Here is a 115,343-nt window from a genome sequence, read left to right as displayed (position 1 = left end):
GACAAATTTGGCTTGCGCATTCTTGAAGGCTACGGCGTAACTGAGTGCGCACCAGTGGTTTCCATCAACGTTCCAATGGCGGCGAAAGTCGGGACTGTGGGGCGAATTCTCCCGGCGATGGATGCCCGTCTGATGGCGGTTCCTGGTATCGAAGATGGTGGTCGGCTGCAACTGAAAGGGCCGAACATCATGAAAGGTTATCTGCGTGTGGAAAATCCTGGCGTGCTGGAAGCACCGAGTGCTGAAAACGCACTGGGTGAAGTTGAACCTGGTTGGTACGACACGGGTGATATCGTCAAATTTGATGAAAACGGTTTTTGTGTGATTCAGGGACGAGCAAAACGCTTTGCAAAAATTGCCGGTGAAATGGTTTCGCTGGAAATGGTGGAGCAACTGGCACTCGGCGTTTCCCCAGAAAAAATGCATGCAACCGTTATCAAAATGGATGCAGCAAAGGGTGAGGCACTGGTGATGTTCACCACTGATAACGAACTTAACCGCGAAAAACTGCTGCAATATGCTCGCGCTAATGGTGTGCCAGAGCTGGCTATTCCGCGCGATATTCGCTTCCTAAAACACTTACCTGTGTTAGGTAGCGGTAAACCCGATTACGTAAGCCTGAAAGCGCTGGTAGACCAGCCGGAGACACAGAATGCATGATAATGCCGTGAACGATACCTCAATCTGGTCCAGAGGTATGATGGCAGTTACCGGCGCGCAGTTTCTATCGGCGTTTGGTGATAACGCACTGCTGTTTGCCACGCTTGCGGTGCTGAAACAACAGTTTTACCCCGACTGGAGCCAGCCTGTTTTGCAGATGGTGTTTGTCGGTGCCTACATTCTGTTTGCTCCGTTTGTCGGCCAGATAGCTGATAGCTTTGCCAAAGGGCGGGTGATGATGTTTGCCAACAGTCTCAAACTGATGGGTGCGGCGATTATCTGCTTTGGCTTCAACCCGTTTGTCGGCTATACGCTGGTGGGCGTGGGGGCGGCTGCTTATTCACCCGCTAAATATGGCATTCTCGGTGAGCTAACCACCGGCGATCGTCTGGTGAAGGCTAATGGCCTGATGGAATCTTCGACCATTGCCGCAATCTTGCTAGGTTCAATGGCTGGCGGTGTGCTGGCCGACTGGCATATCGTGGCGGCACTTAGCGTGTGCGTGCTGGTGTACGCGGGCGCGGTTGTTGCCAACCTATTCATCCCCAAACTTGCTCCTGCGCGTCCTGGGCAGTCATGGCGCTTTACACCGATGACGCGCAGTTTCTTCACGGCGTGTCGCTCACTTTGGCACAATGGTGAAACTCGTTTCTCACTAGTTGGCACCAGTTTGTTCTGGGGTGCAGGTGTAACACTGCGCTTCTTACTGGTGTTGTGGGTACCAGTGGCGCTGGGTGTTACCGATAACGCGACGCCAACGTATCTGAATGCGATGGTGGCGGTGGGGATTGTCGTGGGGGCCGGTGCGGCGGCGAAACTGGTGACGCTTAAAACTGTAGCGCGTTGTATGCCTGCCGGTATTTTGATTGGCGTTGGCGTACTGTTCTTCGCCATGCAAACCGCATTGCTGCCGTCTTATCTGCTGCTGGTGCTGATTGGTATTATGGGTGGTTTCTTTGTTGTGCCGCTGAACGCATTGCTTCAGGAACGAGGGAAACATTCGGTTGGCGCGGGGAATGCTATTGCAGTGCAGAACCTCGGTGAAAATACCGCGATGTTACTGATGCTCGGGTTGTATTCGCTGGCGGTTAAAACTGGCGCATCGATAGTCGGCATAGGCATTGGTTTTGGCGCTGTGTTTGCGCTGGCTATTGCTGGATTATGGGTTTGGCAGATGCGTCATAAATAGAGAGTTTCCCCTCTCCAATCGGAGAGGGGTTTTGCAGTTTAAGGTGCCGGGTAAGTATAAACGCGGTTCACCGCTTCCAGCTCTTCAATCACGTCTTCGCTTAAGTCCAGATGTAGGCTCTCAAGGTTAGTTTTCAACTGCTCAAGTGTGGTCGCACCTAACAGCGTGCTAGCGACAAACGGCTGACGGCGAACAAAAGCCAGAGCCATCTGGGCCGGGTCAAGATTGTGTCGCTTAGCAACATCAACATAGGCGGCAACCGCATGCTGAGTCTGTTCACCGCTATAACGAGTGAAGCGGCTAAACAGCGTGTTGCGAGCGCCAGCAGGTTTAGCTCCGTTGAGATATTTACCGGTCAGCGTTCCGAACGCCAGACAGGAATAAGCCAGCAACTCCACACCTTCGCGCTGAGTAATTTCTGCCAGCCCCACTTCAAAGCTGCGGTTCACCAGACTGTATGGGTTCTGAATGGTGACAATGCGCGGTAAATCATGCTTTTCAGCAAGTTGTAGATAACGCATCACGCCCCATGGCGTTTCATTGGAGACGCCGATATAGCGGATTTTCCCGGCACGCTGGAACTCAGTTAGTGCTTCCAGGGTTTCAAGCAGGGTGACCGGTACGGCGTTATCGGTCCACGTATACCCCAATTTGCCAAAGCAGTTGGTGGCACGTTGTGGCCAGTGGACCTGATAAAGGTCGATATAGTCGGTTTGCAAACGCTTCAGGCTGGCATCTAACGCATCACGAATATTTCTGCGATCCAGTATTTGATTTGGGCGGATGCCGGCATCGTTGTTACGGCTTGGGCCACTGACTTTTGTGGCGATAATCAGTTTTTCGCGATTCGCGCGCTGCTTTAACCAGTTACCGACGTAGGTTTCTGTTAAGCCTTGGGTTTCCGGGCGAGGTGGCACAGGGTACATTTCTGCGACATCAATCAGGTTAACACCCTGGCTGATTGCGTAATCGAGTTGTTCATGAGCATCGGCTTCGCTGTTTTGCTCACCAAACGTCATGGTTCCCAGCCCTAGCGTACTTATTTCAAGAGAGCTATGGGGGATACGGTGATAGTGCATAGCCGCTTTCCTTATTCTTCTGTCTTATCCGTCAGGCAAGCACCCGACAAAAAATAGACTAATACCCAAAATAATTCGAGCTGCATCGCGGCGGCAAGTGAATTAATCCCAATGAGCTTACATAAGTAAGTGATTCGGGTGAATAAACGTAGCCAACAATGATGCAGCTTGAAGTATGACGGGTATAAACATGGCAGAGGGAAGGGAAAAGCGGAAGGGGGGAAGTGAAGAAAAAGTGTTACAGGCCAGCGAGGCGCTGATCATCTGATGATCCCCAAAATATTTCAAGCTGCAGGAAGGCGGCAAACGAGAAAATCCCGATGAGCTTACTCTAGTAAGTGATTCGGGTGAGCGAGAGCAGCCAACGCATCTGCAACTTGAAAGATGAAGGGGAATTAGCGTTCAATAATCTGTGAAACATCATCGCGATTAATCTGCATCTCATTGCCTTGCTGATCGCGATAGCTAACCAGACCGGTGTCGTCATCGACTTGCGGTTTACCATCAGTCAGGATCATACGGCCATCTTTGGTTGCCATCACGTAATCGCTGCTACAACCTGAAACCGCAAATGCCAGACCGACAGCGGAAATTATAACTGCCCATTTTTTCATTGTTATTCGCCTCGTGTGGTGTGGAATGACATATACAGTCTAGTAATAACTCGGGCAACCGTTAAAAGTAAGCAGTAAATTCTTAAAAGAAACAGCGGGGAAGCGAAAATGCTTCCCCTGAGACGACTAAAGCGGGTTCTTTTTGTTGCGAATAAGATTCAGCGTTTCTACAGCTATTGAGAAGAACATCGCAAAGTAGATGTAACCTTTCGGCACATGAATATCGAAGCCTTCCAGAATCAGAGTAAAACCGACCAGCAACAAGAAAGACAGCGCCAGCATTTTCACTGAAGGGTGGCGTTCCACAAAATCACCAATCGATTTTGCAGCAAACATCATCACCATTACGGCAATCACCACGGCTGCCATCATAATAAACAGATGATCGGACAGGCCAACGGCTGTAATGACTGAATCCAGACTGAAGATAATATCCAGCAGCATTATCTGCACGATTGCGCCAAAGAAGGAGTGAACGTTGGTTTTAATTCCTTCCTCTTCGCCTTCAATGGACTCGTGAATCTCTTTACTCGCTTTCCAGATTAAGAACACGCCACCTAATGTCAAAATAAGGTCTCGTGCCGAGAACGCATGGCCCATCAAGGAAAATAGGGGGTGAATTAAGTGCGTCATCCAGGCGATAGACGCCAGTAACACCAGACGCATAATCATCGCAGCACCCAGTCCCAGGCGGCGGGCTTTGGCTTGTTGTGCTTTGGGCAGCTTCGCCACGACAAGTGAAAGGAAGATGATATTGTCGATACCCAGTACGATTTCCAGAATCGTCAGGGTGCCCAGCGCCATCCACGCGTTAGGGTCGGTAATCCATGCAAACAACATTAAACAAATCCTGCCTGAAAATATAAAACGCCAATTATAAACGCCAGCCAGGAACAGGGTGCAAGTTAAATGAATCTACAACGAGAAATGATTAGCCAGTAAAGCGGCGGTAAAGTTCTTTTTCAGATAAAAACCACGCGGGAGTGTAAGAATTGGCGCGCCATCTGCACCGAATGCATTGGTTAGCGCTTTGCTGTTGGCGGCTTTGGGGCGTAACTGCAACACTTCTCCGTGGCGTGCGGTGATGCGCTCAACCTGGCCGAGTACAATCAAATCCATTAACTCTTCCCAATCCTGACGCAACTGCTGCTCTTCCTCTTCGGAAGGAGCCCACAGCAAAGGGGTGCCAATATGCCGCTCAGCAAGGGGGATTTGCCGCTCTCCTTCAACCGGAACCCACAGCACCCGTTTTAATTTGTGGCGCACATGGCTGGTTTCCCACGTCACCCCGGTGTTGCCGGTGAGCGGGGCCACGCAAACAAAAGTAGTTTCCAACGGGCGGCCAAATCTATCCACAGGGATGGTTTTCAGCTCAATTCCTAATGCTGCGAAATCTTGTTCAGGTTTGCTACCGGCACTGGCACCCAACCATAGTTCGAGCAAAACACCGATCCAACCTTTGTCACGCTTTAGATCCTTTGGGATCGGCAATCTGGCTAGAGCTGCCAGTTCACCTAGCGTATAACCTGCCAGCCTCTGAGCTTGTGTCAGTAAAATCTGTTCGTTTTCTGGAGGGTTAACTAAGGGATTGAGTGTTTGCATGATGTCTTGTTACTGGTTGGTCAAAAAGTGAACGCAGTTTACCCACAACGTGGAAATAGTTTAGCGTCTCGGGGGTAAGAATGACAATGTACTGATTTTGCATCATTTTTATCGCCTAAAATTTTCACTTATCAATTCTTCAAAAACCTTTTCCCATTCTGGTCACCGGGAGTGAACAGGATCTTACACCGGGTTATCCACAGAAAAATGGGATAAGTGATAAAAAAGCTCACTACTGGTTCGATTTACAGCCTTGACTGGGGGTAAAACCCAATTTTTCGACAGAATGTGACTAACTTGTTGGCACAATCTGTGGATAAAAACGTCATTGGTCGATCTTTCATCAGCGTGAGATCTTAGTGTGTGATGATCGTCACATTACTGAGCTGAGAGTTATTCATTCTATCTTTATTGCACTGAATATATTGAATATTTTATTTCATCTTTTTAACGAGCTTCAGGAGTTATCCTAAGTTGTCCCGAGTGTATAAGGTAGTTCTTCACAGTTATATCCACAGAAAAAGTGAATAAACTGCGAGGCCCATCCACGTTAATGTTTATAACTCGGTCATATTTTGTGAGTTATTCAAATGTTATTCCTTCTGAGAAGCGATACACAGTGGTTTACCGTCTAGCGCTTGTATGAAACAATCGCCCTAATCTAAGTTTGTTTTGAGGTAGTCCGGTGATCGATGATGATGGCTACCGCCCGAATGTTGGTATCGTAATCTGTAATCGGCAGGGTCAAGTAATGTGGGCCAGGCGTTTTGGTCAACATTCCTGGCAGTTTCCGCAAGGTGGCATCAATCCTGGCGAATCCCCGGAACAGGCAATGTACCGGGAACTTTTCGAGGAAGTGGGTTTACAGCGAAAAGATGTCCGAATACTCGCCTCGACCCGAAACTGGTTACGTTACAAGTTACCTAAACGTTTGGTGCGTTGGGACACAAAGCCGGTTTGTATCGGCCAGAAACAAAAATGGTTTCTCTTGCAGTTGATCAGCAGCGATAACGATATCAATATGCAAACCAGTAGTACCCCAGAGTTTGATGGTTGGCGTTGGGTTAGTTATTGGTATCCGGTTCGTCAGGTTGTCTCCTTTAAACGCGATGTTTATCGTCGGGTGATGAAAGAGTTTGCCAGCGTCGTAATGCCGCTACAGGAAGTTGCGCCACCACGTAATAACGCGCCTGCATGGCGACGTAAAAGAGGTTAAGTCACGCGAAAAATGCTCACCCGTCTGCGAGAAATAGTCGAGAAGGTTGCCAGTGCCCCGCGCCTCAATGAGGCGCTGGATATTTTGGTTACAGATATCTGCCTTGCGATGGATACCGAGGTATGCTCGGTTTATCTCGCAGATCATGACAGGCGCTGCTTTTATCTGATGGCAACACGTGGCCTTAAAAAGCCACGTGGTCGCACCATTACACTCGCATTTGATGAAGGCATTGTCGGACTGGTTGGGCGTCTTGCAGAGCCGATAAACCTTGCGGATGCGCAGAAGCACCCAAGTTTTAAATATGTTCCTGCAGTAAAAGAAGAACGTTTTCGCGCCTTCCTGGGTGTTCCTATCATCCAGCGTCGCCAGTTGCTGGGTGTGTTGGTAGTACAACAACGGGAGCACCGGCAATATGATGAAAGCGAGGAGTCTTTCCTCGTCACGCTCGCCACACAAATGGCGGCAATCCTCTCTCAATCACAGCTAGCTGCCTTATTTGGTCAATATCGCCAAACGCGTATTCGTGCGTTGCCTGCATCTCCAGGTGTGGCGATTGCCGAAGGTTGGATGGATTCAACACTTCCGTTAATGGAGCAAGTGTCTGAGGCATCTACACTCGATACGACACTTGAGCGTGAACGTCTAACTGCTGCTCTTGAAGAGGCTTCTAACGAATTTCGTCGCTATAGCAAACGCTTCGCAGCGGGGGCTCAGAAAGAAACTGCGGCCATCTTTGACCTCTATTCTCACCTTCTTACCGATGCCCGACTTCGTCGTGAACTATTCGAAGAGGTGGATAAAGGGTCGGTGGCAGAATGGGCAGTTAAAACCGTCATCGAAAAATTTGCGGAGCAATTCGCAAGCCTCAGCGACAGCTACCTAAAAGAACGAGCGGGCGATCTCCGCACGCTCGGTCAACGTCTGCTATTCCATCTTGATGACAACATTCAGAGCCCAAATACATGGCCTGAACGCTTTGTGCTGGTGGCTGATGAGCTATCTGCAACCACGCTCGCTGAGTTGCCGCAAAACCGCCTGGTTGGTGTTGTTGTGCGCGATGGTGCTGCGAACTCGCATGCTGCAATCATGGTGCGGGCGTTGGGTATTCCAACCGTCATGGGGGCTGATATTCAGCCTTCAGTGCTGCATCGCCGCACGTTAGTTGTCGATGGCTACCGCGGTGAACTGCTGGTTGATCCTGAAACCGTGCTGTTGCAGGAATACCAGCGGCTCATCACTGAAGAAAACGAACTCACCCGCCTGGTTGAAGACGACGTTGATCAGCCAGCGGCATTGAAAAGCGGCGAACGCGTTCAGGTAATGTTGAATGCGGGTCTTAGCCCGGAACATGAACAACTGCTTGGCAGCCGGATTGATGGTATCGGGCTTTATCGCACCGAAATCCCCTTCATGCTGCAAAGCGGCTTCCCATCGGAAGAAGAGCAGGTCGCCCAGTATCAGGGCATGTTGCAGATGTTTAACGAAAAGCCGGTCACGCTGCGTACGCTTGATGTCGGTGCCGATAAACAACTGCCGTATATGCCAATCAGTGAAGAAAACCCGTGTCTGGGCTGGCGAGGTATTCGTATCACGCTTGACCAACCCGAGATTTTCCTCGTGCAGGTGCGGGCCATGCTGCGTGCTAACGCTGCCACTGGCAACCTGAGCATTCTGCTACCGATGATCACTAGCATCGACGAGATTGATGAGGCACGCCGCCTGATTGATCGAGCCGGGCGTGAAGTAGAAGAAGTACTGGGGTATGAGCTACCTAAGCCGCGTATTGGCGTGATGGTTGAAGTCCCTTCGATGGTATTTATGATGGGGCACCTTGCCAGTCGGGTTGATTTTATCTCTGTGGGCACCAACGACCTGACGCAATACTTGCTGGCCGTCGATCGTAATAACACTCGCGTTGCAAGCCTGTATGACAGCCTTCACCCGGCAATGATCCGTGCGTTGAGCCACATTGCGAAAGAGGCGGAACGTAACGGTATTGACCTATGTTTATGTGGTGAAATGGCGGGTGACCCGATGTGCGTGGCTCTGCTGGTTGGTATGGGTTATCGCCATTTGTCGATGAACGGCCGCTCGGTGGCTCGCGTCAAATATCTGTTGCGTCACATTAGCCTGGAAGAGACACAGCAGCTTGCGCAGCGTAGCCTGGAGGCTCAATTATCGACAGAAGTGCGCCACCAGGTAGCTTCCTTCATGGAACGCCGGGGTATGGGCGGGTTGATTCGCGGCGGGCGCTAATTTCTGGCCCATCAGGCTATTTTATTTGTATTTTGAACCCGGGCAGTGTTCACAATCCTCACGTACTACATGTACGCTCCGGTTGTGGCGCGCTGTCCGTGTCCAAAATGCCTGCAACAATAACGCCTGCTGGAATAGGTACTAAGCCGGCGGACTGTTCACCCTCCCCATCTGGCATTACATATCTTTTACAACTTCACCAGCTTAACGGACTTAACCCTTGAGCCCTTTGTGCTATGATCCGCTGCTTTCGGAGCGCATCCGCACAGATGCGTACTTGCAACCCATCGTCGACTTTCGGTGGGGTAACAATGGTTTGTGGTGACAGATGAATAGTGGCTATCTGCATTTCCCTGAATTTGACCCGGTGATTTTTTCCGTCGGGCCAGTCTCTTTGCACTGGTACGGAGTGATGTACCTGGTTGGTTTCGTGTTTGCTATGTGGCTTGCAGGTCGTCGCGCCAATAAGCCAGGTAGCGGTTGGACGAAAGACGAAGTCGAAAACCTGCTTTATGCTGGCTTCCTTGGGGTATTCCTCGGCGGACGCCTTGGTTATGTTTTCTTCTACAACCTGCCATCCTTCCTTGCTGACCCACTGTATCTGTTTAAAGTCTGGGATGGCGGTATGTCCTTCCATGGCGGACTGGTTGGTGTTATCTGCGTGATGATTTGGTTTGCGCGCCGTACTCGCCGCTCATTCTTCCAGGTTGCTGATTTTATTGCACCATTGATCCCATTTGGTTTGGGCGCAGGCCGCTTGGGCAACTTCATCAATGGTGAACTGTGGGGCCGTGTTGATCCTAACTTCCAGTGGGCGATGCTGTTCCCGGGCTCCCGCAGTGAAGATATTGGCCTGCTGGCGACTCACCCTGAATGGCAGTCGCTGTTTAATACCTACGGTGTCTTACCACGTCATCCTTCTCAGCTTTACGAGATGGTTTTGGAAGGTATCGTGCTGTTCATCATTCTTAACATCTTCATCCGTAAACCGCGCCCAATGGGGGCTGTATCCGGCCTATTCCTGATTGGCTATGGTGCTTTCCGCATTATCGTTGAATTCTTCCGCCAGCCGGATGCGCAGTTTACCGGTGCGTGGGTGCAGTACATCAGCATGGGGCAAATCCTCTCGATTCCGATGATTGTCGCCGGTGTGGTAATGATGGTTTGGGCGTATCGTCGTCGTCCGCAGCAACAGCTTTCGTGAGGAAACATGCAACAGTATCTTGATTTGATGAAACATGTGCTGGAAAACGGCACTCCAAAAGATGACCGCACTGGCACCGGTACGCTGTCGATTTTCGGTCATCAGATGCGCTTCAATTTACAAGATGGTTTCCCGCTGGTTACCACTAAACGCTGCCATCTACGCTCCATTATTCATGAACTGTTATGGTTCCTGAAAGGTGACACTAACGTTGCTTATCTGCATGAAAATAACGTCTCTATCTGGGATGAATGGGCAGATGAAAATGGCGACCTTGGCCCAGTGTATGGCAAGCAGTGGCGCTCTTGGGCAACGCCTGATGGCCGCCATATTGACCAGTTAACAACCGTGATTAACCAGCTTAAAAATGACCCGGACTCGCGCCGTATTATCGTTTCGGCGTGGAATGTGGGTGAGCTGGATAAAATGGCCCTGGCTCCATGCCATGCGTTCTTCCAGTTCTATGTGGCTGACGGAAAACTTTCCTGCCAACTCTACCAGCGCTCATGCGACATCTTCCTTGGTCTGCCATTTAATATCGCCAGCTATGCGTTACTGGTGCATATGATGGCGCAGCAGTGCGACCTGGAAGTGGGGGACTTTGTCTGGACCGGTGGTGATACCCACTTGTACAGCAACCACCTCGAACAAACTCGTTTGCAGCTAACGCGTGAGCCACGTGCCCTGCCAAAACTGGTGATCAAGCGTAAACCTGAATCACTGTTCGATTACCATTTCGAAGATTTCGACATTGAAGGCTACGATCCGCACCCTGCGATCAAAGCGCCAGTCGCTATCTGACGACCGACAGCCTGCCATAACCGGTGCCATTTGTGCGCCGGTTTTTTTTTGCCTGAATTTCGTCTTTGCGAGCCTCTTTCCAGCACTTTTGCAACCTGATGAAACAGTAAAACTATCCTTCGAGTCACCCCGAAAAATAGTTCTTTGGCTGTGGCGAAGAATTTTTCGGCTGGCACACTGCCGCCATGAAAACAAAACAACAAGGCTTTAGCCTGATAGAAATGATGGTGGTAATGATCATTGTTGCGGTACTTGGCGCAGGTGGTGTGTTTGGCTGGCAACAGTGGCAGCAACAGCAACGGCTGTGGATAACCACCCAACATGTCCGCAATTTGCTTGAACAACTACGAAGTGATGCTAACTGGCATAACAGAGACCATCTGTTAGTCGTGAAGCGAACAGAAAAAATGTGGTGTCTTACTAGTAAGTTGGTGGAGGACAGTGAATGTCATTCTGACAAACGCTGGCGATTGAACCAGCCTTTTACTGATGTTGATATCACTGAGATAACGCCAGGTATGGGGTTTTATGGATTGAGAAATACCGCCTGGCCTGGACATATCATGTTGCAAAGCTTGGCTGGCAAATGGCGGGTTGTTCTATCGGCTCAGGGAAGAGTTCGTGTCTGCGAGGTTATAGGGAGCAATAAATGCAGCTAAATCAGCAGGGATTCACCTTACTGGAAACGCTCATTGCAATGGCATTAAGTAGTATTGTTTTGCTAGGTGCAGGACGGTTATTTCCAGCTCTGCAACAAGCAGTATTGCAGCAATATCAAAAAGAAAGCCTACAAGAGTCACTCTGGCAGTTGGCGTTCAGTTTGGGTAAACAGTTGCAAAGAGCAGGCTATTGTCACGGAAGCTGCCAGGGAGATGGGTTGATACTGCGCAAAGAGGGCGGATGCGTTTTGTTGCAATGGGATAGCAATAGTAATGGGCGCTGGGAGCCCTCCAGCCATGCCGAGACTGAATTGGCAGGCTATCGACTAAACGGTAGCAATCTGGAATTTATGCGCGGAGCTACCAGTTGTGAAGGGAGTGGCTGGGAGAAAGTATCCGATCCAGCAATAATGGCTATACAGAAATTCTCGGTGACCCGCCAGGCTCGTCACTCAATGCCTCCGCTGTTAATAATTGAACTGGAAGCGGCTTTCAAAAAAGGCCAAAACCTGGTGTCTTTGCGCCATACCGTAGTGGGATATAACTTGTGAGTGGGCATCCTGAGCGGGGAAATATTACCCTCGGGTTCGTGCTGCTGTTGTTTGCGCTGGGGTTATTAATGCTAGGTGGATTACAACGACAGTTAAGTCACCAGCGTCACTTAGTCGCCAGCGAAGTGGGTTTTCTTAAGCAATATGCTGCTGCCATTTCTGCTCAAGCCTGGGGAAGTCAGTTAACCTGGCAACCTCAGCAAACCTGGCAGTGCCAGCAAGAAATAGAAAAAGGCTGGAAAGCCTGCGTCTTATTGGTCGAGAGAAATGAGGTGCTGATGGCGGTGCGTGGGACTTATTCAGGGGCGCAATTGCCACTGACACTGTGGCGATGGGGTGTTGTAGATAATTCACATTGGTTATCGACCCCTCATGGCTGGCTGGATTTTTGCCCTTTAGCTGAGGTGCCCAGATGTCAGTTACCACAGTAAAATCGTTAGAGCGCGGATTTAGCCTGATAGAAGTGTTGTGTGCTATGGCACTATTTTCAGTGGTGATGCTGGCTCTGCTGGGGTATTACCGGGTATTACAACAAGGTTTTCAGTCGCAATGGCATTCTCGCCAGCTATGGCGTTTAGCCGTAGAAATGAGCGAGCCTGATGTGCCATTGCCAACAGATGGATGGAAAGTCAGTCGACAGCAGACATCAGCGGCGGGATGTGTCAGCATCGCCGTTACTATTATTAGCCCTGGCGGGCGAACCGGGCAGCTATCGCGGCTACATTGCCCGCAAAAAGAGAAAAGTCAGGAGTAGCGATTCTATGTTGCGTGTTTACCATTCCAACCGGCTGGATGTGCTGGAAGCAATTATGGAATTTATTGTGGAAAGGCAACCGTTGCCGGACCCTTTCCAGCCTGAAGTGGTATTGGTGCAAAGCACCGGTATGGCTCAGTGGCTACAAATGACGTTGGCACAAAAATTTGGTATCGCAGCGAACATTAGCTTCCCGCTTCCAGCCAGTTTCATCTGGGATATGTTTGTCCGTGTGTTACCAGACATTCCTGAGCAAAGTGCTTTCAACAAGCAAAGCATGAGCTGGAAATTGATGACGCTCATCCCCACGATGCTGGAGCAGCCTGAATTTTCACTGCTGAGTCAGTATCTTGAAGAAGATGATAATGGGCGAAAACTCTCCCAGTTAGCCTCAAGAATTGCTGACCTCTATGACCAATATTTAGTTTATCGGCCTTCATGGTTAAGCCTGTGGGAAAAAGGTGAACTCGCAGACAATGTGGGTGAAGCCCAATTGTGGCAGGCCCCGCTGTGGGCTGCGTTGGTACGGCATACGCAAGAACTTGAACAGCCGGAATGGCACCGTGCAAATCTCTATCAACGTTTCATTGATACTCTGGAAAAAAGCAGTGAATGCCCGCCGGGCTTGCCAGCGCGTGTATTTATTTGTGGTATTTCGGCATTGCCACCGGTTTACCTTCAGGCGCTACAGGCACTTGGTAAGCACATTGACGTGCATCTGCTGTTTACCAACCCTTGCCGCTACTACTGGGGCGATATTAAAGACCCCGCTTATCTTGCACGTTTGATCAGCCGTCGACGTCGTAGCCACGCGCAGCGAGACATCACGCTGCCACTGTTTAAAGATTGCGACACCGCCTCAGCATTGTTCAACGATGATGGTGAGCAAGATATTGGCAACCCACTACTGGCCTCATGGGGGAAGTTGGGGCGTGATTACACGTACTTGTTAGCTGAATTACAGCGTTTTGAAGAGATTGATGTATTTGTCGATATTGAGCCTGACAACGTGCTGCGCAATGTGCAGTACGATTTGCTGGAGCTGCAAAACAATGCTGTCACCGGATTAACCGAAGAAGAGTTTGAACATAGCCATAAGAAACGCCTTCTTGCCCTTAATGATCAATCAGTGACATTCCATGAATGTCACAGTCCTCAGCGTGAAGTCGAAGTGCTGCACGATCAACTGCTTGCGATGCTGGATGCTGATCCGTCGCTAACACCACGAGACATTATCGTGATGGTGGCCGATATCGATAGCTACAGCCCATTTATCCAGGCCGTATTTGGTAATGCTGTTGGTGAGCGCCGCTTACCCTTTGCTATTTCTGACCGTCGCGCCAGGCAGGCTCACCCGGCTCTGCAGGCGTTTATTTCTCTACTTTCCCTTCCTGATAGCCGTTTCGCAGCACAGGATGTTCTTGCGCTGCTTGAGGTTCCCGCACTGGCTGCTCGCTTCTCAATTAACGAAGAAGGGCTGCGCTATTTGCGCCAATGGGTCAATGAATCTGGGATCCGTTGGGGAATTGACGACGACAATGTGCGTGAATTGGATCTTCCCGCAACCGGGCAGCACACTTGGCGCTTTGGTCTCACGCGTATGCTGTTGGGTTATGCAATGGATAGCCAGGCGGGTGAATGGCAGTCAATTCTCCCTTACGATGAGTCGAGTGGTTTAATTGCTGAACTTGTCGGGCAACTGGCTGAATTATTAATGCAGTTGAACATCTGGCGTAGAGAGCTCTCTGTAGCTCGGCCATTAGCCGAATGGACAACAGTCTGCCGCGACATGTTATCGAGCTTCTTCTTGCCTGATACTGAAACAGAAGGTGCGTTGGCGTTGATTGAACAGCAGTGGCAAGAGATCATTAAATATGGTCTTGAGTCGCGTTACCAGGAGCATATCTCGCTGACGTTATTACGTGACGAGCTGGCCCAGCGCCTCGATCAGGAACGTATCAGTCAACGTTTCCTGGCCGGGCCAATAAACTTCTGTACCCTGATGCCGATGCGTTCCATTCCTTTCAAAGTTGTGTGCTTGCTTGGTATGAATGATGGCGTTTATCCGCGCACGCTGGCGCCACTTGGGTTTGATCTAATGAGCCAGAAGCCGCAACGTGGTGACCGTAGCCGCAGGGATGATGACCGTTACTTGTTCCTTGAGGCCCTCAATTCGGCGCAATTACGTTTTTATATCAGCTATATCGGGCGGTCTATTCAGGACAACAGCCAACGCTACCCTTCAGTGCTGGTTGACGAATTATTGGACTACATCGCGCAAAGTCATTGCTTGCCACAGGATACGGAACTCACCTGTGATGAAAGTAGTGAGCTTGTGAAAAAACATCTGGTCCAGCTGCATTTTCGCACTCCTTTTGAGGCTGGTAATTTTTTGCCAGGAGCGTTAGTACAAAGCTATGCCAACGAATGGCTGCCAGCTGCAAGTGAGCAGGGCCATACCCAGGTGGCATTTATTCAACCATTACAAGAAGAGAGCCAGGAAGTCATTACGCTCGACCAATTACAGCGTTTCTGGCGTCATCCTGTACGAGCGTTTTTCCAGATGCGTCTGGGTATCCATTTTCGACTTGAAGAGAGCGATTTACCCGATGCCGAGCCGTTCACATTAGATAGTCTGGAGCGTTTCCAGATGAATCAGGAACTGCTCAATACTTTGGTTCAGGAAGGTGACACACAGCAACTATTCCGCCGCTACCGTGCGGCAGGCTCGTTGCCGTATGGAGCTTTCGGTGAGATTTTATGGGAAACCCAGTTAACAGAAATGGCTGAACTGGCGCAAAAAGTGAGAGCCGAACGGCAAAACGGTAACAGCCTGGAGGTCTCGCTAGATTTAGACGGAACAAGGCTTGAAGGTTGGTTGTCGGATGTGCAGGCTGATGGCTTATTACGCTGGCGTCCTTCCATCCTCAATCCGGCACACGGTCTGCAGCTATGGATTGAACATGTTGTCTGGTGTGCATTGGGAGGCGATGGCGAAAGCCGACTGTACGGACGGGATTCAACAGAGTGGAAATTCCCTGCACTTGATGTGACCCAGGCAAAAAGCTATCTCCAGCAACTTATTGATGGTTATCGGAAAGGATTGGTACAACCGCTCTTATTGCTTCCCATGAGTGGTGGAGCATGGATAAAAGCCTGTTATGAACCCGCAAATGATGCCATTTTATGGGATGAGCAAACGCAACAGAAAGCCAAAAGTAAACTGTTGGCGGCCTGGGAAGGGAATCAGAGAGTTGAAGGTGAGGGGGCCGATATGTGGTTACAACGCCTATATCGTACGCTTGAGCCTGATTACTACGAGGCGATTATAAGAGAGGCAGAGCGCTACTTACTGCCGCTGTTTCGTTTCAATAAAGCTTAAATGGCTGTATAAAAATTGCACAACCCGGCGGGTTCATCTATGATGCGCTACTTGCTCAGGGTTGGCGAAAAAAGAAACAACTAAAATTGCAGATTGTTTTTAAAAGTTGTTAATGATGAGTGAGTTAGGAAGTTTCGTGATTATGAGGTTCGTGAATGCCTAAATGCAGCACCTGGTTAAAACCGCTTTTCTTGTTGTTAGTTGCCATTTGGGCACCATTAAGTCAGGCAGACACGGGTTGGCAACCTATCCAGGAAACTATCCGCAAAAGTGAGAAAGACAACCGTCAATATCAGGCTATACGTCTTGATAATGGTATGACAGTCCTGCTGGTTTCTGATCCGCAAGCTGTTAAGTCATTGTCTGCGTTGGTTGTTCCTGTTGGATCTTTAGAAGATCCTAACGACCATCTTGGCTTGGCTCACTATCTTGAACATATGACGCTGATGGGCTCTAAAAAATATCCGGAGCCGGATAGCCTGTCAGAGTTTCTCAAAAAGCATGGTGGCAGCCATAACGCCAGTACTGCAACTTACCGCACTGCGTTTTATCTCGAAGTGGAAAACGATGCGCTGGAAGGGGCAGTTGACCGTTTGTCTGATGCTATTGCTGAGCCAAATCTCGCCCCAGAATATGCCGAACGTGAACGTAATGCGGTTAATGCTGAGCTGACCTTAGCTCGCGCCCGTGACGGTATGCGTATGGCGCAAGTTAGTGCTGAAACTATCAACCCTGCACATCCGGGTTCGCGTTTTTCCGGCGGTAACCTTGAAACTCTGCGCGACAAACCAGGCAGTAAGCTGCTGGACGCCCTGGTAGCTTTCCGTGATAAATATTATTCTGCGAACCTAATGAAGGCTGTTATTTACAGTAATAAACCATTGCCGGAACTGGCAAAAATTGCTGTGGAAACCTATGGCCGGGTGCCGAATAAAAACATTGAACGGCCAGTTATTAATGTGCCGGTTGTCACGGATGCGCAAAAAGGAGTCGTAATTCATTACGTCCCCGCATTGCCTCGCAAAGTGGTGCGTGTTGAATTCCGTATCGACAATAATAGCGATAAATTCCGCAGCAAAACTGATGAGTTAATTGGCTATTTGATTGGCAACCGTAGCAACAATACACTTTCTGACTGGCTGCAAAAGCAGGGGCTGGCAGATAGCATCCGTGCCGATTCCGACCCGTTAGTTAACGGCAATAGTGGCGTGTTCGCTATCTCTGTATCGTTGACTGATAAAGGTCTCGCGCAGCGTGATGATGTGGTTGCGGCTATTTTCAGTTACTTAAATAAAATGCGTGAGAATGGCGTCGATAAAAGTTATTTCGACGAGCTTGCCCATGTTCTCGATCTCGACTTCCGTTATCCATCAATAACCCGTGATATGGATTACGTAGAATGGTTAGCAGACACCATGTTACGCGTGCCTGTCGAGCACACACTTGATGCTGTCAACATCGCCGATCAATACGATCCAGCGGCTATTAAAGCACGCCTGGATATGATGACGCCGCAAAATGCACGTGTCTGGTATATCAGCCCGAAAGAGCCACATAACAAAACGGCTTATTTTGTAGAAGCGCCTTATCAGGTCGATAAAATCACCCCGCAAGTCTTCAATACCTGGCAGGAAAAAGCGGCAGCAATCAAACTGGCATTGCCACAATTGAACCCGTATATCCCGGATGACTTTACGTTAGTTAAACCTGACAAAACCTATGCTCACCCAGAATTACTGGTGAAAGAACCCGGTCTGCGTGTGTTGTATATGCCAAGCCACTATTTTGCCAGCGAACCGAAAGCTGACGTGACGATGGTGCTGCGTAACCCGCAGGCAATGGATAGTGCGAAAAACCAGGTATTGTTTGCCCTGAATGACTACCTGGCAGGCATCGCGTTGGACGAGTTAAGCAACCAGGCTTCGATTGGCGGTATTGGTTTCTCGACTAATGCCAACAGCGGTTTGATGGTTAATGCCAATGGTTACACCCAACGTTTGCCGCAGCTTTTTGAAGCGCTGCTAAAAGGCTATTTCTCCTATACACCGACTCAAGAGCAGTTGGATCAGGCAAAATCATGGTATGCCCAAATGATGGATTCGGCAGACAAAGGCAAAGCTTACGATCAGGCGATTATGCCGGTGCAGATGGTGTCGCAGGTGCCGTATTTCCAGCGTGAAACGCGCCGCGCGTTGTTGCCTGCTCTGACGATAAAAGACGTGCTTGATTACCGGGAAGTTTTAAAAACAGGTGCTAAACCTGAGTTTTTAGTTCTGGGCAATATGTCTCCTGATCAGGCAAAAGAGCTTGCGCATAACGTACAAAGCCAGCTGACTACCAAAGGTAATGAGTGGTGCCGCAATAAAGACGTGCTTGTTGATAGCAAACATTTAGCGATGTTTGAAAAAACAGGAGGCAGCACAGATTCCGCGCTGGCAGCAGTTTATGTACCGAAAGGTTTCGATGAAACGGTCAGTACTGCTTACAGCTCAATGTTGGGGCAAATCATTCAGCCGTGGTTCTACAACCAGTTGCGTACCCAGGAGCAACTGGGCTATGCGGTGTTTGCTTTCCCGATGTCAGTTGGCCGCCAGTGGGGGATTGGTTTCTTACTGCAAAGTAACGATAAGCAACCAGCCTACTTGTACCAGCGTTTTAAAGCGTTTTACCCAACGGCTGAAAAGAAGTTGCGTGAGATGAGCGCTGAAGATTTTGCTCAAATGCAGCAGGGGATGATCAGTGAAATTATGCAGGCACCGCAGACCTTGTCACAGGAGGCCTCACAACTGAGCAAAGATTTCGATCGCGGAAACCTGGATTTTGATTCGCGTGATAAAGTAGTCGCCGAAATTAAAAAACTGACGCCGCGAAAACTGGCTGATTTCTTCCATCAGGCAGTGATTGAACCACAGGGAATAGCTGTACTGTCGCAAGTTTCTGGTAGCCACAATGGCAAGTCAGATTATGCCACTCCGAAAGGCTGGAAAACCTGGAAGGAGGTCAGCACTCTGCAGCAATCATTGCCGCGTGTAGACGCTAAGTAATGGCGGCCACGGCACCTGCAACTTGAAAGACAATAGGTATAATAATGACCGGAATCACTCAGCCGCTTGACCCCCTAAGTTTACCTCTGACGGGAGAGCGGTTGATTGAAGCCTCTGCCGGTACCGGAAAGACATTTACCATTGCGGCACTCTATCTGCGTTTGCTGCTTGGCCTGGGTGGGGAAAATGCCCATCCCCGGCCACTCTCAGTTGAAGAATTATTGGTCGTAACCTTTACTCAGGCGGCGACTGAAGAGCTCCGCGGCCGTATTCGCGCCAATATTCATGAACTGCGTATCGCCTGCGTATGTAAGCGCACTGACAATCCCTTGTTCCAAAAACTGCTCACAGAAATCCCTGACCTTCACCAGGCTGCCCAAGTTTTGCGCCTTGCAGAACAGCAAATGGATGAAGCGGCCATTTTCACTATCCATGGTTTTTGCCAGCGAATGCTCAGCCTTAATGCCTTCGAATCAGGCATGCTGTTTGAGCAACAACTCATTGAAGATGAATCACGGCTGCGTCGTAATGCCTGTGCTGATTTTTGGCGTCGCCATTGTTACCCACTTCCTAAACCGGTCGCGCAGGTTATGGCAGAGGAGTGGGCTGGCCCGGAAGAACTTCTCAGAGACATAAACAGCTGGTTGCAAGGTGAACAACCGGTACTTAAACAGCCGCCAGCTGATGATGAAACGCTACTTGCACGGCATCAGAAAATAATTAACGCCATTGAAGATGTGAAAGCGCAATGGTGTGCTTGCGCGGATGAAATTGCGCAACTCCTAAGTGTGGCGAAGATAGACCGCCGTAGTTACAGCAGTAAAAACCTACCTAATTGGCTGAATATTGTTGGCACATGGGCTCAGACAGAAACCACAACTTATAAATTGCCTGACCAACTGGAGCGTTTCTCTCAGTCGATGCTCGACGAGAAAACCAAAGAAGGCCAACCGCCGCAGCATCCTGTTTTCAGAGCGATTAACGATTTATTGGGGGAGCCGCTAACACTGCGTGATTTAGTTATCGCGCGTGCTATGGCTGAAATCCGCTATACCGTGCAGCAAGAAAAACGCCGTCGCGGTGAGCTGGGTTTCGACGATATGTTGACCCGGCTGGATGAAGCTCTGCATAAGCCGGGTGGCGACGCCCTGGCAGCCGCCATTCGTGGGCGTTTCCCGGCGGCAATGATTGATGAATTTCAGGATACCGATCCTCAGCAATATCGCATCTTCAGGCGGCTGTACATCAACCAGCCGGGTACTGCGTTATTGCTTATTGGTGACCCGAAACAGGCGATTTATGCGTTCCGCGGGGCGGATATTTTTACCTACATGAAAGCTCGTCATGAGGTAAGTGCCCACTACACGCTGGACACTAACTGGCGTTCATCCCCTGCAATGATAAACAGCGTGAATACTCTGTTTCAGCAACTGAGTAACCCTTTCTTATTCCAGCAAATCCCATTTTTAGCGGTCAAAGCGGCCGAGAAAAACAGTGGACTGCGTTTTACTTTCAAAGGGAAGAACCAGGCGGCTATGTCGCTCTGGGCACAGTCGGGTGACGGTTGCGGTGTGAGTGATTACCAACAAATCATGGCCATGCAGTGTGCGCAGCAGATTCGAGACTGGCTGACTGCCGGGCAGCGCGGTGAGGCTCTATTGTGGAAAGGTGAGGTATCTCGCCCGGTACAGTCATCAGACATCACTATTTTGGTTCGTAGTCGCGGTGAAGCTTCAATTGTTCGGGAGGCTTTGAGCGCGCTCAATATTCCCTCTGTTTACCTTTCAAATCGTGACTCGGTTTTTGCAACGCCTGAAGCGCGAGAGATTTTGTGGATCCTGCAGGCTGTACTTGCCCCTGAAATTGAAACAGCACTGAGAAGTGCGGTTGCGACCAGTATGCTTGGCCTTGATGCGCAAATGATTGAGGCGCTGAATAACGATGAAAATGCCTGGGATCAGTTGGTTGAAGAGTTTTCTGAATATCGCCAAACCTGGCTGCGCCGGGGCGTCATGCCGATGCTGCGGGCGCTGATTGCTCGTCGGCAGGTTGCTGAAAACTTGTTGGCAACGCCGGGAGGTGAAAGGCGTCTTACCGACATTTTACACATCAGCGAATTGCTACAAGAAGAAGCAGCGCAAACTGACAGTGAACATGCTCTGGTTCGATGGTTGGCACAGCAGGTCGCTGAACCTGATAGCAACGCCTACAGCCAACAATTACGTCTCGAAAGCGACAAGCATTTGGTTCAGGTTGTCACTATCCATAAATCAAAAGGGCTTGAGTACCCATTGGTCTGGTTGCCATTCATCGCCAACTATCGGGCGCAAAACAGTGGTCTGTACCATGACCGTTCAACATTCTCGCCGTTGCTGGATTTAAGCGACGATGAAGAAAGCCTGAGCCTTGCGGAAGAAGAGCGCCTGGCAGAGGATTTACGTTTGCTGTACGTGGCTCTGACTCGTTCAATCTGGCATTGCAGCCTGGGTGTCGCCCCGTTATTTAAAGGGAACCGAGCCAAAAAAGGGGGCAGCGATCTGCATCTGGGCGCGTTGGGGTATCTGCTGCAAAAAGGTGAGGCGAAAGATGCTGCCGGTTTACAGGCATGTTTGCAGGAACTGGTCAGTGAGTCGATTAGCGTCGAAGAACCTCACTCGGAAGACTATAGCCCGTGGCAGCCTGTCAGTACCGCAATCCCGGAACTGAGTGCCAGAGTGATGAAAAGGCAGGTTGCTGATAATTGGCGCGTGACCAGTTATTCCGGATTGCAGCAGCATGGCAGCAGCCAGGTACTGGATCTATTACCTCGATTAGATGTGGACGCTGCAGGTGTAGCGCCAGTGCAAAGTGAGCCATCACTAACTCCGCATAGCTTCCCACGCGGTGCGGGGCCGGGCACATTTTTGCATAGCTTATTCGAAGGCATTGATTTTACTCAGCCGATTGACGATATATGGGTTGCAAAGCAACTCACAGAGCAAGGTTTTGCTGAAGAGTGGCTACCCGTGTTAACGCAGTGGTTAAAGGCCATTTTGCAGGTTCCGCTCAATGATTCGGGCGTGTCGCTTAACCAGTTAACGCCACAGGAAAAACAGGTCGAGCTGGAATTTTATCTGCCAATTGAAAGTGATTTGCAGGCTGCGCATCTGGATAAGCTGGTGCGGGAATACGATCCGCTCTCTGCGGGCTGCCCTGCGCTGAATTTCAAACAAGTGCGTGGCATGTTGAAAGGGTTTATTGACCTGGTTTTCCGCTGGCAAGGGCGTTACTACCTGCTGGATTATAAATCCAACTGGCTGGGTGAAGACAGCAGTGCTTATACCCAGGAAGCGATGGCGGGTGCGATGCAATCCCATCGTTACGACCTGCAATATCAGTTATATACGTTGGCTCTGCACCGCTATTTGCGCCACCGTATGCCTGACTACGATTACCAAAGACATTTTGGCGGCGTTATCTATCTTTTCTTGCGCGGAGTCGAAAGCAACGGTTCTTCACAGGGGATTTTCTCGACGCAGCCAGATGTTCAATTGATTACGAAAATGGATGCACTTTTTGCCGGGCAAACGGACGAGGTTACGCCATGAAAATGTCTGAGTTGCTACAGCAGGCAGTCGAGCAAAAATTGTTGCGCGCATTGGATGCACAATTCGCCATGATGATTTCCAGTGACGAGCAGCCCGCAGTCATGCTGGCAGCGGCACTTGTCAGCCACGATGCGGGTGAAGGGCATGTGTGTATCCCACTTTCGCGTTTAAAGCCGGAGTTCTGTTTTGCCGGGCGGCAACCTGATTTTGCGGAGCAACTTTTCGCTGTGATTGGTATCAACGCCAACTGGCACGAACTGCTATTGGCATCTGATGCGGTAAGTGAGTATGAAGGGGCAACACCGCTGAAATTAATTGGCGAGCGCTTGTACCTCAACCGGATGTGGCAAAACGAACAGTCTGTCGCGCGGTTTTTTGGTGAAGAGAACTGCGTAATCCCACTTGATGAAACGCAGATTATCCGTGTATTAAATCAACTCTTTGAGCCAACAGCCGATATCGACTGGCAAAAGGTTGCTGCGGCCGTGGCACTGACACGACGCATTTCAGTGATTTCTGGCGGGCCAGGAACCGGGAAAACCACTACGGTGGCCAAATTGCTCGCAGCACTGGTTCAGCTATCGGACGCAAAACCTTTGCGTATCCAACTGGCGGCTCCAACAGGTAAAGCTGCTGCACGTTTAACCGAATCCTTAGGTTCCGCTCTACGGCGTTTGCCGTTGGATGATGCGCAAAAAGCCTCGTTGCCTAGCGATGCTTGTACCTTGCACCGCTTATTGGGCGCACAACCTAACAGCCAACGTCTGCGATATCACGCAGGGAACCCATTGCATCTTGATGTGCTGGTGGTAGATGAAGCCTCAATGGTGGATTTGCCAATGATGGCAAAGCTGATTCATGCGTTGCCAGCACACGCGCGGATCATTTTCTTAGGCGACCGCGATCAACTGGCATCGGTGGAAGCGGGGGCGGTGCTCGGGGATATTTGCCATTATGTAACACACGGATATTCTCCTGTTCGTGCGGCCGAATTAAGTCGACTGACGGGTTACTCACTGGTAACAGGTGAAGGAACAGAAGCCAGTGTGCTGCGCGACGGGCTTTGTCTGCTGCAAAAAAGCTACCGTTTTGATAGCAAATCAGGGATTGGGCAGTTGGCCTATGCTGTTAATGCAAGTGATGTGAAACAGGCTAAAGCTGTGTTTGCTAAAGGTTTTGGCGATATCACAAAGCAGCCATTGCGCGAAACTGAAGACTACGCGTTGATGATTGCTGATGCAGTGGATGGGTATCGGCCGTATCTGGAGTTAATACGCAATCACGCAGAACCTGCAGCTATTATTGAAGCTTTCGGGCGTTATCAGTTGTTGTGTGCATTACGTGATGGCCCGTTTGGCGTCAGTGGCCTGAACAATAGAATCGAACTCGCGCTGATTCAAAAAAGGCTCATTGAGCGGCCAAATCAGGCCGCTTCAAGATGGTACAACGGCAGGCCAATTATGATTTCGCGTAACGACAGCTCGTTAGGCCTATTCAACGGTGATATCGGTATCGCGTTAGACAGAGGCGAGGGGCTACGCGTCTGGTTCCCGATGCCGGATGGCACAATAAAATCAGTGCAGCCGAGCCGTTTACCAGGGCATGACACCGCCTATGCTATGACGGTGCACAAATCCCAGGGTTCGGAATTTGATCACGCCGCCCTTGTTCTGCCAAATCAGTATACCGCTGTGGTTACGCGTGAACTGGTCTATACCGCGATCACTCGTGCTCGAAGCAGGCTATCTTTGTATGCAGATGACCGGGTTCTGGAAAAGGCAATTGTGACGAAGACAGAAAGACGCAGCGGATTGATGGAGAGTTTTAGCTAGCCCTGAATAGGGCTAGCTTATTGGTTACGCTAAATCCGCCATCAGCACTTTCGAACGGCGTTGATAGTTGTACATCTCTTTTTTACTTTCAGGCAGCAGCTCAACATCGACCGGCATAAATCCGCGTTCCTGGAACCAGTGAATGCTACGGGTGGTCAGCACGAACAGCTTGCTCAGTCCCATTTGGCGGGCTTGCGTGGCAATACGTTGCAGCAGCACTTCACCGCGCGATGAACTGCGATAGTCAGGGTGAACTGCTACGCAGGCCATTTCGCCAATCCCTTCTTCAAGGAATGGATAGAGTGCTGCACAGGCGATAGTCAGATTGTCGCGCTGAATAATGGTGAACTTGTCAATCTCCATTTCCAGTTGCTCACGCGAGCGGCGTACCAGAATCCCTTGTTGTTCAAGAGGGCGAATCAACTCCAGAATACCGCCGATATCGTTAATGGTAGCGCGACGAATTTGCTCCGCACTCTCCATAACAATTTGTGTACCGATCCCGTCGCGGGAGAAAAGCTCCTGCAACAGTGCGCCATCTTCCTGGTAACTAATTAAATGGCTGCGACGCACACCGCTACGACAGGCTTTCAAAGCACCCCGTAAGAAACGCACGGTGCCGGAGTGGTAATCACCGGCTTCTTCGAGTTCTTCAATACGTTTTTGCGCATCGTTAGGGAACAGTTCGGAGACAATATTGCCGTTGTCGTCGATAACACCCTGAGAAGAGCAGAAGCCAATCATTTTTTCGGCTTTCAGTTTGACTGCCAGTTGGGTGGCAATCTCTTCTGAAGTGAGGTTGAAACTTTCACCCGTGACCGATACCGCAACCGGGCCCATCAGCACGATTGCACCGTTATCAAGCTGGCGGTGAATAGCTTCTTCGTCGATACGACGCACGCGTCCGCTGTGGCAGTAATCCACGCCATCATCCACGCCCAATGGCTGCGCGATAATAAAGTTACCGCTGACCACGTTGATATGTGCGCCCTGCAAAGGCGTGTTGCCAAGGCTCATGGACAAACGCGCGGTAATATCCAGCTGCAATAAACCGGCCGCTTGCTTTACCAGCTCCAGCGTTTTTGCATCCGTAACACGCGTATGTTTATGATAGATAGGCTCATGATTATGCGAAGCCAGATTGGCATCAATCTGTGGGCGTGCGCCGTACACCACCACCAGACGAATCCCCAAGCTGTGCAGCAGCCCAATATCATTAACGATACTGGAAAAGTTCTCGTGTTCGATGGCTTCGCCGCCAAGCATAATGACAAACGTTTTTCCCCGATGGGCATTTATATAGGGAACAGAATGGCGGAATCCCTGTACCAGTTCGGTTCTACGTTCCTTCACCACGGCCAGACCTCATTGCATGATTATTCGTAATTTCTGTATTTTTATTCTTTTATTGCCTCCGGTGCAAGCGGCAATTTCCACAAAGCGAATATTTCTGAATTCAGCCTGCCAGGTGCTTGATTGCGAATGTTTACCCTTTAATGAGTGACAGCCCGGGCCTGTTTGGTTAAAGTTTTCGGCTCAAAAAATAAAATTGATTATTCGATTCCCGGAAATACACCGCTCAGGAGAGCTATGTCAGATTCCAGTCCATTAATAACTCGGCGCCGGTTGCTCCAGGGAGCAGGTGCTATGTGGCTTTTGAGTGTCAGCCAGGTCGGTCTTGCAGCTTCAAGCCTGGTCGTTGCGGTGCGTGTCTGGCCCGCTTCTTCTTACACTCGTGTCACGCTGGAATCGAACAAAGAGCTTAAATATAAGCAGTTCGCATTGAGCAACCCGGATCGCGTCGTTGTCGACATCGAAGGTGTGAATTTAAATTCAGTATTGAAAGGCATTGGTGGCCAGATTCGTGCTGACGATCCCTTCATCAAATCTGCGCGTGTCGGGCAGTTTGACCCGCAAACCGTGCGCATGGTTTTTGAACTCAAACAGAACGTCACACCACATCTGTTTGGACTGGCCCCGGTAGCTGAATTTAAAGAGCGTCTGGTGATGGATTTGTATCCGGCGAATATGAATAGCGAGCAAGATCCGCTGTTGGCATTGCTGGAAGATTACAACAACGGCAAGCTGGATAAAGACAAGCCGCCGTCGCCAGAACAAGGGCCGCAACCGGGTAAAGCCGGGCGTGACCGGCCAATTGTTATCATGCTTGATCCCGGCCACGGTGGGGAAGATCCCGGTGCGATTGGGCCGAACAAAACGCGCGAAAAAGATATCGTTCTGCAGATTGCTCGCCGCCTGAAAGCGCTGATTGATAAAGAAGCGAATATGAAAGCCTACATGACCCGCAATGAGGATGTGTTTATCCCATTAAAAGTCAGGGTAGCGAAGGCACAGAAGCAGCGTGCCGATCTGTTTGTTTCTATTCATGCTGATGCGTTTACCACGGGGGCTGCTCGCGGATCCTCCGTTTTTGCGCTCTCAACCAAAGGCGCGACCAGTACCGCCGCTAAATTCCTCGCCCAAACGCAAAACGCCGCCGACTTAATCGGTGGCGTCAGTAAGAGTGGCGATCGTTACCTCGACCATACGATGTTTGATATGGTGCAGTCATTGACCATCAACGATAGCCTTAAGTTCGGCAAAGAAGTGCTGGCCCGGTTAGGGAAGGTGAACAAACTGCATAAAAACAGCGTCGATCAGGCGGGGTTTGCGGTTCTGAAAGCTCCGGATATTCCATCCATTCTGGTAGAAACTGCCTTTTTGAGTAATGTTGAGGAAGAGCGCAAGCTGCGAACCGCGACATTCCAGCAGGAAGTGGCCGAGTCTATTCTGGCAGGTATAAAGGCTTATTTTGCGGATAGTGCGCGATTAGCGCGGCTCGGTTAATCCCCGTCATACTTCGAGCCGCGGCTGAGTTGGCTGCGCTCGAATTATTTAGAGGATAGTAGAACTGTGTGAGCGAATTGCAGATACAAAAAAAGCACTCCTGAGAGTGCTTTTAATATTGGTTGCGGGGGCCAGATTTGAACTGACGACCTTCGGGTTATGAGCCCGACGAGCTACCAGGCTGCTCCACCCCGCGTCCGTAAACTTCTTTAGTACCCAAATGACTTTCATCATTGCGCGAAACTCAGCGACTTAGTTGGTTGCGGGGGCCAGATTTGAACTGACGACCTTCGGGTTATGAGCCCGACGAGCTACCAGGCTGCTCCACCCCGCGTCCGTATAACTATTTACTGCTAATGGTTTTCACCACTGCGCTAAACTCAGCGACTTTGTAGTTGGTTGCGGGGGCCAGATTTGAACTGACGACCTTCGGGTTATGAGCCCGACGAGCTACCAGGCTGCTCCACCCCGCGTCCGTATAACTACTTACTGCAAATGGTTTTCACCACCGCGCTAAACTCAGCGACTTTTTAATTGGTTGCGGGGGCCAGATTTGAACTGACGACCTTCGGGTTATGAGCCCGACGAGCTACCAGGCTGCTCCACCCCGCGTCCGTGGAAGCGCACTATACTCTGCCCGGCTTTTGATGCAACCTTTTTTTTAATAAATGCCCGATTTGTCACATGTAGCTGATAATAATTTACTTTAAGTACAGATAGTGAACACATCTGGTCTGTGTGGGGTCCAACACGTTTAATTCTTGCCTGGTGTTTGCTATCTTCCCGTGGCTGCATACTTGAAGTATCCCGGGCCAGGCGCGAAATATAATCAGGGCGAGGAAGTAATGATAGGACGTTGGACGAAGTACATTGTAACTGGGGTAATGGTTGCCATTCTGGCGGGCTGTTCCTCAAAACCGACAGATAAAGGCCAGCAATATAAGGACGGGAAGTTTTCTCAGCCTTTTTCACTCGTCAACCGCCCCGATGCTGTGGGTGCACCGATTAACGGTGGCGACTTTGCTGAACAAGTTAACCAGATTCGTTCTGCGTCTCCGCGCCTCTACAATAGCAAGAGCGATGTTTACGGTGCCGTGCAGCAGTGGCTACGTGCCGGTGGCGACACCAGCAAGCTGAGCCAGTACGGTATTGATGCCTGGCAGATGGAAGGTGCAGACAACTACGGTAACGTGCAATTCACCGGCTACTACACACCTGTGGTACAGGCGCGTTACACCCGCCAGGGCGAGTTCCAGTATCCTATCTACCGTATGCCGCCAAAGCGTGGGCGCTTACCGTCTCGTGCTGAGATCTACAGTGGTGCTTTGAGCGATAGCTATATCATTGCTTACAGCAACTCCTTAATGGATAACTTCATTATGGATGTGCAGGGCAGCGGCTATATCGATTTCGGCGACGGCCAGCCATTAACCTTCTTTGGTTACTCGGGTAAGAACGGCCACGCCTACCGCAGTATCGGCAAGGTGCTCATCGACCGCGGTGAAGTAAAGAAAGAAGATATGTCGATGCAGGCGATTCGCCACTGGGGAGAAACCCACAGCCCGGCGCAAGTGCAGGAGCTGCTTGAGCAGAACCCCTCTTTCGTCTTCTTTAAACCAGCAAGCTTCGCGCCAGTGAAAGGGGCGAGTGCTGTGCCGTTGATTGGCCGTGCCTCTGTTGCATCTGACCGTTCTATTATTCCTGCGGGCACCACTATTCTGGCAGAAGTCCCGTTACTGGATAACAACGGCAAATTCAGCGGGCAATATGAATTGCGCGTCATGGTTGCGCTGGATGTTGGCGGTGCGATTAAAGGGCAGCACTTTGATATCTACCAGGGGATTGGGGCTGATGCCGGTCACCGTGCGGGTTGGTACAACCATTACGGTCGCGTTTGGGTGCTGAAAAATGCCCCGGGCACCACTAACAGTGTATTCACGGGTTAATCTTCCCGCAGACGGGCTGTATAATCAGCCCGTCATCTATATCTGCAATAACACCCGCAAAGATTTTCCGAGGATAACGTAATGTCTGTAGTTTTGACCGACGCCTGGCTGCAACGCTTTGGTGGTACTGCTCGTTTGTACGGCCGCGATGCTCTGCAACTGTTCGCTGATGCGCATGTTTGCGTGATTGGCATTGGTGGCGTGGGGTCGTGGGCGGCAGAAGCGCTGGCTCGTACCGGTATCGGTGCAATTACGCTTATCGACATGGACGATGTTTGTGTGACGAACACTAACCGTCAGATCCACGCTTTGAGGGCTACGGTAGGGCAGTCCAAGGCAGAAGTGATGGCGGCGCGTATCCGCGAAATTAACCCGGAGTGCCGTGTCATGGTAGTGGATGATTTTATTACCGCTGACAACACCGCGCAGCTGCTCAACCAGGGCTTTAGCTACGTGATTGATGCGATTGATAGTGTGCGCCCAAAAGCCGCCTTGATAGCTTATTGCCGGCGTTACAAGATCCCGTTGGTGACCACGGGTGGAGCGGGCGGCCAAATTGATCCGACACAGATCCAGGTGACCGATCTGGCGAAAACGATTCAGGATCCATTAGCGGCGAAACTGCGTGAAAGATTAAAAAGCGATTTTGGCGTGGTGAAGAACAGCAAAGGAAAGCTCGGAATTGATTGCGTGTTTTCCACCGAAGCGTTGGTTTATCCGCAGGCTGATGGCTCGGTATGTGGGATGAAAAGTACCGCCGAAGGCCCGAAACGCATGGATTGTGCATCCGGTTTTGGTGCGGCAACCATGGTCACCGCCAGCTTTGGTTTCGTGGCGGTGTCCCATGTATTAAAGAAAATGATGGCAAAAGCGGCGCGTAATCAGGCGTGAGCCGCAACGCGCACGGCTTGCGCTAATGACGCAAGCCCGCTGCTGCGTGAAGCGCTTAACTGGTTCTTGAGCCCGAGATCATCAAACAGAGCAAGCGGATCTTCATTCCGCAATTGTGCCGCCGTTTTCCCTTCAATGGCAGTGAGTAACACCGCCAGCAAACCCCGAACGATTCGCCCTTCGCTATCACCATAGAAATGCAGCGTGCCATTTGCCTGAAGGTTATGACCCAACCAGACGCGGTTTTCACAGCCTGCGATTTCGATTTCATCATTTTTTAAGTCTGCGGGCAGTGCCGGAAGCTGTTTCCCTAACAGGATTAGCTGGCGGTATTTATCTTCCCACTGCTGTAACGGCGCAAATGTAGCTCGCAGGCTGTCAGCGGTGATTGAGGTGCCAAAAGGGTGACCGGCCAGGAATCCACTTGTCATTTAATCCACCAAAATTTCCAGCGCATTGTCGATGGCTTTAACCAACGCATCTACATCGCTTTGTGTATTGTACGGCGCAAAAGAGGCGCGCAGTGTCCCGCTCACCCCTAATGCTGCGAGCAACGGCTGAGCACAATGTTGCCCGGCGCGTAGTGAAATACCGGCTTCTGCCATCAATGTGACCATGTCATTGTGGTGAACGCCCTCGAAATCGAACGCCAGTAGGCTTGAGTCCTGGCAGCGGAAACTGCGAAAACCAGAGCGCTTAGCCAGCTGCGCTTCCGCCAGTGTTGCAAGCCCCCGGCTATAAGTTTCTGCTTCTGTTAACTCAACCGTTTCAAGCCACTCGAGTGCTGCACTCAGGCCAATCACTCCCGCCACATTTGGCGTACCGGCTTCAAAGCGATACGGCACCGGCTGCGTTTTAAACCCTTCAAACGAGACATGGGTGATCATCTTGCCGCCGCCAAGCCATGGCGACATTTCTTCTAACAGCTCGCTTTTACCGTATAGCGCACCGATGCCGGTTGGGCCATAAAGTTTGTGGGCGGAGAAGGCATAAAAATCGATATCCAGCGCTTGTACGTCAGGCGGGCAATGCACCACGCCTTGTGCGCCATCGACCATGACTACGGCACCCGCAGCATGAGCCAGCGTGATGGCCTTAACCAGGTCCGGGCAGCCGCCTGTGACGTTGGACATCTGCCCTAATGCCAGAATTTTGGTCCGCTCATTGAGTAACTCTGGCAGTTTGCTTAAATCAGCGAGGTAATCTTTGCCAAGCGGCAACTTAATGACCTTCGCACCCGTTTGCTCGGCAACCATTAACCATGGCACAAAGTTAGCGTGGTGTTCGGCTTCGCTAACAATAATTTCATCACCAGGTTGCAGGCGAGGGCGTGCATAACACTGTGCTACCAGGTTTATCGCTTCGGTTGTGCCACGCGTCCAGACAATATCTTTGCCTGAAGGAGCGTTGAGTAGAGCCGCGACGCTGTCACGGGCGGCTTCATAGCGTTCTGTAAGGCGCTGTGCCGCCGCAAACTGGCTGCGATGAACATTACCGGCGCTAAGGCTATAAAACTGCTCAGTCGCTTCAATAACGGCAAGGGGCTTGAGTGTGGTAGCGGCGCTATCGAGATAAACACCCGCATCTGCGAGTGCCGGAAACTGGCTGCGAAACTGGGCAGGATTAAAAGTTTTCATGATTTTCCTCGTATCCAATCCGTAGATCGTGGCGCATTTGCTTTAATCACACAAGGGATCAATGACCTTCGGAATAATCTGCATAAATCTGCATAAACTGGCAAGCTCGTGAAAGAGAGTTATGCTAATTAATGTTAGGTGAGTATTTCACCCACTAAATTTTTTACAGTTAATCAGCATTAAACGCTACTAAGGAGAAGAATATGAACAAGGCAGCCGCAGCAGTATTTGTAGGTGTTATGGCTTTTGGTCTTTCAGGATGTTCTAGCCCGAATTACGTAATGCACACCAACGATGGCCGTACCATTGTGTCCGATGGCAAACCGAAAACTGATGATGAAACCGGGATGATTTCGTATAAAGATGCCAACGGCAACAAGCAGCAGATTAATCGTACTGATGTGAAAGAGATGGTTGAACTGGATCAGTAATCTTTTTGCTCGAATTGCAGTTGTTCAAACTACAGGCAAAAAAAAGCACCGCAATTTGCGGTGCTACATTAATCACTATGGACAGACAGGGTAAATGTACAGGAAGTGAAAAAGGGGTAGCTTAGCTACCGGGGTCTGGAATGCCAGACCAATTGCAAACACAACAACACAACATCACAACCGTAAGCCAAAAGCCCTCCGAAACACGCATTTCAGATAACTTTTCGTTCCGGCTCAGGAAGTGACGCCACTATAGGTATTTGCTGGTGCATCCTCAACGGACAATTTATAATGGCTCAGATAAAAAAAACTAATAGGTTAACTAAGTTCGCCTGTTTGTTAATAGACTTTAACATTTAAGCCAATCAACTATGTCCAAGCGTTTGCCACCTTTAAATGCCTTACGTGTATTTGACGCCGCTGCTCGTCACCTGAGTTTTACTAAAGCGGCTGATGAATTATTCGTGACACAGGCCGCCGTGAGCCACCAGATTAAGTCTCTGGAGGATTTTCTGGGTCTTAAGCTGTTCCGCCGTCGCAACCGTTCTTTGTTGCTGACAGAAGAGGGGCAGAGTTATTATCTGGACATCAAAGAGATATTTACGCAACTGACAGAAGCAACGCGTAAGCTTCAGGCGCGTAGTGCTAAAGGTGCGTTAACGGTCAGTTTACTGCCAAGTTTTGCCATTCACTGGCTTGTGCCACGCCTAACTAGCTTTAATACAGCTTATCCGGGAATCGACGTACGAATTCAGGCTGTTGACCGTCAGGAAGATAAACTTTCTGATGATGTCGACGTCGCGATTTTTTACGGGCGTGGAAACTGGCCGGGTTTGCGAGTGGAAAAGCTTTATGCAGAATATTTGCTGCCGGTCTGCTCGCCTTTGCTGTTAACGGGCGATAAACCAATCAAAACTCCTGAAGATTTAGCCCATCATACTTTGCTGCATGATGCTTCTCGTCGTGACTGGCAGACCTATACTCGTCAATTAGGCGTAAGCCATATTAATGTGCAGCAAGGCCCTATCTTCAGCCACAGTGCGATGGTGTTACAGGCTGCTATTCACGGGCAAGGCATTGCGCTGGCGAATAATGTTATGGCGCAATCAGAGCTTGAAGCGGGCCGCTTAGTTTGCCCATTCAACGATGTTCTGGTGAGTAAAAACGCGTTTTATCTTGTTTGTCATGACAGCCAGGCAGAACTGGGTAAAATAGCGGCCTTCAGGCAGTGGATTCTGGCGAAAACAGCGAGCGAACAAGAAAAATTCCGTTTTCGCTACGATCAATAAGCAAACCATCGCGTAGCCATGCCGCTACGCCTTACTTTAGGGTTACACCATGACCAGCCGTTTCATGCTGATTTTTACCGCAATTAGCGGTTTTATCTTTGTTGCTCTCGGGGCCTTCGGGGCTCACATTTTGAGCAAAACGCTTGGTGTTGTGGAGATGGGCTGGATTCAAACCGGCCTTGAATATCAGGCTTTTCACACATTAGCGATTTTTGGTCTGGCGGTTGCTATGCAGCGTCGGATCAGCATCTGGTTTTACTGGAGCAGCGTATTTATGGCGCTCGGTACAGTTCTATTTAGCGGCAGCCTTTATTGTCTGGCGCTGTCTCATTTACGCCTTTGGGCGTTTGTTACCCCCGTCGGTGGAATCAGTTTTCTGGCCGGTTGGATATTGATGTTGATTGGTGCAATGCGCCTGAAACGTAGGGGCGTAAGCCATGAATAAAGTTATTTTGTATTGCCGACAAGGCTTTGAGAAAGAGTGCGCGGCGGAGATTACCGATAAAGCCAGTCAACGCGACATTTTTGGTTTTGCTCGTGTTAAAGAAAACAGCGGTTATGTTATTTACGAATGTTATCAGCAAGATGACGCCGATAAGCTGGCGCGTGAGCTGCCATTTAAAGATTTGATCTTTGCTCGTCAGATGATTGTTGCCGGTGAACTGCTTAAAGATCTTCCAACCGACGATCGTATTACACCAATCACTGGAATGCTGACTGGTGTCGTGGAAAAAGGCGGCGATCTGCGCGTTGAAGTTGCCGACACCAATGAAAGCAAAGAACTGATGAAGTTCTGCCGTAAGTTAACGGTGCCATTGCGTGCGAGCCTGCGTGAAGCGGGGATTCTCACCAATTACGAAACGCCAAAACGCCCGGTTGTGCATGTGTTCTTTATCGCGCCAGGCTGTTGTTATACCGGCTATTCCTATAGCAACAATAACTCGCCTTTCTATATGGGCATCCAACGTCTGAAATTGCCTTCGGAGGCGCCAAGCCGTTCAACCTTGAAACTGGAAGAGGCTTTCCATACTTTCATTCCGGCTGATGAGTGGGACGAACGTCTGGCAAACGGGATGCATGCCGTTGACCTTGGAGCCTGTCCAGGCGGTTGGACTTACCAATTAACGCAACGCAACATGTGGGTTTGTTCTGTTGATAATGGTCCGATGGCGCAAAGCCTTATGGATACAGGGCAAGTGACCTGGTTGCAGGAAGATGGTTTCAAATATAAGCCAAGCCGCAACAACATCTCCTGGATGGTTTGTGACATGGTTGAGAAACCGGCGAAAGTGGCAAATCTGATGGCTACGTGGTTAATTAATGGCTGGTGCCGTGAAACCATTTTCAACCTCAAGCTGCCAATGAAGAAGCGCTATGAAGAAGTGTCGCAAAACCTGGCATTGATTCATGAAAAACTGGCGGAACATGGTATCAGCGCTGAGATTCAGGCTCGCCAGTTGTACCACGACCGTGAAGAAGTAACCGTACACGTGCGCCGTATGTGGGCGGCTGTCGGTGGTCGTCGCGACGAAAGATAATAAATTCGCCCCTCATCCCAACCCTCTCCTGATGGAGGGGGCTATGGTGGGGGTGTCCCACCCGGCAAGCGTAACTGCTGTAAATTCCCGTCAAGCACCAAATCTGTTTGTAGCTGCGCAACCTGGCGGCTAATAAACGCTATTTCCCGATGCTGCTCTAATTTCTTACGCCATTTTTCTGGCACTTCATCCAGCCTTTCGTACAGCGCTTCCAGTGTGGAAAATTGATTGATTAGCTGCGTGGCACTTTTCGGTCCAATACCCGGAACGCCGGAAATTTTGCTGCTGCTTATCCCTGCAAGTCCCCAAAAATCAGCCAGCTGTTCAGGCTGAACGCCATATTCCTGTGCAATAAAAGGCGCATCTAACCAGCGCTTTTGAAAATAATCACGGATTTGAATCGTGGGCGCTAATAGTTGGCAAAAACCTTTATCGGTCGAAACGATGGTGGCGCGATGCCCACCGGCTGCTATTTTTACTGCAAGAGTTGCCGCCAGGTCATCTGCTTCATTTCCCTGAGAATGCCAACAAGCCACACCTCTTTTAGCGAAGGCTTCCCGCAAGAGTGGCATTTCTTGGTGCAAGGTATCTGGCATTGGTGCGCGCCCCGCTTTATAGTCAGGCAAGACCTGATGTCGCCAACCTTCACGACGGTCTTCGTCGTCAAACACGGCGACCGCATGCGTAGGCTGACTGTGTGTTATCAGCGCATCAAGGGCATGCAGACAAGTTTCAACGCAGGGTGATCCCTGGACCGCATGAATACGACGTATCAGGTTCAGGGCGTCAACGATAAGTAAATGAATCATCATGAGTATTTCGCTTTCGACATTTGCTTTGTACACACTAACATTTCTGTAGAGTGACCGCGAATTCGGCAAGCGCAATCAGGAAAGCGGCTCGCAATAAAAGTCGTATTTATTGATCTGAAAATGCATTGCTAACTAGTTAGGTTGCTATGTATATTTTTAATAAATAGAAAAACCAGAGACAACAACATGAGTAATAGTTCACACCTCGCACATCGTATTCAGGCTCTACAACCGTCAGCAATCAGAGAATTATTGAAGCACAGCAAAATGCCTGGCGTGATTTCGCTCGCCGGAGGCATTCCTTCCAGCGAATTGTTTGATACCGAAGGGCTAGGTGTCGCGACTCAAAAAGTGGTCGCTGAGAATTTTAACGATGCTTTCCAATATGGTTTGACTGAAGGCAATGTTGAATTACGTCATCAGCTAGTTGGATTGTGTCAGGAACGCGGCATTACCACTACGCCTGATCAACTTCTGATCACTTCGGGTTCGCAGCAAGCATTGGATTTGCTGATGCGTGCGTTGGTGAATCCGGGTGATGTGTTTGTTGTTGAGCGCCCAACTTATCTGGCGACGCTGCAAATCCTCAACCTCAATGAAGCTAATGTGAAATCAGTGGGCAGCGACGAGCACGGTATGATCGTCGATGAACTGGAAGAATTGCTGAAGACAACACGCATTAAAGGTGTCTACATCGTTCCGACATTTGGCAACCCAAGCGGCACAACACTCAGTGCCAGCCGCCGTGAAAAACTGGTCAAACTGGCAGAAGAGCACCATTTTGTCATTGTTGAAGATGATCCGTACGGGGCTATTAGTTTCTCTGACACGCGTGAAAAAACCTTGCTGCAAGTGGCTACTGAACGTGGCAGCAAAGATAACGTAGTCTATACATCAACATTTTCTAAGATTCTGGCACCAGGGCTGCGCGTAGGTTGGATTGTTTTGCCAGAGTGGATGAAGCAAAAAGTGGCCATCATTAAACAAGCCACGGATTTGCACGCTAACTCATTTACGCAATCTCTGGTGTCGGCGTATCTGACACTTGATCGCCTGAATCCGCAAATCGAACTTATTCGTGAAGCGTATAAGAAGAAGTGTCTGAGCTTGTCGACGTTTTTACAACAGGAACTCGGTGAGCACATCACCTTCAATCAGCCGCAGGGTGGGATGTTCTTGTGGGCCGCTTTCCGCTACGAATTTGACACTACTCGTTGGTTACAGCAGACCCTGGAAAAAGGTGTCGTGTATGTACCTGGTGAGTTCTTCTTTAGTGATAATGCTGATAAGAAAACGCTACGTTTCTCTTACGCAACAGCCACTGAAGAGCAGCTTTATGAGGCCGTTCAGCGACTTAAATCTGCGCTGTAAGATGTAAAAATGGAGCCGAAAGGCTCCATTTTTGTATTAAGTATTTTAACTATTAATGTGAAAGCTCAACCACATCATCTGTTTCGCTCTTTTTAACGACCGTGCCACCCATACGTTTTGAGTACAGTGCGGTAATAATTGGCACCAGAATGGCGGTCACAATCACGCTTGCTGCAACCAGGGCTGTTGCTGATGCGGCAACTGGCTCAAATGCAGGGTTGATTTGCGCAATGATAACCGGGTTTGCCACTGCAGCTCCTGCTGCGGAAGATGCTGCAATACCCGCTGTACCGTTGCCGCCACCAATGTATTTATCAGCCAGAATCAGTGGAATACCGGTGATAATGATTACCGCGACACCCAAAAGCACACCGAGCAGACCAGTGTGCATAATCACGGTCAGGTTGATGGTGTTACCCAGCGCAAAGCCGAAGAACGGAATCAGTACTGGCGTTGCTTTGCTGAAGAAAGTACGGAAATCGTGATCAAGGTTACCCAACGCAAAACCAATCAGGAATGGCAGCACGGCACCGATAAAGTGGTGAGGTTCAAATGAAGCCAGACCTGCGGAACCCAGAATCACCATGGTCATCAGTGGGCCAGATTCCAGAGACATCAGGACAAATGCACCTGACTCTTCTTTAGTCCCGTACTGGTTCATCAGGCTCGCATACAGGCCACCGTTTGTCATATCCATCGCAGAAACGAGGGCCAGAACCGACAAACCTGCAAACATACCTGTCTGAATACCACCTTCAGGAATAAAGGATGCTGCAATCATTGCCACAACCCAGGCAACTGCAATTTTGGTTAGTACCAGGGTGCCAGACTTGCGAAGAACCGTACCTGTAGCACGAAGATCAATTGAAGCACCAATACAGAAGAACCAGACCGCCAGAATTGGAACGGTGCCGCTTATCATCCCTTTAGTAAATGAACCAAAATAGGCGCCAGTATCTGGAGCAAAAGTATTTAAAATAGCTCCAAGTATCAATGGAACCAACATCATCCCACCAGGAATGCGTTCAATAGTAGCTTTGATCTTCATGGTAATTCCTTGTAATTCCTTATGATTTTTTCATCAATTACAGCGTGTTAATGAAAAAATGACTTAACAGTTAGCGGCGAAAACCGTTTGTTTTCCCTGATTAATTAGTATGTTGGGTCAGAGATGCTATTTGCTCTTAATGGCAGTTTCATAAACGTTATAGAGCTAGTTACCACGGCCAATCTGCCAGGTAACGCTTCGTGAGATAAACTATCCACCGATTGGAACTGCACTTCAATCAAATTGAAACGATATTTCAATTTGGATCACATTATTTATTTATTCTGGTGATAAACTGTCTATGTGGTGCAGTTAAATGTAGAGCTATTGTGAATAACTCTATTTTAATTGCTAAATTATTATTAATAGTAACGGGCGTGATTTTGTTTCCGCCTCTTATTCCCAGTAAGGAAAAGTAATGGATATTCGTCAAAGCATTCATAGTGATCATGCAAAAACACTGGATACTGCCGGTCTGCGTAAAGAGTTTCTGATTGAAACTATTTTTACCGCCGATGAGTACACCATGACCTACAGCCACATTGACCGCATCATTGTTGGTGGTGTCATGCCAGTAACTCGCACTGTGAGTGTTGGCGGTGAAGTGGGCAAACAGTTAGGTGTGAGCTACTTCCTGGAACGTCGTGAGCTGGGTGTGATTAACATTGGTGGGCAGGGCACAATTACTGTCGATGGGACTTGCTACGAAATTGGCGCTCGTGATGGTCTGTATGTTGGTAAAGGTGCTAAAGAAGTGGTGTTTGCAAGCATTGATCCGGCAAACCCAGCACGCTTCTACTATAACTGCGCACCGGCTCATACTACTTACCCAACTAAGCGCATAACGCCTGCGGATGTTTCTCCGGTTACTCTGGGCGACAGCGTTACCAGTAACCGTCGTACCATCAACAAGTACTTCGTTCCGGATGTACTGGAAACCTGCCAACTGAGCATGGGTCTGACCCAACTGGAACCCGGCAACCTGTGGAACACTATGCCTTGCCATACTCACGAACGTCGTATGGAAGTCTATTTCTACTTTGGACTTGAGCAGGATAGCTGCGTATTCCACATGATGGGTCAGCCGCAAGAAACTCGTCACATTGTGATGCAGAACGAGCAAGCTGTGATCTCACCAAGCTGGTCAATTCACTCAGGTGTGGGTACGCGTGCGTATACCTTTATCTGGGGTATGGTTGGCGAGAACCAAGTGTTTGATGATATGGACCATGTGAAAGTGGGCGACTTGCGCTAAACCCTCGTCATACTTCACGTTGCAGATGTGTTGGTTTCACTCGGTCACCCAAATCACTTACTAGAGTAAGCTCATTGGGATTCCCTTACTCACCGCCTTTCTGCAACGCGAATTATTTAGAGGGTCGCCTGGATATAAAACCGCCATTAAAAAAGGCTCTCAGATGAGAGCCTTTTTGGTATTAATCGCAGGACACTTTCATGGCCAGCCCGCCGCGAGAAGTTTCTCGATATTTGGCGTTCATGTCTTTGCCTGTTTCGTACATGGTGTCGATAACCTTATCGAGGCAGACACGAGGTTCGCTGGTACGGCGTAATGCCATACGTGCCGCATTCACCGCTTTCACCGCCGCAATAGCATTACGCTCAATGCATGGCACCTGAACTTGCCCGGCAACCGGGTCGCATGTCAGACCAAGGTTATGCTCCATGCCGATTTCCGCAGCAATACACACCTGACTTGGGCTACCACCCAACAGTTCAGCAAGACCTGCCGCGGCCATAGAACAGGCAACGCCGACCTCGCCCTGGCAACCGACTTCTGCACCTGAAATTGATGCGTTCATCTTATACAGAGAACCAATTGCACCGGCAGCGAGGAAGTATCGTGCGCAAGAGTTGGTATTAACTTCGCGAATGAATTTGTCGTAATAGGCCAAAACTGCTGGAACGATGCCGCATGCGCCGTTAGTCGGAGCTGTAACAACACGCCCACCGGCAGCATTCTCTTCGTTCACCGCCAGGGCGAACATGTTAATCCAGTCCACAACAGCCATTGGATCAGAGTTGTTCTTGTCACTGCTGACCAACATTCTGCGCAATGCTGCTGCGCGGCGTGGCACACGCATTTTGCCCGGCAGCACGCCTTCGGTGGTGATACCACGTTCGATACCGCTGCGCATCACATCCCAGATGTTTGCAAAGTGGGTGTCGATTTCAGACTGAGTGCGCAGCGCGCGTTCGTTGAGCATCATCAGGCCAGACAGGGAAAGCCCACTCTCTTTGCAATGACGCTGCAAATCCGCCGCACTTTTATAGGGATACGGCACGGTAACTTTTTGGCTATCTTCGAGGCCAAAATGCGCTTCATCAACGATAAAACCGCCGCCGATGGAGTAATAAGTTTGGCTATAGATAACCTCGCTGCCCGCAAGCGCAGTAATACGCATACCGTTTTCATGCAGTGAAAGATTATCTTCGTGGAAGTTCATGCAGCTATCGACCGGGAATTCCACTTCACGCTGGCCGTTAGCCAGTAACAGACGACCGTGAGTATTCACGTCCTGAATGAAGTGAGGGATAGCATCGATATCGACAGTGTCTGGCATGTTGCCAGCCAGTCCCATGATAATGGCGATATCAGTATGGTGGCCTTTGCCGGTGAGGGAAAGTGAACCATATACATCAACCACTACACGCGTGACGTTCTGCAAAATCCCTTGCGCGATTAAATCGTCTGCGAATTGCTTACCGGCTTTCATCGGGCCGACGGTATGGGAACTGGAAGGGCCAATACCGATTTTGAAAATATCGAATACGCTAATCATGTTGCGTCCGTTGCCTGAATAACTTAATGAAAAAACCGCCAGCAGGAAGCTGGCGGTTTAGAACTGTTAGATGAACAGCGAGTATAGAGAGTAAGAGATAGCAGAAATAGCGACTAGACCCATAATCACCACAAATACATTGCTGATATGACCGCTATATTTGCGCATCGCTGGTACTTTCTGAATCGCATACATCGGCATCAGGAACAGAATCATCGCAATGATTGGGCCGCCGAGAGTTTCAATCATGCCCAGAATGCTTGGGTTCAGGGTGGCGACAATCCATGTCGATACCAGCATGAAGATTGCAGTAATGCGGTTCAGCTTACTAATTTCGATGCTCTTGCCTTTGCCGCGCAGGGACTTGATAACCATCCCATTGAAGCCTTCACGAGCACCTAAATAGTGGCCGAGGAAGGATTTGGTGATAGCGACGATAGCGATAATCGGTGCCATCCACGCAATCACTGGCGCATTAAAGTGGTTAGCCAGGTAAGACAGAATAGAGATGTTCTGTGCTTTTGCTTCGGCCAGGTTCTCTGGAGAAAGGCTCAGTACGCAGCTGAATACGAAGAACATCACGGTAATAACCATCATGATGTGTGCGTAGGACAGGATGCGGGAGCATTTTTTCTCTGCTTCTTCACCATACTCGTTACGTTTCGCTACAGCGAAGGCAGAGATGATTGGTGAGTGGTTAAAGGAGAACACCATTACCGGAATTGCCAGCCACAGTGTCATCCACAAACCGCTCCCGGTTGCCGGGCTTGCGCTAAATGACATGGTATCGAATGCCGCGCTGCTCCAGTTAGGGATCAGATACAGAGCCAGAACCATCAGAGCGGCAACGAATGGGAAGACCAAAATACTCATTGCTTTAACGATCATCTGCTCGCCGAAACGAACGATAGTCATCAGGCCAACGATCAGAATCAGAGATAACAGCGCGCGCGGCGGAGAAACCAGACCCAACTGGTGAGTAATAAAGCTATCAACGGTGTTGGTGATAGCAACGCTATAAACCAGCAAAATTGGGTAGATAGCAAAGAAGTAGAGCAGGGTGATTACTTTACCTGCGCCAACGCCAAAGTGCTCTTCTACAACTTCAGTAATGTCTTCGCCAGGATTTTTACCTGACAGCACGAAACGAGTCAGACCACGATGGGCAAAGAACGTCATCGGGAACGCGAGGATTGCCATAATGAACAGCGGGATCAGACCGCCTACACCGGCATTAATTGGCAAGAACAACACGCCTGCACCGATTGCTGTACCGTACAGCCCTAGCATCCACATGGTATCGGACTTGCGCCACGAACTTTTGCTCTCGACAGAGGCAATACTGCCGGTTTGAGTGGTTTCCATCTACTACTTCTCCAAAGGAACATATGATTCGAAATCTGGTTCAATCGCGATGACTTGCCATTGACTACTGAAACTTAATGCTGTTTACAGGCTATTTTATAGTAATTTTGGCCAGTGATAATCAGCGGGCGGAAAGATACATTCATGACGTCAATTCATCAGTGATCAAGATCCCAATTGTAAGAATCTACTGTTTGTATGGTTTTTTACAGTTTTTCAGTCTGCGACTGATATTTTATGCAGTGTTTATACCCTAAAGATGATGTTTTTGTGGTTTATAAAACGAGGTTTCATTATTGGCTTGTGGTGTAATTACCTGTATAAGAACGATTTTTAGCGAGGATATATACGAAAACATAAGTTTTCATGAAGAGATAAATTCTGATACCGGTAACATGTAGAAAAATGAATAAAACAGCAAAAGGGTAAAAAAAGTGGGGAAAAAAAGATGGGCGGAGTGACTCCGCCCAGGTGAGTTAGGTACAGATTTCGTAGCAAGGAATATAAGCACTGCCTGGTAATTTCATACGGTGCTGGGCGACAAATCCCTGGAGGAGAACATCCATGCGTTTCATCATGTCTGCATCACCGTGGATTTTATATGGCCCGAATTTTTCAATTGCGCGGATCCCGCCTTCTTTAACGTTACCCGCAACAATCCCAGAAAATGCCCTGCGCAAAGATGCAGCCAGTTGTTCTGCCGGTTGGTCTGGATACAACTTGAGATTTGCCATGTTTTCATGGGTTGGCTCAAACGGCATCTGCAAATCTGGCGCAATTCGAATCGACCAGTTGAAGCTATAAGCATCACCCGTTTCACGGCGATTCTCTTTCACTTTCGGCATAGCCTTTTTCATCTGACGGGCCACTTCAGCCGGGTCGTCAATAATGATTTGATAATGACGGCGTGCCTGCTCACCCACGGTGTTGACGATGAACTCATCGAGCACACTGAAGTAGTCAGCACTTTCTTTCGGCCCGGTCAGAATCAGTGGCAATACTTGATCATGGTTGTGAGGATTCATCAGAATGCCGAGCAGGTAAAGCAGCTCTTCCGCGGTACCTACCCCACCAGGGAAGATGATGATGCCATGCGCAATACGAACAAACGCTTCAAGGCGTTTTTCGATATCAGGCATGATAATCAGCTCATTCACTAGTGGATTCGGTGGCTCAGCGGCAATGATTGATGGCTCGGTCATACCAATAAAGCGGCTTTCTTTATAACGCTGTTGGGCATGACCTACCGCCGCACCCTTCATTGGTGCTTCCATAGCGCCAGGGCCACAGCCGGTACAAATATTGAGTTCACGCAGGCCTAGTTGTGTGCCGACGCGACGCGCATAGAGGTATTCGTTTTCGTTGATTGAGTGCCCGCCCCAGCATACGACCAGGTTTGGCGCTTCGCCGACGTGCAATGCACGGGCATTACGTAAGATAGAGAACACCATATTGGTGATATTTGCCGGTTCTTCCAGATCGAGATTCTGGAAGCGACCTGCGCTGGAAAGTTGACCGTTAACGAATAAAATATCGCGTAATACGGCAAACAAGTTAGCTTGCAAAGCCCGGATGATACGACCATCGACGAAAGCGTCTTCAGGAGGGTTAATCAGTTCGAGTTTGACACCACGTTCGCGGCGCAAAATGTTGATATCGAAGTTTTCGTAACGCGACAACAGCTCTTTACTGCTATCCGTCTGGCTTCCTGAGTTAAGTACGGCAAGTGAACAATTGCGAAACAGTTGATAAAGGTCGCTACTGGCCGTGCGCTTAAGCATGTCCACTTCCAGTTGCGACAACATATCCATTGAGCCTAGCGGGCTAATATGTGTAATCAAGTTAACTCCTTACGAAGCGTAAAGTGCCGCTCCCAATGATTACAATAGCCCTGCAATGTTCAATTTAACAACCTGAAAACAATAATCCCTCCTCAGGCTGCGAGGCGTTTCGCACTTATTGACGAACCAGACGCCCAAATGCCGGGTGGAAATCGGTATTTGTGCGCCACGGGTTAATGTCCAGGCCGCCACGACGGGTATAGCGTGCGTAAACGCTCAGGCTTTCCGGGTTACAAAAATGCTGAATGTCATTGAAGATGCGCTCAACGCACTGTTCGTGGAATTCATTGTGATGACGGAACGATACCAGATAGCGCAGCAGCTTTTCCCGGTCGATGCGTGGGCCACGGTAGCGTATTTGCACGGAACCCCAATCTGGCTGGTGGGTGATCAGGCAGTTGGATTTAAGCAGGTGGCTGACCAGCGTTTCCTCTACGATTTCGTCGCCAGCGGCACCAGTGAGGTAATCGGCGTTAAATTCGTAGTTATCAATAGTGATATTTTGCTCATCAATGCACTCGCCTGTGAATGCTGCAATTTCCTGGCCTTCGAGTTCACGTAAACGGAACAACACCACGCTGACATCGCCTTGTGCGCAGGCGCTTAAATCACGCTTTAACGTTTCTTCGACGCTTTCCCAGTCTGCGAATTGTGTCTGGTTAAAGCTGTTCAAATAGAGCTTAAAGCTTTTGGACTCAACCAGGTTCACGCTGTTTGCATCAAGCTGCACATGCCCGACTGCCACCTGAGGCAAACCGTTACTGTTCAACCACGACAGTTCGTACAAGGTCCAGATATCGCCACCACTAAATGGCAGATTATCAGCCTGTAAGCCAAGCGGGTCGCGATTAAGACTACGCGGTACAGGCTGAAGTAAAGATGCCTGGTATTTATCCTGGTAAGCGGTTGGCTTGCCCAGCGTCAGGCCGCTCAGTGCCTGGTGTTTTTCATAAGACATGTGTCACCAATAGAATGCAGGTACAATTGGCCTTTATTGTACCGCAGCCTTGAGGGAGTGAGAAATTGGTGGATAACGACGTACGTCAGGCACTGGAAGATTTTACCAATCGCTTTTGTCATGCATGGCGTGAGCAGGTGGGTGGGTGGCCCGCGAGCGAAGAATTATATGGTGTGCCGTCGCCGTGTATCGTGACAACTACGGGTGACGATGTGCGTTGGCAGCCGCAACCTTTTGCACCGGAAAACGATCTTGGTGCTGTAGAAAGAGCAATGGACATTGCATTACAGCCTGCGGCGCATCAGTTCTACACCACGCAATTTGCCGGCGACATGCCTGCACTTTTGGGGAGCCAGTCCTTAACTTTGTTACAGGCCTGGAGCGAAGATGATTTCCAGCGTGTTCAGGAAAACCTGATTGGCCATCTGGTCACGCAAAAAAGACTGAAACTTTCACCAACGCTATTCCTTGCGACCACACCCGATGAAATGGAAGTGGTGTCGCTGTGCAATTTAAGCGGTGAAGTGGTGCTGGAGAAAATTGGTACTAAGCAGCGCAAAACACTCGCCCCATCGCTGATTTCTTTCCTTAACGACCTTGAGCCACAGGTTATTTAAGCGCGGATCGCTGATGGGCTTGTGAGAGATCTCTTACACAAGCTGTAAGAGATCTCTAACTTTACGTGCAGACTTTTGTGAGTGATAAATAACAAAATCATTATTTATCATTATATTATGATTATTCTGATCTGCTTTTGAATGAAAGTTATCGTAAGCTTCAGTTGTGAGTGCCTTGCCAGAGTGAACGAAATGGTAGATTCTATGTCCGTCGACAGGAAGTCGGGAAGTGAAGGAGATGTCAGGATGATGTCACTTCATTGAAGAAGCGGAACACACCAGGATGGTGTTGCAAGGAAGGCTTCAGGACGAAGCAAGGATCACTCAGGAAGAGTAAGGGACACCTCCAGGACGGAGAAAGAGAGCCGAATTTGGATGTTCGGTGGGTCTGGAAGACCAAAGGATATTGCATCAGGACGATGCCGGAACACCTCAGGATGATGGTAGCAGGAAGCGAGTACGACGGATTGTAGGTCAGGAGACCGCAGGACATAGTTGTCACGGACGAGCAGGGAGCACCAAAAGTAGCCGGATTAGCTGCGAAACGAACCGGGAGCACTGTTTATACAGTGCTCCCTTTTTTTATGCTTTTTTTCGCCCATAGCAAGAAGTGGTATGATTGCCGGCTTCTTTTGACTGATGCCGGAGGTTTTCATGGAACGCCACGCGCTGGTACGCCAGCATTTACTTATCATTGAACAAGTTTTGCGTGACCATCAACTTTGGCAGGGCTGTGCTCCAGACGCTGAAGCCTTTGAAAGCACGCAACCATTTTGCCTGGATACAATGCAGCCCCATGAATGGTTGCAATGGGTTCTGATTCCACGAATGCACGCACTTCTTGACGCTCAACACCCTCTGCCTGCTGACTTTGCCCTCGCGCCTTATTACGAAATGGCGATGGATGCAGCACATGTCGGGCGCGATCCGCTGTTAAAAGCGCTACAAGATCTTGATGTTCTGTTTGCGAGTGACACGAAATAATGCTGGAAATTATTTATCAGGATGAGTGGCTGGTGGCCGTTAACAAGCCTTCTGGTTGGTTAGTTCACCGTAGCTGGCTTGACCGGCATGAAACCGTTTTTGTGATGCAAACTGTGCGCGACCAAATCGGCAAGCACGTTTTCACCGTTCATCGCCTCGACAGGCCAACATCCGGCGTACTGCTGATGGCGCTTTCCAGCGAAGTCGCGCATTTATTGTCTCAGCAGTTCGAAAATCACCAGATTCAGAAGCGCTATCATGCTGTGACGCGTGGCTGGCTTGAAGATGATGCGGTGCTTGATTACCCGCTCGTTGAAGAGCTGGATAAAATCGCCGATAAAAAAGCGACTCAGGATAAAGAGGCGAAGCCCGCAGTAACGCATTATCGTGGTCTGGCGACAGTGGAAATGCCAGTTCCGGTTGGGCGTTACCCAACAGCACGTTACAGCCTGGTTGAACTCGAACCTAAAACTGGTCGTAAACACCAGTTACGCCGTCATATGTCTCACTTGCGCCACCCGATGATTGGTGACTCAAAACATGGCGATTTGCGTCAAAACCGTGCAGCTGCGGAACATTTTGGCTGCGAGCGTTTAATGCTTCACGCAAGTCAGCTTTCGCTAAATCACCCGGTTACCGGTGAACTGCTGTGTCTTCGTGCGAGCCTTGATGGCACCTGGATGCAGATGATGTCACAGTTTGGCTGGAGCGGATTGCTGAGTGATATCGAAAAGGTTGAGTTTGTTGCAAGCAACGGCCAGGATGAATAATACAGCCGTAACGCAAGGAGTTAACTGATGGCCGAAGTGGGAATTTTTGTAGGCACGATGTATGGAAACTCGCTGTTGGTGGCAGAAGAAGCCGAAGCGATTTTAAAAAAGAAAGGTCATAAAGCCACTGTATTTGAAGATCCTGAGCTTGCCGACTGGCAAAAATACAGCGACAAGTACGTATTGATTGTCACTTCAACAACCGGTCAGGGCGATTTGCCAGACAGTATAGTTCCTCTGTTTCAGGCGATAAAAGACAAAGTCGGTTACCAGCCAGATTTGCATTACGGTTTGATTGCCCTGGGCGACAGCAACTACGAGCATTTTTGTGGCGGCGGGAAGCAGTTTGATTCCTTATTGCAAGAGCAGGGTGCTAAACGTGTGGGCACAGTTTTAGCCATTGATGCTAACGATCATCCCGAACCCGAATCGGTCTCTAACCCATGGGTTGAGCAGTGGGCTGCATTGTTAAAGTAACAACATGAATCCAGGGCGGGTGACGTCACACTTACCTGCCCTCCGACTAAAATTGGCACATCGTTTCACCTCAAGCATAATCCCTTCGTTTTATCCGGTTGTTTCAAAAATCGTGAACCATCCCCCAACACATTGGACATACGCCATAAAGTGCTCAATAAGCGCGCGATAAAACTGTGTCTTTGCACGGTGAGGCGTTTTAACTCCCTTCATATACTTTCCATCGGCCACATAAAAACCGCAGATTCAGCACCACAAAAAATACTGCGGATGGGCCGATACCTCATTCTGATACCCTACAAGTGCAGAATGGATCATAGCCAAAAGCTATAATTCAGGAGTGCAACATGAACACAATTAGCCAAACGGCGAGCGTTGCCGAAAAAAGGACCAACGCTCGTTATTGGATAGTCGTCATGCTCTTTATCGTCACCTCGTTTAACTATGGTGACCGCGCCACGTTATCTATTGCTGGTTCGGAGATGGCAAAAGATATCGGCCTCGACCCGATTGGCATGGGTTATGTGTTTTCCGCATTTTCCTGGGCATACGTCATAGGGCAAATCCCTGGCGGCTGGTTGCTGGATAAATTCGGCTCAAAACGGGTTTATTTCTGGTCCATCTTTATCTGGTCGATGTTCACCTTGCTGCAAGGTTTCGTCGATATTTTCAGTGGTTTTGGCATCATCATCGCGCTGTTTACTTTGCGCTTCCTGGTGGGCCTGGCCGAAGCACCTTCCTTCCCCGGCAACAGCCGAATAGTCGCTGCGTGGTTCCCTGCACAGGAACGCGGCACGGCGGTTTCCATTTTTAACTCCGCACAGTATTTCGCGACGGTGATCTTCGCGCCAATCATGGGTTGGCTGACGCACGAAGTGGGCTGGTCACACGTGTTCTTCTTTATGGGCGGATTGGGCATCATCATCAGTTTTGTCTGGCTTAAAGTGATTCATGAGCCGAACAACCATCCGGGTGTGAACAAGAAAGAGCTGGAGTACATCGAAGAAGGCGGCGCGCTGATCAATATGGATCAGAAGAAGCCAAAAGAGCATATCCCAATGGCACAGAAGTGGGGCCAGATCAAACAGTTGATCGGATCACGCATGATGATTGGGATCTACATCGGCCAGTATTGTATTAACGCCTTAACTTACTTCTTCATTACTTGGTTCCCGGTTTATCTGGTGCAGGAAAAAGGGATGTCGATTCTGAAAGCCGGTTTTGTGGCTTCCGTTCCAGCGGTGTGTGGGTTTGTCGGCGGTGTGCTTGGTGGTGTGATTTCAGACTGGCTGATGCGCCGCACCGGTTCGTTAAATATTGCGCGTAAAACGCCAATCGTACTGGGGATGTTGCTCTCCGTCAGCATGGTGTTCTGTAACTATGTCGAATCAGAGATGATGGTTGTCGGCTTTATGGCGATGGCGTTCTTTGGCAAGGGCATCGGGGCTCTGGGTTGGGCTGTGATGGCCGATACCGCACCAAAGGAAATCAGCGGCCTGAGCGGTGGATTGTTTAATATGTTCGGTAACGTTTCTGGCATCGTGACGCCAATTGCTATCGGCTACATTGTCGGCACAACCGGTTCATTTAACGGTGCGCTGATTTACGTTGGGATTCACGCGGTTGTCGCGGTACTGAGCTACCTGGTCATTGTTGGCGATATCAAACGTGTTGAACTGAAACCCGTCATGGTAGGGCAATCATCATGAATACTCAGGCAAGCCCGATTATTACGGATATGAAAGTCATTCCGGTGGCGGGGAATGACAGCATGCTGCTGAATATCGGCGGCGCACATGGCGCCTTTTTCACCCGCAACATTGTGGTTCTTACTGATAACGCCGGTCACACCGGCGTAGGTGAAGCACCCGGTGGCGAAGTGATTTACCAGACGCTGGTCGATGCAATTCCGCAAGTTGTGGGTCAGGAAGTCGCGCGAATGAATCGCGTAGTCCAGAACGTTCACAAAGGTAACCAGTCGGCTGATTTCGATACTTTCGGCAAAGGTGCCTGGACGTTTGAATTGCGCGTCAATGCGGTGGCAGCCCTGGAAGCCGCACTGCTCGACCTTCTCGGCAAAGCGCTCAATGTTCCGGTGTGCGAACTGCTCGGCCCGGGTAAACAGCGCGATGAAGTGACCGTTTTGGGTTATCTGTTTTATATCGGCGACCGCCGCAAAACCGATTTGCCGTTTCTGGACGGGCAAAATGCAAAACATGCCTGGTATGATTTGCGCCACCAGCAAGCGCTGAGCAGCCAGGCGATTGTTCAACTGGCAGAGGCTGCACAAGATCGTTATGGTTTCAAAGACTTCAAACTTAAAGGTGGTGTTCTACCTGGCGAACAAGAACTCGATGCTGCCCGTGAGCTGAAAAAACGCTTCCCGGATGCCCGCATTACTGTTGACCCCAATGGCGCATGGCTGCTGGATGAAGCAATCGCATTATGCAAAGGGATGGGCGATGTTCTGACCTATGCCGAGGACCCATGCGGCGCGGAGCAAGGCTATTCAGGGCGTGAAGTGATGGCTGAATTCCGCCGCGCCACAGGCTTACCTGTTGCGACCAATATGATTGCCACCAACTGGCGCGAAATGAATCACGCCATCATGCTTAACGCTGTGGACATTCCGTTAGCCGACCCACACTTCTGGACGCTCAGTGGTGCGGTTCGTGTCGCGCAGATGTGCGATGAATGGGGGCTGACGTGGGGCTGTCACTCTAACAACCATTTCGATATTTCACTGGCGATGTTTACCCATGTGGGTGCCGCGGCACCGGGTAAACCTACAGCTATCGACACCCACTGGATTTGGCAGGAAGGTGAACAGCGCCTGACCAAATCGCCGCTGCAAATCGTTAACGGCAAAATTGCAGTGCCAGATGCACCAGGCTTAGGTGTTGAGCTTGACTGGGAACAGGTGCAAAAAGCCCACGAGGTGTATAAATCTCTGCCGGGCGGCTCGCGCAACGATGCAACAGCGATGCAATATCTGGTACCTGGCTGGAAGTTTGATCGTAAACGCCCGGCATTTGGCCGCAACTCATTCATATGAAAGAAAAGGAATAAGTAACATGACAACTTCGACCCCGATAGTTACTGCGATGCAGGTTATTCCCGTTGCAGGCCACGACAGTATGCTGATGAACCTGAGCGGCGCACACTCGCCGTTTTTCACCCGCAATATTGTGATTATCAAAGATAACTCCGGCCATACGGGCGTGGGTGAAATCCCCGGTGGTGAAAAAATTCGCCAGACGCTGGAAGAGGCTGCCGCCCTGGTCATTGGCAAAACGCTTGGCGAGTATAAAAACCTTCTCAATTTGGTTCGTGCCGAGTTTGCCGACCGTGATTCCGGTGGCCGCGGTTTACAGACTTTCGATTTGCGCACCACGATCCACGTTGTCACGGGTATTGAATCCGCCATGTTAGATTTGCTCGGCCAACATCTGGGCGTGAATGTGGCGTCTTTATTGGGCGACGGGCAGCAGCGCAGCGAAGTTGAAATGCTGGGCTATCTGTTCTTCGTCGGCAATCGCAAACAAACTCCGTTGCCTTATCAAAGCCAGCCCGATGAGAAATGCGACTGGTATCGCATTCGCCATGATGAAGCCATGACACCGGATTCTGTTGTGCGCCTGGCAGAAGCCGCTTATGAGAAATATGGCTTCAACGATTTCAAACTCAAAGGCGGCGTATTAGCCGGGAGTGAAGAGGCCGAAGCGGTAACGGCGCTGGCAAAACGTTTCCCGCAGGCTCGTGTAACGCTTGACCCAAATGGTGCCTGGTCGCTCGACGAAGCGATTAGCATCGGTAAGCAATTGCGCGGCGTTCTGGCGTATGCGGAAGACCCGTGCGGCGCTGAACAAGGTTATTCAGGTCGCGAAATTATGGCGGAATTCCGCCGTGCGACAGGCCTGCCAACTGCAACCAATATGATTGCTACCGACTGGCGTCAAATGGGCCACACGCTTTCGCTGCAATCCGTCGATATTCCATTGGCTGACCCGCATTTCTGGACCATGCAAGGTTCGGTGCGTGTCGCGCAAATGTGCCACGAGTTTGGCCTGACCTGGGGCTCGCATTCCAATAACCACTTTGATATTTCACTGGCGATGTTCACCCACGTTGCCGCAGCCGCGCCAGGCAAAGTCACCGCCATCGACACCCACTGGATCTGGCAGGAAGGCAACCAGCGCCTGACTAAACAACCTTTCGAAATCAAAGGCGGCATGGTGCAGGTTCCAACCACGCCAGGCCTGGGTGTTGAGCTGGATATGGATCAAGTGATGAAAGCGCACGAACTTTATCAACAGCACGGGCTTGGCGCGCGCGATGACGCAATGGCGATGCAGTACTTGATCCCAGAATGGTCGTTCAATAATAAGCGTCCTTGTATGGTTCGATAGGCTATACAAAACCCTCTGAAACCGCGTAGGTCGGATTAGCGTAGCGACATCCGACATTAAATGGACGGCATATGAAAATTGTCATCGCACCAGATTCTTACAAAGAGAGCCTCAGTGCTCTTGAGGTGGCGACACAAATTGAAGCCGGTTTTCGGGAAGTGTTCCCGAATGCCCATTATGTGAAATTGCCCGTCGCTGATGGAGGTGAAGGCACCGTAGAAGCGATGGTCGCTGCAACAAACGGTGAAATCATTGAAGTGGATGTCACCGGGCCGTTGGGTGACCAGGTTCAGGCGTTTTACGGGATTTCGGGCGATAAACAGCAGGCCTTTATCGAAATGGCTGCCGCAAGTGGCCTTGAGCAGGTTCCACCGGAATTACGCAATCCACTCAATACCACGTCGTGGGGAACCGGTGAGCTGATTCGTTTTGCGCTCGATAGTGGTGTGCAAAGTATCCTGATTGGCATTGGTGGCAGCGCCACCAATGACGGAGGGATCGGTATGTTACAGGCACTTGGTGCACGCTTACTGGACAGCAATGGCGAACCTCTGGGCTTTGGGGGGCGGGAAGTGGCACGGCTCGCGAGCATTGATATTTCAGGCCTGGATAAACGGCTTAAAGAGTGTCGTATTGAAGTTGCGTGTGACGTTACCAATTTACTAACGGGTAAAGAGGGCGCTACGGCGGTGTTTGGCCCACAAAAAGGTGCCACACCTGAGATGATTAGTGAACTTGACCAGGCTCTGGATCACTATGCAAAAATTATCGCCCGAGACCTCGATATCGACGTGCTGACGCTTTCTGGCGGCGGTGCTGCGGGAGGAATGGGCGCGGCGCTGTACGCTTTTTGTGGAGCCGAATTGCGACAAGGCATTGATATAGTCACCGAAGCATTAAAACTTGATGAATTGGTGCGCGATGCAGATCTGGTGATTACCGGAGAAGGGCGTATCGACAGTCAGTCAATTCACGGCAAAGTACCGATTGGCGTGGCGAAAGTCGCCAAGCGCTACAACAAGCCAGTGATTGGCATTGCCGGGAGTTTAACGGCGGATGTAGGCATAGTGTATGACCACGGCCTGGATGCCGTATTTAGTGTCTTATACAGCATCTGCAGCCTGGAAGAAGCTCTGGATAATGCGGGAGATAACCTGCGTATGGCCGCGCGAAATATTGCCGCAACGCTTGCAATAGGTGGTGGATGTCGCCTGCGCTAATCCACCAACAAAAACAAAACCTTCTGAAACCGCGTAGGTCGGAGTAGCGTAAGCGACATCCGACATCAACACGATACTTATCCCAACATCCGCTTTGCTTCTTTGGCAACATTGTTCATCTCATCAAGAAGTTCAAAGAGTTCAGGTTCAAGATCTTCTGGTTTCACACCGCTACGCAGCTCATGCTCAAGTGTTCGACACAAGTTTTTCAGCCGTGGCACGCCGCTGTAGCTACAACTGCCGTGAAGTTTGTGAATGATTTCGACCAGCTGTTCCGGGTTTTCTCCCACCAGCTGCTCTTCAACTTTGTTGCGCACTTCAGGCAAGAACGCCAACAGCATTTGCAGCATATCGCGTGCCAGATCCGGCTTGTTTGCGGCTTGTTGTAGCGCCAGTGCCCAATCAAGCGTCTGATTTTGATTGCTGATTTGCGGTGTGGTTTCTACATTTGCAACCAGTGCAGGGGCGGTGATTGCCCCCGGCTGATAACGCATCAGCAAACTATAAAGTTTTTTCTCTTCGATTGGTTTGGCAAGGTAGTCATTCATCCCGGCGCTTAGCAGCTTCTCTTTTTGCCCCGCCATGGCGTGTGCTGTCACCGCAATTACCGGCGTTTGCTGGTGGTGCGGCATCTGGCGAATTAACTCACAGGCGCGGATACCATCCATTTCCGGCATCTGAATGTCCATCAGGATAATGTCTATCTGCATCTGTTTTGCACGTTCGATGGCCTGCACACCGCTGCCACACAGTTCGACGTTCTGCACATGATCTTCAAGCAATGCGCCAATCAGTTTCAGGTTGGCAGGGTTATCGTCAACCGCCATAACAGTAAGCGGGAGTTTCTTGTTTTCAATACTCTCAACCACAGTGGAGTTTGCATCAAAAGTGTGTTCAGCGAGTAGCGGCAACAGTCGGGTAGAGGTGATAGGTTTCAGCAGGCACGCCGTCACCCCTTGTTTTTTAAGATCCTCCGCATCAACTTGTGCATGACTTGGTAATGCGAAAATCAGGCAGTCAGCCATGGAGGCCGCTTTCGCAAGCTTCGGATTTAGCATGGTTAACGTGTCGTGGAACGTAACCGGAATGCCGAGCAGCATAATATCGTAGTGACCTTCGGCAAGAGTCGAAAACGCCGGGCTGTAGATGACTTCGAGCGGAGTATTCGCCAGAATATTGAGCGTACTTTGTGCCGCAGTGGCGTTTTGTTCCACATAGGCAATGCGTTTCCCAGCCAGGTTTTCGGTAGAATAACCATCCAGAACTGCATTGGAATTCAAATCCAGGTTGATATAGAACCAGAAGGTTGAACCCTGATTGGGTTGGCTGTGGAAGGAGATATCCCCCCCCATTTCGGTAACCAGTTTCTGTGTAATAACCAGGCCCAGGCCGGTACCTCCGTGACGACGCGAAATGCTGGCATCAGCCTGACGAAACGCCTGGAATAAACGCGATTGTTCCTGCTCGGGAATACCGATACCGGTATCGTGAATTCGCATTTCAACTTGTACTTTATTATTGCCCTGCGAGCGTTTTTCCACCACCAGGTCGATATTGCCGCTTTCGGTAAACTTAATCGCATTGCCTACCAGATTCGTCACCACCTGCTGCAAACGCAGTGGGTCGCCAATCACGTTATCCGGCACATCATTTTTGATATTAAGCGTTAGCTCCAGCCCTTTATCATGAGCCGAATGGGCAAGCAGAGTGACAACTTCATCGAGCGCATTACGCAGCGGGAAAGGAATGCTTTCAAGGATCAGTTTGCCCGCTTCCAGTTTCGAGAAATCGAGCACGTCATTAATGATTGTCAGCAGGTTATTAGCTGAACGTTCAATGGTATGCAGGTGATCGCGCTGGGTGGCATTCAAATCCGTTTTCAGCGTCAAACGAGTAAAGCCAATCACGCCATTAAGCGGCGTGCGCAATTCGTGAGACATATTGGCAAGGAATTCAGACTTAATACGTGCCGCTTCCTGAGCGCGTTTCTTCGCCAGATCCAGCTCCACGTTCTGGATCTCCATCTGCTCGAGTGTTTCACGCAGATCGGAAGTGGCCTGGTCAATATTGTGCTGCATCTCTTCGTGATAAGCGGTGAGCGACATTGCCATCGAATTGATGCCATTTTTTAGCATATCTAATTCGCCGAGCATGAAACCTTCGACACGACTATCGAGCTGCCCCCGTCTTATCCTGTCGACGGTATTCACCATATTACGAATTGGCCCGGTGACATCGCGCATCAGCCGGTAGGCAAACAACATCGCAATACCGACGCAGAACAACATCATCAACGTCGAGATAAAAATTTCCCGATATTGCTGTAAACGCACGGATTTGAGATCGAGCTCGATGGCGACATAACCGAGCGTGTTGCCTGCCGGTTTGGCATCGGTCACCTCAGATTCGTCCGGGGAGTAGCTTTCTGAAATAATCGGGGTGCGCAGAATAATCGAATCGCCGTGCCGCGAGATGCTTAAACTGTGCGGCGGTTTTTCATTATTCGGCAGCTTCAATGCAGCCGCATTTAGCTGATAATTAGAAGTAACAAATAGTTTGTTGTTCTCGTCGAACACTGAAATTGCTCGCACGATATCGGAATGACGGCGGTGCAACACGCTGACCAATTGGCGAATCGACTCTCGGCTGTGAAAACTCATGCCATATTCGCTTGCGACCGCCAGCGGCTCGATAATGTTGGCGCCAGAGTCTTCAAGCTGACGCTGCAAGTCGTTGTATCGATGGACGACAAAAAAGATGCTGAGCAATAAACCGATCATTAATGTCGGCGCCAGAATCAGGATCATCATGCGTGCGCGCAGGCTGTAGTTGGTCATGGGGTTCCGATATGGGACAATTGAAGCAATAGTTAATATTTTAAGAGAGCACTCAGGCTCATGGCGCAATTCTACTCTGCAAAGCGACGGGTTACGACTCGTCAGATCATAACCGTGACGGTTAATGACCTTGACCCATTTGGTCAGGGCGTCGCACGCCACAACGGTAAGGCGCTTTTTATCCAGGGCGCGCTGCCTGGTGAACAAGTCGAAATTACTATTACTGAAGATAAACGTAACTTTGCTCAGGCTAAAGTTAAGCGGCGTTTAAATGATAGCCCGCAACGTGTGACACCGCATTGCCCGCATTTTGGTGTCTGTGGTGGCTGCCAGCAGCAGCACGCCAGTATCGAACTGCAACAGCAAGCGAAATCAAAGGCGCTGGCCCGCATGATGGGCGCGCGTGAAAACCCGGCAGTGGTGAACGAAATTATTTCTGGAACACCATGGGGTTATCGCCGCCGTGCGCGCTTAGGGTTGAATTACCAGCCTAAAACACAGACCTTACAAATGGGGTTTCGCAAATCTCAGGACAGCGAGCTGGTGAATATTCACCATTGCCCGGTTCTGGCGCCCCAACTTGAAGCGTTACTGGAACCATTGCGCCAATGTTTGTCAGAATTAAAAGCGGTTAGGCGTTTAGGGCATGTTGAATTGGTCCACGCAGATAATGGCCCGCTCATGGTGCTGCGCCATTTAGATGCACTTCATGATGATGACCGACAAAAACTGGAACGCTTTTCGCATTCTCATGGCGTCACGCTGTATTTAGCGCCGGACAGTGAGACACTTACGGCCTTGGGTAATGACGAACCTTGCTATCATTCAGACGGGCTACGCTTAACGTTCAGCCCACGGGATTTCATTCAGGTGAATGATGGCGTGAACCAGCAGATGGTCGCCCGAGCTATCGAGTGGCTGGATATTCAGCCAACTGACCGCGTACTGGATTTGTTCTGTGGAATGGGAAATTTTACGCTCCCACTCGCAATGCGTGCCGGAAGCGTCGTCGGGGTGGAAGGCGTTGCTGCGCTGGTGGCGAAAGGTGAATATAATGCACAATGTAATTCACTGAAAAATGTCACATTCTTCCATGAAAATCTTGAGGATGATGTGACTCGTCAACCTTGGGCTGCTCAAGGGTTTGACAAAATATTGCTCGACCCTGCACGAGCGGGGGCTCCTGGTGTCATGCAGCATGTGATTGCACTCGCACCTGAGCGAGTGGTCTATGTTTCATGTAATCCGACGACGCTTGCTCGTGATAGCGAGGCATTGCTGGAAGCAGGTTACCAACTGCGCCAACTCGCCATGCTGGATATGTTCCCGCACACGGGGCACCTGGAGTCGATGGCGCTGTTTGAGCGAAATTAAGTGGTTAAATCAAGTCGAGCGACTTGATTTTAGTACCCCACCGAAGAGGACGGACAATGGTTGCGGTAAGAAGTGCACATCTCAATAAAGCTGGCGAATTTGCGCCCGATAGATGGATTGCGAGCCTCGGGATCACCAACCAGCAGTCATGTGAACGCTTAGCCGAAACCTGGCGGTATTGCGAGCAACAGACCAAAGGCCGTCCTGACGCAGAATTGCTGTTGTGGCGCGGCGTCGAGATGGTGGAAATCCTGTCGATGCTGAGCATGGACAACGACACGCTGCGAGCCGCGCTTCTGTTCCCTCTTGCCGATGCGGGCGTGGTCACCGAAGAAGTGATGCGCGAAAGCATTGATAATCAGGTTGTGACGCTGATTCACGGCGTGCGCGATATGGCTGCGATTCGCCAACTGAAAGCCGCTCATACGGATTCAGTTTCTGCTGAGCAGGTCGATAACGTTCGTCGCATGCTATTGGCAATGGTGGACGATTTCCGCTGCGTGGTCATTAAACTGGCGGAGCGAATTGCTCATTTGCGCGAAGTCAAAGACGCACCGGAGGACGAACGCGTTCTGGCGGCAAAAGAGTGCACCAATATTTATGCACCGCTCGCTAACCGTCTCGGCATTGGCCAACTCAAATGGGAGCTGGAAGACTACTGCTTCCGCTACCTGCATCCTGATGAATACAAACGAATCGCGAAATTGCTGCATGAGCGTCGTATCGACCGTGAGCATTACATCGACGATTTTGTCAGCGCACTGCGTAAAGCGATGAAAGAAGAGGGTGTTAAGGCTGAAGTTTATGGCCGCCCTAAACATATCTACAGCATCTGGCGCAAGATGCAGAAGAAATCCCTCGCCTTTGATGAGCTGTTCGATGTGCGTGCCGTGCGCGTGGTGGCTGAACGTTTGCAGGATTGCTACGCAGCACTCGGTATAGTGCACACCCATTATCGCCATATGCCTGACGAGTTCGATGACTACGTCGCCAACCCGAAACCTAACGGTTATCAGTCGATTCATACGGTGGTGTTGGGGCCAAACGGCAAGACCATTGAAATCCAGATCCGAACCAAGCAGATGCATGAAGATTCGGAGCTGGGTGTTGCTGCCCACTGGAAGTATAAAGAGGGTAATGCCAAAAGCGGCAGTTCAGGCCATGAAGATCGCATTGCGTGGCTGCGTAAACTGATAGCCTGGCAAGAAGAAATGGCGGATTCCGGCGAACTGCTGGATGAAGTGCGCAGCCAGGTATTTGATGACCGCGTGTATGTGTTTACGCCAAAAGGCGATGTGGTGGATTTACCGGCAGGCTCCACGCCGCTTGATTTTGCTTACCACATTCACAGTGATGTGGGGCACCGTTGTATCGGTGCGAAAATCGGCGGGCGCATTGTGCCGTTTACCTACCAGTTGCAAATGGGCGACCAAATTGAAGTAATTACCCAGAAGCAGCCTAACCCAAGCCGTGATTGGTTAAACCCAAACCTGGGCTATATCACGACGAGCCGCGGGCGGGCGAAAATCCACAACTGGTTCCGTAAACAAGATCGCGACAAAAATATTCTCGCCGGGCGGCAGATCCTTGATGATGAAATTGAACATCTGGGTATCAGCCTGAAAGAGGCCGAGAAATCATTACTGCCACGTTATAACTTCAACGATATCGAAGAGTTACTGGCGGCAATTGGTGGCGGTGATATTCGTCTTAATCAGATGAGTAACTACTTGCAAGCGCAGTTTAACAAGCCGACCGCAGCTGAGCAGGATGAACAAGCGCTTCGCCAACTGAAGCAGAAGACTCACACACCGCAATCGCGCAGCAAAGATAATGGCCGCGTAGTGGTTGAAGGTGTTGGCAATCTGATGCACCACATTGCGCGTTGCTGCCAGCCGATTCCTGGTGATGAGATTGTCGGTTTTATCACCCAGGGCCGCGGTATTTCGATTCACCGCGCAGACTGCGACCAGCTTGCGGAGCTGCAATCCCACGCGCCAGAACGCATTGTTGATGCAGTGTGGGGCGAAAGCTACTCCAGCGGTTATTCGCTGGTGGTGCGCGTTACCGCCAACGATCGCAGCGGATTGCTGCGCGATATCACCACTATTCTGGCGAATGAAAAAGTGAACGTATTGGGCGTTGCGAGCCGCAGCGACACCAAACAGCAACTGGCGACCATCGACATGAATATCGAAATCTACAACCTGCAAGTGCTGGGCCGCGTGCTAGGTAAATTGAACCAGGTGCCGGATATTATCGATGCGAAGCGATTGCACGGTTAGACGTTTGTGACAAAAGGGCGGGAGCAATCCCGCCTTTAAATTTTGTATTGCAAGGAATTGAAATGAACCAAATAGATCGCCTTCTGGGCATCATGAAGCGCTTGCGCGACCCGGAAACTGGCTGTCCGTGGGACAAAGAGCAAACCTTCGCCACCATCGCACCCTATACGCTCGAAGAAACTTACGAAGTGCTTGACGCCATCAACCGCGAAGATTTTGATGATTTGCGCGGTGAGCTGGGTGACTTGCTATTCCAGGTCGTCTTTTACGCACAAATGGCGCAGGAAGAAGGGCGCTTTAATTTCGACGATATCTGTAAAGCCATCAGCGATAAACTCGAACGCCGTCACCCGCATATTTTTGCAGACGGTACCGCAGGAAACAGCACCGAAGTGCTGGAGCGTTGGGAACAAATCAAAAGTGATGAGCGTGCTGAAAAAGCACAACATTCCGCACTCGATGATATTCCTCACGCGTTGCCTGCGTTAATGCGTGCGCATAAAATCCAGAAACGTTGCTCAACGGTTGGTTTCGACTGGACCACCCTTGGCCCGGTTTTAGACAAAGTCTATGAGGAGATCGACGAAGTGATGTTTGAAGCTAAACAGGTCGTCGTTGATGAAGCCAAACTGGAAGAAGAAGTCGGTGATTTATTGTTCGCGACCGTCAATCTTGCACGCCATTTAGGGACCAAAGCCGAGACAGCTTTACAGAAAGCCAATATCAAATTCGAGCGCCGTTTCCGCCAGGTGGAAGAGATTATTGCCGCCAGAGGCCTGACAATGACCGGAGTTGACCTGGAAATCATGGAAGAAGTCTGGCAAGAAGTTAAACGCCAGGAAACTGATATCTAACACGTTTTTGTGGTCAAGCGCTTTTTATGGCCATTTCGATTTAACAAGCTCTTGATTTGAGTCAAAAACATTTCTACCAGACGGGCTATTTTCAGTGCCCTGACAAAGTGCGAGGTCAGGGCTTAGCAGACAGAATGAAAGTTTGTGGCGCCGATACTGTTCGGGTATACTACTTTCCCGTCCTGGTACTCCCATCGTCTTTAAACCTAACTTCTCAGGTTCAGCATGACAACGAACTATATTTTTGTGACCGGCGGGGTCGTTTCCTCTCTGGGTAAAGGCATTGCCGCAGCCTCCCTCGCAGCTATTCTCGAAGCCCGTGGCCTCAACGTATCCATCATGAAACTCGATCCGTATATCAACGTCGATCCGGGTACCATGAGCCCTATTCAACATGGGGAAGTGTTCGTTACAGAAGACGGCGCTGAAACCGACCTGGATTTAGGTCACTACGAGCGTTTCATTCGCAACAAAATGACGCGTCGTAACAACTTCACCACTGGCCGTATTTACTCAGAAGTTCTGCGTAAAGAGCGCCGTGGCGACTATCTGGGCGCGACCGTCCAGGTTATTCCGCATATTACGAATGCTATCAAAGAACGCATCCTTGAAGGTGGCGAAGGCTACGATGTCGTGCTGGTTGAAATCGGCGGTACTGTAGGTGATATCGAATCCCTGCCGTTCCTCGAAGCGATTCGTCAGATGGCGGTAGAAGTGGGTCGTGAGCACACGCTGTATATGCACCTGACTCTGGTGCCATATTTGGCTGCTGCCGGTGAAGTGAAAACTAAACCGACCCAACACTCCGTAAAAGAACTGCTTTCTATCGGTATTCAGCCAGATGTGCTGATTTGCCGTTCAGACCGCGTTGTTCCGGCAAACGAACGTGCAAAAATTGCATTGTTCTGTAACGTGCCGGAGAAAGCGGTTATTTCTCTAAAAGACGTTGATTCCATCTATAAAATTCCAGGCCTGTTGAAATCACAGGGGCTGGACGATTATATTTGTAAACGATTCAGCTTGAACGTTCCTGAAGCTAACTTGTCCGAATGGGAACAAGTTATTTATGAAGAAGCGAATCCGACAAGCGAAGTCACGATTGGTATGGTCGGCAAGTACATTGAACTGCCAGATGCCTACAAATCTGTGATTGAAGCGCTGAAACACGGTGGTTTGAAAAACCGTCTTACCGTTAACATCAAGCTGATTGACTCGCAGGATGTTGAAACTCGCGGTGCTGAAGAAGTGCTGAAGGGATTGGATGCTATCCTTATCCCAGGCGGTTTCGGTTACCGTGGTGTGGAAGGCAAAATCGCCACCGCGCGCTATGCTCGTGAGCAGAACGTTCCATATCTGGGCATTTGCTTAGGTATGCAGGTTGCGCTGATTGAGTTCGCACGGAACGTTGCAGGCATGGCTAACGCCAACTCAACTGAATTTGTGCCAGACTGTAAATACCCGGTGGTCGCCTTAATCACCGAGTGGCGTGACGAAGAAGGTAACGTTGAAGTCCGTACTGAAAAGAGCGACTTAGGCGGCACCATGCGTCTTGGTGGCCAGCAGTGTCAGTTGACCGATGGTAGTCTGGTGCGCCAGATGTACGGTGAGCCGACCATTACTGAGCGCCATCGCCATCGTTATGAAGTCAACAACATGTTGTTGAAGCAAATTGAAACAGCAGGTCTGCGCGTTGCGGGCCGTTCCGGTGATGACCAACTGGTAGAAATCATCGAAGTGCCAAATCATCCTTGGTTTGTTGCTTGCCAGTTCCACCCGGAATTTACTTCTACTCCGCGTGATGGGCACCCACTGTTCGCAGGCTTTGTGAAAGCTGCCGGTGAGTACCAGAAGCGTCAGGCGAAGTAAGCAGAAAGTTAGAACGACAACGCGCGAATGTTTCGCGCGTTGTTTGTCTGGAGTTTTAGTTTAACTTGTACTGAGGAAAATCTAATGTCCAAAATCGTTAAAGTCATCGGTCGTGAAATCATCGACTCCCGTGGTAACCCGACTGTTGAAGCTGAAGTTCATCTGGAAGGCGGTTTCGTAGGTATGGCTGCTGCACCATCAGGTGCTTCAACTGGTTCCCGCGAAGCGCTGGAACTGCGCGATGGCGACAAATCTCGCTTCCTGGGCAAAGGCGTTCTGAAAGCCGTTGCTGCAGTTAACGGCCCGATCGCTGCGGCTGTAATTGGTAAAGATGCGAAAGACCAGGCTAACATCGATAAGATCATGATCGACCTGGACGGTACCGAAAACAAATCCAACTTCGGCGCTAACGCAATCCTGGCTGTTTCTCTTGCTGCTGCTAAAGCTGCTGCTGCCTCTAAAGGCCTGCCGCTGTACGCACACATCGCTGAACTGAACGGCACCCCAGGCAAGTTCTCTATGCCTCTGCCAATGATGAACATCATCAACGGTGGCGAGCACGCAGACAACAACGTTGATATCCAAGAGTTCATGATTCAACCAGTTGGTGCTAAAACTCTGAAAGAAGCCATCCGTATGGGTTCTGAAGTGTTCCACACCCTGGCTAAGGTTCTGAAATCTAAAGGTATGGGTACTGCTGTTGGTGACGAAGGTGGCTATGCGCCAAACCTGGGTTCCAACGCTGAAGCACTGGCTGTAATCGCTGAAGCGGTTAAAGCTGCAGGCTACGAGCTGGGTAAAGACGTTACTCTGGCTATGGACTGTGCTGCTTCTGAATTCTACAAAGACGGTAAATACGTTCTGGCTGGCGAAGGCAACAAAGCTTTCACCTCTGAAGAATTCACCCACTTCCTGGAAGACCTGACTAAACAGTACCCAATCGTTTCTATCGAAGACGGTCTGGACGAGTCTGATTGGGATGGTTTCGCATACCAGACTAAAGTTATGGGCGACAAACTTCAGCTGGTTGGTGACGACCTGTTCGTTACTAACACCAAAATCCTGAAAAGAGGTATCGACAACGGTATCGCTAACTCCATTCTGATCAAATTCAACCAGATCGGTTCTCTGACCGAAACTCTGGCTGCGATCAAAATGGCGAAAGATGCTGGCTACACTGCAGTTATCTCTCACCGTTCAGGCGAAACTGAAGACGCTACCATCGCTGACCTGGCTGTTGGTACTGCTGCAGGCCAGATCAAAACTGGTTCTATGAGCCGTTCTGACCGTGTTGCTAAGTACAACCAGCTGATTCGTATCGAAGAAGCTTTGGCTGCTGCGGGCACACCAGCTCCGTTCAACGGTCTGAAAGAAGTTAAAGGTCAGTAATTCGTTACTGCTTTAAATTCTGATTAAAAAACCCGCTTCGGCGGGTTTTTTTGTGCCCTTTATTCGCCAAACCAGAGTCACCCTCGCATAAACCGGGAATGCAGTTTGCGGTTGCCTGTGCTCTCGACCAGGATTAGTGGGTTATTTCACTCACAGGTCAGGAGACCGTCATGAAAGCTGCAGTTGTTAACAAAGACCACTCTGTCGGCATCATAGATAAGCCCATACGCCCGCTTGAGTACGGCGAGGCATTACTGACGATGGAGTGTTGCGGTGTTTGTCACACCGATTTGCATGTGAAAAATGGAGACTTTGGTGATGTGACTGGCATTACGTTGGGTCACGAAGGTATCGGGGTAGTGAAATCTATCGGCCCAGGTGTTACTTCGCTAAAAGTGGGGGACCGCGCAAGTGTCGCCTGGTTCTTCCGTGGATGCGGAAATTGCGAATACTGTAATACCGGTAACGAAACGCTGTGTCGTAGCGTAACAAACGCAGGGTATACCGCAGATGGCGGTATGGCCGAAGAGTGCATCGTTGTTGCTGACTATGCGGTAAAAGTACCCGATGGCCTCGAATCTGCCGCAGCCAGCAGCGTGACTTGTGCGGGCGTGACAACGTACAAAGCGGTGAAAGTTTCGCATATCCAACCCGGGCAGTGGATTGCTATTTACGGCCTGGGTGGCCTTGGTAACCTCGCACTGCAATATGCAAAGAATGTGTTTAATGCCAAAGTTATCGCTATCGACGTGAATGATGCACAACTCGATTTTGCCAAAGAATGCGGGGCTGATTTAGTCATCAATTCGCGCAATGAAGATGCGGCAAAAGTTATTCAGGAAAAAGTAGGTGGCGCACATGCGGCTGTAGTCACCGCCGTAGCAAAAGCGGCGTTCAACTCGGCGGTAGATGCGGTTCGTGCCGGTGCTCGCATTGTTGCCGTTGGGCTGCCTTCAGAGTCCATGAGTCTCAACATTCCGCGTCTGGTGCTTGATGGCATCGAAGTAGTTGGTTCATTAGTTGGAACTCGCATGGATCTGGCTGAAGCCTTCCAGTTTGCAGCCGAAGGCAAAGTTGTGCCGAAAGTGACGATGCGCCCGCTTGAAGATATCAATGCGATCTTCAAGGAAATGGAAGAGGGTAAAATCAAAGGCCGTATGGTGATTGATTTTAAAACGAAGAAGTAAGCGTTGCCGGGTAAACTGAATATGGCCGGGTTTCCCCGGCCATTTGATTTTATAGCGACTGAATCACGCGTTTAAGCAGCCGAATTCTAGGCTCGATGCTGTCTATCTCCAGATATTCTGACGTACTGTGGAAACCTGCGCCGATCGGGCCAAACCCATCAAGCGACGGGACACCTAATGCGGCGGTGTGATTAGCATCGGAACCACCACCCACAGATTTCCAGCGCACGTCGATGCCTTCGGCAACACCGGCCTGTTCAACAAGTTGCATTAACTTTTCAGTATCTGCGGTTGGTGACATGGCTGGTTTATGCGCTTGCTGTTTAACAGCGGTTTTCACTTCGCGCTCGAATTCCCGCTGGCTATAAGCCTGGATTGCAGCATGGACTCGCGCATATTCATCGTTGTCCTGGAAGCGGACATCGACAATCATCTCCGCGTGTTCCGGTACGATATTCGCCACGACACCGCCAGAAATCACACCGACGTTGATAGTGGTGCCTTTTGACATATCTGCCAGGTCACTGATTTCCAGAACGGCGCGCGCCAGAGCTTTTATAGCAGAGCGACCAGATTCCGGATCATTGCCCGCATGTGACGCCACACCCTTAAATGTGAGTTTATAACCTGCAATGCCTTTGCGTGCTTTCACCAGCGAACCATCAGCCCTGGCGGCTTCACACACCAATACATACCGGCTACGTTTTGCCAGTTCGCAAATCCAGTGATGGGAGTGAGCGGAGCCGGTTTCTTCATCCGGGTTCATCGCCACGGCTATAGATAACCGCTCCAGAGTCGCCTTATCCATTTCGCGCAACGCCCAGAGAATATTCAACAGTCCGCTTTTCATATCGGATACGCCAGGGCCATATGCACGGTTTCCTTCAATGCGGAAAGGGCGCTCAGCTACAGTTCCGACAGGGAATACGGTATCCATATGTCCGACGAGCAGCACGTCATACCGATCAGCATTGGGTTTGTTGGTTGCGAATAACCCTGGCCCAACTTTTTCACCGAGTGAGACTCTGTCGCATTGCCAATTCTCGTTCTGATACCAGTGCTGAATAATTCTGCTGACTTCTTCTACGCCATCAATAGTTGCTGTTCCACAGTCGATGTTGACTACTTTTTTTAGTTCTTGAAGATACTGTTTTAAATCCATGGGTCACTCCAGAATCATAATTAACGTGGCGCCAGGCATACTGCACCTGTGAGCCCATCAGAAAAATGGCTGGAGCGATGCTAAAAGTGTCTGGCGAATGGGAACATGACGATGATCAAGCCGTGTGGCATAGAGGCAAAACAAGGGGGATTGTTGTGATGATAACCATGTTTTATAGGCATTATCAGGTATTTTTTAAGGGATGATTATGGAACATATGCCGCAGCAGCCGCGTTACGCATGATCTCAGCCGTCACTTCTGCGATAATTACTCTTTACACCTATTATCTGAGAAGACTATGCAGTATCCGATTAACGAGATGTTCCAGACCCTGCAAGGGGAGGGCTATTTTACTGGTGTGCCCGCCATTTTTATTCGCCTACAAGGCTGCCCAGTGGGTTGCGCGTGGTGCGATACCAAACACACCTGGGATAAACTCGCGGATCGTGAAGTCTCTTTGTTCAGCATTCTGGCTAAAACCAAAGAAAGCGATAAATGGGGCAATGCCAGTGCCGAAGATCTGCTGGCGATTTTCCAACGCCAGGACTATACCGCCCGCCATGTAGTGATTACCGGTGGCGAACCTTGTATTCACGATCTCACGCCACTGACCTCGCTCTTTGAGCACCACGGCTATAGCTGCCAGATTGAAACCAGCGGCACGCACGAAGTGCGCTGCACCGCGGGAACCTGGGTTACCGTTTCGCCTAAAGTGAATATGCGCGGGGGTTATGATGTGTTATCTCAGGCGTTAGAACGTGCCGATGAGATTAAACATCCGGTAGGGCGTATGCGTGATATTGAAGCGCTGGATGAACTGTTAGCGACGCTGATAGATGATAAAAAGCGCATTATCGCACTACAGCCAATCAGCCAGAAAGAAGATGCGACGCGCCTGTGTATTGAAACGTGCATTGCCCGCAACTGGCGACTTTCGATGCAGACACATAAGTATTTAAATATCGCTTAAAACAAGAAAGGCACCCTTGGGTGCCTTTCTTTTAGCCCTTATACACGCAACCGGCGGTACAGGTTTCTTTTACCATCACTGAACTGAGCAGTGGGACAATCGGCTTCATCTCATCCCAAATCCATTTTGCCAGCACTTCGCTGGTTGGGTTCTCAAGCCCAGGAATATCATTCAGATAATAATGATCCAGCCTGTCATAAGTCGGTTTAAATGCCGCCTTCAGCTCAGAAAAATCCATGATCCAGCCGGTATAAGGATCAACCTCGCCAGTGATTTCCAGACGCACCATAAAGGAGTGGCCATGCAGGCGACCGCACTTGTGGCCTTCTGGCACATGCGGCAGGTGGTGAGCGGCTTCGAAGGTAAAATCTTTAAACAGAGTGGTGGTCATTATTACTATCTCAATAGGACGAAAAACCGCCGCATAGTACCGGAATCCACTATTTTAAGCATTAACTAAAACTATCATCATTGGTTAAAGGTTCTATTTAGTCATGTTTACTAATTTAAATTGATATAAATCAAAGGATTAATTAACCACTTTTAACGTTATGGATTACCCGTAAAAGCGGTTAGTCATTTTGGTTATTTGATATTTCTATCCCTTCTTTAATTGTTATTATCCTGATGGTTAACCTTACACCATGAATGCTTTTTACCGTTGAATGATGAAAACGGACCTTTTGCTACTGGAACCCAATCAAGCATGACAACTCAGGCCCCACCGACCGCTTTGCTGCCGCTTACCCCGGAGCAACTGGCACGCCTTCAGGCGGCGACAACCGATTTCTCGCAGACGCAACTGGCCTGGTTATCCGGCTATTTCTGGGGGATGATTAATCAACAACCGGGTGCTGTTACCACGGCTCAGCCACCAGCAGCAGACGTTCCGGTTATTACCCTGATTTCTGCATCGCAAACCGGTAATGCGCGTCGCGTGAGCGAACAACTGCGTGACGATTTACTGGCAGCAAAACTGAACGTTAACCTGGTTAACGCGGGCGACTATAAATTCAAACAAATTGCCCAGGAAAAACTGCTGGTTGTCGTGACTTCAACGCAAGGTGAGGGCGAACCGCCTGAAGAAGCGGTGGCGTTGCACAAATTCCTGTTTTCGAAAAAAGCACCAAAACTGCCTGGCACTGCATTTGCCGTATTCAGCCTGGGCGACACGTCCTACGAATTCTTTTGCCAGTCAGGTAAAGACTTTGATAACAAACTTGCGGAACTCGGTGGTGAGCGCCTGTTGGACCGCGTGGATTGTGACGTAGAGTTCCAGCCAGCAGCCAGTGAGTGGCGTGCAAAAATTGTCGACGTCCTGAAATCTCGTGTGCCAGCAGAAACGCCTGCCCAAGCAGCGGTCACCGCAACGGGCGTGGTCAACGAAGTATTATCAAGCCCGTACACCAAAGAAGCGCCGCTGACCGCAACGCTTGCGGTTAATCAGAAAATCACCGGTCGTGACTCTGAAAAAGATGTGCGCCATTTCGAAATCGATTTGGGTGATTCAGGTCTGCGTTACCAGCCAGGTGATGCACTCGGTGTCTGGTATCAAAACGATCCTGCACTGGTGAAAGAGCTGGTTGAACTGCTGTGGCTAAAAGGCGATGAAAGCGTCACTGTTGACGGTAAAACGCTGCGGCTTACTGAAGCGCTGGAGTGGCATTTCGAGCTGACGATTAACACGGCAAACATTGTTGAGAAATACGCGCAGATTACCCGCAATGCAGCGCTGCTGGATTTGGCGGGTGATAAAGCTAAGCTGCAACACTTTGCTCATAACACGCCGATTGTCGATATGGTGCGTTACGCGCCAGCAGAATTAACCGCTGAGCAGTTGCTTGAATTGCTGCGCCCATTGACGCCACGTCTGTACTCCATTGCATCATCTCAGGCCGAAGCTGAAAACGAAGTGCACATTACCGTTGGCGTAGTGCGTTACGACATTGAAGGCCGGGCCCGTACCGGAGGCGCTTCTGGTTTCCTGGCTGATCGCCTTGAAGAAGATGGCGAAGTACGCGTGTTCATCGAGCACAACGATAACTTCCGACTGCCAGCTAACCCGGAAACCCCGGTGATTATGATTGGCCCAGGCACTGGTATTGCCCCGTTCCGTTCGTTCATGCAACAGCGTGAAAACGACGGCGCAGGTGGTAAAAACTGGTTGTTCTTCGGCAACCCGCACTTTACTGATGATTTCTTGTATCAGGTTGAATGGCAGCGTTACGTCAAAGACGGCCTGCTAACCAACATTGATCTCGCCTGGTCGCGTGACCAGGAACATAAAATATACGTACAAGATAAACTGCGCGAAAAAGGCGCGGAACTGTGGAACTGGATTAATGAAGGTGCCCACATTTACGTCTGCGGCGATGCAAATCGCATGGCAAAAGACGTTGAGCAGGCATTACTGGAAGTGGTAGCTGAGTTCGGTGGCATGGATACCGAAACGGCAGATGAATTTTTAAGTGAGCTGCGCGTTGAGCGCCGTTATCAGCGAGATGTCTACTAATGAGCGAAAAACACCCAGGACCATTAGTGGTCGAAGGCAAGTTAACTGATGCTGAGCGCCTGAAACGCGAAAGTAACTTTCTGCGTGGCACTATCCAGGAAGATTTACAGGATGGTCTGACCGGCGGCTTCCGCGGCGACAACTTTTTGCTGATCCGCTTCCACGGAATGTATCAGCAGGATGACCGTGACATTCGTGCTGAACGTGCGGAGCAAAAGCTCGAGCCGCGTCACGCGATGATGCTGCGTTGCCGTCTGCCGGGGGGGATTATTACCACCGAGCAATGGCGTGCGATTGATAAGTTTGCCGAAGACAAAACCATCTACGGCAGCATTCGCCTGACCAACCGCCAGACTTTCCAGTTCCACGGCATTCTGAAAAAGAACGTGAAACCGGCACATGAGATGCTGCATGAAGTTGGGCTGGACGCACTGGCAACCGCCAACGACGTGAACCGCAACGTGTTGTGTACCTCGAACCCGGTGGAGTCTGAACTGCACCAGGAAGCCTACGAATGGGCGAAGAAGCTCTCTGAACATTTGCTGCCACGTACTCGCGCATATGCAGAGATCTGGTGGGATCAAGAGAAAGTCGCGACGACCGACGAAGAGCCGATCCTCGGTGCTACCTATCTGCCGCGTAAGTTTAAAACCACGGTCGTGGTGCCACCGCAGAACGATGTCGATCTTCATGCCAATGACATGAACTTCATCGCCATTGCGAAAGACGGCAAGCTGGTGGGCTTTAACCTGCTGGTGGGGGGTGGCTTGTCTATCGAACACGGTAACAAAGCGACTTACGCCCGTACCGCGAGCGAGTTCGGCTACATTCCGCTTGAGCACACACTGGCGGTGGCGGAAGCTGTTGTCACCACGCAACGCGACTGGGGCAACCGTACTGACCGTAAAAATGCCAAGACCAAATACACCCTTGAGCGCGTTGGTGTTGACGTGTTTAAAGCGGAAGTTGAACGCCGTGCGGGTATTACATTCGAGCCGACGCGCCCGTACGAATTTACCGGGCGTGGCGATCGTATTGGTTGGGTAAAAGGCATCGACGACAAATGGCACCTGACGCTGTTTATCGAAAATGGCCGCATCCTGGATTACCCGGGGCGCCCACTGAAAACTGGCTTGATGGAGATCGCCAGGATCCACAAAGGCGATTTCCGCCTGACGGCAAACCAGAACTTGATCGTGGCGGGTGTGCCAGCAAGTGATAAAGCAGCGATCGAGAAGATCGCCAAAGAAAGCGGCCTGATGAACGCGGTGAAACCACAGCGTGAAAACTCGATGGCCTGCGTTTCCTTCCCGACTTGCCCGCTGGCAATGGCCGAAGCTGAACGCTTCCTGCCGCAGTTTGTGACTAAAGTTGAAGAAGTGCTGGAAAAACACAACGTGCCGGATGAACACATCGTCACGCGTGTTACCGGCTGCCCGAACGGTTGTGGCCGTGCGCTGTTGGCTGAAATCGGCCTGGTGGGCAAAGCACCTGGGCGCTACAACCTGCACATTGGCGGTAACCGTATCGGTACGCGGATTCCGCGTATGTACCGTGAGAACATCACTGAGCCAGAAATTCTGGCATCTATTGATGAACTGGTTGGGCGTTGGTCAAAAGAGCGCGAAGCAGACGAAGGCTTCGGTGATTTCACCATCCGCGCGGGGATTACTCGCCCGGTGCTGGACCCGGCCCGGGATTTGTGGGACTAGCCATTTTGAAGTCGGATGACGCTAACGCTTCTCCGACCAACTAAAGACCGTTGTAGGGTGGATTGGCCGCAGGGGCCGTCCACTATGATATCAAGCAACTAGCGAGGCACGTATGTCGGTACTCGATCTAAAAGCGTTGAATGAACTGCCGAAAGTTGAGCGCATAATGGCGCTGGGCGAGGTCAACAGCCAGCTCGAAAAGCTCACGGCGCAGCAGCGTGTCACCTGGTCGCTGGAAAACCTGCCGGGGGAGTTTGTGCTCTCCTCAAGCTTTGGTATTCAGGCTGCGGTCTCTTTGCATCTGGTGACGCAACAATTCCCGGATATCCCTGTGATCCTCACCGATACCGGTTATTTGTTCCCGGAAACCTACCAGTTTATTGATGAGCTGACGGATAAGCTGAAACTGAATCTGAAAATATTCAGCGCGAAGGAAAGTGCGGCGTGGCAGGAAGCGCGTTACGGCAAGCTGTGGGAGCAGGGTGTTGAAGGCATTGAGAAATACAATGACATCAACAAAGTTGAGCCAATGAACCGTGCGCTGCGCGAGTTGGGCGGCCAAACGTGGTTTGCTGGCCTGCGCCGCGAGCAATCTGGCAGCCGTGCCAATTTACCGGTGCTGGCGATTCAACGCGAAGTCTTTAAAATCCTGCCAATCATCGACTGGGACAACCGCCAGGTTTACCAATACCTGACCGCCAATGGCCTGAAATACCACCCGCTGTGGGATCAGGGCTACCTCTCCGTGGGCGACACTCACACCACACGTAAGTGGGAAGAGGGTATGGCAGAAGAAGAAACGCGTTTCTTTGGTTTGAAGCGCGAGTGCGGTTTGCACGAGTAACACACGAAAGCACAATAATCCCGAAGCCTGTCGCGCAAAGCCGATGGGCTTTTTTATGATTAGAACACGTCTTTATTTTTATTAGTCATACTAATAGATTCGTGATATTTCACAGTCCCCCTCGCAACTGCAAATTCATCATTGTTATCACTTTAAATATAACACAATATAATCAATGTGTTAGTGATGTTTGTTTCAGGCGTTTTCATAAATACTGCTAATATTTACTATCTGGCAACAAATAACTCCTCGTCTGGTAACTTAAAAATTACGACATTGTTCACACAATAGTCAGTTTATAAATACTATAGTACGACAAATACAATAATTTACTCCCCCTGTCTTTTCTCAACCCTACGAGAGTTGCTATGAAGATCGAACGTATAAAAGTGCTGGTGAGCCGGCCTGGACGAAATTTTGTTACGGTAAAAATTGAAACGGACGAAGGGATTTATGGTGTGGGTGACGCCACACTGAATGGCAGGGAAATGGCCGTTGCAGCGTACCTGGAAGAGCACATTGCTCCGTGTCTTATCGGCAAAGATCCGCGCAATATCGAAGATATCTGGCAGTACCTTTATCGCGGTGCGTACTGGCGTAAAGGCCCGGTGACGATGACGGCGATCGGCGCAATCGACATGGCGTTGTGGGACATTCTGGGCAAACACGCGGGGCTACCGGTCTGGCAACTGCTGGGTGGAAAAAGCCGTCAGGGCGTGACGGTGTATGTTCATGCCAACGGCGAAAGCATCGATGAAGTGCTGGATAACACGGCGAATTTTATTGAACAGGGCTACAAAGCCATTCGTCTGCAATGTGCGATTCCATCCACCAAAGGCACTTATGGCACGCTGGAAGGGAAGAAAAATTACTATGAGTTGCAGGGCAATCGCCCGTTGCCGCCGGAACAAGCGTGGTCTACGCGCAAATACATGAATTTCATACCTGAGTTGTTCAAAGCGGCTCGCGAACGTTTCGGTTACGGCATTGATTTATTGCATGATGTACATAGTCGTCTGACGCCAATAGAAGCGGCACGGCTAGGGAAACTGCTGGAGCCGTATGATTTGCTGTTTTTAGAAGACACCGTCACGGCAGAAAACCCGGCTGGTTATCAAATTATTCGCCAGCACACCACGACGCCGCTGGCCGTGGGTGAAATATTTAATACCATCTGGGATGCAAAAGAGTTAATCGAAACACAATCGATAGATTATATCCGCACCGCAGTTTCACATGGCGGGGGAATAACACCGATGCGTAAGCTCAGTGCATTTGCCGACCTTTATCATGTGCGTATGGCACCGCATGGTGCACCGGATTTATCACCCATATCCACAATGGCTCATTTGCATCTTAATAGTTGGGCACCTAATTTTGGTATCCAGGAATTTGTTGGTTTTGGCACCCCAGAATTAAACAGCATATTTAAATACGAACTGCCCCTCAAGGATGGAATGCTATTGGTTTCTGATAAACCAGGTTTGGGAATAGATATAGATGAAGCCGCCATGGGGAATTACCCCTATGTCAGATCTTATCTTCCTGTTAGCCGCCTCGAAGACGGAACGCTCTGGAACTGGTAATCCTCTGACCTAAGGGTACGATTATGATCTATGATACCGCTGTAATCTGTGGTTATTTCATCTTAATGGTGTTGATCAGTTTTATATTTAAAAAAATGGCCAGTAAATCCTCCAGTGATTATTTCCGTGGCGGTGGGCGCATGTTGTGGTGGATGGTGGGGGCGACGGCGTTTATGACGCAGTTTAGCGCCTGGACATTTACCGGAGCCGCCGGGAAAGCGTTTAGTGATGGCTTTATGGTGGCAGCAATATTCCTCGGCAATACCATCGCATACGGAATATCCTGGCTATGGTTTGCAAAACGTTTCCGCCAGGTGCGGGTAGACACGGCCACTGAAGTGATTCGTCATCGCTTTGGTTCGCAGAACGAACACTTCTTCACATGGGTGATTATCCCACTGAGTATTCTGAGCGGCGCGGTAATGATGAATGCGCTGGCGATATTTGTTAGCACCGTTTTTGACTGGGATCTTTCGGTCACGATTTGGGTTACCGGTATTGTGGTGTTAATGATTTCGTTATTAAGCGGAGCCTGGGGCGTGGTTGCTTCAGACTTTGTGCAAACCTTAATTGTTGCGATTATTTCTGTTGCCTGTGCCATTGTTGCATTAGTCAATGTTGGCGGCCCGGTAAATATGGTCACTCACTTCCCATCCGGCTTTATTATGGGGCCGAATATGAATTACGGAGTGGTGATATTAGGCTCAGTTATCTTCTTTATTGTAAAACAGCTGCAAAATATAAATAACATGCAGGACTCTTACCGTTTCCTGAATGCGAAAGACTCAAAGAATGCCCAAAAGGCCGCTTTCTTTGCCATGATATTAATGGCTGTAGGAACGCTGATTTGGTTTATTCCACCGTGGGTTTCTGCCAGCCTGTACCCGGATGCCACTGCGCAATATGCCGCACTCGGAAATAAAGCCTCGGACACTATTTATTTGAGCTTTGTTGAACGGGCAATGCCAGCGGGAACCGTTGGTTTGTTAGTTGCCGGTTTATTTGCCGCAACCATGTCGACAATGGACCCGGCTTTGAATCGTAACAGCGGTATTTTCGTGCGCAGTTTCTGGGTGCCGGTGGTTTGCCGTAATAAAAAGATCAGTGATCGTGCGGAGCTGTTTGCCGGGAAAATGTTCTGCATTGTGAACGGCTTGCTGGTGATTATTGTTTCGCTGTTCTTCAGTCATCTTGAAGGCATGAGTTTGTTTGACCTGATGATGTCGGTTTCAACACTTGCTCAGGCTCCACTCCTGGTGCCGCTGTTCTTCGGCATGTTTATCAAGCGCACTCCGCGCTGGGCCGCGTGGGGAACAGTGGTATTCGGCATCTTTGTATCGTGGATGTGTATGGATGTGTTGACCTCGAAAGCACTCGGCCAGTTGCTGGGAATTGAGTTTACCAAACGCGAACTGAGCGAAATCAACGTCATCATTAATATCGTTGCGCATCTGGTTCTCACGGGTGGTTTCTTTATCTGCACCAAACTGTTCTATCGCGAAACGTCATATTCCGTGAAAGAACAGCAGCAGATTGAAACCTTCTTCAAGAATATTGAAACCGAAGTGGTGGAAGACGATCAGCAGAGCGCGTTTGACCGCTTGCAACGCGAAAAAATCGGCTTTATTACCATGCTGATGAGCGGCGGAATGGTGCTGATGGTGCTGATTCCAAACCCGCTGTGGGGGCGATTATTGTTCCTGGGATGTGCCGCATCGATATTCCTCGTGGGGTATTTGCTACGCCTGAGTTGCCGCGTGGGGCAGAATTCCCCGCAGCAAGCGAAACATATGCTTTAACTCGCAAAAGCGCCTTTTCCCGGGCGCTTTTCTTTTGCTTAGCCCGAACGGGTTGGTATTATTTGTAATACTAAATGACAAATAGAGGTGATCCGATGTTTTCTGATTTACGGAATAAACGTGTATTAGTGACTGGCGCTTCGGCAGGCGTAGGTTTGGCAGCAGCAGAGGCATTTTTACGCTGCGGCGCAAAAGTGGGTATTAATGGCCGCCGCTCCGCGCAGGAGATGGAACCGCAGCTTGCCAGACTTCGCAGTTTAGGTGGCGAAGTTTGCTATTTCCCGGCTAATTTATCCCAGTCAGGTGCCTGTCAGCAATTGGTCAGCGCTTTTGTCGAACAATTTGGTGGCCTCGATGTGCTTATCAATAACGCGGGGGGATTAGGTGGGCGCGCAGGTCTTGAGAGCATCGACGATGACTTCTACGACCGCGTCATGGACTTGAACGCACGCTCGGCATTAATGATGACCAAATATGCGATTCCTCATCTGCGAGAATCGGCAAAAATCAGTGGTGAAACCGCCTCGGTAATCAGCACCGGTTCGATTGCAGGGCGTGAAGGTGGTGGCATTGGCGCAGGAATTTACGCGGCGTCAAAAGCCTGGTTGCACGACATTCATCGCAACTGGGTGAAAGAATTCACCAAAGATAATATTCGCTTCAACATTGTTTCGCCGGGCACCATTGATACCGCGTTCCATGAAGATAAACCGCAGGAACTGCGTGACAAGATTGCCGGGTCGATAGCGATGGGGCGTTTTGGGCGCAGTGAAGAGGTGGCTCCAAGCTTCCTGTTCTTTGCATCTCATACAATGAGCGGCTACATTACCGGCCAGATTTTAGATGTAAATGGCGGCCAGATGGCCCCTTAAAGGTATCCGTCATACTTCGGGTTGCAGCGGTGCTGACTGCAACTCGAATTATTTTGGCTACATGGTTTAGTGATACACTAATTTCCTTCCCTTTTTCAGGTATGACAAAAGCATGCAATTCACAACCATTGCTACTACGCAACGCGGTCTGGATGGACTTATTGCCAGCGACATCGCCCGCAAGATTCTTTCCGGGCAACTTTTGCCGGGGGATATTTTGCCCAGCGAAGTGGAGCTTTGCGAACAGCTCGGAGTGAGCCGTACGGCATTGCGTGAGGCGCTCAAACTTGTGTCATCGAAAGGGATGCTTGAATCTCGCCCGAAAGTGGGAACCCGTGTTCGCCCGCGTAATAACTGGAACATCCTTGATGTTCAGTTGCTCGAGTGGATGAACGGCATGGAAGGGACGCTGGAAATGTATCACCAGTTTCTCGAGTTCCGCCGCGTTATTGAGCCGCATGCAACACGCCTTGCCGCGTTGAATGCCACCAGCGAGCAGCGTATTGAGCTTTCTCGAGTGCATGAAGAAATGTGCGCCGTAGCGAAAGAGTTCGATCCCGATCGTTGGGTTGATGTGGATACGCGCTTCCACCGTGCTATTTTCCTGGCTTCGGGAAATTGCTTCTATGCCCCGTTTGGCAATGTGCTGACCACCGTGTTTAAGTGGTTTATCAGCCATTCGTCGAAAGAAGGCGGCATGTGTCTGGAAGACCATCACCGCATTTATCGCGCGATTATGATTGGCGACGGTGAAGCCGCCTATGATGCATCTTTAGCGTTGATGACGGCAAGCAAACACCGTCTATAAAGGCTGCACCGAAAACTGCCCAACACCAGGGCGGTTATCGACGATGATTTCCAGCGCTTCGCCTTGCACAAAATAGACCGCGACTTTGGTTTGGGCATTCTGTTCATGCTCCAGCACTTCGACACGTGTTACCTGCCCGCGCGCATTGCGTGAGGTTTCGCTGGCTTCATCAAAATAGCCGTGGCTTTCAATAGTGGTGGCAAATACCACGTTGTCGCCATGAGTACGCCATAACCAAGCAGGTTCAACACGTAAATTGAACTGCGGATCGCCAGCACCGGTCTGAGCAATAATCAGCTCGCCGCCCTGGGGCAACGCGCCCGTTGCGGTGTAAAAAGTATCGCCATCAAGCCAGGTCAGTTGCCCACTTTCACCTTCAGGAACCGGGCTGCGGGCGCAATCCCATAAATGCTGATAGCCGTGCCGATCGCCTAATGGCTGCCATGACCTCGAATAATTCATTGGTAGCGAGGTGTTGATCAGTTGTCCACGCCCGTGCAGGCAATAATCATATTGATGTTTATCGCTGCTGCTTAGACTGAAAAGATCGAGCACCAATGGCTTTTCGCACTGCGGCACATTGAGTAATAACACCGTGCGCTGCTGGCTGACGCCGGCCCAGTCATCGTGGCTGCGAGCGCTCATCCCCTGGCCGTGTGGATTATTGGTGATAAAGAAGTGCGTTTCACCGTGGTGCAACGCGGCCTGGTTTTTATCAAAATTATGCTGACAGCCTTCATCTACCACCACCGTGTTGTGGGCGACGGTTTGTTTACAGTAGCTATTGTTTTCGGGAATGTAGCGCCCGCCAAATTTTGATTCGATATTGACCCAGCGACCGAAACCGTAATCGCGTAAAAACTCGCGACCACGATTAAACAGGCTCAGGTGCAAGCCGTCGAAATGACCGTGGTTTAACGCCGAATGCATTCCGGCAATATTGCCGTGACCGCCCCAGTACAGCAGCGCCATATTGTCATCTTGCTGATTATCCCGCGCCCGCAACACGCCGATCGCCCCACGCTCACCGTCCTGGCCATCACGAACTAACTGGCTTGGCCATGGTAAAGATTGAGCTGGCGAATTTTCCAGATGTTTGCAAAGTGATAAAGCCCCGAGCCCTGGCCAGACGCATGACTGCCAGCGGGCCAACTCAGCCAGACGGGCATCCGCTCCGTAATGCTGCCAGCACAGGCTGACGGCGATAACGGCACCTTCATCGCGTAAGTCCATCGTTTTTGACGCGTCATTTAAAGCCGGAAGCGTACCGTCGGGGAAGGCCAGCGCAAACAAGGTGTAACAAGCGCGTTGAATAATACGATGGTTATATTCCCAGATATTCAGTTCAGGCTGGCGGCGGGAGATGGCTTCGGCGAGCAGCAGGAGAGGGCGCAGAGCAAAGCGCTGGTAATAAAGCCCTTCTATATAGTAACCGTCGCATGAAAATAGTTGGTTAAGCTGCGCGAAGAAGCCGCCAGTTTTACTATCTCGCGCCAGGCCATACAGCGAATCCAGCACCCATTCATCATCACCTAACACGTACCCGCAAATCGCGACTGCCGCGACCGACCACATCCCATGGTTATGCACAATATCGAAGGTTGCAGCGTGAGTATGCGTGGCGTCGTACGCCATCAGACGCAGCAAATTGCTTTCAATATGTTGGATTTGTTCAGCGGTAGATTCAGTTTTTACACAATGCCAGGCTTCAGCGGCATAGAGCAAAAACATATGTTCGTTAAGCGTCTGGTGGAATAAACGCCCTGGCGGATTGGTGTCGTGGCTAATGGCATCACCCAACTGCGGGTAGCGATCGGCATAGATGCAGAGAATCTGAATCACCCGTTCTTTGTACCGCGCATCCTGAGTAATGAGCCACATACGCCCCGCAAGATTCATCATCTGGTAATTCAGTTTGTGCTGTGTGTGTTCCGGCCCGCCGCCTTCCCCATGCCCGGGAACACACAGCGGTGCATTCAGCCATTGCTCAACTTGCTGCTGCTGGAGGCGCAAGGTTTCGCCCAGCAGAGTATTGCGCGTCAAATGTATACGTAGCGCTGCGGCATCGTCGTAATCAATAAATAGCGGGGACCAGGTGGACATAGCCTTCTCTCTGACACTTATTAGTATGACTATTTAAGTTTCGGGTACCGGGTTGTGTCCAGAATTAAAGTCGAAATGAGTCGAGAAGGTCACATAATTGTGTTTTTATTAGTCATACTAAACGGCCGGCTTTATCGATCCGGCCAGTTAAGATTTGCAGGGTTATTGCTTCGCTTTTGCCAGCTCTTTTACCAGTGGCAGCATCACTCGCACCACATCATGGCTGCGTTTCTCGATGCGCGTTGGTAGCCACTTATCCAGATACTGTTGGTTATCGATTAAGCCATTATGCCAACTGGTTCCATCCGGGAAGGCTTTGCTTTTCGCTCGTTGCTGATAACCATCTTTCTTGCCCAATGACCAGTTAGTTGCTTCAACAGAAAGCACGGGAATGCCGGCTTCATCAAACACATCGGCATCGTTACAACAACCGGTTCCTTTCGGATATTTGGCATTTAGTCCTGGATTAGTCGCGGCTTTAACATTTAACTGGCGCGCCAGTTTTAATGCACGATCGCGCGTCAGTTTACTGACCGTGGTTGGTGTTGATTTACCGCTATTGAAATAGAGTTTATCGCCGACAATCAGGTTATCGAGATTAATCACCAGCAATGTATTTTTCTTCTCGCTGGCCGACATGCGCTTAAGAACATCTTCCGCACCTAGTTTGCCAATTTCTTCACCACTGGTGGCGATAAAACGGATGCCATAGCGCGTTGGAATATCTTTCAGGCGCGTTGCAAGCTCAAGCATAACGCCCAGCCCTGAAGCATTGTCATCAACACCTTGCAGCGTTAAACCACCAAGATTGTTATTTACATCGTTATCACTGAGCGGTGAATAGGTATCGAGGTGCGCCATGATAATGATTTGCTGCGGCTCAATTCCTTCACGTGCGGCAATGACAGAGCTTGCACTAACGTTATGCCAGCTCTGATGACCATCTTTGGTGGTGTACAAATAACGAGTGTTAAAGCGGCGAATATCGCTTTGGTAACCAAGCTGGCTAAATTGCTGCTTGATGTAGTCTGCGGCCAGCATTTCCGAGGGGCTACCGGTCATGCGTCCTGGGAATACCGTAGCAATGTGGCGTGTTTGTTGACTGGCAATTTTGCCCATTGGCGTTGTGTTGGCAACTGCGGGCAAGGTACAGCAAATGCTTAACGCCAGGCTGGTTAGCGAGTGGCGCATTGCGGAAAACATAGTGGAGGTCCTTCAACCAGGAAAATTTTTTGCACGCATAGTATGAAACTGTGACGGACGTTACACAATTTCAATTGCTCTGAAAGCCACGTTAAATCGCTGGTTCAGCACATTTTGTTATTTGCTTTTCCATGGCGTTATTCCTTTGTGGAACTACTCATTCCAATTCGTAATTTCATTACAAATAATCCTCAGCCGTATAGTCCCCTAATGAATTTTTAAACGGAGGTTCTATGACCCTCCGTACTAAACCTCGGCTAAGGGAAGTTTATGGACCAGAAACGACTTACACACTTGCGGCAGTTGGAGGCGGAAAGCATCCATATCATCCGTGAGGTCGCCGCCGAATTTGCCAATCCGGTGATGATGTATTCCATCGGTAAAGACTCCTCGGTGATGTTGCATTTGGCCCGTAAAGCCTTCTACCCAGGCACGCTTCCTTTCCCGCTGCTGCACGTGGATACCGGCTGGAAATTCCGTGAGATGTACGACTTCCGTGACCGTACCGCGAAGAACTACGGTTTTGAGCTGTTAGTGCATAAAAACCCGGAAGGGGTGGCGATGGGCATCAACCCATTCGTGCATGGCAGCGCTAAACATACTGACATCATGAAAACTGAGGGTCTGAAGCAGGCGCTAAGTAAATACGGTTTTGATGCCGCTTTTGGTGGCGCGCGTCGTGACGAAGAAAAATCCCGTGCTAAAGAACGTATCTATTCGTTCCGTGACCGTTTCCATCGTTGGGACCCAAAAAACCAGCGTCCTGAACTGTGGCACAACTACAACGGCCAGATTAATAAAGGTGAGAGCATTCGCGTGTTCCCACTTTCAAACTGGACCGAATTGGATATCTGGCAGTACATCTTCCTGGAAAATATTGAAATCGTTCCGTTGTATCTGGCAGCACCGCGTCCTGTGCTGGAGCGCGATGGCATGTTGCTGATGGTTGACGATGACCGCATCGATTTACAGCCAGGTGAAGTGATTGAGCAGAAAATGGTGCGCTTCCGTACCCTCGGCTGCTGGCCACTGACCGGCGCCGTTGAATCCGAAGCGCAGACATTGCCGGAAATCATCGAAGAGATGCTGGTTTCGACCACCAGTGAACGTCAAGGGCGGGCAATTGACCGCGACCAGGCAGGCTCCATGGAGCTTAAAAAACGCCAGGGTTATTTCTAAGGAGCCGCCAGATGAACACCACTATTGCACAACAAATTGCTGATGAAGGCGGCGTTGAAGCCTATCTGCACGCACAACAAAATAAAAGCCTGCTGCGCTTTCTGACCTGCGGCAGTGTGGATGATGGTAAAAGTACGCTAATTGGTCGCTTGCTACATGACACGCGCCAGATTTATGAAGACCAACTTTCATCGTTGCACACCGACAGCAAACGCCACGGTACGCAGGGTGAGAAACTAGATCTGGCATTGCTGGTGGATGGTCTGCAAGCCGAGCGTGAGCAGGGCATTACTATCGATGTGGCTTACCGTTATTTCTCCACCGAAAAACGTAAATTCATTATTGCTGATACCCCGGGGCATGAGCAGTACACCCGCAATATGGCGACAGGTGCCTCGACTTGCGATCTGGCGATCTTATTGATCGATGCGCGTAAGAGCGTGTTGGATCAAACGCGCCGCCACAGTTTTATCTCCACGCTTTTGGGGATCAAGCATCTGGTCGTTGCGGTTAACAAAATGGATCTGGTGAGCTTTAGCGAAGAGACTTTCGAGCAGATCAAACAAGATTACCTGACCTTTGCCGAGCAGCTTCCTGCGGATCTGGATATTCGTTTTGTACCGCTTTCAGCACTGGAAGGTGACAACGTTGCCACGCAAAGTTCGAACATGCCGTGGTACACCGGCCCAACGCTGCTGGAGCTTCTGGAAACGGTTGAAGTGAAGCGTATCGTTGAGCAACAGCCGATGCGTTTCCCGGTTCAGTACGTGAACCGCCCAAATCTGGATTTCCGTGGTTATGCCGGAACCCTGGCATCGGGTATCGTGAAAGTTGGGCAACGCGTTAAAGTTCTGCCATCGGGCGTTGAGTCAGCCATTGCGCGAATCGTCACTTTTGATGGAGATTTGCAACAAGCTGCTGCGGGCGAAGCCATTACGCTGGTGCTCAAAGATGAAATTGATATCAGCCGTGGCGACCTGCTGGTTGATGCAAATGACACGCAGCCTGCGGTACAAACGGCGAAAGTCGATGTGGTGTGGATGGCTGAACAACCGCTGGTGCCGGGGCAAAGCTATGACATCAAAGTTGCCGGCAAGAAAACCCGTGCCCGTGTCGACAACATTCACTACCAGGTCGAAATTAACAGCCTGACACAGCGTCTGGTGGAAAGCCTGCCGCTGAACGGTATTGGCCTGGTCGACTTAACCTTTGATGAACCGCTGGTGTTGGATAAGTACCAGGAAAACCCGGTCACTGGCGGGTTGATTTTCATCGACCGTCTGACCAACGTGACGGTTGGCGCTGGCATGGTGCGTGAGCCGCAAGAAGAGGTGTATCAGGAGCCGTCAGCGTTTAGCGCGTTTGAGCTGGAATTGAATGCGCTGGTGCGTCGCCACTTCCCACACTGGGGTGCACGCGATTTGCTGGGAGGCAAATAATGGCTGAGCACGACGAAAACGTCGTCTGGCACGCCCATCCGGTCACGGTTGAGCAGCGTGAAAAACTACACCAGAACCGGGGCGCGGTGCTGTGGTTTACCGGGCTTTCGGGCTCGGGTAAATCCACCGTCGCTGGTGCCCTGGAAGAAGCGCTGCATAAACTTGGCGTGAGCACTTACTTGCTTGATGGCGACAATGTGCGTCACGGTTTGTGTAGCGATTTGGGTTTTAGCGATGCCGATCGTAAAGAAAACATTCGTCGTGTTGGCGAAGTCGCCAATTTAATGGTCGATGCCGGGCTGGTGGTGCTAACCGCATTTATTTCGCCACATCGTGCGGAACGGCAAATGGTGCGCGACCGTGTTGGAGAAGGGCGGTTTATCGAAGTGTTTGTTGATACTCCACTTTCTATCTGCGAAGCGCGCGATCCGAAAGGTTTATACAAAAAAGCTCGTGCGGGCGAGCTGCGTAACTTCACCGGAATTGACTCAGTCTATGAAGCACCAGTGAATCCGGAAATACACTTAGACGGCGAACAATTAGTAACAAATTTGATAGCCCAATTATTAGACCTGTTGCGTCGTGACGTTATTATCAAAACCTGAGAGATAACCAGTCGCGTTATGCGACTGGATTACAGGGTTTACGGATTCGTTATGCGCAATGGCACTAACATGGCAATTACATCGGCTGAAGCAAGCCCTGGTACCGAAGAGACGACCTGGTCATTGGCCGGCGCGTTCATCGGTTTTTTGTCATGGCTATTGGCGCTGGGTATTCCTTTCCTGATTTATGGCCCTAACACGCTGTTTTTCTTCCTCTATACCTGGCCATTTTTCCTCGCTTTACTTCCTGTAGCGGTCGTCGTGGGAATTGCGCTGCACTCCCTTCTACGAGGCCGTTTGATCTTTAGCTGCATTGCTACGGTGCTTGCCGTAACGCTGATGTTTGGCATCCTTTTCTTATGGCTGATGGGTTAATCTTAAAATATTCGCCAAACCGTAACAGACTATTTATCGCTGCATGTCCGCTAACTCACCTGCAAACGCGCATGTTGGCGCTTTCTGTGATAAATTCTGCCGCAAATACGAAGGGCCACCTTGTGCCCAGAGCGAAGCTCGATAAAATTTTGTGCGATGATTGTGCCGTTTTTCAGGGGGCAGGATGGGTAAACTAACGCTGCTATTGCTGGCCTTGTTGGTCTGGCTGCAGTATTCGCTGTGGTTTGGAAAAAACGGCGTACATGACTACACGCGAGTAGATGACGACGTTACTGCGCAGCAGGCGACGAACGCTAAACTCAAAGCGCGTAACGATCAGCTGTTTGCGGAAATTGACGATCTTAATGGCGGGCAGGAAGCCATTGAAGAACGTGCACGTAATGAATTAAGCATGACCAAGCCGGGTGAAACTTTCTACCGCCTGGTACCCGATAGCTCTAAGCGCTTAACTAACAGTGCCGGGCAGAACAATCGATAATCAAGCGTAAGTGAATCTACATGGCAGACTCCTCCCCGGACGTAATTGCCGTGGTGCCGGCAGCAGGTATCGGCAGCCGCATGCAAACGGAATGTCCTAAGCAATATCTAAAAATCGGCGATAAAACTATTCTTGAACACGCAGTGGCGAGCCTGATGGCTCATCCACGCGTGGCTCATGTCGTTATCGCCATTAGCCCAACCGATAGCTGGTTTGCCTCTTTGCCCCTTGCCTCTAACCCAAATATCACCGTGATAAACGGCGGCGCACAGCGTGCTGACTCGGTGCTTGCCGGGCTGAACGTGGTGAAAAATGCGCAATGGGTTCTGGTGCATGATGCGGCACGCCCTTGCCTGCATCAGGATGATTTAGCCCGTTTGCTGGATATCACTGAGACGAGCAAAATTGGCGGTATTCTGGCAGCTCCGGTACGTGACACGATGAAACGTGGCGAACCGGGTAAAGTGCAGATTGCGCATACTGTCGATCGTGAAGACCTTTGGCACGCTTTAACACCTCAGTTGTTCCCTCTGGAATTACTGCGTAGCTGCTTGCAGCGCGCACTCGATGAGCATGCCTCGATTACTGATGAAGCCTCGGCTCTGGAGTATTGTGGCTTCCATCCCGAATTAATTAGCGCCCGCGCCGATAATATAAAAGTGACTCGTCCTGAAGACCTGGCGTTGGCGGAGTTTTACCTCACGCGGTTAACCCAAACGGAGAATAAATAATGCGTATTGGACATGGTTTTGATGTACACGCTTTTGGTGGCCCAGGGCCCATTATCATTGGCGGCGTACGTGTGCCTTTCGAACAGGGGTTGCTTGCTCACTCGGATGGCGATGTCGCTCTGCACGCATTAACCGATGCTTTGTTAGGGGCTGCCGCAATGGGCGATATCGGCAAATTATTCCCGGATACAGACCCGTCGTTTAAAGGTGCAGACAGCCGTGAGTTGTTGCGCGAAGCCTGGCGTCGTATTCAGGCGAAGGGCTACACATTAGGTAACGTCGATGTGACGATTATTGCCCAAGCTCCAAAAATGGCTCCGCACATCCCACAGATGCGCGTGTTTATTGCCGAAGATCTCGGCTGCCATATGGACGATGTGAACGTAAAAGCGACCACCACTGAGAAGCTCGGTTTTACAGGCCGTGGTGAAGGCATTGCCTGCGAAGCGGTCGCATTGCTGCATAAGGCGCGCAAATAATGGATATGCAGAATCTGACCTGGTTGCACGGCAAACCACAAGGCACCGGGTTAATCAAAGCCAGTCCAGAGGACTTCGTGGTTATCGAAGACCTGGGTTTTGGGCCGGATGGTGACGGTGAGCAACTACTGTTACGCATCCTGAAAAATGGCTGCAACACCCGTTTTGTTGCTGACGCGCTGGCGAAATATCTGAAGGTTCCAGCCCGCGAAGTGAGCTTTGCCGGGCAGAAAGACAAGCATGCAGTAACCGAACAGTGGTTCTGTGTACGCCTTCCTGGCAAAGAAATGCCGGATATGAGCGGGTTTGAGCTTGAAGGCTGTCAGGTGCTGGAATATGCCCGTCACCGCCGTAAATTGCGCCTCGGTGCTTTGCAGGGGAATCGTTTTACGCTGGTGCTGCGTGAAGTGAGTGACCGTGCTGATATTGAGCAGCGTTTGAATACAATTTTGCATCGTGGAGTGCCGAATTATTTCGGTAGCCAGCGTTTTGGTATTGCAGGTAATAACCTGCACCAGGCTGTGCGCTGGGCGCAAACCAATGCACCTATCCGCGATCGTAATAAGCGCAGTTTTTATCTGTCCGCTGCTCGTAGCGCCATGTTTAACCAGATCGTCAGCGAAAGGCTGAAAAAGTCTGATTTCAACCAGGTTATCGATGGTGATGCGCTGCAACTTGCCGGGCGCGGAAGCTGGTTTGTTGCCACGCAGGAAGAGCTTCCTGAGCTGCAAAACCGTGTCGATAGCGGTGAATTATTGATTACTGCACCGCTACCGGGTGACGGTTCCTGGGGCACGCAAAACGCCGCGCTGGAGTTTGAACAGAGTTGTGTTGCTGGGGAAACGGATTTGCAGGGGTTGCTGGTGCGTGAGCGTGTCGAAGCGGCTCGCCGCGCCATGCTGTTGATGCCCAAAGAGTTGAGCTGGAGCTGGTGGGATGACATCACCGTTGAGCTGAATTTCTGGCTGCCAGCCGGCAGTTTTGCAACCAGCGTGGTGCGTGAATTAATGAACGCACCGGGTAATTACGCGGATATTGCAGAGTAAGGTAGAACTCATTCATAGCGGGTAATGACATTACCCGCTTTTTTTTGTTTTAAATTCCACATTGATTTTTTCTCTGACAGTCCCTCAACCTCTTGTTTTCGGCGCAATCCTCAGACCACAGCAGGTGATTTAGTCAACATTGGATTGTATAGTAGCCCCTGGACAGGACTTTGTGGTGAATGTTACAAAAACTGCAACAATTTCATTACGGGTGCACTAAAATCAGCAGAATGGGATAAAACAACAGGTTGGACCGTTTTTGACGGGTAAAACATCCCAGAGCGTTGAGATGCCTGGAGCCAACATGTGGTTTTATCCTTTTCATATAAAAGAAGCTTTAAATTTAATATGAGAATACTTTTGAGTAACGATGACGGGGTCAACGCGCCGGGCATTCAAGTTTTGGCGACCCGACTAAGGGAATTTGCTGACGTGCAGGTGGTAGCCCCCGACCGTAATCGCAGTGGGGCATCAAACTCACTGACGCTCGAATCTTCATTGCGTACTTTCACTCTCGCAAACGGCGATATTTCTGTGCAGATGGGCACGCCGACTGACTGCGTTTATCTTGGCGTGAATGCATTGATGCGCCCGGCTCCTGATGTGGTGGTTTCCGGGATTAACGCTGGCCCAAATCTGGGTGATGACGTTATCTATTCAGGCACAGTTGCGGCGGCGATGGAAGGGCGACACTTAGGTATTCCGGCGCTGGCTGTTTCTCTTAATGGCCATGAGCATTATGAAACTGCCGCAGCGGTAACATGTACGATTCTGCGAGCGCTGATGCGCGAGCCGCTGCGAACAGGGCGCATTTTAAATATTAACGTGCCTGATTTGCCACTTGATCAAATCAAAGGTATTCGTGTCACCCGCTGTGGTAGCCGTCATCCTTCCGATAAAGTGATTCCGCAAGAAGATCCTCGCGGTAATACTCTGTATTGGATTGGGCCTCCGGGCGACAAATTTGATGCTGGCCCGGATACCGATTTTGCCGCTGTTGATGAAGGTTATGTGTCGGTTACGCCGTTGCATGTTGACTTAACCGCCCACAGTGCTCGTGAGGTGGTTAGCCACTGGTTGAGCAAGTCAGGAGTGGATGAGCAATGGTAAGCAAACGCGTACAAACCCTTCTCGAACAGCTACGCAATCAAGGTATCAAGGACGAAAAAGTTCTTGATGCAATTGCGCAGGTGCCTCGGGAAAAATTTGTCGACGAAGCGTTTGAGCACAAAGCCTGGGAAAATACTGCATTACCCATTGGCTCAGGCCAAACCATTTCGCAGCCTTATATGGTTGCAAGAATGACCGAGTTACTTGAACTGACTCCTGAGAGCCGTGTGCTGGAGATCGGTACGGGTTCCGGGTATCAAACTGCCATTCTGGCGCACCTGGTGCATCATGTTTGTTCAGTTGAACGCATTAAAGGCCTGCAATGGCACGCAAGGCGACGTTTAAAACAACTCGATCTGCACAATATCTCAACCCGTCACGGTGATGGTTGGCAGGGCTGGCATGCGCGCAGTCCATTTGACGCTATTATTGTTACGGCAGCACCGCCGGAGATTCCCAGCGAACTCTTAGCACAGCTGGATGAAGGCGGAATTTTAGTTCTCCCTGTAGGCGAAGATCGGCAGTTTCTTAAACGTATTCGTCGCCAGAGTGGGGAATTTGTCATTGATACGGTAGAAGCCGTTCGTTTTGTGCCCTTAGTGAAGGGCGAGCTGGCATAACCCGGAAATATCTTGTTTTTTTCTAAGGGTTTTGGCGTAACGTAACGCGCATAAGATAGTGATGCCTGGCCGTCAGCGCCAGTTCTGCCGTATTTTCATAAGCATATGATTGTTTTTCTTGGGGGATAAATGAGCGCGGGAAGCCCAACTTTTACTTTACGCCGTATTGCAGCGTTGTCGCTGGTTAGCCTTTGGTTAGCTGGCTGTACCAGCAATAACAGCCAGGCGCCTATTAGTTCTGTAGGTGGTAGCAGCAATGCCGGTAGTAGTTCATCCGGTGGAATGCTGATTACCCAGCCACCGAAAATGTCCACCCAAAGCCAGACTTCGCAAATTCAGCCTGTACAACAGCAGCCAGTAATTCAACCGATGCAAACACAGTCACAGACCGTTGTTTCAACGCCAGTTCAAACTGAAAACGGCCGTATCGTTTATAACCGCAAGTATGGGAACATTCCGAAAGGCAGCTATGCCGGCGGCAGCACTTATACCGTTAAACGCGGCGACACTCTTTTCTATATTGCATGGATTACCGGGAACGATTTTCGTGACTTAGCCCAGCGCAACAATGTCCCGGCCCCGTACGGCTTAGAAGTAGGTCAGACCCTGCAAGTGGGCAGCTCTTCTGGGACGCCAATCACTGGCGGAAATGCGGTCACAACGGCTGATGCCAGCGCGCAAGGCGTCGCTCCGCCACCTGTGCAAAATACCACCGCGGTGGTTGCTTCTAAACCTGTAATTACGTATTCTGAGGATTCAGGTGAACAGAGTGCTAACAAAATGTTGCCGAATAATAAAGGTACTGCGACTGTCGTCACAGCACCGGTTACGGCACCTGTGGTTAGCTCTACGACTACTGTACCAACTGCCAGCAGCACGTCCGATAGCGCGCCAATTTCAACCTGGCGCTGGCCGACTGAAGGCAAGGTTATTGAGAACTTCTCTGCTACTGAAGGTGGCAATAAAGGGATCGATATCGCAGGCAGCAAAGGCCAGGCTGTTGTTGCTACCGCCTCCGGGCGAGTGGTGTATGCCGGTAACGCGCTGCGTGGTTACGGTAATCTAATCATCATTAAACACAACGATGATTACCTGAGTGCCTACGCCCATAACGATACAATGCTGGTCCGGGAACAACAAGAAATCACGGCGGGGCAGAAGATAGCTACCATGGGTAGCACCGGAACCAGTTCAACACGTTTACATTTTGAAATTCGTTACAAGGGGAAATCCGTCAACCCGCTGCGTTATTTACCGCAGCGATAAGCCGGCAAAGTACTTTTAAATGCACATAGGAATTTAGGCGGTATCAAGGCGGCAACTGAGTGAATCCCAGTGAGCTTACTTTAGTAAGTGACTGGGGTGAATGAAGGCAGTCAACGCGGAGATCGGTTAAAGGACGAAGTGCAAAGGTATTTTGCCCAGGGATCACGGGTAGGAGCCACCTTATGAGTCAGAATACGCTGAAAGTTAACGAGTTAAATGAAGACGCGGAATATGATGAGAATGGAGTTGAGGTCTTTGACGAAAAAGCCCTCGTAGAAGAGGAACCCAGTGATAACGACATAGCCGAAGAGGAGTTGTTGTCACAAGGTGCCACTCAGCGTGTGCTTGACGCAACTCAGCTTTATCTTGGGGAGATTGGTTATTCCCCATTATTAACAGCCGAAGAAGAGGTGTATTTTGCCCGCCGCGCACTGCGTGGTGATATCGCTTCTCGTCGACGCATGATCGAAAGTAACTTGCGTCTGGTGGTTAAGATTGCCCGTCGTTATAGCAATCGTGGTCTGGCTTTGCTGGACTTGATTGAAGAGGGGAATCTGGGGCTGATCCGTGCTGTTGAGAAGTTTGACCCAGAGCGTGGGTTCCGTTTCTCAACATACGCAACATGGTGGATTCGTCAGACCATCGAACGGGCAATCATGAACCAAACCCGTACGATTCGTTTGCCGATTCATATCGTGAAAGAGCTGAACGTTTATCTGCGTACTGCTCGTGAGCTTTCCCACAAACTCGACCATGAGCCGAGTGCGGAAGAGATTGCTGAGCAACTGGATAAACCTGTTGATGATGTCAGCCGCATGCTGCGTCTCAACGAGCGTATTACTTCAGTAGACACCCCGTTGGGTGGTGACTCTGAAAAAGCGCTGCTGGACATTCTGGCTGACGAGAAAGACAACGGTCCGGAAGACACCACGCAAGACGATGATATGAAGCAGAGCATCGTGAAGTGGTTGTTTGAACTGAACGCGAAACAGCGTGAAGTACTGGCTCGTCGTTTTGGCCTGTTAGGCTATGAAGCTGCAACACTGGAAGATGTTGGCCGTGAAATTGGTCTGACTCGTGAACGTGTTCGCCAGATTCAGGTAGAAGGTTTACGTCGTCTGCGCGAGATTTTGCAGACGCAAGGGCTTAATATCGAAGCGTTGTTCCGCGAATAATCGACTCTTCAAGTAAAAAGCGGTGACTAAGGTCACCGCTTTTTTTATGGTTTTTTCAGCGCGGATGACGCCTGCAACTGCTATCCCGTAGGTCGGATTAGCATAGCGACATCCGACATTTCTACACCAAACTCTTCAAACGATAAATCCACTCCAGCGCCTGGCGTGGTGACAGCGAATCCGGATCTAACGCTTCCAGAGCCTCAATCGCAGGCGACGTTTCTTCAGCGACCGACAGCAACGACATCTGCGTACCATCAACCTGTGTGGCTGCGGTATTGTTAGAAATCGTCTCCAGCTCACGTAGTTTTTGACGTGCTCGTTTAATCACATCTTTTGGCACGCCTGCAAGCGCGGCAACGGCCAGGCCATAACTTTTGCTCGCCGCGCCATCTTGCACGCTGTGCATAAAGGCGATGGTGTCACCGTGTTCGATAGCATCAAGATGAACGTTCGCCACACCCTCCATTTTCTCAGGCAGCGTAGTCAGCTCAAAATAGTGCGTTGCAAACAGGGTCAGTGCTTTGATGCGATTAGCCAGGCTTTCGGCACACGCCCAGGCTAATGACAAACCATCGTATGTGGAAGTCCCGCGACCAATTTCATCCATTAGTACCAGGCTGTTCTCGGTGGCGTTATGCAGAATATTTGCCGTCTCGGTCATCTCCACCATAAAGGTTGAACGCCCGGAAGCCAGATCGTCAGCCGCCCCTACGCGGGTGAAAATACGGTCGATTGGCCCAATCTCTGCCTGCTGTGCAGGAACAAAACTACCGATGTAGGCAAGCAGCACGATCAACGCCGATTGGCGCATGTAGGTGCTTTTACCCCCCATGTTAGGGCCAGTGATAATCAACATGCGGCGTTGAGGTGCAAGACTTAGCGGGTTGGCAATAAACGGTTCGCTAAGAACTTGCTCAACGACTGGATGACGACCATCAACAACTTTAATCCCCGGTTTATCAGTCAGTTGCGGACAGGTGTAATTCAGGCTGTAAGCGCGCTCAGCAAGGTTAACCAGCACATCCAGTTCCGCCAAAGCAGTAGCACTTTGCTGCAACGCTTCAAGATGTGGCAACAGCGTATCGAACAACTGATCGTAGAGCTGTTTTTCCAGTGCAAGAGCTTTGCCTTTTGATGTAAGAACTTTGTCTTCGTACTCTTTAAGCTCAGGAATAATATAGCGTTCGGCATTTTTCAGCGTCTGACGGCGCACGTAATGAATCGGCGCGTGGTGACTCTGGCTGCGGCTAATCTGGATGTAATAACCATGCACACCGTTAAAACCGACTTTCAGCGTATCCAGACCAAGCTTTTCACGCTCGCGGATTTCCAGCCTATCAAGATAATCCGTTGCGCCATCAGCCAGCGCACGCCACTCGTCTAACTCTTCGTGAAAACCCGGTGCAATCACACCGCCATCGCGCACCAGCACGGGCGGCGATTCCACTACAGCGCGTTCAAGTAATTCACGCAGTTCAGTGAATTCACCCATATTTTCACGCAGTGTCTGCACATACTCTGTTGGTACATCGGCCAGCATTTCACGCAATTGAGGTAGTTGTTGGAAAGCGTGGCGCATACGCGCTAAATCGCGTGGGCGCGCTGTGCGTAATGCCAGACGAGCCAGAATACGTTCCAGGTCGCCAACCTGACGCAGCACCGGCTGGATTTCAGCGGTACGCTCTTGTAAGGCTGCAATGGTCTGCTGGCGTTTTTGCAGCACGTCGATATTGCGAATCGGCATATGCAGCCAGCGTTTCAGCATGCGGCTACCCATCGGAGTCACGGTGCAGTCCAACACTGAGGCGAGCGTATTTTCAAAGCCACCAGACAGGTTTTGGGTTATCTCCAGATTACGGCGCGTTGCCGCATCCATAATGATGCTGTCTTGCTGGCGGTCCATGGTGACGGAGCGAATATGCGGCAGGGAAGTGCGCTGCGTATCTTTAACGTACTGTAACAAGCAGCCTGCGGCACACAATGCGTGATGGGCATTTTCAACGCCAAAGCCAATCAGGTCGCGGGTACCAAATTGCATATTCAACTGTTGGCGTGCGGTGGATATTTCAAACTCCCACAGCGGGCGACGCCGCAAGCCACGGCGGCCTTCAATCAAACGTGTCTGGGCAAAATCTTCCGCATACAGCAGTTCAGCAGGATTGGTGCGCTGGAGTTCGGCAGCCATTGTTTCGATATCTTCAGGCTCTGACAGACGAAAACGCCCGGAGCTGATATCGAGTGTGGCATAACCAAAACCCTTCCCGTCTTGCCAGATTGCCGCCAGCAGGTTGTCCTGGCGCTCTTGCAGCAGGGCTTCATCGCTGATAGTGCCTGGCGTAACGATACGCACTACTTTGCGCTCCACCGGACCTTTACTGGTGGCGGGGTCACCAATCTGTTCGCAAATGGCGGCAGATTCACCCAGATTAACAAGCTTAGCTAAATAGTTTTCGATGGCGTGATGTGGAACACCCGCCATTGGAATCGGTTCGCCTGCGGATGCACCACGTTTAGTCAGCGAGATATCGAGCAGTTGCGACGCACGTTTTGCATCGTCATAAAACAACTCGTAAAAGTCGCCCATGCGATAGAACAACAGGATCTCAGGATGCTGAGCTTTCAGGCGCAGGTACTGCTGCATCATCGGGGTGTGGTGGTCGAGGTTTTCAGTAGTAGTCATTTGATTTTATTAACCAACTTCACGATAAAATGAAGAAACGATCCAGAGTGTTCTGGTCAGGATCGAGAATGGGGCAAAGCGTATCACAATGGGGGAGGGGGTTAACATCTTATCGAAAAGGTTACGAGCCGGATCGAAAACTCGGGTTTATATCATCCCCGCCTGGTGGAAATCGTGCAGGTTAATCGCGCCAACCAGTTGACCGGTTTCATCGACCACAGGTGCCGCACTAATACGTTTATTCATGAGTGTTTCTTTGGCTTCAGCCGCTCGCGTTTCGGTCTGGAGTACGGAACATTGAGTGGTCATTGCATCGCAAATACCCGCTTCAAGTTTGCCGCCCCCCACCAGCCAACGGCGTAGATCGCCATCGGTGAATACGCCCACAACCTGATGATGCGTATTGGTCACGCACACCAGGCCCAACCCTGTGCGGCTCAGGTGATGTACGCGGTTTAACAGGCGCACCCCTAAAGCCCCAGCAGGATGGGAGCGAGTTCATTAAAGCCTCGTTCCTGCATAACGGCCATGGCAAGTGCGTCACCCATCATGAGGGTATTCACCGCGCTTGATGTGAGGATTACCACGCAGTGCGGCGCACTCATGGATACAAGATCTATTAGAGGCTTAATCTGATAATTTTGGTATACTGTTTGAACGATGTTTTTAGCCCAGATTCTGCTTTTCAGGAGTAATGATGAGTAACAACAAAAAAACTCAGGCAAGCTACGCTAAGCCATCTCGCGCTGACATCGTTCGCTCGGTAGCAACATCTACGGCTGTTGAAACAGGGCAGTCCTCCGAGAAGATCGAAGCTTCCCTTGAAGCGACGCGCAAAAAGTTCGCTCATTTACGTCTTGCGGTTTAACCCTTTCTTAATGCTTCTCTTACCCAGTGTCTCATCGGCTCGTAGTCCATTGATATGCCTGCATGGATAGCCGAGATATACTGGGTTTTGTTTTGCTCCCAGCTTTGATAATCCAGCGGTTTGTATCCTCCCTGAACGGCCATCACGTCGGCTAGCAGTCGCGACAGGCGCCCGTTTCCCTCTCTGAATGGATGGATAAGTATCAGCTCGACATGGGTGATGGCGAGGGCGGTGATGAGCTGTTCTTCGTCCATGCCGCTACACGGCGTGTATTGAGCCAGATACTTCGTGTTGAACTCGTTCAGCAGTTTTGGCAACTGTGCTGAGGGGGCAAACATAAAACCGCCCTTGCTGATATTGACCGCTCTTTCTTGTCCAGCCCACTCGTAGATGTTACCTAACCAGCGGCGATGCCAGCTTTTTAGCATGGTTACGCTGAGCTGTCCTTCCGGGAATTGTTCTTCAAAAACGGACTGGTAGAGTTGTTCTAACAGGACAAGTTCGGCCTCATCCATCTCATCAGAAGAAGCGATACCCAGTTTATTAGCCAAAACCTGCTCACCAGAGTCTTTCTCATACTGGCCTTCGCGACTGGATACATGGTATCGGCTCATGGAGATGCCCTGTGTTATTAGAAGGATCGAAAACTCGGGTTTATATCATCCCCGCCTGGTGGAAATCGTGCAGGTTAATCGCGCCAACCAGTTGACCGGTTTCATCGACCACAGGTGCCGCACTAATACGTTTATTCATGAGTGTTTCTTTGGCTTCAGCCGCTCGCGTTTCGGTCTGGAGTACGGAACATTGAGTGGTCATTGCATCGCAAATGCCCGCTTCAAGTTTGCCGCCCCCCACCAGCCAACGGCGTAGATCGCCATCGGTGAACACCCCCACAACCTGATGATGCGTATTGGTCACGCACACCAGGCCCAGCCCTGTGCGGCTCAGTTCGAGTAAGGCATCCATGACTGTTGCTGTGTCCGCGACGGCTGGAAGCTGATCCCCTGTGCGCATCAGGTGATGCACGCGGTTTAACAGGCGCGCCCCTAAAGCCCCAGCAGGATGGGAGCGAGCAAAGTCTTCTTCATTAAAGCCTCGTTCCTGCATAACGGCCATGGCAAGTGCGTCACCCATCATGAGGGTATTCACCGCGCTTGATGTGGGGGCGAGGCGCATAGGGCAGGCTTCGCGTTCAACAGAGATATCGAGTATCGCCAGCGCAGCGTTGGCGAGCGGGGAGTCGGGTTTACCCGTAATGGCAATCAAGGTGACGGCTTTTTCCTGGAGGCGCGGGATGATTAAGTCCAGTTCTTTGGCCGTGCCAGAATAGGAGATAAACAGCATGATATCGCGGCTCTCAATCATCCCTAAATCGCCATGAAGGGCTTCCGCAGGATGTACGAAGAAAGCAGGGGTGCCGGTGCTGGCAAGCGTTGCGGCAATTTTCTTACCAATATGCCCTGATTTACCCATCCCTGAAACAATCACTTTGCCTTCACAGGCAAGCATTGCTCGGGCGGCACTCACGAAGTGTTCGCCCAGCCTGTCTGATAAACGGCTGGCTTCATACAGTTCTAATTCCAGCGTTTCGCGCGCGATACGTACCATGCGTTCAGTCATGTTTTTCCTCGGTAATAATCACGTTGATTCCCTTTTCCTGTAACGCCGTCAAAAATGCCTCGCTGATGCCGCTGTCGGTAATAATGGTGTGGACGCTGTCCAGCCCACACACAATGTTCGGACTCTTGCGACCAAATTTAGATGAGTCAGCCATGAGGATCACCTGACGCGCTGCATTGCACATCGCTTTACTGACGGTATAAACCTCATTAAATGTGGTGACGCCGGCATTGAGATCGATGCCATCGGTGCCCATAAACAGTTTATCGAAGCTGAATTGTTCAAACGCGGTTTCGGCCAGTTGACCATGAAAAGAGGCTGATTTTTTACGGAAGGTGCCACCCGGCATCAGGATAGTTTGCTCGTTATCGAGTTCTGACAGCGCATTAACAATATGAAGGCTGTTGGTCATGACGGTGATGTTATTAAAGCGCTGTAAGAGCGGAACCATTTGCAGCACCGTGCTCCCGGCATCAAGAATAATCGAGTCACCATCGTGGATGAATGTCACCGCCACATCTGCGATTTGTTGTTTTTTATGGGTGTTAATTAACGTCTTGTGGTCGATAGGCGGATCGGGTTCATCCTTGCTGAGTACTACGCCGCCATAGGTACGGATAACCGTCCCGGTATTTTCCAATAGCACCAAATCTTTGCGGATAGTGGTGCCCGTGGTGGCAAAATATTGCGCGAGATCGTCAACGGAACTTTTTCCTTGTTTTTGCAGATACTCCAGGATTGCGGCCTGTCGCTGGCGTGGTTTCATAAGCTCTTATTACCTTGCGCTAATTTTTAGTTTGATAATTTCGCAAGCAATAAGCGTTCGAAACGAAATTATCCATGTTTCACTTTAATCGCTAATGATAGAGCATTCTGACAGTTCCGATCATGGGGGAAGATCACATCAGGTTGTAATTCCTTTCGGTTCATCCCGTGTATTTGTGACAAAGGTAAGGGCCTGGCAAAAATAGTGATGCCTTTCATCATTAAACTGTCGCAGATATTTTGGTGTTCATCGAATGCCAGCGCAATCACCACGCGGGGCCTGAAGCGCGCCCCCGAGCGCCCAATACCCACGGCTCCTTTCTGGCATAGCTTTTCAAACGAGCGATTGAAATGGCGTATTTGCCAGCCGCCCAGAACAAGTTGACTCAGCCAGGCGATAACTGCGACGGCAATAAGTGCATTGGTCATTTTTCTCTCTCTGACGAGGTGGATAGCGCGTATGCTGCCATACGGCTATCCAGCCGTGGTGTTAAAACATCAATGGTTAAAACATCAACGGTTAAAACATCACCTGTCCGCCGGTAATGTTGATGGATTGACCGGTGCAGTACGATGCTTTTTCGCTGGCATAAAACAGCAGAGTATTCAGCACATCCTGATAGTCGCACCCGCGCTTGAGCGGGACTTTATCAATGTAATACTGCTCGACCTCATCTGCCGCAATGCCCAGTTTCTCGGCATATTGCGGCAGTAATGACTGAAACATTGGCGATTTCAACAGGTTGCCGAGCATCAGGGCATGAACGGTAATGCCATATTCCGCTAAATCTAGCGCCAGAGATTGTGTCAGCCCTACGCCGCCAAATTTTGCTGCGCTGTAACCGGAGTTATGCTTACTGCCCACTTTCCCGGATTTTGAATTGATTTGGATGATGCGGCCATGGATACAATCGCGAATCATCAGGGCTGAAAACGCTTTGGCACACAGAAAATAGCCCACCAGATTGACTTGCAACGAGCGGTCAAAATCACCCAGCGCGAAATCACCAATAAACGCGGCTTTGGCAATCCCGGCGCTATACACCAATAAATTAACCTGGCCAAAAATCTCATCTACCCCGTTTGCCAGCGCGGTTACGCTCTGTTCGCTGGTGGCATCAGCACCAAATCCCCAGGCCATACCGGTACCGTACTGGTCGTTAATTTCTTGAGCGACACGGGCAGCTTTTTCGCTTTGGATATCCACTACGGCAATTTTGTAACCTTCCTTCGCAAGCCCATGGGCGAGAAATGCTCCGAGGGTTTGTCCTCCGCCAATGACAACGGCAACTTGGTTCATGTTCTACTCCTTTAATGTATTTAAGCTAAAAACTTCAACTGGCAGCCGGTTTCAATATTCTGGGGTAGCGGTCCGTTAACATGGACGTTTCCCGGGTATTCGGCGCGTGCTTCGCCGTCGAAACGCAGGGTGATATGCCCCAGTTCCTGTAAGTTCTGCTGGGCGACATCGCCAACAGCGGTGACATCGTAATGCTGCCCATTGAGTTCAAAACTGATGCCGGGTTCAAGCGTGCCGTTCAATGCGCCGTGGCAGTGAATAAAACAGAAGTCCTGAATATCGGCGGGAGCGCCTTCCCGAAACGTGATCAGCATGTTGTCCTCCAGCGCGTCGCGAGCTGACTGGCCGATGAACGTGATGGTCGTTTGATAGATAGTTCGCATAACTCACCCTATTGATAGATAAAGCCGGAGACTAACCAGGCGATGAGGACGGTCGGCGCGCCCGTTAAAAAGCGGCCGACTAATACCGATGGCACGCCGACACGCACCGTATCCTGCCGGGCTTCAGCCAGAGACAGACCCACCGGAATGAAGTCACAGGCTGCTTGCGCGTTGATGGCAAACAGCGCGGGCAGCGCCAGATGAGGGGGAATATGGCCGAGGCCAATTTGTACGCCAATCAATACCCCAATCACCTGTGCGATGACCGCCCCCGGGCCAAGGAAAGGTGAGAGCAGCGGAAACGAACAAATGAGCGCCAGGGTTATCAGCCCGATGGGGTTGTTGGCCAGCGGAGCCAGGCCGTGAGCAATCCAGTCGCCTAATCCTGAGGCCATGATGATGCCGATAAGCGCCGAGACAAACGCCATAAACGGCAGGATGGTTTTTAACACGGTATCGATGGTGTCGCGCCCGGCCTGAAACAGCACCGCCACAGCCGAGCCCATACCCATGCCGACTTTTGCCAGCAAACCATCGCTTTGTTCGGTTATTTTTTTACGGGTGTCGTAGTCACGAACCGGCGCTTTCGCGACGGGCTGCGTTTCATCAGCCTCCCAAGTGATGTTTTCTTCTCGCACACCAGAAACATAAATATCTTCAACGATATACTGCGCCATTGGCCCGGATTTTCCGGTGGCATGAATATTGATGGTGGGTATGCGGCGTTTCGGGTACAGCCCGCAGCGCAATGTTCCGCCACAGTCGATCACCGCCACGCCGATTTCAGCTTCCGGCGGCTCGCCTTCTTTAAAGCCATCTACCGCCTGCCAGCCAGTCATTTCACTCAGTTTATCGATAATCGCCGGGCGAGTTCCTGCGGTGATATAGACGATTTTTTTTCCAGGTTCGACCGGAAGAATCAGCGGGCCGCCCCAACCACCCTGGCCTTTATCAATACGAATATTTTGCGTCATGATTTTTCCTTAAAGTCGCACCTGGCGTTCAAGTTCGATACCCATTTTCTTCTCGAAAATCGAGGTTGTGAGGTCGGTTATCCAACCACGGAAGAAGTTAGTGACCAGGCCGACGAGCAGGTAACTCACTGCGAGTGGGCCGAGTGGCAGACCCAGCGTGGTCAGCCCACTGGCGATCCCGAGATACACAAACAACTCGCCAGGATTGATGTGAGGGAAAAGGCCATTCATTGAGTGGCAACTGTATGAAGCGGCGGCGTAATAGCTCGGTTTGTACTTCTCGGGCATAAAGCGCCCCAGGCTTAACGTCATCGGGTTGCAGAACACAAACGTACCGATGCAGGGCAGTAACAGGTAACGGGAAACCGGGTTTCCGGCACAGCGCTGGGCCATACGTTCGATGCGATGTTGGCCGATGAAATTAATTAACGCGTTCATTATCACCAGCAGGCTTATCAGCAGCGGAAGAATGCCGGTCACCATGCTGGTAAAAACTTCTCCCCCTTTTTGGAACAGGCCAATAAACCATTCAGCTCCATGGGTAATCATGTCGATCATTGTTATCTCCTGAAGGATAAATGCTCACTCTGCGTTCAGTGGCAGTTCATAATAATCACTTTGAAACCTTCTGGTATGTTATTTAGATCTCATTATGAAACATAAAACTGTTAATTTGAAAGATTGTGGGGTTTGCATTGAAAATTACGCGGATGAAATGAAAGGAGTTAGAAAGGGGGATCACGGATTATTGATTTTGATTTACCATAAGGAATACACCTCGTCGTTAGCTATATGGATATCCCAACACATGCGTTACTCCGTCGCGTTACTTCCGCTTATTGTTTTGCTCGCCGCTTGTAGCAGCAAACCGAAAACAGAAACTCAGCCTCAACAAACCGGCACGCCTACTGGGGGGTTCTTGTTGCAACCGCAGCATGATGTGTTTATGCAGACGGGGGATTTTGCTAACAATCCAGAGGCTGAGAAATTCATCGATAAAATGGTGAATAAGCATGGTTTTGACCGCCAACAATTGCACGAAGTGCTTTCTCAGGCCAAACGCCTGGATTACGTTTTGCGTTTAATGGACCAGCAGGCACCGACTACTGCACCACCAGCAGGTCCAAATGGTGCATGGTTACGCTATCGCGGCAAATTTATTACCCCTGATAATGTGCAAAATGGTGTCGCATTCTGGAATCAATATGAAGACACCCTGAAACGCGCCTTCCAGGTTTATGGCGTGCCGCCAGAAATTATTGTTGGCATTATTGGTGTTGAAACCCGTTGGGGCCGTGTGATGGGGAAAACACGGATTGTCGACGCACTTGCTACGCTCTCGTTTGCCTACCCTCGTCGTGCGCAATACTTCTCTGGCGAACTGGAAACCTTCCTGTTGATGGCGCGTAACGAAGGCGATGACCCGCTGGCTTTGAAAGGTTCATTCGCTGGGGCGATGGGCTACGGCCAGTTTATGCCTTCGGCCTTTAAAGAATATGCGGTGGATTTCAACGGTGACGGCCATGTAAACCTGTGGGACCCTGAAGATGCTATAGGCAGTGTGGCGAACTACTTCAAAGGCCATGGCTGGGTGAAAGGTGATTTGGTTGCGGTTCCTGCCAACGGCCAGGTGCCGGGGCTTGCGAATGGTTTTAAAACTAAATATTCCGTTTCCGCACTGGCTGAGTCTGGTTTAAGCCCAACCGCTTCTCTGGGCAACCACCAGGAGGCAAGCTTGCTGCGCCTGGATATGGGCGATAGCTACCAGTACTGGTACGGTTTGCCGAACTTCTACACTATCACTCGTTATAACCACAGCACGCATTATGCGATGGCGGTCTGGCAGCTCGGTCAGGCAGTAGCGCTGGCTCGCGTTCAGTAATCGTCACCCCGCCTTGTTCTGAGGCGGGGTTTGCTTCCCAGATTGTTATGAAGGTTTTTCCTGATCGTCGATCAGGAATTTACATCACATTCGATTTGGTTTATGTTATGTTATAACAAATCAAATTCAGTGGTTTTCCTGCAATGCTTCCTATACGGACACTATTCACAGTGGCTGCGCCTGTCCGATTTTGCGCGGTCTTAATTCTGCTGGCTGGGTTATGGCTGGCTATTCGCTGGGCGATAGCACTGCCATGATCTCGCTAAATCAGCTAGTACTGGGTTATCAGGGAAGGGCTGTGACACCGCCATTAACCGGCCATATTGTGAAAGGCAGTATGACGGCCATCATCGGTGCCAATGGCACAGGGAAATCGACCCTTCTCAAGACGATCCTGAAGTTACAGTCGCCCGTTTCTGGGCAATTGTCTTTTACTGAGGGGCGTCCACGTATTGCATGGCTGCCACAACTTGCAGAAATGGAAAGGCAGTTTCCTACCACGGTTTACGATGTGGTTTGCATGGGAGCATGGCCCGCTCGAGGTCTGTTTTCCTCGTTGAATCGCCAAATCCGTCTGCGAGTAGCCGATGCCATTGAGCGTGTTGGCCTTACTACATTAAGCAAGCAACCCATCGAAGCGCTTTCCGGCGGCCAGTTTCAAAGAATGCTGTTTGCACGCCTGCTGGTACAAAACGCGCCATTAGTATTGCTTGATGAGCCTTTTACCGGCGTTGATTCACAAACCAGTGATTTTTTGATGACGCTTATCTGCCAGATGCATCAGGCGGGCCAGACAGTTATGGCGGTGCTGCACGATAACGAGCTCGTTAGCAGGCACTTCCCGCAGGTTTTGTTGCTCACGCAAGACCATTTCCATTGGGGCGATACCGCTGAAGTACTGCCCCATTACTGCAAATCAAGCATCAATCTGGCGTTATCTGCATGATTTATCACTTCTTCTTTGAACCGTTTATTGCTTACGGCTTTATGCGACGCGCACTTGTCGCCTGCCTTGCACTATCGATAAGTACAGCCCCATTGGGGATCTTTTTACTTTTACGACGTATGAGTCTGGTGGGGGATGCACTGTCTCACGCCATTTTGCCTGGCGTTGCTGTGGGGTATTTACTGGCGGGTATGTCGCTGGTTGCGATGGGGATTGGCGGCTTTGTTGCGGGCGTGCTGGTTGCGCTAATTTCAGGGCTTGTGAGTTCACGTACCAATCTTAAAGAGGATGCCAGTTTTGCCGGTTTTTATCTTGGCTCGCTGGCGTTGGGGGTCACGTTGATTTCATTACGTGGTTCCAGCGTTGATCTACTCCATCTTCTATTTGGTTCCATTCTGGCGGTGGATAGCCAGTCAACAATCTTTGTTGGCGTGATAGCCAGCGTGACGCTGCTTATTCTGGCTGGTTTATATCGTGGACTGGTGATGGAAACTTTCGATCGCAGCTTTTTACAGGTCAATAACCGCCTGGCCCCTCATCTTATTCACGGTGTATTTCTCGCGTTATTGGTACTCAATTTAGTCGCCGGGTTTCAAATCCTCGGGACTCTAATGTCTGTCGGTCTGATGATGCTTCCCGCTGTATCGGCACGCTGCTGGGCGAAAACCCTACCAGGGGCGATGTTTATCGCTATTGTCTGTGGTTTGTTGTCGGCCTGGATTGGACTTGCATGGTCTTTTGCCGCCGCATTGCCAGCCGGCCCTGCCATTGTTCTGACGGCAAGCGTCGGCTTCTTTATCTCGATTCTTTTTGGTTCGCGCAGCGGGCTGGTTCGTAGCCTTTGTCGAGGCTTGATAACAACAAGCAGGGGGATTAAATGAAACGTTTTGGGATGATGGTGTCATTGGTGTTGGCGTGCTCAAGCCAGGCTGCGTTGGCGAAAAACCTCAATGTGGTTACCAGTTTTACCGTGTTGGCGGATATGGCAAAACAAGTAGGTGGTGATCATGTCACGGTGAAAAGTTTGGTGGGGCCAGATGGCGATCCACACAGCTTTGAACCGTCGCCGCAAGACAGCGTGGCGTTAAGCAAAGCTGATGTGGTTATCGTGAGCGGCCTGGGAATGGAAGGGTGGATGGACCGCCTGGTCAGCGCATCAGGCTATAAAGGCAAGGTGATTGTTGCCTCTGAAGGTATTTCTACGCGTAAAATGATCGATGACGGTAAACAAATTACCGACCCTCACGCCTGGAATAGCGCCGAAAATGGCGCAATCTACGCACAAAATATTACCAGGGCGCTGGTGGCGGCTGACCCGGAAGATGCAGCTGCAATCAATGACAGTGGCTCCGAGTATGTCACCCGCCTGAAATTGCTCGATAGTTGGGCGAAAACGCGTTTTGAAGCTATTCCGAAATCAAAGCGTAAAGTACTCACCAGCCATGATGCGTTTGGCTACTTTGGTCAGGAATATGGTGTGACTTTCCTGGCGCCAGTGGGCTTCTCGACCGAAGCGGAAGCTAATGCCAGTGACGTTGCTGGACTTATCAAGCAACTCAAAAACCAGCAGATTAAAACTTACTTCATCGAGAACCAGACTGACCCCCGTCTGGTAAAACAAATTGCTGCCGCAAGTGGCGCGCAGCCGGGTGGAGAGCTTTACCCCGAGGCGCTTTCAGCCGCAAACGGCCCAGCCAGCACTTATGAGATGGCATTCAAGCACAATGTGGATGCCATCGCTAACAGCATGAAGTGATTTAATCGGCCAGTATTCGCTGGCCGTTCTTTTTTCTGGAACTGCCTCGAGAAATCTAATGTAATCCTCTGAAAGATAGGTTAAGTGCTATCGTGTAACCCAGCGATATGCCTACAATCGGAGCAAGCCATGACAGACAACACATTGCATCAACTCAGTCGCCAGGTCGGCGAAGCGCTCGGGGAGCTCGGCGCCACTATTACTACGGCCGAATCCTGCACTGGCGGCTGGATTGCAAAAGTGATTACCGATCTTTCAGGCAGTTCTGCCTGGTTTGAACGTGGTTTTGTTACCTACAGTAATGAGGCTAAGCACCAAATGATTGGTGTTGATAGCGCAACGCTGGAAACGCATGGTGCAGTGAGTGAAGCCGTGGTGCGTGAAATGGCGCAAGGCGCGCTTTATGCGGCTGCTGCGGATTACGCGATTGCTGTCAGTGGTATTGCCGGGCCAAATGGCGGTAGTGAAGAAAAACCTGTCGGGACGGTGTGGTTTGGCTTCGCTTCAAAACTTGATGGCACCATCGCCCACTGCCAGATTTTTGCTGGTGACCGTGATGCCGTTCGACGCCAGGCCACTGAATATGCGCTGCAAACCCTGTGGGAAGAATTTCTCAAAAATAAGCTTGATACTGTATGACCATACAGTATAATTGGCACAACAAAACAGCATAGTAAGCAGCGTGGCGCATCCGTGTATCACCCTGCATGACAGGAGTAAAAATGGCTATCGACGAAAACAAACAGAAGGCGTTAGCGGCAGCACTTGGCCAAATTGAAAAACAATTTGGTAAAGGCTCCATCATGCGTCTGGGTGAAGACCGTACCATGGATGTGGAAACGATCTCTACCGGTTCACTTTCACTGGATATTGCGCTTGGTGCCGGTGGCTTACCAATGGGCCGTATCGTTGAAATTTACGGGCCAGAATCTTCTGGTAAAACGACGCTGACTTTGCAAGTTATCGCCGCCGCTCAACGTGAAGGTAAAACGTGTGCGTTTATCGATGCCGAGCACGCTCTGGACCCGATTTACGCTAAGAAACTGGGCGTAGATATCGACAACCTGCTTTGTTCACAGCCAGACACTGGTGAACAAGCGTTGGAAATCTGTGATGCGCTGGCACGTTCCGGTGCAGTAGACGTACTGGTTGTTGACTCCGTTGCCGCTCTGACGCCGAAAGCTGAAATTGAAGGCGAAATCGGTGACTCTCATATGGGCCTCGCGGCACGTATGATGAGCCAGGCAATGCGTAAACTGGCAGGTAACCTTAAGCAATCCAACACCCTGCTTATCTTCATCAACCAGATTCGTATGAAAATTGGTGTGATGTTCGGTAACCCAGAAACCACTACCGGCGGTAACGCACTGAAGTTCTACGCTTCTGTACGTCTGGATATTCGTCGCATTGGCGCGGTGAAAGATGGCGATAACGTGGTGGGTAGTGAAACCCGCGTTAAAGTGGTGAAAAACAAAATTGCTGCACCATTTAAACAAGCTGAATTCCAGATCATGTACGGTGAAGGTATCAACTTCTACGGCGAGCTGGTTGATTTAGGCGTGAAGCACAAGCTGATTGAAAAAGCAGGTGCCTGGTACAGCTACAACGGTGAGAAGATTGGCCAGGGCAAATCAAACTCCAGTAACTTCCTGAAAGAAAACAAGCCAATGGCTGCTGAAATCGAGAAGAAACTGCGTGATATGCTGCTGAATAATCCAGATGGTACACCAGACTTTGTTGCTGATGACCACGACAAAGACGTTGCTGAATCCAAAGAAGACTTCTAAATCCCATAAGGGCTGCTACGGCAGCCCTTATTTGTTTCTGTCTTACTACATTTTCTATTAAACAGGTTATCCGCTATGCCTGCCGAATCTACTTCCCGCCGCAGTCCTTATTCTCGCTTATTAGACAAAGCCACTCGTATCCTTGCGATGCGCGATCACAGTGAACAAGAACTTCGCCGTAAACTTGCGGCACAGCCTACATTCCCCGGAAAACCAAGAGCTGAAGAAGACCCATTCACGCCTGAAGATATCGAAAAAGTCATTGCCTGGTGTTATGAACACCACTGGTTGGACGATGCTCAATTTGCCTCACGTTTTATCGCAAGCCGCAGCCGCAAAGGTTATGGCCCGCAACGTATCCGCCAGGAATTGCAGGGCAAAGGTATCGCGCGTGATCTGAGCGAAGCCGCAATGGAAAATTGCGAAATAGACTGGCAAGAGATGGCTCGAGACATTGCCGAGCGAAAATTTGGCGAGCAACTTCCCACAGAATGGAAAGAGCGAGCTAAAGTGCAGCGTTATCTTCAGTATCGTGGCTTCTATATGGAAGACATCCAGGCTGTATATTCTTGATATACCCTTAATACTTAAAGTTGCCTCGGCGTTAGCTTCACTCGTTCACCCGACAAATCTGCTGGGAGCTGATTTGAACGCTGCCAGCAGCGCCCCGAAGGGGTGAGGTCCATGGATGGGCCGAATAATCACTTACTGGAGTAAGCTCATCGGGATTTTCTTGCTTGCCGCCTTGACGCAACTTTAATTATTTTGGGTATAAAAAACGAAATTTTTCCGATTAGGCATACACGGGATTTTACTTCCCTCATAAGAAAACTTATCTTATTCCCACTTTTTCCAGGTAAACAGGTTACGGCCAAAGCATTAAAATTGGCTACACCCGGTTTGCAACTCCTCGTTAGCTTGATTTCAGGATAATTATGAGCAAGAGCACCGCTGAGATCCGTCAGGCGTTTCTCGATTTTTTCCATAGTAAAGGTCACCAGGTTGTAGCGAGTAGCTCCCTGGTTCCGAATAACGATCCTACTTTGCTGTTTACCAATGCCGGGATGAATCAGTTCAAGGATGTTTTCCTTGGTCTCGACAAGCGTAATTATTCCCGTGCAACAACGTCTCAGCGTTGTGTCCGCGCCGGTGGTAAGCACAATGATCTGGAAAACGTCGGTTACACTGCCCGTCACCATACTTTCTTTGAAATGCTGGGTAACTTCAGCTTCGGTGATTACTTCAAACATGATGCCATTAACTTCGCATGGGAATTATTGACCGGCGAACAGTGGTTTAATCTGCCAAAAGATCGTCTTTGGGTCACTGTTTACGAGACTGACGACGAAGCGTTTGAAATCTGGGAAAAAGAAGTTGGCGTGCCACGCGAGCGCATTATTCGCATTGGCGATAATAAAGGTGCTGCATATGCATCTGACAACTTCTGGCAGATGGGTGATACCGGCCCATGCGGCCCATGTACCGAAATCTTCTTTGACCACGGCGACCATATTTGGGGCGGCCCTCCGGGCAGCGCTGAAGAAGATGGTGACCGCTATATCGAAATCTGGAACCTTGTGTTCATGCAGTTCAACCGTCAGCAGGATGGCACTATGCTGCCACTGCCTAAGCCGTCTGTTGATACTGGTATGGGTCTGGAACGTATTGCTGCAGTTCTGCAACACGTTAATTCCAACTATGAAATCGACCTGTTCAGCAAGTTGATCCAGTCTGTTGCTAAAGTGACAGGTGCTACCGATCTGACCAGCAAATCGCTGCGTGTTATCGCTGACCATATTCGCTCTTGCGCATTCCTTGTTTCTGATGGCGTGACTCCGTCGAACGAAGGCCGTGGCTATGTGCTGCGCCGCATCATTCGTCGTGCAATCCGCCATGGCAACATGTTGGGCGCGAAAGAAACCTTCTTCTACAAACTGGTTGGCCCATTAGTTGAAGTCATGGGTGCTGCGGGTGAAGAACTGCATCGTCAGCAAGCGTTGGTTGAACAAGTTCTGAAAACCGAAGAAGAGCAGTTTGCTCGCACGCTTGAGCGTGGTCTGGCATTGCTGGATGAAGAACTGGCTAATCTGAAGGGTGATACTCTGGATGGCGAAACTGCTTTCCGTCTGTATGACACCTACGGTTTCCCGGTTGACCTGACGGCGGATGTTTGCCGTGAGCGTAACCTGAAAGTTGATGAAGCAGGCTTTGAAGCTGCGATGGAAGAACAACGCCGTCGTGCGCGTGAGTCCAGCGGCTTTGGCGCTGACTACAACAGTATGATCCGCGTTGATTCAACCACAGCGTTTAAAGGTTACGACCGCACTGATTTAACTGCTAAAGTCACCGCGCTATTTGTTGATGGCAAAGCTGTTGAACAAATTACTGCCGGGCAAGAAGCTGTTGTGGTGCTCAATGAGACCCCATTCTATGCGGAGTCTGGCGGCCAGGTCGGTGATAAAGGCGCGATTAAGGGTAACGGCATAGACTTTGCTGTTAACGATACGCAGAAATATGGTCAGGCGATCGGTCATCTGGGCAAGCTCGTTTCTGGTGTTGTGAAAGTGGGCGATAGCGTAAAAGCTGAAGTTGATGAAGAGCGACGTTCGCGTATTCGTCTGAACCACTCTGCAACTCACTTGCTGCACGCAGCACTGCGTCAGGTACTTGGCACGCATGTCGCGCAGAAAGGTTCTTTGGTTAACGATAAAGGCCTGCGTTTTGACTTCTCTCATTTTGAGGGAATGAAACCTACAGAAGTGCGTGCGGTAGAAGATATCGTCAACGCACAGATTCGTCGCAACCTGCCGATCGAAACCAACGTCATGGATCTGGAAGCTGCTAAAGCTAAAGGTGCAATGGCGCTGTTTGGTGAGAAATATGATGACCATGTGCGCGTGTTGAGCATGGGTGATTTCTCAACTGAACTGTGTGGCGGCATTCACGCAAATCGCACTGGTGATATTGGCCTGTTCCGTATTGTTGCGGAATCCGGTACCGCTGCAGGCGTACGTCGTATCGAAGCTGTAACAGGTGAAGGTGCGCTGGCAAACCTGCATGCACAGAGCGAACAACTACAGGATATTGCTCAACTGCTTAAAGGTGACAGCCAGAACCTGAACGAAAAAGTGCGTTCGGTACTGGAGCGTACCCGTCAGCTCGAGAAAGAGTTGCAGCAGTTGAAAGAACAGCAGGCGGTGCAGGAGAGTGCAAACCTTTCCAGCAAAGCTGTCGATGTAAAAGGCGTGAAACTCCTCGTGAGTGAGCTCGCCAACGTCGAACCGAAGATGTTGCGTACTATGGTTGATGATCTGAAAAATCAGCTGGGTTCGGCAATCATCGTTTTGGCGACGGTATCAGAAGGTAAAGTTTCTCTGATTGTGGGTGTCTCTAAAGATGTGACCGACCGTGTGAAAGCGGGGGAGCTGATTGGGGTTATCGCTCAGCAAGTCGGAGGCAAAGGGGGCGGTCGTCCAGATATGGCTCAGGCAGGTGGTACAGACACGGCAGCATTACCAGGTGCTCTGGCCGGTGTTGAAGCCTGGGTCGCGGCTAAGCTCTAAGTAAAAAAATAAAGTGCAGACAGACGCCATAACTCATTCAGGTTATGGCGTCTTCTTAATCTGCACACACTCAATAATGATAAAGTCAGGTTAAAGTTGCGTATATCGGCTAGACTTAGTCATATCAGAAGGTAATGTTGTGGTCATTGACAGTTTATGTGTTTGTCACCACTTACTTTTTGGCGTATATGATGGAGAATGCCGGGATACAGAGAGACCCGACTCTTTTAATCTTTCAAGGAGCAAAGAATGCTGATTCTAACTCGTCGAGTTGGTGAGACCCTCATGATTGGGGATGAGGTGACCGTGACAGTGCTTGGGGTAAAAGGTAACCAAGTTCGTATTGGTGTTAATGCCCCTAAGGAAGTTTCTGTTCACCGTGAAGAGATCTACCAACGTATCCAGGCTGAAAAATCGCAACAAACGAGTTACTAAAGTTACTGCGTCTCGCTAATCACTAGCGAGACGCTTCCTTTAGCGCACCCTTTTCTTCGCTTTATCCCGCAATACTCCCTTCATTTCTCGTTATCCCCATAATTTCTTATTCATCCCGAACGCTTCCTTTTAGCTATTACCCTTATCCTGCCTGTTGATAAAACACTCTTTTTGCTGTCAATTCGGCCTTATTGTGCGTGAAGTGTGCAATTGATTATTAGTTGGGAAAAATTGTTTGACTTATAAGTGCAGGAAAGTAATATGTGCGCCACGCAGTGCCGATGAGCAGAAACAAGTTCAACGGTACACCTCGAAAGAGGCGTGTGGTGAGGTGGCCGAGAGGCTGAAGGCGCTCCCCTGCTAAGGGAGTATGCGGTCAAAAGCTGCATCCGGGGTTCGAATCCCCGCCTCACCGCCATTTTGCACCCATAGCTCAGCTGGATAGAGTACTCGGCTACGAACCGAGCGGTCGGAAGTTCGAATCTTCCTGGGTGCACCATTCTTCCTACTACCATTTTGCGCCGGTAGTGTTCCAAAGAAAGTTAATTTCTTAAGGAGCGACAGGGAGAAAAACGTTGCTTTAGCAACGGCCCGTTTGGGCAAGCACCGTGAGTAACTCTCAGGATGCACCATCTAGTTTGATGTTGTTTAGAGCAACAAACAGCATTAAGTCAGCAGTAAAAGAAGTAATCCTGTGCACCCATAGCTCAGCTGGATAGAGTACTCGGCTACGAACCGAGCGGTCGGAAGTTCGAATCTTCCTGGGTGCACCATTCTTCTTCAATATTACGGCAAGTTCAGTAATATTGAGACAGAAGTCAAAAGCAGTACCTCGATGCACCCATAGCTCAGCTGGATAGAGTACTCGGCTACGAACCGAGCGGTCGGAAGTTCGAATCTTCCTGGGTGCACCATTCTTCTTCAATATTACGNNNNTCCTATGCACCCATAGCTCAGCTGGATAGAGTACTCGGCTACGAACCGAGCGGTCGGAAGTTCGAATCTTCCTGGGTGCACCATTCTTCTTCAATATTACGGCAAGTTCAGTAATATTAAGACAGAAGTCAAAAGCAGTACCCCGATGCACCCATAGCTCAGCTGGATAGAGTACTCGGCTACGAACCGAGCGGTCGGAAGTTCGAATCTTCCTGGGTGCACCATATTTCCCCTAAATACCAGCAATGGTAGCGCTTCAGAGAAATTCGATTTCTCAGCAAGCACAAGGGAAGATAACGTTGCTTCAGCAACGGCCCGAAGGGCGAGCCTTCGGCGAGTAATCTTCCTGGGTGCACCATTTTCTCCCCAAGTTTTACCTCCTGAATTTCAAAAACAAAATCCCCTATAATGCCATATTTACCCATTAGTCACCTTCTGAACCATCTCAATTACAAATAAGCGACAATATTATTGGTTTACGATAAAGTAACGCCTCAATATTGAGTGATGTGAGGGATGAGATGTACGAACGTTACGAAGGTCTAATTTTCGATATGGACGGAACCATCCTCGATACCGAACCTACACATCGCAAGGCGTGGCGTGAGACGCTGGCAGGCTATGGCATGCAGTTCGACGAACAAGCAATGGTTGCGTTGAATGGTTCACCTACCTGGCGTATTGCGCAGGCAATTATCGAACTCAATCGTGCAGATCTTGACCCTCATCGCCTGGCGCAAGAAAAGACGCAAGCTGTGAGAGCTATGCTTCTTGATACGGTGCGCCCACTTCCCCTTATTGATGTAGTCAAATGCTGGCATGGGCGTCGCCCAATGGCTGTGGGTACGGGCAGTGAAAGCGATATCGCCGAAGCGCTGCTCAACCATTTAGGCTTACGGCAGTATTTCTCAGCTGTTGTTGCCGCAGACCATGTCAAAAATCACAAACCTGCTCCCGATACTTTTTTGCTGTGCGCTGAATTAATGGGTGTCGCACCAAATAAATGTGTGGTGTTTGAAGATGCAGATTTTGGCCTGGAAGCTGCAAGAGCGGCGGGAATGGATGGCGTGGACGTCCGTTTGCTGTGAGTGAAGGACTATCACTTTTTTCATTATTTACCAGTAGCTTTCTAAGCGCTACGTTATTGCCAGGAAGTTCCGAAGTGGTGCTGGTAGCACTATTAGTTGCAGGCTCTGGCCCAACCTGGTTACTCATCTTAATAGCAACAATGGGTAATAGCCTTGGTGGCTTAACTAACGTTATTCTGGGGCGTTTTTTTCCATTGCGGGAACAATCGCGCTGGCATGGGAAAGCGACTGGCTGGCTGGTACGTTTCGGACCGGCAACATTATTACTCAGTTGGATGCCGTTACTCGGCGATCTGCTGTGCCTGTTGGCTGGCTTATTACGAATGAGCTGGGGACCGGTAATCTTTTTTTTATGCCTTGGTAAAGCGCTTCGCTATATCGTTGTAGCGGCTGCAACGGTTCAAGGCATGGCGTGGTGGCACTAATTGCATGGACTGATATACCTATTATCTTTCTAGCTGCAGGTGTGTTGGCTGCAATCGCAAACCCCAGTCACTTACTCTAGTAAGCTTCTGGTGATTTGCTCTCTTGCCGCCTTCCTGCAGCTCGAAATCTAAAGGGTATAATTATCATCGCCATTTAAAACAATTATGCTTAATAAAAATGAATTCGACAGGCGGGAGGTCAATTTGATCCCGAACGTATCACAGGCGCTGGCCTGGCTTGAACAGCATCCTCAGGCAGTTAAAGGTATTTGTCGTGGTCTTGAGCGTGAAACGCTGCGAGTCACACCAGATGGTCAGTTGGCAACAACGGGCCACCCGGAAAGCCTTGGTTCAGCGCTGACACATAAATGGATCACGACTGATTTCGCGGAAGCGCTACTGGAGTTTATTACTCCAGTTGATGGTGATATCGACCATATGCTGTCATTCATGCGCGATCTCCATCGCCATACAGCCCGTGAACTGGGTGATGAGCGTATGTGGCCGCTGAGCATGCCGTGTTATATCAACGATGGTCAGAATATCGAGCTGGCGCAGTATGGCTCGTCCAACAACGGGCGTTTTAAAACGTTATACCGCGAAGGTTTGAAAAACCGTTACGGTGCGTTGATGCAGACTATTTCGGGTGTGCACTACAACTTTTCGCTGCCGCTGGAGTTCTGGCAGGCGCGTCTGGGTGTTGAAGATGCTGAAAGCGGCAAAGAAGCGATTTCCGCCGGATATTTCCGCCTGATTCGCAACTATTACCGTTTTGGTTGGGTTATCCCATATTTGTTCGGGGCATCGCCGGCGATTTGTTCTTCCTTCCTGCAAGGGAAAGAAAGCGCACTGCCATTTGAAAAAACCGAATGTGGCATGAATTACCTGCCATATGCGACTTCATTGCGACTGAGCGACTTGGGCTACACCAATAAATCCCAGAGTAACCTTGGTATTACGTTTAACGATCTGGAGACTTATGTCGCCGGGCTGAAGCGTGCGATTAAAACGCCATCGGAAGAGTATGCACAGATGGGCGTTGAGAAAGATGGCAAGCGCCTTCAAATCAACACCAACGTGCTGCAAATTGAAAATGAACTCTATGCACCTATTCGCCCTAAACGCGTTACAGGGCCGGGTGAGTCGCCTTCTGATGCATTGATGCGCGGCGGGATTGAATATATTGAAGTGCGTTCACTTGATATCAATCCGTTCTCACCAATTGGTGTTGATGAGCAGCAGGTTCGTTTCCTCGACCTGTTCATGATTTGGTGTGTGCTGGCTGATGCGCCTGAAATGAGCAGTGACGAATTGCTTTGCACCCGCACAAACTGGAATCGTGTGATTCTGGAAGGCCGCAAACCAGGCCTGACACTGGGTATAGGTTGTGAAACCGCGCAGCATCCGCTGGCTAAAGTGGGCAAAGATTTGTTCACAGATTTACGCCGTGTAGCCGAAACGCTGGATGGTATTGCGGGCAATAGCGAATATCAGGACGTTTGTGATCAGCTGGTCGCCTGTTTTGACGATCCGGAATTAACGTACTCGGCACGCATTCTGCGGTCTATGATTGATAATGGCATTGGCGGAACCGGGCTTGCGTTGGCTGAGCAGTATCGTCAGATGCTGACACAAGAGCCGCTGGAGATTTTGACCGAAGACGTGTTGCAGAAAGAACATGATGCTTCATGGCAGCGCCAGCGAGACATCGAAGCCAGTGATACCGAGCCGTTTGATGTGTGGCTTGAGAAACACGCTTAGTAGAAAAGAAAAAGGCCACAATCAGTGTGGCCAAAATATACATCTCTGAATAAGGGATGATGATAACAAATGCGCGTCTTTCATATATTCAGAGTAGTGTGAGAAAGAATGGTTCATTTTATTTTTAAAAAAATCACTTATCGGAGGTGATCAGATGCCGTTGTTGGATAGCTTCACAGTTGACCATACCCGCATGGGCGCACCAGCAGTGCGTGTAGCGAAAACGATGCATACGCCTCATGGCGATACTATCACTGTATTTGATCTGCGTTTTTGCATCCCGAACAAGGAAGTGATGCCAGAAAAAGGTATTCATACTCTTGAACACCTGTTTGCTGGTTTTATGCGTGACCACCTGAATGGAAATGGCGTAGAGATTATTGATATTTCACCAATGGGCTGCCGCACGGGCTTCTACATGAGCCTGATTGGTGTGCCTGATGAGACGCTCGTTGCCGATGCATGGAAAGCGGCAATGGAAGATGTGCTGAAGGTGAAAGAGCAAAACCAGATCCCAGAGCTGAACGTTTACCAGTGTGGCACTTACCACATGCACTCGCTGGAAGAAGCGCAAGATATCGCCCGTCATATCCTTGAG

Annotated in this window: 98 protein-coding genes, 10 tRNA genes and 1 pseudogene (2 of these 109 running past the window's edge); 77 read left to right on the top strand and 32 right to left on the bottom strand. The window is 50.2% G+C overall.

The features are described from left to right. Positions 1-660 carry the 3' end of a bifunctional acyl-ACP--phospholipid O-acyltransferase/long-chain-fatty-acid--ACP ligase gene (aas, locus tag EDF88_RS10100; protein WP_134184494.1) on the top strand. It extends 1,500 nt beyond the left edge of the window, so the window shows 660 of its 2,160 coding nt (coding positions 1,501-2,160); the start codon falls outside the window, past its left edge; its stop codon occupies positions 658-660. Beyond that, positions 653-1,849 (top strand): lysophospholipid transporter LplT, encoded by a 1,197-nt coding sequence (lplT, locus tag EDF88_RS10095; protein WP_134184492.1) that lies wholly within the window; start codon positions 653-655, stop codon positions 1,847-1,849. The genes aas and lplT overlap by 8 nt, the downstream gene beginning before the upstream one ends. A gap of 38 nt (positions 1,850-1,887) precedes the next feature. Here the strand turns inward: lplT and EDF88_RS10090 are convergent, their stop codons facing one another. The 4 genes from EDF88_RS10090 to mutH form a co-directional block, all read right to left on the bottom strand. Then, positions 1,888-2,928, bottom strand: a complete 1,041-nt coding sequence (locus EDF88_RS10090; protein ID WP_064513439.1) for an NADP(H)-dependent aldo-keto reductase — start codon at positions 2,926-2,928, stop codon at positions 1,888-1,890. Positions 2,929-3,323: 395 nt separating this feature from the next. Further along, complete coding sequence (locus tag EDF88_RS10085; RefSeq protein ID WP_034457556.1) at positions 3,324-3,542, bottom strand: YgdI/YgdR family lipoprotein; 219 nt, start codon at positions 3,540-3,542, stop codon at positions 3,324-3,326. A 126-nt stretch (positions 3,543-3,668) separates the two neighbouring features. After that, positions 3,669-4,382: a TerC family protein gene (locus EDF88_RS10080; RefSeq protein WP_134184490.1), complete on the bottom strand. Its 714-nt coding sequence runs from the start codon at positions 4,380-4,382 to the stop codon at positions 3,669-3,671. A 75-nt stretch (positions 4,383-4,457) separates the two neighbouring features. Further along, on the bottom strand, positions 4,458-5,144 hold the full coding sequence (gene mutH, locus EDF88_RS10075; RefSeq protein WP_134184488.1) for a DNA mismatch repair endonuclease MutH: 687 nt from the start codon (positions 5,142-5,144) through the stop codon (positions 4,458-4,460). Positions 5,145-5,829: 685 nt separating this feature from the next. Between mutH and rppH the strand changes: the two genes are divergently transcribed. From rppH to recD, 12 genes are all read left to right on the top strand, one after another. After that, positions 5,830-6,360 (top strand): RNA pyrophosphohydrolase, encoded by a 531-nt coding sequence (rppH, locus tag EDF88_RS10070; RefSeq protein WP_034457550.1) that lies wholly within the window; start codon positions 5,830-5,832, stop codon positions 6,358-6,360. Between the two features lie 12 nt (positions 6,361-6,372). Then, positions 6,373-8,619 carry a phosphoenolpyruvate--protein phosphotransferase gene (ptsP, locus tag EDF88_RS10065; protein WP_134184486.1) on the top strand — a complete coding sequence of 749 codons (2,247 nt, stop codon included), beginning with the start codon at positions 6,373-6,375 and terminating at the stop codon, positions 8,617-8,619. Positions 8,620-8,947: 328 nt separating this feature from the next. Next, positions 8,948-9,823 carry a prolipoprotein diacylglyceryl transferase gene (gene lgt, locus EDF88_RS10060; RefSeq protein ID WP_064513429.1) on the top strand — a complete coding sequence of 292 codons (876 nt, stop codon included), beginning with the start codon at positions 8,948-8,950 and terminating at the stop codon, positions 9,821-9,823. 6 nt (positions 9,824-9,829) lie between these two features. Beyond that, complete coding sequence (gene thyA / locus EDF88_RS10055) at positions 9,830-10,624, top strand: thymidylate synthase (RefSeq protein ID WP_134184484.1); 795 nt, start codon at positions 9,830-9,832, stop codon at positions 10,622-10,624. A 185-nt stretch (positions 10,625-10,809) separates the two neighbouring features. Further along, positions 10,810-11,283, top strand: coding sequence for a prepilin peptidase-dependent protein (locus EDF88_RS10050; protein WP_134184482.1), 474 nt, complete (start codon positions 10,810-10,812; stop codon positions 11,281-11,283). Then, complete coding sequence (locus EDF88_RS10045; RefSeq protein WP_134184480.1) at positions 11,274-11,834, top strand: prepilin peptidase-dependent protein; 561 nt, start codon at positions 11,274-11,276, stop codon at positions 11,832-11,834. The genes EDF88_RS10050 and EDF88_RS10045 overlap by 10 nt, the downstream gene beginning before the upstream one ends. Positions 11,835-11,902: 68 nt before the next feature. Further along, on the top strand, positions 11,903-12,265 hold the full coding sequence (locus EDF88_RS10040) for a DUF2509 family protein (protein WP_243839605.1): 363 nt from the start codon (positions 11,903-11,905) through the stop codon (positions 12,263-12,265). Continuing rightward, positions 12,247-12,588 carry a prepilin-type N-terminal cleavage/methylation domain-containing protein gene (locus tag EDF88_RS10035; protein WP_064513419.1) on the top strand — a complete coding sequence of 114 codons (342 nt, stop codon included), beginning with the start codon at positions 12,247-12,249 and terminating at the stop codon, positions 12,586-12,588. The genes EDF88_RS10040 and EDF88_RS10035 overlap by 19 nt, the downstream gene beginning before the upstream one ends. A gap of 7 nt (positions 12,589-12,595) precedes the next feature. Continuing rightward, on the top strand, positions 12,596-15,970 hold the full coding sequence (gene recC, locus EDF88_RS10030) for an exodeoxyribonuclease V subunit gamma (protein ID WP_134184478.1): 3,375 nt from the start codon (positions 12,596-12,598) through the stop codon (positions 15,968-15,970). 155 nt (positions 15,971-16,125) lie between these two features. Next, positions 16,126-19,014, top strand: coding sequence for a pitrilysin (gene ptrA, locus EDF88_RS10025; protein ID WP_134184476.1), 2,889 nt, complete (start codon positions 16,126-16,128; stop codon positions 19,012-19,014). Between the two features lie 44 nt (positions 19,015-19,058). Further along, positions 19,059-22,601: an exodeoxyribonuclease V subunit beta gene (recB, locus tag EDF88_RS10020; protein WP_134184474.1), complete on the top strand. Its 3,543-nt coding sequence runs from the start codon at positions 19,059-19,061 to the stop codon at positions 22,599-22,601. Further along, on the top strand, positions 22,598-24,433 hold the full coding sequence (gene recD, locus EDF88_RS10015) for an exodeoxyribonuclease V subunit alpha (RefSeq protein ID WP_134184472.1): 1,836 nt from the start codon (positions 22,598-22,600) through the stop codon (positions 24,431-24,433). Before recB ends, recD begins: the two co-directional genes overlap by 4 nt. A 24-nt stretch (positions 24,434-24,457) precedes the next feature. Here recD and argA read toward each other — a convergent pair whose 3' ends face one another. Continuing rightward, positions 24,458-25,789 carry an amino-acid N-acetyltransferase gene (gene argA, locus EDF88_RS10010; protein ID WP_064513409.1) on the bottom strand — a complete coding sequence of 444 codons (1,332 nt, stop codon included), beginning with the start codon at positions 25,787-25,789 and terminating at the stop codon, positions 24,458-24,460. Between the two features lie 234 nt (positions 25,790-26,023). Here argA and amiC point away from each other — a divergent pair, with 234 nt between their 5' ends. Beyond that, positions 26,024-27,280, top strand: a complete 1,257-nt coding sequence (amiC, locus tag EDF88_RS10005; RefSeq protein WP_064560626.1) for an N-acetylmuramoyl-L-alanine amidase AmiC — start codon at positions 26,024-26,026, stop codon at positions 27,278-27,280. A gap of 119 nt (positions 27,281-27,399) precedes the next feature. Here amiC and EDF88_RS10000 read toward each other — a convergent pair. From EDF88_RS10000 to EDF88_RS09985, 4 genes are all read right to left on the bottom strand, one after another. Beyond that, positions 27,400-27,476 (bottom strand) — tRNA-Met (locus tag EDF88_RS10000). A gap of 61 nt (positions 27,477-27,537) precedes the next feature. Continuing rightward, a tRNA-Met gene (locus EDF88_RS09995) sits at positions 27,538-27,614 on the bottom strand. A gap of 62 nt (positions 27,615-27,676) precedes the next feature. After that, positions 27,677-27,753: transfer RNA gene (locus EDF88_RS09990), tRNA-Met, on the bottom strand. Positions 27,754-27,815: 62 nt separating this feature from the next. Beyond that, a tRNA-Met gene (locus tag EDF88_RS09985) sits at positions 27,816-27,892 on the bottom strand. Positions 27,893-28,125: 233 nt separating this feature from the next. On the opposite strand from EDF88_RS09985, the gene mltA reads away from it, so the two are divergent. Together mltA and tcdA are read left to right on the top strand one after the other, a co-directional pair. After that, positions 28,126-29,226: a murein transglycosylase A gene (gene mltA, locus EDF88_RS09980; RefSeq protein WP_064513405.1), complete on the top strand. Its 1,101-nt coding sequence runs from the start codon at positions 28,126-28,128 to the stop codon at positions 29,224-29,226. A gap of 81 nt (positions 29,227-29,307) precedes the next feature. Continuing rightward, positions 29,308-30,117: a tRNA cyclic N6-threonylcarbamoyladenosine(37) synthase TcdA gene (gene tcdA, locus EDF88_RS09975; protein WP_134184470.1), complete on the top strand. Its 810-nt coding sequence runs from the start codon at positions 29,308-29,310 to the stop codon at positions 30,115-30,117. Here tcdA and csdE read toward each other — a convergent pair. Together csdE and csdA are read right to left on the bottom strand one after the other, a co-directional pair. Further along, on the bottom strand, positions 30,108-30,548 hold the full coding sequence (csdE, locus tag EDF88_RS09970; protein WP_134184468.1) for a cysteine desulfurase sulfur acceptor subunit CsdE: 441 nt from the start codon (positions 30,546-30,548) through the stop codon (positions 30,108-30,110). The genes tcdA and csdE overlap by 10 nt on opposite strands. Beyond that, a complete protein-coding gene (csdA, locus tag EDF88_RS09965) occupies positions 30,549-31,754 on the bottom strand; it encodes a cysteine desulfurase CsdA (protein WP_134184466.1) in 1,206 nt (401 codons plus the stop codon). A gap of 203 nt (positions 31,755-31,957) precedes the next feature. Here csdA and EDF88_RS09960 point away from each other — a divergent pair, with 203 nt between their 5' ends. From EDF88_RS09960 to rlmM, 4 genes are all read left to right on the top strand, one after another. Further along, positions 31,958-32,185 carry a YgdI/YgdR family lipoprotein gene (locus EDF88_RS09960; RefSeq protein ID WP_034457528.1) on the top strand — a complete coding sequence of 76 codons (228 nt, stop codon included), beginning with the start codon at positions 31,958-31,960 and terminating at the stop codon, positions 32,183-32,185. Positions 32,186-32,556: 371 nt separating this feature from the next. Further along, entirely contained in the window at positions 32,557-33,474 is a 918-nt protein-coding gene (gene gcvA, locus EDF88_RS09955; protein ID WP_064513397.1) for a glycine cleavage system transcriptional regulator GcvA, read from the top strand. Positions 33,475-33,523: 49 nt separating this feature from the next. Further along, on the top strand, positions 33,524-33,919 hold the full coding sequence (locus EDF88_RS09950; RefSeq protein WP_064513395.1) for a DUF423 domain-containing protein: 396 nt from the start codon (positions 33,524-33,526) through the stop codon (positions 33,917-33,919). Continuing rightward, complete coding sequence (gene rlmM / locus EDF88_RS09945) at positions 33,912-35,012, top strand: 23S rRNA (cytidine(2498)-2'-O)-methyltransferase RlmM (RefSeq protein ID WP_064513393.1); 1,101 nt, start codon at positions 33,912-33,914, stop codon at positions 35,010-35,012. Before EDF88_RS09950 ends, rlmM begins: the two co-directional genes overlap by 8 nt. A 41-nt stretch (positions 35,013-35,053) precedes the next feature. Here the strand turns inward: rlmM and xni are convergent, their stop codons facing one another. Beyond that, on the bottom strand, positions 35,054-35,824 hold the full coding sequence (gene xni / locus EDF88_RS09940; RefSeq protein WP_134184464.1) for a flap endonuclease Xni: 771 nt from the start codon (positions 35,822-35,824) through the stop codon (positions 35,054-35,056). 186 nt (positions 35,825-36,010) lie between these two features. On the opposite strand from xni, the gene EDF88_RS09935 reads away from it, so the two are divergent. Next, on the top strand, positions 36,011-37,195 hold the full coding sequence (locus EDF88_RS09935) for a PLP-dependent aminotransferase family protein (protein WP_134184462.1): 1,185 nt from the start codon (positions 36,011-36,013) through the stop codon (positions 37,193-37,195). A 52-nt stretch (positions 37,196-37,247) separates the two neighbouring features. Here the strand turns inward: EDF88_RS09935 and kdgT are convergent, their stop codons facing one another. Then, positions 37,248-38,243, bottom strand: coding sequence for a 2-keto-3-deoxygluconate transporter (gene kdgT, locus EDF88_RS09930; RefSeq protein ID WP_134184460.1), 996 nt, complete (start codon positions 38,241-38,243; stop codon positions 37,248-37,250). Between the two features lie 418 nt (positions 38,244-38,661). Here kdgT and kduI point away from each other — a divergent pair, with 418 nt between their 5' ends. After that, positions 38,662-39,498 (top strand): 5-dehydro-4-deoxy-D-glucuronate isomerase, encoded by an 837-nt coding sequence (kduI, locus tag EDF88_RS09925; RefSeq protein WP_134184458.1) that lies wholly within the window; start codon positions 38,662-38,664, stop codon positions 39,496-39,498. A 181-nt stretch (positions 39,499-39,679) separates the two neighbouring features. Here the strand turns inward: kduI and EDF88_RS09920 are convergent, their stop codons facing one another. The 4 genes from EDF88_RS09920 to queF all read right to left on the bottom strand — a co-directional run bounded on the left by EDF88_RS09920 (position 39,680) and on the right by queF (position 45,208). Further along, on the bottom strand, positions 39,680-41,044 hold the full coding sequence (locus EDF88_RS09920) for an L-serine ammonia-lyase (protein ID WP_134184455.1): 1,365 nt from the start codon (positions 41,042-41,044) through the stop codon (positions 39,680-39,682). Between the two features lie 66 nt (positions 41,045-41,110). Then, positions 41,111-42,409: an HAAAP family serine/threonine permease gene (locus tag EDF88_RS09915; RefSeq protein ID WP_134184453.1), complete on the bottom strand. Its 1,299-nt coding sequence runs from the start codon at positions 42,407-42,409 to the stop codon at positions 41,111-41,113. A gap of 476 nt (positions 42,410-42,885) precedes the next feature. After that, on the bottom strand, positions 42,886-44,250 hold the full coding sequence (ppnN, locus tag EDF88_RS09910) for a nucleotide 5'-monophosphate nucleosidase PpnN (RefSeq protein ID WP_134184451.1): 1,365 nt from the start codon (positions 44,248-44,250) through the stop codon (positions 42,886-42,888). Between the two features lie 115 nt (positions 44,251-44,365). After that, on the bottom strand, positions 44,366-45,208 hold the full coding sequence (gene queF / locus EDF88_RS09905) for an NADPH-dependent 7-cyano-7-deazaguanine reductase QueF (RefSeq protein WP_064513376.1): 843 nt from the start codon (positions 45,206-45,208) through the stop codon (positions 44,366-44,368). A 68-nt stretch (positions 45,209-45,276) separates the two neighbouring features. On the opposite strand from queF, the gene syd reads away from it, so the two are divergent. The 8 genes from syd (at position 45,277) to EDF88_RS09860 (ending at position 53,685) form a co-directional block, all read left to right on the top strand. Further along, on the top strand, positions 45,277-45,825 hold the full coding sequence (gene syd, locus EDF88_RS09900) for a SecY-interacting protein (protein WP_064513542.1): 549 nt from the start codon (positions 45,277-45,279) through the stop codon (positions 45,823-45,825). A gap of 654 nt (positions 45,826-46,479) precedes the next feature. After that, on the top strand, positions 46,480-46,809 hold the full coding sequence (locus tag EDF88_RS09890) for a YqcC family protein (RefSeq protein WP_064513374.1): 330 nt from the start codon (positions 46,480-46,482) through the stop codon (positions 46,807-46,809). Further along, positions 46,809-47,579 carry a tRNA pseudouridine(65) synthase TruC gene (gene truC / locus EDF88_RS09885; RefSeq protein ID WP_134184449.1) on the top strand — a complete coding sequence of 257 codons (771 nt, stop codon included), beginning with the start codon at positions 46,809-46,811 and terminating at the stop codon, positions 47,577-47,579. Before EDF88_RS09890 ends, truC begins: the two co-directional genes overlap by 1 nt. A gap of 27 nt (positions 47,580-47,606) precedes the next feature. After that, positions 47,607-48,056, top strand: a complete 450-nt coding sequence (locus tag EDF88_RS09880; RefSeq protein WP_064513370.1) for a flavodoxin — start codon at positions 47,607-47,609, stop codon at positions 48,054-48,056. A gap of 347 nt (positions 48,057-48,403) precedes the next feature. Continuing rightward, positions 48,404-49,765, top strand: a complete 1,362-nt coding sequence (locus tag EDF88_RS09875; protein ID WP_134184447.1) for an MFS transporter — start codon at positions 48,404-48,406, stop codon at positions 49,763-49,765. Continuing rightward, the gene (locus EDF88_RS09870; RefSeq protein WP_064513366.1) at positions 49,762-51,111 is read left to right on the top strand and encodes an enolase C-terminal domain-like protein; all 1,350 of its coding nucleotides are present in this window, start codon (positions 49,762-49,764) and stop codon (positions 51,109-51,111) included. Before EDF88_RS09875 ends, EDF88_RS09870 begins: the two co-directional genes overlap by 4 nt. 10 nt (positions 51,112-51,121) lie before the next feature. Next, entirely contained in the window at positions 51,122-52,465 is a 1,344-nt protein-coding gene (gene gudD / locus EDF88_RS09865; RefSeq protein WP_208326138.1) for a glucarate dehydratase, read from the top strand. A gap of 71 nt (positions 52,466-52,536) precedes the next feature. Then, a complete protein-coding gene (locus tag EDF88_RS09860; protein WP_134184445.1) occupies positions 52,537-53,685 on the top strand; it encodes a glycerate kinase in 1,149 nt (382 codons plus the stop codon). A 77-nt stretch (positions 53,686-53,762) separates the two neighbouring features. Here the strand turns inward: EDF88_RS09860 and barA are convergent, their stop codons facing one another. After that, positions 53,763-56,522: a two-component sensor histidine kinase BarA gene (gene barA, locus EDF88_RS09855; RefSeq protein ID WP_134184443.1), complete on the bottom strand. Its 2,760-nt coding sequence runs from the start codon at positions 56,520-56,522 to the stop codon at positions 53,763-53,765. A 60-nt stretch (positions 56,523-56,582) separates the two neighbouring features. Between barA and rlmD the strand changes: the two genes are divergently transcribed. The 6 genes from rlmD to adhP all read left to right on the top strand — a co-directional run bounded on the left by rlmD (position 56,583) and on the right by adhP (position 65,477). After that, positions 56,583-57,896, top strand: coding sequence for a 23S rRNA (uracil(1939)-C(5))-methyltransferase RlmD (rlmD, locus tag EDF88_RS09850; RefSeq protein WP_134184441.1), 1,314 nt, complete (start codon positions 56,583-56,585; stop codon positions 57,894-57,896). A 56-nt stretch (positions 57,897-57,952) separates the two neighbouring features. Next, entirely contained in the window at positions 57,953-60,181 is a 2,229-nt protein-coding gene (gene relA, locus EDF88_RS09845) for a GTP diphosphokinase (RefSeq protein WP_134184439.1), read from the top strand. A 62-nt stretch (positions 60,182-60,243) separates the two neighbouring features. Continuing rightward, entirely contained in the window at positions 60,244-61,035 is a 792-nt protein-coding gene (gene mazG, locus EDF88_RS09840) for a nucleoside triphosphate pyrophosphohydrolase (protein WP_134184437.1), read from the top strand. Between the two features lie 225 nt (positions 61,036-61,260). Further along, on the top strand, positions 61,261-62,901 hold the full coding sequence (gene pyrG, locus EDF88_RS09835; protein WP_134184435.1) for a CTP synthase (glutamine hydrolyzing): 1,641 nt from the start codon (positions 61,261-61,263) through the stop codon (positions 62,899-62,901). Between the two features lie 84 nt (positions 62,902-62,985). Further along, positions 62,986-64,290 carry a phosphopyruvate hydratase gene (eno, locus tag EDF88_RS09830; protein WP_034497984.1) on the top strand — a complete coding sequence of 435 codons (1,305 nt, stop codon included), beginning with the start codon at positions 62,986-62,988 and terminating at the stop codon, positions 64,288-64,290. 170 nt (positions 64,291-64,460) lie between these two features. Then, a complete protein-coding gene (gene adhP, locus EDF88_RS09825) occupies positions 64,461-65,477 on the top strand; it encodes an alcohol dehydrogenase AdhP (RefSeq protein ID WP_134184433.1) in 1,017 nt (338 codons plus the stop codon). Positions 65,478-65,526: 49 nt separating this feature from the next. Here adhP and EDF88_RS09820 read toward each other — a convergent pair whose 3' ends face one another. Continuing rightward, positions 65,527-66,639 (bottom strand): M20 family metallopeptidase, encoded by a 1,113-nt coding sequence (locus EDF88_RS09820; protein ID WP_134184431.1) that lies wholly within the window; start codon positions 66,637-66,639, stop codon positions 65,527-65,529. A 299-nt stretch (positions 66,640-66,938) separates the two neighbouring features. On the opposite strand from EDF88_RS09820, the gene queE reads away from it, so the two are divergent. After that, positions 66,939-67,610 carry a 7-carboxy-7-deazaguanine synthase QueE gene (gene queE / locus EDF88_RS09815; RefSeq protein ID WP_064513343.1) on the top strand — a complete coding sequence of 224 codons (672 nt, stop codon included), beginning with the start codon at positions 66,939-66,941 and terminating at the stop codon, positions 67,608-67,610. Between the two features lie 31 nt (positions 67,611-67,641). Here the strand turns inward: queE and queD are convergent, their stop codons facing one another. Further along, positions 67,642-68,004, bottom strand: coding sequence for a 6-carboxytetrahydropterin synthase QueD (queD, locus tag EDF88_RS09810; RefSeq protein WP_208326137.1), 363 nt, complete (start codon positions 68,002-68,004; stop codon positions 67,642-67,644). A gap of 312 nt (positions 68,005-68,316) precedes the next feature. Between queD and cysJ the strand changes: the two genes are divergently transcribed. The 7 genes from cysJ (at position 68,317) to EDF88_RS09775 (ending at position 77,743) form a co-directional block, all read left to right on the top strand. Next, positions 68,317-70,122: an NADPH-dependent assimilatory sulfite reductase flavoprotein subunit gene (gene cysJ, locus EDF88_RS09805; RefSeq protein WP_134184429.1), complete on the top strand. Its 1,806-nt coding sequence runs from the start codon at positions 68,317-68,319 to the stop codon at positions 70,120-70,122. After that, complete coding sequence (gene cysI / locus EDF88_RS09800) at positions 70,122-71,834, top strand: assimilatory sulfite reductase (NADPH) hemoprotein subunit (protein ID WP_134184427.1); 1,713 nt, start codon at positions 70,122-70,124, stop codon at positions 71,832-71,834. Before cysJ ends, cysI begins: the two co-directional genes overlap by 1 nt. 112 nt (positions 71,835-71,946) lie before the next feature. Then, entirely contained in the window at positions 71,947-72,678 is a 732-nt protein-coding gene (gene cysH, locus EDF88_RS09795) for a phosphoadenosine phosphosulfate reductase (RefSeq protein WP_134184425.1), read from the top strand. A 368-nt stretch (positions 72,679-73,046) separates the two neighbouring features. After that, positions 73,047-74,264, top strand: coding sequence for a D-mannonate dehydratase ManD (gene manD / locus EDF88_RS09790; protein WP_134184424.1), 1,218 nt, complete (start codon positions 73,047-73,049; stop codon positions 74,262-74,264). A gap of 23 nt (positions 74,265-74,287) precedes the next feature. Next, positions 74,288-76,063: a transporter gene (locus EDF88_RS09785; RefSeq protein WP_064513332.1), complete on the top strand. Its 1,776-nt coding sequence runs from the start codon at positions 74,288-74,290 to the stop codon at positions 76,061-76,063. 95 nt (positions 76,064-76,158) lie between these two features. Continuing rightward, positions 76,159-76,935, top strand: a complete 777-nt coding sequence (locus EDF88_RS09780) for an SDR family oxidoreductase (protein ID WP_134184423.1) — start codon at positions 76,159-76,161, stop codon at positions 76,933-76,935. A gap of 112 nt (positions 76,936-77,047) precedes the next feature. Beyond that, positions 77,048-77,743, top strand: a complete 696-nt coding sequence (locus EDF88_RS09775; protein ID WP_134184422.1) for a FadR/GntR family transcriptional regulator — start codon at positions 77,048-77,050, stop codon at positions 77,741-77,743. On the opposite strand, the gene EDF88_RS09770 is transcribed toward EDF88_RS09775, so the two are convergent. Both EDF88_RS09770 and EDF88_RS09765 read right to left on the bottom strand, forming a co-directional pair. Next, the gene (locus tag EDF88_RS09770) at positions 77,738-79,846 is read right to left on the bottom strand and encodes a heparinase II/III family protein (RefSeq protein WP_134184421.1); all 2,109 of its coding nucleotides are present in this window, start codon (positions 79,844-79,846) and stop codon (positions 77,738-77,740) included. The two genes, EDF88_RS09775 and EDF88_RS09770, sit on opposite strands and share 6 nt — an antisense overlap. Before the next feature lie 162 nt (positions 79,847-80,008). Next, complete coding sequence (locus EDF88_RS09765; RefSeq protein ID WP_134184420.1) at positions 80,009-81,049, bottom strand: aminopeptidase; 1,041 nt, start codon at positions 81,047-81,049, stop codon at positions 80,009-80,011. 270 nt (positions 81,050-81,319) lie between these two features. Between EDF88_RS09765 and cysD the strand changes: the two genes are divergently transcribed. The 12 genes from cysD (at position 81,320) to rpoS (ending at position 91,573) form a co-directional block, all read left to right on the top strand. Next, a complete protein-coding gene (gene cysD / locus EDF88_RS09760; RefSeq protein WP_034497961.1) occupies positions 81,320-82,228 on the top strand; it encodes a sulfate adenylyltransferase subunit CysD in 909 nt (302 codons plus the stop codon). Positions 82,229-82,239: 11 nt separating this feature from the next. Next, positions 82,240-83,667, top strand: coding sequence for a sulfate adenylyltransferase subunit CysN (gene cysN / locus EDF88_RS09755; RefSeq protein ID WP_064513322.1), 1,428 nt, complete (start codon positions 82,240-82,242; stop codon positions 83,665-83,667). Continuing rightward, positions 83,667-84,272: an adenylyl-sulfate kinase gene (cysC, locus tag EDF88_RS09750; protein ID WP_134184419.1), complete on the top strand. Its 606-nt coding sequence runs from the start codon at positions 83,667-83,669 to the stop codon at positions 84,270-84,272. Before cysN ends, cysC begins: the two co-directional genes overlap by 1 nt. Positions 84,273-84,323: 51 nt before the next feature. After that, complete coding sequence (locus EDF88_RS09745; RefSeq protein WP_134184418.1) at positions 84,324-84,647, top strand: DUF3561 family protein; 324 nt, start codon at positions 84,324-84,326, stop codon at positions 84,645-84,647. A gap of 184 nt (positions 84,648-84,831) precedes the next feature. Then, the gene (gene ftsB, locus EDF88_RS09740) at positions 84,832-85,146 is read left to right on the top strand and encodes a cell division protein FtsB (RefSeq protein WP_064513316.1); all 315 of its coding nucleotides are present in this window, start codon (positions 84,832-84,834) and stop codon (positions 85,144-85,146) included. A 20-nt stretch (positions 85,147-85,166) separates the two neighbouring features. Continuing rightward, complete coding sequence (gene ispD / locus EDF88_RS09735; RefSeq protein WP_134184417.1) at positions 85,167-85,877, top strand: 2-C-methyl-D-erythritol 4-phosphate cytidylyltransferase; 711 nt, start codon at positions 85,167-85,169, stop codon at positions 85,875-85,877. Further along, positions 85,877-86,356 carry a 2-C-methyl-D-erythritol 2,4-cyclodiphosphate synthase gene (gene ispF, locus EDF88_RS09730; protein WP_064513312.1) on the top strand — a complete coding sequence of 160 codons (480 nt, stop codon included), beginning with the start codon at positions 85,877-85,879 and terminating at the stop codon, positions 86,354-86,356. Before ispD ends, ispF begins: the two co-directional genes overlap by 1 nt. Further along, a complete protein-coding gene (gene truD, locus EDF88_RS09725) occupies positions 86,353-87,402 on the top strand; it encodes a tRNA pseudouridine(13) synthase TruD (RefSeq protein ID WP_134184414.1) in 1,050 nt (349 codons plus the stop codon). Before ispF ends, truD begins: the two co-directional genes overlap by 4 nt. A 348-nt stretch (positions 87,403-87,750) precedes the next feature. Continuing rightward, positions 87,751-88,512: a 5'/3'-nucleotidase SurE gene (surE, locus tag EDF88_RS09720; RefSeq protein WP_064513308.1), complete on the top strand. Its 762-nt coding sequence runs from the start codon at positions 87,751-87,753 to the stop codon at positions 88,510-88,512. Continuing rightward, positions 88,506-89,132 (top strand): protein-L-isoaspartate(D-aspartate) O-methyltransferase, encoded by a 627-nt coding sequence (locus tag EDF88_RS09715; RefSeq protein WP_064513306.1) that lies wholly within the window; start codon positions 88,506-88,508, stop codon positions 89,130-89,132. The genes surE and EDF88_RS09715 overlap by 7 nt, the downstream gene beginning before the upstream one ends. A gap of 180 nt (positions 89,133-89,312) precedes the next feature. Beyond that, positions 89,313-90,398 (top strand): murein hydrolase activator NlpD, encoded by a 1,086-nt coding sequence (gene nlpD / locus EDF88_RS09710; RefSeq protein WP_243839612.1) that lies wholly within the window; start codon positions 89,313-89,315, stop codon positions 90,396-90,398. A 182-nt stretch (positions 90,399-90,580) separates the two neighbouring features. Next, on the top strand, positions 90,581-91,573 hold the full coding sequence (rpoS, locus tag EDF88_RS09705) for an RNA polymerase sigma factor RpoS (RefSeq protein WP_034497934.1): 993 nt from the start codon (positions 90,581-90,583) through the stop codon (positions 91,571-91,573). A gap of 121 nt (positions 91,574-91,694) precedes the next feature. Here the strand turns inward: rpoS and mutS are convergent, their stop codons facing one another. Next, on the bottom strand, positions 91,695-94,256 hold the full coding sequence (gene mutS / locus EDF88_RS09700; RefSeq protein ID WP_134184410.1) for a DNA mismatch repair protein MutS: 2,562 nt from the start codon (positions 94,254-94,256) through the stop codon (positions 91,695-91,697). 147 nt (positions 94,257-94,403) lie between these two features. Further along, a pseudogene (locus tag EDF88_RS09695) lies at positions 94,404-94,885 on the bottom strand (CBS domain-containing protein); the annotation flags it as partial. A 68-nt stretch (positions 94,886-94,953) separates the two neighbouring features. Here EDF88_RS09695 and EDF88_RS24670 point away from each other — a divergent pair. Further along, positions 94,954-95,124, top strand: a complete 171-nt coding sequence (locus EDF88_RS24670; RefSeq protein ID WP_162829812.1) for a hypothetical protein — start codon at positions 94,954-94,956, stop codon at positions 95,122-95,124. Here EDF88_RS24670 and EDF88_RS09690 read toward each other — a convergent pair. The 8 genes from EDF88_RS09690 to EDF88_RS09655 all read right to left on the bottom strand — a co-directional run bounded on the left by EDF88_RS09690 (position 95,121) and on the right by EDF88_RS09655 (position 100,724). Then, entirely contained in the window at positions 95,121-95,738 is a 618-nt protein-coding gene (locus EDF88_RS09690; RefSeq protein ID WP_134184408.1) for a Fic family protein, read from the bottom strand. The two genes, EDF88_RS24670 and EDF88_RS09690, sit on opposite strands and share 4 nt — an antisense overlap. Positions 95,739-95,778: 40 nt before the next feature. Further along, positions 95,779-96,744 (bottom strand): arabinose-5-phosphate isomerase GutQ, encoded by a 966-nt coding sequence (gene gutQ, locus EDF88_RS09685; protein WP_134184406.1) that lies wholly within the window; start codon positions 96,742-96,744, stop codon positions 95,779-95,781. Then, positions 96,737-97,510 carry a DNA-binding transcriptional repressor gene (locus EDF88_RS09680; RefSeq protein WP_134184404.1) on the bottom strand — a complete coding sequence of 258 codons (774 nt, stop codon included), beginning with the start codon at positions 97,508-97,510 and terminating at the stop codon, positions 96,737-96,739. The genes gutQ and EDF88_RS09680 overlap by 8 nt, the downstream gene beginning before the upstream one ends. A 68-nt stretch (positions 97,511-97,578) precedes the next feature. After that, positions 97,579-97,938 carry a transcriptional regulator GutM gene (gene gutM / locus EDF88_RS09675; RefSeq protein ID WP_134184402.1) on the bottom strand — a complete coding sequence of 120 codons (360 nt, stop codon included), beginning with the start codon at positions 97,936-97,938 and terminating at the stop codon, positions 97,579-97,581. Positions 97,939-98,029: 91 nt separating this feature from the next. Continuing rightward, complete coding sequence (srlD, locus tag EDF88_RS09670; RefSeq protein WP_134184401.1) at positions 98,030-98,809, bottom strand: sorbitol-6-phosphate dehydrogenase; 780 nt, start codon at positions 98,807-98,809, stop codon at positions 98,030-98,032. A 20-nt stretch (positions 98,810-98,829) separates the two neighbouring features. Beyond that, positions 98,830-99,192: a PTS glucitol/sorbitol transporter subunit IIA gene (srlB, locus tag EDF88_RS09665; protein WP_134184399.1), complete on the bottom strand. Its 363-nt coding sequence runs from the start codon at positions 99,190-99,192 to the stop codon at positions 98,830-98,832. 8 nt (positions 99,193-99,200) lie between these two features. Continuing rightward, positions 99,201-100,166 carry a PTS glucitol/sorbitol transporter subunit IIB gene (locus EDF88_RS09660; protein WP_134184388.1) on the bottom strand — a complete coding sequence of 322 codons (966 nt, stop codon included), beginning with the start codon at positions 100,164-100,166 and terminating at the stop codon, positions 99,201-99,203. 9 nt (positions 100,167-100,175) lie between these two features. Continuing rightward, the gene (locus tag EDF88_RS09655; protein ID WP_134184386.1) at positions 100,176-100,724 is read right to left on the bottom strand and encodes a PTS glucitol/sorbitol transporter subunit IIC; all 549 of its coding nucleotides are present in this window, start codon (positions 100,722-100,724) and stop codon (positions 100,176-100,178) included. Positions 100,725-100,974: 250 nt separating this feature from the next. Here EDF88_RS09655 and mltB point away from each other — a divergent pair, with 250 nt between their 5' ends. The 19 genes from mltB to luxS form a co-directional block, all read left to right on the top strand. Continuing rightward, a complete protein-coding gene (mltB, locus tag EDF88_RS09650) occupies positions 100,975-102,048 on the top strand; it encodes a lytic murein transglycosylase B (protein ID WP_064513298.1) in 1,074 nt (357 codons plus the stop codon). 253 nt (positions 102,049-102,301) lie between these two features. Continuing rightward, on the top strand, positions 102,302-102,994 hold the full coding sequence (locus EDF88_RS09645; protein WP_064513540.1) for an ATP-binding cassette domain-containing protein: 693 nt from the start codon (positions 102,302-102,304) through the stop codon (positions 102,992-102,994). After that, positions 102,991-103,875, top strand: a complete 885-nt coding sequence (locus tag EDF88_RS09640) for a metal ABC transporter permease (protein ID WP_134184384.1) — start codon at positions 102,991-102,993, stop codon at positions 103,873-103,875. The genes EDF88_RS09645 and EDF88_RS09640 overlap by 4 nt, the downstream gene beginning before the upstream one ends. Next, a complete protein-coding gene (locus EDF88_RS09635) occupies positions 103,872-104,750 on the top strand; it encodes a metal ABC transporter substrate-binding protein (RefSeq protein WP_134184382.1) in 879 nt (292 codons plus the stop codon). The genes EDF88_RS09640 and EDF88_RS09635 overlap by 4 nt, the downstream gene beginning before the upstream one ends. A 129-nt stretch (positions 104,751-104,879) precedes the next feature. Next, a complete protein-coding gene (pncC, locus tag EDF88_RS09630; protein WP_134184380.1) occupies positions 104,880-105,389 on the top strand; it encodes a nicotinamide-nucleotide amidase in 510 nt (169 codons plus the stop codon). Between the two features lie 83 nt (positions 105,390-105,472). Continuing rightward, positions 105,473-106,537: a recombinase RecA gene (gene recA / locus EDF88_RS09625; RefSeq protein ID WP_064513292.1), complete on the top strand. Its 1,065-nt coding sequence runs from the start codon at positions 105,473-105,475 to the stop codon at positions 106,535-106,537. 75 nt (positions 106,538-106,612) lie between these two features. Continuing rightward, complete coding sequence (locus tag EDF88_RS09620; RefSeq protein ID WP_134184377.1) at positions 106,613-107,110, top strand: regulatory protein RecX; 498 nt, start codon at positions 106,613-106,615, stop codon at positions 107,108-107,110. Positions 107,111-107,472: 362 nt separating this feature from the next. Next, the gene (gene alaS / locus EDF88_RS09615) at positions 107,473-110,100 is read left to right on the top strand and encodes an alanine--tRNA ligase (protein ID WP_134184375.1); all 2,628 of its coding nucleotides are present in this window, start codon (positions 107,473-107,475) and stop codon (positions 110,098-110,100) included. Positions 110,101-110,349: 249 nt separating this feature from the next. Next, entirely contained in the window at positions 110,350-110,535 is a 186-nt protein-coding gene (gene csrA, locus EDF88_RS09610) for a carbon storage regulator CsrA (protein WP_013574027.1), read from the top strand. Between the two features lie 325 nt (positions 110,536-110,860). Further along, positions 110,861-110,953 (top strand) — tRNA-Ser (locus EDF88_RS09605). A 4-nt stretch (positions 110,954-110,957) separates the two neighbouring features. Further along, positions 110,958-111,034 (top strand) — tRNA-Arg (locus EDF88_RS09600). Positions 111,035-111,231: 197 nt separating this feature from the next. Beyond that, a tRNA-Arg gene (locus EDF88_RS09595) sits at positions 111,232-111,308 on the top strand. A 64-nt stretch (positions 111,309-111,372) separates the two neighbouring features. Next, positions 111,373-111,449 (top strand) — tRNA-Arg (locus tag EDF88_RS09590). 28 nt (positions 111,450-111,477) lie between these two features. Next, a tRNA-Arg gene (locus EDF88_RS09585) sits at positions 111,478-111,554 on the top strand. A gap of 64 nt (positions 111,555-111,618) precedes the next feature. Next, positions 111,619-111,695 (top strand) — tRNA-Arg (locus EDF88_RS09580). 297 nt (positions 111,696-111,992) lie between these two features. After that, positions 111,993-112,559 (top strand): fructose-1-phosphate/6-phosphogluconate phosphatase, encoded by a 567-nt coding sequence (gene yqaB, locus EDF88_RS09575; RefSeq protein ID WP_134184373.1) that lies wholly within the window; start codon positions 111,993-111,995, stop codon positions 112,557-112,559. Further along, the gene (locus EDF88_RS09570) at positions 112,556-112,984 is read left to right on the top strand and encodes a YqaA family protein (protein WP_134184371.1); all 429 of its coding nucleotides are present in this window, start codon (positions 112,556-112,558) and stop codon (positions 112,982-112,984) included. Before yqaB ends, EDF88_RS09570 begins: the two co-directional genes overlap by 4 nt. A gap of 204 nt (positions 112,985-113,188) precedes the next feature. Further along, positions 113,189-114,745, top strand: coding sequence for a glutamate--cysteine ligase (gene gshA, locus EDF88_RS09565; protein WP_134184369.1), 1,557 nt, complete (start codon positions 113,189-113,191; stop codon positions 114,743-114,745). Positions 114,746-114,899: 154 nt separating this feature from the next. Beyond that, positions 114,900-115,343, top strand: partial view of an S-ribosylhomocysteine lyase gene (gene luxS, locus EDF88_RS09560; protein ID WP_134184367.1) — the 5' portion only. The gene runs 72 nt beyond the window's last position; only the first 444 of its 516 coding nucleotides appear in the window; the start codon lies at positions 114,900-114,902; its stop codon lies off the right edge, out of view.

The organism is Buttiauxella sp. BIGb0552 (assembly GCF_004366275.1).
GTDB lineage: Bacteria > Pseudomonadota > Gammaproteobacteria > Enterobacterales > Enterobacteriaceae > Buttiauxella > Buttiauxella gaviniae.
Note: the sequence above shows the minus strand (reverse complement) of the source record. Positions and strands in the feature narration are given on the sequence as shown.

What these genes read in the sequence shown, in the direction of transcription:
- lplT (WP_134184492.1), top strand. Translation starts at nt 653, where the DNA reads ATGCATGATAATGCCGTGAACGATACCTCAATCTGGTCCAGAGGTATG.
- EDF88_RS10090 (WP_064513439.1), bottom strand. Translation starts at nt 2,928, where the DNA reads ATGCACTATCACCGTATCCCCCATAGCTCTCTTGAAATAAGTACGCTA.
- EDF88_RS10085 (WP_034457556.1), bottom strand. Translation starts at nt 3,542, where the DNA reads ATGAAAAAATGGGCAGTTATAATTTCCGCTGTCGGTCTGGCATTTGCG.
- EDF88_RS10080 (WP_134184490.1), bottom strand. Translation starts at nt 4,382, where the DNA reads ATGTTGTTTGCATGGATTACCGACCCTAACGCGTGGATGGCGCTGGGC.
- mutH (WP_134184488.1), bottom strand. Translation starts at nt 5,144, where the DNA reads ATGCAAACACTCAATCCCTTAGTTAACCCTCCAGAAAACGAACAGATT.
- ptsP (WP_134184486.1), top strand. Translation starts at nt 6,373, where the DNA reads ATGCTCACCCGTCTGCGAGAAATAGTCGAGAAGGTTGCCAGTGCCCCG.
- lgt (WP_064513429.1), top strand. Translation starts at nt 8,948, where the DNA reads ATGAATAGTGGCTATCTGCATTTCCCTGAATTTGACCCGGTGATTTTT.
- thyA (WP_134184484.1), top strand. Translation starts at nt 9,830, where the DNA reads ATGCAACAGTATCTTGATTTGATGAAACATGTGCTGGAAAACGGCACT.
- EDF88_RS10050 (WP_134184482.1), top strand. Translation starts at nt 10,810, where the DNA reads ATGAAAACAAAACAACAAGGCTTTAGCCTGATAGAAATGATGGTGGTA.
- EDF88_RS10045 (WP_134184480.1), top strand. Translation starts at nt 11,274, where the DNA reads ATGCAGCTAAATCAGCAGGGATTCACCTTACTGGAAACGCTCATTGCA.
- EDF88_RS10040 (WP_243839605.1), top strand. Translation starts at nt 11,903, where the DNA reads ATGCTAGGTGGATTACAACGACAGTTAAGTCACCAGCGTCACTTAGTC.
- EDF88_RS10035 (WP_064513419.1), top strand. Translation starts at nt 12,247, where the DNA reads ATGTCAGTTACCACAGTAAAATCGTTAGAGCGCGGATTTAGCCTGATA.
- recC (WP_134184478.1), top strand. Translation starts at nt 12,596, where the DNA reads ATGTTGCGTGTTTACCATTCCAACCGGCTGGATGTGCTGGAAGCAATT.
- ptrA (WP_134184476.1), top strand. Translation starts at nt 16,126, where the DNA reads ATGCCTAAATGCAGCACCTGGTTAAAACCGCTTTTCTTGTTGTTAGTT.
- recB (WP_134184474.1), top strand. Translation starts at nt 19,059, where the DNA reads ATGACCGGAATCACTCAGCCGCTTGACCCCCTAAGTTTACCTCTGACG.
- recD (WP_134184472.1), top strand. Translation starts at nt 22,598, where the DNA reads ATGAAAATGTCTGAGTTGCTACAGCAGGCAGTCGAGCAAAAATTGTTG.
- amiC (WP_064560626.1), top strand. Translation starts at nt 26,024, where the DNA reads ATGTCAGATTCCAGTCCATTAATAACTCGGCGCCGGTTGCTCCAGGGA.
- mltA (WP_064513405.1), top strand. Translation starts at nt 28,126, where the DNA reads ATGATAGGACGTTGGACGAAGTACATTGTAACTGGGGTAATGGTTGCC.
- tcdA (WP_134184470.1), top strand. Translation starts at nt 29,308, where the DNA reads ATGTCTGTAGTTTTGACCGACGCCTGGCTGCAACGCTTTGGTGGTACT.
- csdE (WP_134184468.1), bottom strand. Translation starts at nt 30,548, where the DNA reads ATGACAAGTGGATTCCTGGCCGGTCACCCTTTTGGCACCTCAATCACC.
- csdA (WP_134184466.1), bottom strand. Translation starts at nt 31,754, where the DNA reads ATGAAAACTTTTAATCCTGCCCAGTTTCGCAGCCAGTTTCCGGCACTC.
- EDF88_RS09960 (WP_034457528.1), top strand. Translation starts at nt 31,958, where the DNA reads ATGAACAAGGCAGCCGCAGCAGTATTTGTAGGTGTTATGGCTTTTGGT.
- gcvA (WP_064513397.1), top strand. Translation starts at nt 32,557, where the DNA reads ATGTCCAAGCGTTTGCCACCTTTAAATGCCTTACGTGTATTTGACGCC.
- EDF88_RS09950 (WP_064513395.1), top strand. Translation starts at nt 33,524, where the DNA reads ATGACCAGCCGTTTCATGCTGATTTTTACCGCAATTAGCGGTTTTATC.
- rlmM (WP_064513393.1), top strand. Translation starts at nt 33,912, where the DNA reads ATGAATAAAGTTATTTTGTATTGCCGACAAGGCTTTGAGAAAGAGTGC.
- xni (WP_134184464.1), bottom strand. Translation starts at nt 35,824, where the DNA reads ATGATGATTCATTTACTTATCGTTGACGCCCTGAACCTGATACGTCGT.
- EDF88_RS09935 (WP_134184462.1), top strand. Translation starts at nt 36,011, where the DNA reads ATGAGTAATAGTTCACACCTCGCACATCGTATTCAGGCTCTACAACCG.
- kdgT (WP_134184460.1), bottom strand. Translation starts at nt 38,243, where the DNA reads ATGAAGATCAAAGCTACTATTGAACGCATTCCTGGTGGGATGATGTTG.
- kduI (WP_134184458.1), top strand. Translation starts at nt 38,662, where the DNA reads ATGGATATTCGTCAAAGCATTCATAGTGATCATGCAAAAACACTGGAT.
- EDF88_RS09920 (WP_134184455.1), bottom strand. Translation starts at nt 41,044, where the DNA reads ATGATTAGCGTATTCGATATTTTCAAAATCGGTATTGGCCCTTCCAGT.
- EDF88_RS09915 (WP_134184453.1), bottom strand. Translation starts at nt 42,409, where the DNA reads ATGGAAACCACTCAAACCGGCAGTATTGCCTCTGTCGAGAGCAAAAGT.
- queF (WP_064513376.1), bottom strand. Translation starts at nt 45,208, where the DNA reads ATGTCTTATGAAAAACACCAGGCACTGAGCGGCCTGACGCTGGGCAAG.
- EDF88_RS09890 (WP_064513374.1), top strand. Translation starts at nt 46,480, where the DNA reads ATGGAACGCCACGCGCTGGTACGCCAGCATTTACTTATCATTGAACAA.
- truC (WP_134184449.1), top strand. Translation starts at nt 46,809, where the DNA reads ATGCTGGAAATTATTTATCAGGATGAGTGGCTGGTGGCCGTTAACAAG.
- EDF88_RS09880 (WP_064513370.1), top strand. Translation starts at nt 47,607, where the DNA reads ATGGCCGAAGTGGGAATTTTTGTAGGCACGATGTATGGAAACTCGCTG.
- EDF88_RS09875 (WP_134184447.1), top strand. Translation starts at nt 48,404, where the DNA reads ATGAACACAATTAGCCAAACGGCGAGCGTTGCCGAAAAAAGGACCAAC.
- EDF88_RS09870 (WP_064513366.1), top strand. Translation starts at nt 49,762, where the DNA reads ATGAATACTCAGGCAAGCCCGATTATTACGGATATGAAAGTCATTCCG.
- EDF88_RS09860 (WP_134184445.1), top strand. Translation starts at nt 52,537, where the DNA reads ATGAAAATTGTCATCGCACCAGATTCTTACAAAGAGAGCCTCAGTGCT.
- barA (WP_134184443.1), bottom strand. Translation starts at nt 56,522, where the DNA reads ATGACCAACTACAGCCTGCGCGCACGCATGATGATCCTGATTCTGGCG.
- rlmD (WP_134184441.1), top strand. Translation starts at nt 56,583, where the DNA reads ATGGCGCAATTCTACTCTGCAAAGCGACGGGTTACGACTCGTCAGATC.
- relA (WP_134184439.1), top strand. Translation starts at nt 57,953, where the DNA reads ATGGTTGCGGTAAGAAGTGCACATCTCAATAAAGCTGGCGAATTTGCG.
- mazG (WP_134184437.1), top strand. Translation starts at nt 60,244, where the DNA reads ATGAACCAAATAGATCGCCTTCTGGGCATCATGAAGCGCTTGCGCGAC.
- pyrG (WP_134184435.1), top strand. Translation starts at nt 61,261, where the DNA reads ATGACAACGAACTATATTTTTGTGACCGGCGGGGTCGTTTCCTCTCTG.
- eno (WP_034497984.1), top strand. Translation starts at nt 62,986, where the DNA reads ATGTCCAAAATCGTTAAAGTCATCGGTCGTGAAATCATCGACTCCCGT.
- adhP (WP_134184433.1), top strand. Translation starts at nt 64,461, where the DNA reads ATGAAAGCTGCAGTTGTTAACAAAGACCACTCTGTCGGCATCATAGAT.
- EDF88_RS09820 (WP_134184431.1), bottom strand. Translation starts at nt 66,639, where the DNA reads ATGGATTTAAAACAGTATCTTCAAGAACTAAAAAAAGTAGTCAACATC.
- queE (WP_064513343.1), top strand. Translation starts at nt 66,939, where the DNA reads ATGCAGTATCCGATTAACGAGATGTTCCAGACCCTGCAAGGGGAGGGC.
- cysJ (WP_134184429.1), top strand. Translation starts at nt 68,317, where the DNA reads ATGACAACTCAGGCCCCACCGACCGCTTTGCTGCCGCTTACCCCGGAG.
- cysI (WP_134184427.1), top strand. Translation starts at nt 70,122, where the DNA reads ATGAGCGAAAAACACCCAGGACCATTAGTGGTCGAAGGCAAGTTAACT.
- cysH (WP_134184425.1), top strand. Translation starts at nt 71,947, where the DNA reads ATGTCGGTACTCGATCTAAAAGCGTTGAATGAACTGCCGAAAGTTGAG.
- manD (WP_134184424.1), top strand. Translation starts at nt 73,047, where the DNA reads ATGAAGATCGAACGTATAAAAGTGCTGGTGAGCCGGCCTGGACGAAAT.
- EDF88_RS09785 (WP_064513332.1), top strand. Translation starts at nt 74,288, where the DNA reads ATGATCTATGATACCGCTGTAATCTGTGGTTATTTCATCTTAATGGTG.
- EDF88_RS09780 (WP_134184423.1), top strand. Translation starts at nt 76,159, where the DNA reads ATGTTTTCTGATTTACGGAATAAACGTGTATTAGTGACTGGCGCTTCG.
- EDF88_RS09775 (WP_134184422.1), top strand. Translation starts at nt 77,048, where the DNA reads ATGCAATTCACAACCATTGCTACTACGCAACGCGGTCTGGATGGACTT.
- EDF88_RS09770 (WP_134184421.1), bottom strand. Translation starts at nt 79,846, where the DNA reads ATGTCCACCTGGTCCCCGCTATTTATTGATTACGACGATGCCGCAGCG.
- EDF88_RS09765 (WP_134184420.1), bottom strand. Translation starts at nt 81,049, where the DNA reads ATGTTTTCCGCAATGCGCCACTCGCTAACCAGCCTGGCGTTAAGCATT.
- cysD (WP_034497961.1), top strand. Translation starts at nt 81,320, where the DNA reads ATGGACCAGAAACGACTTACACACTTGCGGCAGTTGGAGGCGGAAAGC.
- cysN (WP_064513322.1), top strand. Translation starts at nt 82,240, where the DNA reads ATGAACACCACTATTGCACAACAAATTGCTGATGAAGGCGGCGTTGAA.
- cysC (WP_134184419.1), top strand. Translation starts at nt 83,667, where the DNA reads ATGGCTGAGCACGACGAAAACGTCGTCTGGCACGCCCATCCGGTCACG.
- EDF88_RS09745 (WP_134184418.1), top strand. Translation starts at nt 84,324, where the DNA reads ATGCGCAATGGCACTAACATGGCAATTACATCGGCTGAAGCAAGCCCT.
- ftsB (WP_064513316.1), top strand. Translation starts at nt 84,832, where the DNA reads ATGGGTAAACTAACGCTGCTATTGCTGGCCTTGTTGGTCTGGCTGCAG.
- ispD (WP_134184417.1), top strand. Translation starts at nt 85,167, where the DNA reads ATGGCAGACTCCTCCCCGGACGTAATTGCCGTGGTGCCGGCAGCAGGT.
- ispF (WP_064513312.1), top strand. Translation starts at nt 85,877, where the DNA reads ATGCGTATTGGACATGGTTTTGATGTACACGCTTTTGGTGGCCCAGGG.
- surE (WP_064513308.1), top strand. Translation starts at nt 87,751, where the DNA reads ATGAGAATACTTTTGAGTAACGATGACGGGGTCAACGCGCCGGGCATT.
- EDF88_RS09715 (WP_064513306.1), top strand. Translation starts at nt 88,506, where the DNA reads ATGGTAAGCAAACGCGTACAAACCCTTCTCGAACAGCTACGCAATCAA.
- rpoS (WP_034497934.1), top strand. Translation starts at nt 90,581, where the DNA reads ATGAGTCAGAATACGCTGAAAGTTAACGAGTTAAATGAAGACGCGGAA.
- mutS (WP_134184410.1), bottom strand. Translation starts at nt 94,256, where the DNA reads ATGACTACTACTGAAAACCTCGACCACCACACCCCGATGATGCAGCAG.
- EDF88_RS24670 (WP_162829812.1), top strand. Translation starts at nt 94,954, where the DNA reads ATGAGTAACAACAAAAAAACTCAGGCAAGCTACGCTAAGCCATCTCGC.
- EDF88_RS09690 (WP_134184408.1), bottom strand. Translation starts at nt 95,738, where the DNA reads ATGAGCCGATACCATGTATCCAGTCGCGAAGGCCAGTATGAGAAAGAC.
- gutQ (WP_134184406.1), bottom strand. Translation starts at nt 96,744, where the DNA reads ATGACTGAACGCATGGTACGTATCGCGCGCGAAACGCTGGAATTAGAA.
- EDF88_RS09680 (WP_134184404.1), bottom strand. Translation starts at nt 97,510, where the DNA reads ATGAAACCACGCCAGCGACAGGCCGCAATCCTGGAGTATCTGCAAAAA.
- gutM (WP_134184402.1), bottom strand. Translation starts at nt 97,938, where the DNA reads ATGACCAATGCACTTATTGCCGTCGCAGTTATCGCCTGGCTGAGTCAA.
- srlD (WP_134184401.1), bottom strand. Translation starts at nt 98,809, where the DNA reads ATGAACCAAGTTGCCGTTGTCATTGGCGGAGGACAAACCCTCGGAGCA.
- srlB (WP_134184399.1), bottom strand. Translation starts at nt 99,192, where the DNA reads ATGCGAACTATCTATCAAACGACCATCACGTTCATCGGCCAGTCAGCT.
- EDF88_RS09660 (WP_134184388.1), bottom strand. Translation starts at nt 100,166, where the DNA reads ATGACGCAAAATATTCGTATTGATAAAGGCCAGGGTGGTTGGGGCGGC.
- EDF88_RS09655 (WP_134184386.1), bottom strand. Translation starts at nt 100,724, where the DNA reads ATGATCGACATGATTACCCATGGAGCTGAATGGTTTATTGGCCTGTTC.
- mltB (WP_064513298.1), top strand. Translation starts at nt 100,975, where the DNA reads ATGCGTTACTCCGTCGCGTTACTTCCGCTTATTGTTTTGCTCGCCGCT.
- EDF88_RS09645 (WP_064513540.1), top strand. Translation starts at nt 102,302, where the DNA reads ATGATCTCGCTAAATCAGCTAGTACTGGGTTATCAGGGAAGGGCTGTG.
- EDF88_RS09640 (WP_134184384.1), top strand. Translation starts at nt 102,991, where the DNA reads ATGATTTATCACTTCTTCTTTGAACCGTTTATTGCTTACGGCTTTATG.
- EDF88_RS09635 (WP_134184382.1), top strand. Translation starts at nt 103,872, where the DNA reads ATGAAACGTTTTGGGATGATGGTGTCATTGGTGTTGGCGTGCTCAAGC.
- pncC (WP_134184380.1), top strand. Translation starts at nt 104,880, where the DNA reads ATGACAGACAACACATTGCATCAACTCAGTCGCCAGGTCGGCGAAGCG.
- recA (WP_064513292.1), top strand. Translation starts at nt 105,473, where the DNA reads ATGGCTATCGACGAAAACAAACAGAAGGCGTTAGCGGCAGCACTTGGC.
- EDF88_RS09620 (WP_134184377.1), top strand. Translation starts at nt 106,613, where the DNA reads ATGCCTGCCGAATCTACTTCCCGCCGCAGTCCTTATTCTCGCTTATTA.
- alaS (WP_134184375.1), top strand. Translation starts at nt 107,473, where the DNA reads ATGAGCAAGAGCACCGCTGAGATCCGTCAGGCGTTTCTCGATTTTTTC.
- csrA (WP_013574027.1), top strand. Translation starts at nt 110,350, where the DNA reads ATGCTGATTCTAACTCGTCGAGTTGGTGAGACCCTCATGATTGGGGAT.
- yqaB (WP_134184373.1), top strand. Translation starts at nt 111,993, where the DNA reads ATGTACGAACGTTACGAAGGTCTAATTTTCGATATGGACGGAACCATC.